The following is a 115,343-nucleotide window of genomic DNA, read 5'->3' as shown; positions in this document are numbered from 1 at the left end:
CCTCGGGCGGGGAGGGCCGCGCGATCTCAACAGCATGCGAACGCTGCCCTTGGTCACCAGCTGTGTTGTCGGATGGAGCCACGCGCTTCTAGTTTCTCCAAAGAAAATGCCCGTCACAGCGGGGCACGTGCTTCCACTTTACCCCGTTTTTTGATTTTTGCCCCATGAACGGTGAGTGGACAACCCAGCATGATAAATAAGATACCACCCAGAGCAGGCGGAGGGCCTGCAAGCGCGCGCAAGGTCGAGCTTGTCGAAGAGCTCTATCGTCTTGCGGATCAGGCGCATGAAAATGCCGATACATCCGATCCTGCAAAAGAGCAGAAGAGAGAATGGGCCCTAAAGCGTTTGGCCGAACTGCTCGATGCTTCAGAGGCGGCCTCCTTGCACAATAGCGCAGCAAAGCCGCATTACTGGATCGTTGACGTGCTCTTTGATCTCTCAGACTACGCAAAGAAAGAGAAACTGGTTCTTATCGGTAACCATCTCGACGAAGCCCGACTGCAACTCATTGAGACATTTGAAGCCATGGCACAGGCGGACGTGGCCCAGACACCGACCTCTCCCCAAAGAGGATCACGCCCAAAGCCATGACCGCGCAGCACGTACCGCAGGGGCCGGTCTCCATCTGAACCGATTGATGTCAGGCCAAGATCATTTGCCGACCCGATAGTGTTTTCTCAGGAGTGATGGCCCGGACCGACGCAAAAGGTACGGCCAGCAGGCGTTCTGCGGACCGTCTCAAAAGAGGCGAGAAATAGCCTCAGGCGGCAAAATTGAACTGAATTGCATTGTCCGACTTATGCACAGCAAACAACAAATGAGCTTCTGCTTTCTTCCGCACCAACCGTGCAGCCTGGGTCGTGCCGCAGGCCTTTCCAATCCAGCCCATCATCAGACTGCCGCCGCTCCTGATGGTGCAGAACCCGGATACCAAGGTCCACAGGAAAGAGGCTCTCGACCCAGCATCCTTCGGCCTTTACGGTCTCGTGCCGATCAAAAAGCAGATAGGGCAAATCGTCTGATTGCCCGAAGTGCGACAAAGCCCGTGCCTTTGGTCAGAATACGCACCCCGGCTCGGCTCTTCAACGGGCAGGTCGCCGTCTTCGGTCATGATATAGGTGCCTTGCGGGAAACGCGGCACACTGGGCGTACCGGTGTAATTGCCGACAATCGTCGCCCTCTCTCCGGTCATAATCGACAAGGATCGCATCAGAGTTCCACATTGGCGTTTCAGAAATCGCGGTAGCAATACCGGCGGGCATCGTTATGCTTTCGACCATCTTGTTATGTTGTTCGGCGGCGTGCTTGAAATCACCTCGGCAACGAAATCTGGGGCAAAGCAGATGCGGAATAGTCTGCTATACTTTCGAAAATGAGCATTGAACACGATGTTGTAAACGGCAATCCCCTTGAATGTCCCTTTTTCGAAGTGGCCCTGCCGGAGCAAAGGCGCGCCGCGGGCACACAGGCCTCGGGTCGCAGGTCACACGTAAGATTACACCACAGATGCACTGCGCTCTTGAGGTGAAATTCACTCGTGTCCCGCCTGTCGAACACGGCCAGAAAGGAGCAAGTTCCAAGATTTGCTCTGTGCGTCTTGCAGACGTCACCTGCGCTTTATAAGGCTGGGGCATTCTCCCCTCCGCCCTCCTGGACCCGATACATGAGCATCATTGTCGATCACCTGACCAAGACATTCGGCGCGCATCAGGCGGTCGATGATGTCTCTTTCGACGTGCCAGGCAACAAACTCTTTTGCGTGGTCGGCCCATCCGGCTGTGGCAAAAGCACGCTTTTGCGGCTCATCGCAGGGCTGGAGGTACCAGACCGGGGACGCATCACCCTTGACGGTGAAAATGTCGCCGGGGACGGCCTGTCTGTGCCGCCTGAGGCGCGGCGCGTGGGGGTGGTCTTTCAATCCTATGCGCTCTGGCCGCATCTGACGGTCGTGCAGAATGTGGCCTTTCCCTACGAGGCACAAGGCTTTTCCAGGCAGGACGCGTATCGCCGCGCCGCAGACCACCTCAGCACGGTTGCATTGCAGGATTACGCCACCCGCCGTCCCGAAGCGCTCTCGGGGGGTCAGCGCCAGCGGGTGGCGCTGGCGCGCTGTCTTGCGGGCGAGGCGCGCACGATCCTGATGGACGAGCCACTGGCAAACCTTGACCCGCATCTGCGCGCTGAAATGGAAACAGAATTGCGCGCGTTCCACGACCGCTCCGGTGTGACAACGCTTTTCATCACCCATGACCAGCGCGAGGCGATGGCGCTTGCGGATGTCATGGCGGTGATGGACAAGGGCCGGATTTTGCAGATCGGGCCGCCGCAGGAGATCTATGCCAGACCCGCCAATGCCAACGTCGCCCGGTTCATCGGACGCGGCACCTTGATCGAGGCGATTGTCGAGGACGGTCAGGCGCGGATCTGTGGGCAGTCCGTTCCGGTCAACGGGTCTGCCGACGGCACAAGGACTGTGTTCATCCGACCCGCGCACATCCAGATCGACAATAGCGGATGGCCCTGTGCAGTGACCTCTGTCCACTACCGGGGCAGCCATTGGGAAGCGACCGTGCAAGGCGATGGCATCGCGGCAGAGATCAGCATTGATCTGCCGCAGCCGGTCCGCATCGGTGAAAACATACAGCTCTCTTTTGCCGGTGGTTGGGTCCTGCCGGGTTAGAGGCGCCAGGGCACAACGCCCGCTGGCGCACGGCGCCCCATCCAGTCCAGAACCATCATCAACGCAATCGTTGCAATCACGGTGACAGCCGCCATGGCGGAAGCAAGCGTGGTATAGCCACCGTCCTCATAGTTAAAGATCGTGGTGCCGACGGTTTCAGTCCCGCTTGACCACAACAGCGCAGAGACGGTGACCTCGTTATAGGCAGTCAGAAAAACCAGGATCGCTCCGGAAGCCGCCGCGGGCGCGATGAGCGGCAGGGTGATCCGGGCAAACCGCCGCCCAAACCCGGCTCCTGCCACGCGGGCGGCCTCATCCAGCGCGGGGTCGAGCTGCAAAAAGGCCGCGCTGGCGGGTTTGAGCGCGATGGAAAAGAACGCACAGAGATAGGCCAGTAGAATGATCGTCAGCGTGTTGTATATCGACACATTGAGCAACGGGAGCGGCTTGATGAACGCAAGGATGAAGGCAACGGATATGACAAGCCCGGGGATGGCATAGGTCATTTCCGCCAGCGCGGTGATTGTGGTGCCGAACCGACGTTGAGTGGCCTGCCTGTCTGCGGCAAAGCGGGCCACAAAGGTTGCGGTCAGGGCGATCATCGCGGCCGCGGTGCCCGCCACGATTGTCGAATTCACAAAGGCTCTGGCCGTCACGGACTGTCTGAACAGGACCTCATCAAAGTTGCGCAGCGTGATGGTATCGCTGGTCAGTGGCACACCGTATGTCGGCACCAGAGCTGTCGCAAAAAGTGCCGTCACCGGCAGCACCAGAGTGAAGAGCAAGCTCAGGGCCAATGTGCCTTCGACCAGCGGACGGGCCCGGCCCAACCTGATGTCGAGGGGCGGCTGAGGCGGGCCGATCAGGGCGTTGCGCTGCCGGGCCGAGAGCCACATCTGCAACGTCACGGCCACTACGGCGATCACGGCCACAAGGCTGGCGATGACCGCCATATCCGTCAGAACCGAGGGACCAAATCCGGAAAGCCTTTGCCAGATCAGGACCGGCAGGGTGGTATAGCGCGCAGGGATGCCCAGCAGGGCCGGGATGCCGAAATTGCCCAACGCCGAGACAAATGCAAGCGCGTAGGCGGCAATCAGTGACGGCAGCAAGAGCGGCAGGAGGATGCGGCGCATCAACCGCAGGGGGCCCGCCCCGGCCACCCGAGCAGCATCCGACATCTCGCGCGGCAGGCTGCGCAGGGCAGCCAGCACGACCAGAAACACAAGGGGCGCATGCTGCAATCCCAAGAGCGCGATGACGCCTTCGCGCGAATAAAGCGGATGGGTTGTGCCGACCTCGGGCGCGAGCCCCAGTGATTGCAACAGCGCAGAAGACGGCCCAAGCGCCTGTACCCATGCAATGGCCGTCACGTGGGGCGGGATCATCATCGGGATCAACAAGAGAAACGTGAAGGGGCCCTTTGCCCGAACATCTGTGAGCCCGAGAATGACCGCCGCAACCGTCCCTGCCACAAGCGCCAGCACAGAGGAGAGCGCCGCACTTTCCACCGAATGCCACAGCGCGCGCGCAACAGATCGGTTGTTTAGCGCCTCAAGGATCGCAGCGACCCCATCCCCAAAGGCAACACGCCCCAAAAGACCGAGAGGAAAGACAAAAAGGACACCGGCAAAGAGCACAACAGCGGCAAGTGTCAACCACTCACCGCCCCGAAAGAAACGCGCTGTCAACCGCCGAAGATGTCCAGAAACCGCTGTTTGTTCGCGGTATCATCGGCCAGCGCTTTGGCCGGGTCAAAATCGAGCAGCCTGATCTCGGACCGCGCCGGGAACCCTTCGGGCGGTGCAATCTCAGGATGTGCGGGCAGATATCCCATGTCAGCGGCAAGCTGCTGGCCTTCGGGCGAAATCAGGAAGTCGACAAATGCTTTGGCCGCATCGGGGTTCTGCGCCGTGGAGAGGATGGCTACAGGCTCGGTCACAGCCGAAACGCCCTCCTCAGGAAATACGAACTCAACCGGTGCTCCTTCGAGCTTGTTGCGGATCGGCAGGAAATCCACCACGAAACCATAGAGCTTCTCGCCACCGGCGACAGCCTTGTAGGTGCCGCCATTGCCACCTTGCGGGTTCGCCCCCTGCTCTGCGAGCCCCTCGTAAATCTCCCAACCCAGATCGGGATGCGTGGTGATCGCTGCCATGTGGATGGTCGCGGCACCGGACGTCAGGGGGGAGGGCATTGCGAGCTTGTCCTTGGCCTCTGGCCGGAGCAGGTCGGCATAGGACGTCGGAACCATCGGGGCATTTGTGTTGTAGACGATCCCGGTGGTGATGAGCTTGGTGGAAAAGTAGTGGCCTTCCGCGTCCATCAGCGCCGGGTCATAGGCAGACACATCCGCTTCGGGATATGGCATGAGGCGGCCTTCGGCCTCCAGCCCTTCCATCGTGACCATGTCGGCAATCAGCAGCACATCGGGTTGTGGGGCGCCCGCCTCGAATTCCGCGCGCAGCTTGGCCATGACTTTGGTGGTCCCGTCCCGGATCCATTCAACCTCGACCTCCGGGTATTTGGCCGTGAAGGCGTCAACTGTCTGCTGCGCATCGGAATTGGGCTGCGAGGTGTAAAGCACGAGTTTGCCGGAAACATCGGCAGCGACAGATGTTGCCAGCATCAGGGACGCGACAATACCAAGGATCGTTTTGGTCATGGAAGGCTCCTTTCGGGAATATCTGCAAAAGCCTTTATGCCGTGAAAGTAACACTGAGGTGTCAGACCCAAGCGGGCCCCAAGACGCGTTCGCGATCACAGGCGATATATCACGCCGCCAACGGAAATCGGATGTCCACTTCGGCACACACCATGCGTCGTGCGTATTTTTCACATCGCTGTCGCAAAACTGATACAAAAGCGAGAACATTGAACCATAGCCACTACCCATTGGGGTATCAATTGGCGGGTGCAAGGCCTGCCGTCGCGGCGCGGCATTTCGGTGAAAACACCGGCTGCGCTTTTCACATGCCCCGACATGAACATGAAACCGCCCGAACCGGGCGCACTATTTTATAGGGGACCAATTGATGACCTTCACGCTTCAGATTTTGCACGCGTCAGACCTCGAAGGCGGCTTGGACGCGATCGAAAACGCTCCGAATTTCGCCGCCGTTGTCGATGCACTTGAAACCGATGCACAAATGATCGGGGCAAGCTCAATCCTGATCTCTGCGGGTGACAACTACATTCCCGGCCCATTTTTCAACGCAGGCGGCGACTTCAGCCTCGCAGCGACCTACGAGGGTTTTTACAATGCATACTTCGGCCTGATTGACGAAACCGTTTTGGCTCCCACAACGGACACAAACGGTGACGGCTTTTTTGACAACAGCGAAATCGAAGCGCAGATCACCGCCGGGCTGGTTACGTTTGACACGGTCTATACGACTGACCTCAACGGCGATGGTTTCAAGGATTATTTTGAAGAGATCGATACCAGCGAAGGACGCGTTGATATCGCGCTCATGAACGCGATGGGCTTTGACGCCACAGCCATCGGTAACCATGAGTTCGACGCCGGCACCGACGCCTTTGAGAACATTGTCAACTACGACAGCGAAGAAGGGAATTCCCTTTCCTCTGGCCGCTTCGGCACGCCGAACTTCCTGCAGGAGGTCGACACCCCCGGCGCACAATTCCCCTATCTCAGCGCCAATCTCGACTTCTCCGGTGATTTTGACCTGGGCCCGCTCTTTACGGATGAAATCCTGCCAAGCTCCGACTTTGTGTCCGACCTGCTGAGCGCACGCGAAGACCCGGGCGACCCAACCGTCACCGGGGCCGACAGCAACGACAGCAAGCTGGCGCGGGCGACCTTTATCGAGGTCGACGGCGAACAGGTCGGCGTCATTGGCGCGACGACACAGTTGCTGGCCTCCATTTCCTCGCCCGGCACCATCGATGACGTGTCAAACCCCGGTGCAAACGATATGGCAGCATTGGCGGCCACGCTGCAGCCAATCATAGATGACCTGATAGACGGGGCCGATGATGTGGCAGGGACCGGGGATGATATCAACAAGGTCGTGCTGGTCAGCCACCTGCAGCAATTCGCGCTGGAGGAGGAACTGGCCGCGCTGCTGAGTGGCGTCGATGTCATCATCGCGGGGGGCTCTGATACCCGCTCCGCCGACAGCCAGGACCGGTTGCGGCCGGGGGATACGGCGGATCAGCCCTACCCTGCGATTGTCACCGGCCTCGACGGCAATCCCACGGCCATCATGTCCACCGACGGGGAGTATTCCTATGTCGGACGTCTGGTGGTCGGGTTTGACGACAGCGGTGTGATTGTTCCTACTTCCGTGGATGAAACCGTATCGGGCACCTTTGCGACCGACGAAGAAGGTGTTTTGGAGGTCACAGGGACCGAAAGCCTTGAAGAGGCCATTGCCGCGTCGGATACGGCAACGGATGTCGCCCGATTGACGGATGCGGTGACCGGTATCGTCACCCGCCTCGACGCTGACATCGCCGGGGAGGTTTCGGTCTTTCTCAATGGCGACCGCGCCTCGGTGCGGACGGAAGAGACGAATTTCGGCAACCTCACGGCGGACGCAAATCTGGCCGCGGCGCAGGCTGTCGATACAGAGGTGCTGGTCTCCATCAAGAATGGCGGTGGCATTCGCGCAGCCATCGGTGAGCGGGTCGACAACGGGGACGGCACATCCACGTTGCTGCCCACAGCGGCCAACCCGGTCTCTGGCAAAGAGGCGGGCGAAGTTTCTGAGCTGGACATCGACAATGCACTGCGGTTCGACAACGGCCTCGTCACCGTTGAGCTGACGCCGGAAGAGGTGAAGATCGTGCTGGAGCACGGCGTTGCCGCCACCGAGAAAGGGGCAACCCCCGGTCAGTTCCCGCAGGTGGGCGGGATTCAGTTTTCCTTTGATCCCATGGGGGCCGCACAGATTCTCAATGATGATGGCAGCGTCGCGGTGGCAGGCACACGCATCCAGAACGTCAACCTGATTGACGCGACCGGACGCCCGACGCAGGCCCTGATCCGCGACGGAGAGGTCGTGGAGGCCGCCCCCGCTTCCCTCAAGGTTGTCACGCTGGACTTCCTCGCTGATGGCGGCGATGGTTATCCGTTCGTCAACTTCTCGGATGTCACCGACCTTGGAATCGGCGAACAACAGGCGTTATCCGACTTCCTGACCGAGGGCTTCCCAAAGGACGGCGCCGAGACCTTCGATATCGCCGATACGGATGCCGCCGCAGATCAGCGTATCCAGAACCTTTCCCTGCGCGATGACACCGTAGATTTCCCCGTCGCCAGCGAAGCGTTGCTCTTTGCGGTCGCCGCAGAGTTCGAAGGCAGCGGCGCCTCGGAAGTCGTCGCACACGAAGCGGGCAGGCTTTATGTCACCAATGGTGAGATGGGACGCATCGATGTCTTCGATATCGCCACGCAGACCCAAGTGGATGCAATCGATCTGCAGCAGGTGGACGGGTTCGACGGGCTGCAATCGGTTGCGGTGAAAAACGGCGTTGTCGCGGTGGCGATCTCGCGCGCGCCGGTGGAACAATCAGTCTTTGGCGAGACCGTGTTCTTGTCCCAACCCGGTATTGTCGCCTTCTTTGACGCTGGCACCGGCGAGCTTCAATCGATGGTCGATGTGGGTAACCTGCCGGATCAGTTGACGTTCAACGACGCCGGCACCCGGCTTTTGGTTGCCGGCGAAGGAGAAAAGAACGACGACAGTGACAATGATGATAACCCGCTGGGCACGGTAGCGGTGATCGACGTCACGGATCCTGTCGCGCCCAACGCGGACCTTCTCGACTTTACCAGCTTTAATGGTCTGGAAGATCTGGCCCGCGCGGCAGGGATCCGCATTCAGGACGGCGTGAGCTTTGCCGAGGATCTTGAGCCTGAATACATCGCCGTCAGCCCGGATGGCACCAAAGCGTTTGTGTCCCTGCAAGAGAACAACGCCCTTGCGACGATCGATCTGACCACCGGCGATATAAGCGACATCTTCTCTCTCGGCACGGTGGATTTCAGCAGTGACAGCGCGCTCGATCCGAAGGATGAAGGGGTGATCGACATTCGCAGCTTTGACAATCTGGTGGGCTTTCGCATGGCCGACGCCATCGCCAGCTTTGAGATCGGCGAACAGACCTTTATCGCCACGGCCAACGAAGGCGACAGCCGTGGTTTCGACGAGGACCAGGTGGAGGACCTTGTCGCGGACGGTCTGGTCGATGAGAGCGTGGACACCACCGGGCTGGAGCGGCTGGAGGTCTCGACAGTGGATGGCGATACCGATGGTGACGGCGATATCGACGTGCTGCACACCTTCTCTTCGCGGTCCTTCTCGATCTTTGATGCAGAGGGCAATCTGGTCTTTGATTCCGGGTCCGAGTTCGAAGAGATCATTGCCAGCATCGCACCGGACCGGTTCAATGATGACGATGGGGATGGGAACGAGGACCGGTCTAACGCCAAGGGCCCAGAGCCCGAAGCCATCATCGTGGGCGAGGTCGAGGGTGCGACTTACGCCTTTATCGGGCTGGAGCGGGACAGCGGCATCATAATCTACGACATTAGTGACCCGGCGCAGGCAAGTTTTGTGAATTACATCCCGCCCCGTTTTGTCGACACGGCGGAAGAGGGCGAGGTGGCCCGCCACGCGCCTGAAACCATCGCCTTTATCCCCGCAGAGGACAGCACCAGCGGTGTTGCGCAAATTGCCGTCGCCTATGAGGTCTCGGGCACCACGGTTGTCTACGATCTGACCCCTGCCGTGCCCACCGTTGCCATCTACGACATCCAGGGGGCAGGCCACGTGTCTGCCTTTGAAGGTCAGCAGGTCAAGACCACCGGCATCGTCACGGTCGTGGATCGCGACGGCTTTTACCTTCAGGATGCCGACGGTGACGGGGATGACGCAACCTCTGACGCGCTCTTTGTCTTTACCGGAAGCAACCCCACGGTTGCCGCCGGGGACGAGATCAGAGTTCAGGGCACCGTGACGGAGTTCATTCCGGGTGGAGCCGGGTCAGGCAACCTTTCAACCACACAGATCAGCAACGCGGACATCGAAGTCCTCAGCGTGGGCAACGCCCTGCCAGAGGCAACCGTCCTGGGGTCCGCCGGTCGAACGCCGCCCACGGAAATCGTGATCTCGCCAGAGGAGCTGCCGGTCAACCTCCAGACCGATCCCGGCACATTCAATCCCGAAACCGATGGGATCGATTTCTACGAAAGCCTCGAAGGGATGCGCGTGACTGTCGACAATCCGACGGCGATCTCGGCCACCAACCGTTTTGGCGAAACATGGGTTGCCGCCGATGACGGCACTGGTGTCACATCGCCCACGGGCGGGTTGAACGAGCGCGGCGGGTTGAACATTAACGCGGACGCAGATGGGCTTGGGGATCTCAACCCTGAACGCATCCAGATCCAGTACGACACTGATCTGCTGCCGGACGGGTTCGCGCGCTTTGACATGACAACCGGCGATGATCTCTCGAACATCACAGGTGTTGTGGGCTACGGCTTTGGTAACTTCGAGGTTCTTGTGACAGAGGCGTTTGAGATCGAGACGCCCAGCGACAACAACGCCTCGGTGACCGAGATCGAGGCGGATGAGGACCGCCTGACCGTGGCCACCTACAATATCCTGAACGTCACAGCCGCAGAAGCCGACGGCGATGCGGATCAGATTGCGCAACTGGCCAGCCAGATTGTGAACAACCTTGGTGCACCTGACATCCTGGCCCTGCAGGAGGTTCAGGATGACAGCGGTGTTGCGGACGACGGAACCCTCAGCGCAGAGCAGACGCTACAGGCGATCGTCGATGCCATCGCAGAGGCCGGTGGCCCGGTGTATGAGTTCACCAGCGCAGTTGTCGATGAGGATGGGGAGAATGGTGGCGTGCCGGGCGGCAACATCCGCAACGCCTTTCTCTACAATCCGGACCGGGTCGAGGCAAAGGAGTTTGTCACCCTCGAATCCGACAAGCTGGCCGACCTGGGTGTGACCAACGCAGACGCCTTCGAGGGCACACGCGATCCGCTGCTGGGGGTCTTTGAATTCAATGGCCAAGACGTGACCCTCATCAACAATCACTTCAGTTCACGCTTCGGCTCCACGCCGATCTTCGGCGGACAACAGCCCTTCGTACAGGCCGGTGAGGACGCGCGTGAGGCACAATCGCTTGCCCTCAACGAAGTCGTGGACGCGCTTCTGGCCGAAGACAGCGATGCCAAAATCTCGGTGCTGGGGGATCTGAATACCTTTGAGTTCACCGATGAGTTGACCGAAGATCTGCCCGGCACTGGCAAAGAGCAGGTGCTCACCAACCTGATCGACCTGCTGGAGGGGGATGAGGCCTATACCTTCTCCTTTCAGGGCAACAGCCAGGTGCTTGACCACATCTTTGTCACCGATGGCCTGCTTGAAGGCGTGCAGGTCGATATCGTACATGTAAACACCGACTTCAGCGACCCGGCCTCGGATCATGAACCGGTGGTGGCCAGCTTCCTGATCGACCAACAGAGCGAAGAAGGCGAAGTTCTGATCGGCACCCGCGGGTGGGACCTGATTGACGGCACTGGAGGCGACGACATCATACTGGCAGGCCGTGGCCGCGATTTTGTCTCGGCGGGCAAAGGCGACGATGTGGTCTTTGGCGAACGTGGCCAGGACACGCTCAACGGCGATGAAGGGGATGACTTCATCAGCGGTGGACGCGGGCGTGATGTGATCGATGGGGGCGAAGGCAACGACTGGCTCCTCGGTGGACGAGGTGCCGACGTCTTCATCTTTGCCGGTCGCTTCGGAAATGACGTGATCGAAGACTTCAACGCTCGGCAGGATATCTACAGTTTTGTCGGAAACAGCCCCGGCGATCTGGCCTTTGAAGAGACCGACGACGGCATACTGATTACCGCGTCGGGCGATGCGGTTGGCACCGTTTTGCTTGCCGATGTCTTTGACTTCAACGCGGACCTGTTCTTGTCGTAACGCCGTGGCGGGTCCTTCAATCGGAAAACCCCTGCGCAGCCCCGGTCGCGCAGGGATTTTCTGTGCATGAGAAATATAAACGGCCACCGCGAAAGAAAGTGATCCATCGGTAGCATGTTGGCACTTTCAAAGCCCCACAGAGTGCCCTTACGTCTGTTGCTCCGCAGAAGATAGACGCGGGCAGGTTGCGCAAAAGGCCACCGGGGAGGGCGCTTTTCACAGGGCAGAGGATCGAAATGAGCAGAATACTCCCGGGGCTCAAATGCATGGGCCCGCTTTGCCCCGAGTATCTTGGCAAAGAACCCGGCATGCTTGCTGATATTGGCCGCAATACCCAAGACCAAGAAAGCGCGTCCGATAATGCCAAGCTCTCTAACCGCGTTGTGCATCATCGCCTCTAGGAAATCCGCGTTTCTGGGAATGCTGGACTGAACATCGTGAGGCGCGGCATTCAGCAGGTGCAACTGACCAGCCGGCCCCGCTGATTGATTTTCAATACCCTGTCGTCTGGCAGAGTTGCGCCGCGCTTCGCGGCGATTAGAATAGCCAGCTTTCTGTAAAGCGGCCTCAGCCACTTTTGATCGATATTCTGCCTCTTCTGGTCTACCGTGATCTCTGGTTTATCGAGCAAATCGCGCGACGCTTTATGCTGGCTGCAAGGAACGTAGCGATGCGCCGTTCACCGAAAGCCGCTGCCAAGGACGTTGGCAAGCTATGACGACACCCCCTTCTTGGCATTGGCCTTCACATCCTCAGCGATCCAGTCCTTGTAGATCTTGCGAATCCGTTGAGTGACAGGTCGTCCGCCATCGCCGATGGGTTTGCCGTCGATCTCTGCCACGGGTGTCTGAGCGCCGAATGTCCCGGTCAGAAAAGCCTCCTCTGCACCGTAAGCTTCATAGAGCGAGAAGTTCTTTTCAAAGACCGGGATTTCATTGGCGCGGCAGATATCGATCACCTTTTGCCGGGTGACACCGTTCATGCAGTAATCACCGGTGGAGGTCCAAACCTCACCGCGACGCACGATAAAGAAGTTGCAGGCATTGGTGGTGTTCACAAAACCATGTGGGTCGAGCATTAACCCCTCATCCGCGCCCGCCTGTTCCGCCTGCAGGCAGGCAATCACGCAGTTGAGCTTGGAATGGCTGTTGTATTTTGCATCCTGCGCCATCGGCACCCCGCGGATTTGCGGGACGGTCGCGAGCCGAATGCCGCGGTCTTGCAGGGCGGCGGCAGGTTTGGAATGCTCCATGATGATGACCAGCGTGGGTCCGGTGCGGCTCAGCGCGGGATGCTGGAACGGCTTGGCCTTGAGCCCGCGCGTCAGCATAAGGCGGCAGTGTACATCGGTTGTCATTCCATTGGCTTGTGCCGTTTTGCGCAAGGCGTCCATGATCCCGGCGCGGTCCACGCCCACCTCCAGCGACACCGCTTTGCAACTGTCAAAAAACCGGTCCATGTGGTCGTCAAAAAAGCTCCAGACCCCGTCGTGGAGCCGCAGGCCTTCCCACATCCCATCGCCAAGCATGAACCCGCTGTCATAAACCGAAACCTTTGCGTCATCCCGGTGCACGATATCTCCGTTGACGTAGATCTTGATGTCACGATTTCGGATGTCATCATCCGCGTCATGGGTGGTGTGGTTATCGGTGCTCATGCGGTTTCCTCTTGGCCGGTCCGGGCTGCATGCAAGCAGGTTGGCCCAGGCGGGGCAAGCCTAGCCATGCAAGGCCGCCACCGTCTTGAGTGTGGAAAACCCATAAAGCGCCTCGAACCCTTTTTCACGGCCATGACCTGAAAGCCCCCTGCCGCCAAAGGGCAACTCTACCCCACCGCCCGCACCGTAGTTGTTGAGAAAGACCTGACCAGCGCGCAGATCCCGCGCCAACCGCATCTGGCGTGCGCCATCGCAGGTCCAGACAGAGGCCACCAGCCCGTATTCGGTACCATTGGCAATCGCCAGCGCATCGGCCTCGCCTTCAAACGGGATGATCACCTGCACCGGGCCAAAGATTTCCCGCTGCGCCAGGGCATGATCCGGCGGCACGTCAACAAAGAGCGTGGGCCTGACATAGGATCCCGCCTTTGGCGCCTGTGCCGTGATCGTGCCCTGCGCCGCGATCTGAAGGTCTTCGGCCTGCTTGATAAAGGTCTCCACCGTTTGTTTCTGCCGGTCAGAGATCAGCGGCCCGAGGTCAAGGTCATCCATCGCCGCCCCAACCTTAAGATTGTGGTAGCGATCAGTCATGGCGGCGACGACCTGGTCGTAGACGCCGCGCTGGACCAGAATACGCGACGAGGCGGAACAGGTCTGGCCGGCATTCTGAATACCGGCATTCACCAGAAACGGCAGGGCCGCATCGAGATCGGCGTCATCAAAGACGATCTGCGGGGATTTGCCGCCCAGCTCCAGCGTCACGGGGACGACGTGTTCGCCCGCCGCCTGCTGCACCTGTCGGCCCACGGCGACCGACCCGGTAAAGGACAGGTGATCGACATCGCTGTGACCGGCGAGCGCCGCACCGGCCTCGCCACCCAAGCCCGGAACGATATTGAGCACACCGTCCGGCAGCCCGGCCCGGCGCGCAAGTTCCCCAAAGGCCAAGGCTGTCAGGCAGGCTTCTTCGGCGGGCTTCAAGACGCAGGTGTTCCCCATGGCAAGCGCCGCACCGATGGACCGGCCGATGATCTGCATCGGGTAGTTCCAAGGGATGATATGGCCGGTCACCCCATGGGGTTCGCGGAGCGTGTAGACCGTGTATCCGTCCATGTAAGGGATCGTATGACCATGCAGCTTGTCCGCCGCCCCGGCATAGAATTCCATGTACCGGGCCAATGCAATGACATCGATACGCGCCTGTTTGAGCGGCTTGCCCACGTCCATCGCCTCGACCCGCGCCAGCAGGTCGGCGTTGTCCAGCACCAATTCGCCGATCCGGTAGAGCAGACGCCCACGCTCTGCCGCCGAAAACCGCGCCCACGGCCCTTGCAGCGCGGCGCGGGCCGCGCAAACCGCCGCGTCGACATCCTCTGCACCGCCTTTGGCAATGTCGCACAGCGTCTCGCCGACAGACGGGTTTATCAGGGGCAGGGTCTCGTTCGAGAGAGGTGCCCCCCAGGCGCCTCCGATCAGACAGAATGCCGTGTCAAGGTCGAGTGGCCGGATGGGCATGTAAACTTCTCCTTACGCACTGGGCCTATCTTGGCTGTTTGACAGGCTGAGGCCAAGAGAAATGCACAAAAACTGTCACTCTTTCCTGACAGCCCCCTGACCTACCGAAAAGAGCATCGACTCTTTCCCGCCAAAAGCATAACGACACGCGACAAGGACCGCGCCCATTGCGCCCCGCGCGGCCCAAGACCATAGGACACCCCGTGATACAGACCCTTTCAGATGCGCTGGCCGACAAAGGCTATGAAACACTGACGCCCGTGCAAGAGGCGGTGACTGACCCCGCCCTGGGGGACCGCGACCTGATTGTCTCTGCCCAGACCGGCTCCGGCAAGACGGTTGGTTTTGGTCTGGCGATTGCGCCGACGCTGCTGGGAGAGGGAGAGGTTTTTGGCCCGGCAGCCGCACCGCTTGCACTGGTGATCGCCCCCACCCGAGAGCTTGCCCTGCAGGTCGCGCGCGAGCTGTCGTGGCTCTATGCCAAGGCCGGGGCCACCGTCATCTCCTGCGTGGGCGGGATGGACACACGGACCGAGCGGCGCGCGCTCGACCGAGGAGCGCATGTGGTTGTCGCCACACCGGGCCGCTTATGCGACCATATCAAACGCGGCAACATCGATCTGTCGGATTTGCGGACGGTGGTGCTGGACGAAGCGGATGAGATGCTGGATCTGGGCTTTCGTGAGGAACTTGAGTTCATCCTGGATGAAGCGCCCCAGGATCGCCGGACGCTGCTGTTCTCGGCAACGGTCCCCAAGGCCATCGCCAAGCTGGCCGAGAGCTACCAGCGCGATGCCAAACGCATCGCCACCACCAGCGAGACGCGCCAGCATGCGGATATCGAATACCGCGCGCTCAACACCCATCCGCGTGACATCGAAAATGCCATTATCAACGTGTTGCGGTTTTATGAAGCCAAAAACGCCATCGTCTTTTGCAACACCCGCGCGGCGGTCGCGCGACTGACCACACGATTTACCAACCGCGGCTTTTCGGTCGTGGCCCTGTCGGGGGAGCTGACCCAGTCTGAGCGCACCAACGCTCTGCAAGCGCTGCGCGACGGGCGCGCCCGTGTTTGCGTGGCCACCGATGTGGCAGCGCGCGGGATCGACCTGCCGAACCTGGAACTGGTGATCCACGCCGATCTGCCGAGTAACGCCGACACGCTTTTGCACCGCTCGGGACGCACAGGGCGGGCGGGGCGCAAAGGCGTGTCCGCCCTCATCGTGCCCCCGAAACTGCGCACCAAGGCGAACCGGCTGCTGGGCTGGGCCAAGCTCAAGGCCGAATGGGCCGATCCGCCCTCCTCAGCCGAAGTCAATGCACAGGACGAAGCGCGCCTGCTGGCTGACCCGGCCTGGACGGACCCAATCCCCGAAGACGCGCAGGCGTTCGTTGCGCAACTCACACAACGCTTCTCTTCAGAGCAACTTGCCCAGGCCTTCGTCAACCTCTACCGCGCGCGCCAGTCCGCGCCCGAAGAGCTCTCGGACCCGGCGCAACCCGATGACCGCCCCAAGCGGTCCTTTGGGCCGTCAGTGTGGTTCTCGGTCTCCATCGGGCGGGACAAGGGGGCTGATCCACGCATGTTGCTGCCGATCATGTGCAAAAAGGGCAATCTGACCCGCGACGACATTGGCGCCATCCGCATCCAGCAGGATCAGAGCTACGTCGAAGTGCTGGCCAGGAGTGCCGATGCCCTGATCTCTGCCGTAGGGGCCGATGGCGCGTTGGAGCCCGGGATTTCACTCACACGTTTGGATAAAGCGCCGGACCTCGGTCGCCCGCCCGCCGGGGGAAAACCTGCACGCAAGGACCCGCGCCCGGATAAACCCCGTCCGTCCGCAGCCAAACCTGCAAAACCGCGTACCAAGGATCATTGGTCAAAAACCAAACCCGCGCCGGAGAAGCCCGAAGCCCCGGCACGCAAAACCTCCAAACCCAAGCCGGTCTGGACCCGCGAGGCTCGAGATACGGCAAAGTCGGACCGCAAAGCGCGCGATCAGGAGAACCGGGGCGACAGACCCGACCAGGATCGGGACAAGCCGGGGCCAAAGGCGAAAGCCGCCCGCCCGAAAGACGCCTCTGCCGCAAAAAAACGCGCCTCGGACACATCCAAGCGGTTCGTACCCCCCCATAAACGTGGGCAGAAACCCACCAAAGGCCCGAACGCGAAACCGCGCCGCAAGTCCTGACAAAACGAAAAAAACGGGCCCAGAGAAGGGCCCGTTTTGCTTTGAATGAAGGTGCGCGACCTCAGCCTTTACCTTTCCAGGGGACCAGCAGGCGTTCGGCCCAGCGCATCAGCATGTCGATCCCGAAACCGATGACACCGATCAGGATGATGCCCATGATGACGATGTCCGTGTTCTGGAATTTGGACGCGGTCATGATCATCATGCCAGCGCCCTGTTCGGCGGCGACGAGTTCTGCCGCAACCACCGTGCCCCAACAGACCCCCATCGCAACCCGCGCGCCCGTGAATATCTCGGGCAGCGAGTTCGGGACAATGACGTAGCGCATGATCTGCCACTTACTGGCGCCCAGCGAATAGGCTGCATGAACCTTGGAGATATTGACGCCAGAAACGCCGGATCGCGCGGCAATGGCCATGATCCATAAGGCGGCCAGGAAGAGCAGGATGATCTTGCCGGCCTCCCCGATCCCGGCCCAGATGATGACAAGCGGAATCAGCGCCAGAGGTGGCACCGGACGCATGAACTCCACAATCGGATCGAACCACCCCCGGAACCAGTTGCTCAAGCCCATCGCATAGCCCAGCGGAATACCCACCAGCGCCCCGAGCATAAAGCCCACCACAACCCGGAAGAGCGAGTAGCCCAGATGCTCCACCAGTGTGAAGTTCCGGAAGCCTTCCCCTGCAATGGAAAGCGTGCGGGTCCAGACCTCTTCGGGGGCCGGTAGATAGAGCGGTTCCATCTGCCAGCCGCGGTTTGGCTGGAAATTCGGGGTCCCGCGGTCGCTGAGCGTCACGGTTCCGCCCTCAACGGCCACGGATTGACCCGGTGCGATGCTTTCGCCGTTGATCGCCACGACCTGAACGCCGTCGTCACGGCCCAGCTCATCGTTCCGGTCCACCGTAATCAGGCCGGACCGCCACTGGGCAATCGCTGCGGAATCGTTTTTGGCAAACCCCTCGCCAGGATCAACTTCGGGCGCGTCTGTATCCTGCTCACGCGGGTGCACGACAACCGTTACGGTGGCGTCGTCCGATCCCTGATCGCCTTGCGCCGTGTAGGTAAAGGTCGTGGTACCCTCGTAGGGACCCGGCGCATGCAGAAAGCCCGGCAGGAGACTGGAGCCCGTGAAAATCCCCCACATCAAAAAGATGGTCAGGATCGAGATTATGCCCGCCGCACGGTTCGGTCGCACAGCACTTTCGTCGCCAAAGGTCACGGTCTTGAGCGAGGTGTAGTCTTTGAGGCCCGCCCCCTGCACGACCTTTGTCACGATAAAGAAGGCGGCTACGAAGATCGCCACATACATCAGCAGAGGGATCATGCCGCGTCCTCCTTGGCGCCCATAATCTCTTCTTCCATGTCCCAGATCATGTTCAGGATCTCTTCGCGTCGCGGGCCGAACTCGGGGTGTTTCTTCACTTCCCGCAGGTCGGAATCGACACCCAGATCAGCAAAGGGCAGGCGGTATTCCTTGTGGATACGCCCGGGGCGCGGCGCCATCACGATCAGCCGCTCGCCCAGCAGCAACGCTTCCTCCACCGAGTGGGTAATCAGGATGATCGTCTTGCCGGTCTCCTTCCAGAGCTTCAGAACGAGGCTCTGCATCTTCTCGCGGGTCAGCGCGTCCAGCGCACCCAAGGGCTCGTCCATCAGGATGACATCCGGATCATTTGCCAGACAGCGGGCCAGAGCCACACGCTGCTGCATACCACCGGAAAGTTCATAGACCGCCTTTTCCTTGAAATCCTGCAGACCTACCACGTCGAGCAGGTGGTCGACTGTTTTGTCCTTTTCGGCCTTTGGCATGCTTTTCATCGAGGGGCCAAACGCGACGTTCTCGCGGACGGACATCCACTCGAAAAGCGCGCCCTGCTGGAAGACCATGCCGCGCTCGGCATCCGGGCCGGTGATCTTGTGGCCGTTCAGGATCAATTCGCCCGCTGTCGGCGCCAGAAAGCCCGCCACGATATTGAGCAAGGTCGTCTTGCCGCAGCCAGACGGCCCCAAGACACTCAGCAACTCACCTGCCTTGAGGTCGAGCGAGACATCTTGCAGTGCCTGCACGTGGTCGCCACCCGGCAACTCGAAGCGCATCGATAAATTCTCTATGGATAATCCGATCATGAGGTCCCCACCTGTTGCACGCCAAAACTGGCGACTGGACGGGCAGGGTTTACCCCGCCTCTGGTCCTTAAAGCGTCCTGGCGCAAGGGTCTCCCACGCCAGGACAAATCGTTTTACATGCCTTTGGTTGCTGCCAGCGGGCCGGCATTGACCGCATCTTCGTAGCTATCAAGCGCCGAGTCGATGGATCCGGCCTCGACAAACACATCTGCCACCCCCTTCATGAAGGTTGCCGCATTACCACCCAGCCAGGTCTCCGAGAGCTGATCGTCAACCCCCGGGAATTTCATCGTGGAGATCGAAGCTTTCGCCGCTTCGACGTCCATACCCGCCTGTTCGGCAATCACGGCCAGCATTTCATCCGTCGGGCTGGTGTTCCATTGCTCGTTCGCCTCTGCTGTCACAGCGAGGAATTTGGCAACCACATCACCATTTTCGGCAACGAAGGAAGCCGGTGCGGAGGTTACGTCAAACACCAGAATACCCAGCTCTTCTTTTTCGTCACCGGTCAGCAGCACGTTGCCGTATTCTTTCATACGGCCCAGACCACCGCCGTAGCCGCAGGCAAAGTCAACCGCGCCCTGGCTCAGGGCCGCGGCCCCCTCTGGTGGCGCCATGTCCACGACCTGCAAGGAGGCGACATCCACGCCAAAGTGGTCCATCTGGCGCAGGAAACCGTAGTGCGCGGCGGTGCCCAGCGGCACGGCAACTTTCTTGCCCGCCAACTCAGACGCGCTGTCTTTGTCGATTTCGAGCGCTTCGGCAACGACGCAGTTGTCGTTTTCCGAATAGGACACAGCAACATCAATTGCCTGGATGTCCTGCCCGCCGGAGGTCGCCACAACGAAGGGCGGCACACCTTGCGAGACTGAGATCTGCACGTCGCCCGAGGCCATCGCCGCACTCATCGCCGTACCGGTTTCGAAAGAAACCCAGTTGACCTTCATCCCCAGTGCTTCGTCATAGGCACCTGAGGCTTTGGCCGCCAGGAACGGCATTGGCCATTCAAGGAAGTAGCCGACGGTAATCTCACCGTGACCATCCGCGCTCGCGGCCTGTGCACTGATCGCCAGTACGACGCCCGTTACAAATGCACTTGCTGTCTTCTTGATCATCTTATTCTCCCGTTGATCATTTTCCGCCCTTTTGGGCCGGTTTTTGATGTGCATCCCGGTCTGATACCGGGTTTAGCACTCATTTCACGCATCCATCCAATGTCAGATTATCGACACCTGCAAGCGTATTGTTGAGACACCAGCCCATTTAAAATGAAACTGTTCGAAAATTGAACGCGCGATGCCTCAAAAAAACCCACAGATCAAAACGCCCAGATATTGGCCGCACCGAACCGCTGACGCGGTCATAGTGGTGTCGGCAGCGCGCGGGTTGAAATGACCACTTTCGACCTGTGCATGAGTCCAGATGGCCTGCGAACTCCGGCGTTTCCGCCACATGGCGACGCCATCAAGCCCATACATGACCGCACATAAAATCAGCAGTTTTTCGTATGAAATGTCCGTGTTACTCCACCAGTACGAGCCGCAGTGCAGAATGATTTCATCTTCAACCGGCATAAAAACAGTGCGTTTGGCGACATGGGAAGCTCATTCTGGCTATAGATGTCATTTATTTCTGGCCCTATCCATCCAAGGGGAAAACCTGTCAATTCGAGTAGATCTGAGGCACACTGGTCTCGATTCCCACTTTACGTAGAAAATCGGAAGGTCTGACCATGGACGGCAATTTCACTGAAAATGATATATCCCGCGTCGTCGAAGCAGACCGCGCGCATATCTGGCACCATCTCAGCCAGCACAAGCCCTATGAAACCACGGACCCCCGGATCATTGTCGAAGGCAAAGGCATGAAAGTCTGGGATCAGAAGGGCAAAGAACACCTTGATGCCGTGTCCGGCGGTGTCTGGACGGTCAACGTGGGCTACGGACGTGAGCGTATTGCCAATGCCGTGCGTGACCAGTTGGTCAAGCTGAACTACTTTGCCGGCTCTGCCGGATCGATCCCCGGGGCCATGTTCGCCGAAAAGCTGATCGAAAAGATGCCGGGTCTCAGCCGGGTCTATTATTGCAACTCCGGTTCTGAGGCGAACGAGAAAGCCTTCAAGATGGTCCGTCAGATCGCGCATAAGCGCTATGGCGGCAAGAAACATAAAGTGCTGTACCGCGACCGCGACTACCACGGCACCACGATCTCCGCCTTGTCCGCTGGCGGTCAGGACGAGCGCAACGCGCAATACGGCCCCTTCACGCCGGGTTTTATCCGTGTGCCCCATTGCCTTGAATATCGGGCCTTCGAACAAGAGGGGGCCCCCGTCGAAAACTACGGCGTCTGGGCGGCGGATCAGATCGAAGAGGTGATCCTGGCCGAAGGACCCGACACGGTGGGAGGTCTCTGCCTCGAACCCGTCACGGCGGGCGGCGGGGTTATCACCCCACCCGATGGCTACTGGCAGCGCGTACAGGAGATTTGCAAAAAGTACGACATCCTGCTGCATATCGACGAGGTCGTCTGCGGCGTCGGGCGTACCGGCAGATGGTTTGGCTATCAGCACTACGGTGTTGAGCCGGACATGGTGACCATGGCCAAGGGTGTGGCCTCCGGCTATGCCGCCATCGCCTGTCTGGTCACGAACGAGAAAGTCTTCGACCTCTTCAAGGACGACGCCACCGACCCGATGAATTATTTCCGCGATATCTCCACCTTTGGCGGCTGCACCGCGGGCCCCACGGCGGGGATCGAGAACATGGCGATCATCGAAGAGGAAGGCCTGCTTGATAACACGGTGGCGCAGGGGGATTACATGGTCGGCAAGCTGGAAGAGCTGGCAGACAAATACGCCTGCATCGGGCAGGTGCGCGGCAAGGGTCTCTTTATCGGGGCCGAACTGGTTGAAGATCGCGAGACCCGTAAGCCGGTCGCCGAGAATCTGGTACAGGCTGTGGTGGGCGACTGCATGCAGCAAGGCGTGATCATTGGGGCAACCAACCGTTCCCTGCCAGGCAAGAACAACACGCTGTGCTTTTCACCTGCGCTGATCGCGACTAAGGATGATATAGACCATATCTGTGACGCGGTTGAGGGTGCCCTGGGCCGTGTCTTTGAATGAGTAAAACGACCCGAGGGTTGAGTGAAAGCCTCGGCGCGGAACGCCGGGGCTTTTTCGTTTAGGCCCATGACGCCTGGCATTATGCTGTAGGTTCAGCTTCCCTACGGTCCGAAAAAAACGACAATTCCAACCAAGTGACCGCCTTCACCAAACCGGCCAAGGTCCACATCCTTGATCACCGTGGATCCATCCGGGGCAACCAATCGCCCAAAAACAGACTTTGTCACGGTTCGTGCTGATCGCACTGGTCCATTCGATCCGACCTATGGGATGTTCTGATGAAAGCGCTCCATATGATCCGGCAACGCTGCCCGTCCCGAACATGCACCGCCGGGTCCTGCTGCAAACCGCCCTCCCCCCAAGCGAACGCAAGCAAAGCGCGCTGTTTATCCGGATCCGGTTCGCACGATGCGCTGAAACAGGTATCCATGATCTGCGCCCCGGCAATCTTTGCCTGCTGCCGGGTCTGGGCGGACATCTACACCCCGGTCTAGCATCCACAATCGCCATAGCAAAAGGCAAAAGGCCCCGGCGTGAACCGAGGCCTTCCTGCAGGCATCTGACCTGAGCGTCTCCCCCTTCCTCAGGCAGAGGCCAAGCAAGCTGCAATTTTATCCTTGAGCGCCAACCGCTCCTTGCGCATGGCAATCATATGGTAGTCGTCTGTCGGCTCTATGTTCGTCTCCGCGCGATGTATGGCGCGGTTGAGCGTGTGGTAATCGTCAAAGAGCTTTGCGAAATGGCCATCCTTGGCTTTCAGATCGCTGATCTCCTGTTGCATATGGGGGAATTCCTCTGCCAGTTCGTGTGGCACATGTGTCATCAGTTTCTCCGTGTTGTGTGTCTAGGACTTGCGTGTTTCAGGATGCAGCGATGCTGCAAGTACATGATCCGCCGCCCCGACCACATGACTGGCATTGCGCACAATCAGCGGATCGGGGGGTGTGGCCACTGTATCATCTTTCCCCGGATAATCGAAGGTCGACAGAAAATGCTTCATACAATTCAGCCGGGCCCGTTTTTTATCGTTTGAGAGCACGACCGTCCAAGGCGCATCCTTTGTGTCGGTGTAAAAGAACATCGCCTCTTTCGCTTCGGTGTACGCATCCCATTTGCCCAGGCTCGCACGGTCAATTGGCGAGAGTTTCCAGCGTTTGAGCGGGTCGGTTTCGCGTGACTTGAATCTTGCGCGCTGCTCTTCCTGCGTCACCGAGAACCAGTATTTGCGCAAATGGATACCGCTTCGCGTGAGCATACGTTCAAACTCCGGTGTCTGGCGCATGAACTCCAGGTATTCGTCAGGCTTGCAGAAATCCATGACCCGTTCAACACCGGCGCGATTATACCAGCTGCGGTCATAAAGGGTGATCTCGCCAGCCGTTGGCAGATGCTTGATGTAGCGTTGGAAATACCACTGTCCGCGCTCTTCATCAGATGGTTTGTTCAAGGCCACGACCCGCGCCGCCCGCGGATTCAGGTGTTCTGTGAAGCGCTTTATCGTGCCGCCCTTGCCAGCAGCGTCGCGGCCTTCAAACAGCATCACGACTTTCTGGCCGGTTTCCTGTATCCATAGCTGAACCTTGAGCAATTCGACCTGTAGTACTGCTTTCTCAGCCTCGTATGTCTCCCGGTCCATCCTGATCTCATAGGGGTAATCTGAGACCTCAACCTTTTGCGGTTTGGAGACTGTTTTGGGCTCGGCCTGGGCTGGACATTCCGGAACGGCATCTTTCACACAGGAATCCTCCGAATAATTCTTTTTAATAACAGCTAATTATCTCATGGTTTGGAGAAGACGTCTCTGATTCAGATCAAACAGCTGCCAGCAGCCGGATCACGGACAATGGGAAACCTCGGCCTGTAGTAAAGATTTCCACCCACAATCCTTGCCTAATATATCAATTATTGATACTATAAGTTTCATTAAGCGCACGATCTGATTGCTATCTTGAGGCCTACGTCCAGACGGCGTTCGGCTTTTGCACAATTTTTAATGCCAGATTGCAAGGCAACTAAGTCCAGTATAAGGTGCCCAGATGGCCCTTCCGGTTGAAACCTTTTTCCTGCATCCCGACGCACAGGGAACGCTGCAGTCGCAGATCCAGCAGATGATCGCGCAAGGCATTCTGTCCGGACGCTTTCAGCGCGGTGAAAAGCTGCCCTCAACCCGCAGGCTCGCGTCCCATCTGGGGGTCAGCCGCATTACCGTTACGATTGCCTACACCGAGCTTTTGGCAAATGACTACCTCACCTCGCGGGGACGTTCAGGTTACTATGTGTCCGAGAATGCGCCGGTGCCACCCGCCTTTGCTCCCGGCCCCGCCAGCACGGATGCCGTGGATTGGACCCGCGCCATCGGCCAGCGGTTCTCGGGCGGCGATACGGTTCGCAAACCGGCCGACTGGGGCGGCTACCGGTACCCCTTTATCTACGGGCAGGCAGATCCGGAGCTTTTTGACCATGCCAACTGGCGCCTTTGTGCGCTCAAGGCCTTGGGGCAAAAGGACTTCACCGCGCTGACAACGGATTACTACGATCAGGATGACCCGCAGCTGATCGAATTCATCGCCCGCCACACCCTGCCAAGGCGGGGCATTATCGCGCAGCCCGAACAGGTCCTCATCACGCTCGGGGCGCAGAATGCGCTTTGGCTCACCACACAGGTCTTGTTGACGCAGCGCCGTCGGGCAGCACTGGAAGACCCTTGTTATCATGCACTTAGGGACATCCTCTCGCAGTCGCGCTGCCACGTGACACCCGTACGGGTGGACGCGGATGGCCTGCCACCGGATGCGATCCCCCCGGACACCGATGTGATCTTTACCACCCCCAGCCATCAATGCCCCACCACCGGCACCATGCCGATGAACCGCCGCCACGATCTGCTGAAACGGGCCGCAGAGATGGACGCGCTGATCGTCGAAGATGACTATGAATTTGAGATGTCCTTTCTCAAAAGCCCGTCGCCCGCGCTCAAAAGCCTCGATGCCGACGGACGGGTGATCTATGTGGGCAGCTTCTCCAAATCCCTGTTTCCGGGGCTGCGGCTGGGGTATCTTGTAGGGTCAGAACCCTTCATCCGCGAGGCCCGCGCATTGCGCGCCTCAGTGCTGCGCCATCCGCCCGGCCATGTGCAGCGCACAGCCGCTTATTTCCTGTCACTGGGCCATCATGACGCGTTGATCCGCCGCATGGGGTCGACGCTGCATGACCGACGCGAAGTCATGACGCAGGCCATTGCAGAGCACGATCTGCAAATCGCCGGTCAGGGCGCTTATGGCGGCTCCTCCTTCTGGATGCGGGCGCCCGAAGGCGTGGATACCCAGGAGCTTGCAAGGCGCCTGCAGGCAAAAGGGGTTTTGATGGAGTCCGGGCATGCGTTTTTCGCAGGCCCGTCGCGGCCGCGTAACTATTATCGCCTGGCCTATTCCTCCATCCCGGCTTCCCGGATCGCAAAGGGTGTCGCACTGGTCGCCCATGAGATCGACGCGATGTCTCATTTGGCTCTATCCCGAGTTTGAAACTGGACCTAACAGTCCCAACCAACAGGCCCTAGGTTCTGCCGCAACGTGAATCACTCTATTGTTATTCTAATTCAATACTTCAGCCGCTGAGGAGCACCCGCCGATGAAAATGACCACCGAAGAAGCCTTCGTAAAAACCCTTCAAGCGCATGGTATTGAGCATGCCTTTGGGATCATTGGCTCCGCGATGATGCCGATCTCGGACATCTTTCCCGACGCAGGGATCCAGTTCTGGGACTGCGCGCATGAGGGATCTGCCGGCATGATGTCGGATGGCTACACCCGTGCGACCGGCAAGATGTCGATGATGATCGCGCAAAACGGCCCCGGCATCACCAACTTCGTCACCGCTGTAAAGACCGCCTACTGGAACCACACGCCTCTGCTGCTGGTCACCCCGCAGGCCGCCAACAAGACCATCGGTCAGGGGGGCTTTCAGGAAGTCGAGCAGATGAAGCTTTTCGAGGACATGGTCGCCTATCAGGAAGAGGTGCGCGACCCCTCCCGCGTCGCCGAGGTTCTGGCCCGTGTGATCGCCAAGGCCAAACGCCTCAGCGGCCCCGCACAGATCAACATCCCGCGCGATTTCTGGACGCAGGTGGTGGACATTGAGATCCCCGACCCCATCGAGTTCGAAGCCTCTCCGGGCGGTGAAGCCTCAGTCGCCAAGGCTGCAGAGATTCTCTCCAACGCGAAGAACCCGGTCATCCTGAACGGCGCGGGCGTGGTGTTGTCTCAAGGTGGTATCGAAGCCTCCCGCGTGCTAGCCGAACGGCTGGATGCCCCGGTCTGCGTGGGCTACCAGCACAATGACGCCTTCCCCGGCAATCACCCGCTGTTCGCGGGTCCGCTGGGCTACAACGGCTCCAAGGCGGGCATGCAGCTCATCAAGGAAGCGGATGTGGTGCTTTGCCTCGGCACACGCCTGAATCCTTTCTCCACTCTGCCCGGTTACGGCATCGAATACTGGCCTGCGGATGCGACCATCATTCAGGTGGACATTAACCCCGACCGCATCGGCCTGACCAAGAAAGTTACCGTGGGCATCGTCGGAGATGCGGCCAAAGTGGCCAACGGCATCACCGCACAGCTCTCCGACACCGCCGGTGACGAAGGCCGGGCCGAGCGCAAGGCCCACATCGCGCAGACCAAATCCGCCTGGGCACAGGAACTGACCTCGCTGACACATGAGCAGGACGACCCCGGCACCGACTGGAACGTGCGCGCCCGCAAGGCCAAGCCCGACTGGATGAGCCCCCGGATGGCATGGCGCGCCATTCAGGCCGCCCTGCCCGTCGAGGCGATCATCTCGTCAGACATCGGCAACAACTGCGCCATCGGCAACGCCTACCCAGCGTTCGAAGAGGGGCGCAAATACCTCGCACCGGGTCTCTTTGGCCCCTGCGGGTACGGTCTGCCCGCCATCGTTGGTGCGAAAATCGGCCAGCCGGACGTGCCGGTTGTGGGCTTTGCCGGCGACGGTGCCTTTGGCATCGCGGTGAACGAGCTGACAGCAATCGGGCGCGGCGAATGGCCACCAATCACACAGATCGTCTTCCGCAACTACCAGTGGGGTGCGGAAAAGCGGAACTCCACGCTGTGGTTCGATGACAACTTCGTCGGGACGGAGCTGGACGAGGAGGTCTCTTACGCTGGGATCGCCAATGCTTGCGGTCTGAAAGGTGTGGTCGCCCGCACCCAAGACGAGCTTACAGACGCGCTGAACCAGGCGATCAAGGACCAGATGGAGAACGGCATCACCACGCTGATCGAAGCCATGATCAACCAGGAACTGGGTGATCCCTTCCGCCGTGACGCGATGAAGAAACCAGTGGCCGTTGCGGGCATCAGCAAGGACGACATGCGTCCGCAGACTGTCTGAAATCGGTTGCCTTTCAGCATCCGCATAACCCAAAGGCGCAGGCCGTGAGCGTGTTGCGTGATCTGAAAGATCGCGCTGCCGCCCGGCCTGCCCATATCGTGATGAGTGAGGGGCGCGATCCACGCATCGTCGCCGGAGCCGTCGCGGCTGCCAAAGCCGGGATCGCGCGCATTACCCTTGTCGGGCCGGAGGATGACATCGCCGCCGCGCTTGCGGCTGCGGGCACGCCCGCCGTCACCATCGCAGATCCCGTCACGTCACCACTGACCGACACATTTGCCCGCGCTTACTTTGACCTGCGCAAGCACAAGGGCATGACCGAGGAGTTGGCAGAGACGCAAGCTCGGGATCCGCTGGTTTTTGCCGCGATGATGGTACGGTCGGGCCACGCGGATGGTACTGTGGGAGGCGCCGTCCACACCACCTCCGACACCGTGCGTGCGGCCCTGCAAATCATTGGTAAGGCCAAGGATGCGCCGCTTGTTTCAAGCTTTTTCCTGATGGCCTTGCCTGAAAACCATCCCTCAGGTCAGGACGCGATGATCTTTGGCGACTGCGGGCTGGTGATTGATCCCACATCCCAGGAACTGGCCGCCATTGCCGTGGCCTCAGCTGCTTCGTGTCGGCAACTTCTCGGAGTTGAGCCACAGGTCGCGCTGCTGTCGTTCTCGACCAAGGGGTCGGCTCGCCATCCCTCCGTGACCAAGGTGAGTGACGCAGCAGCCCTGCTGGCCCAAAGCCATCCCGATCTCAAATCCGATGGGGAGCTGCAATTCGACGCCGCTTTCGTGCCCGAGGTTGCCACTTCCAAAGCCACGGGATCCCCTCTTGGAGGCCGCGCCAACGTGATGATCTTTCCCAATCTCGATGCGGGCAACATCGGGTATAAAATCGCCCAGCGCATCGGCGGCGCGGATGCCATCGGCCCGACGTTGCAAGGCCTTGCCAAACCGGCCAATGATCTGTCTCGTGGCTGCACCGCCGAAGATGTGACCAATATGATCGCCGTGACCACCCTTCAGGTCGCCCGCTAACCCTCAGGAGCCTTCGCAATGAACCAGCCTGTCATCGATCTGAGCCCGAAAGTCTCTGACGAAGTGCGCAAGACCACCTGTTACATGTGTGCCTGCCGCTGCGGCATCAACGTGCATATGAAAGACGGCAAGGTCGCTTACATCGAGGGCAACAAGGACCACCCCGTCAATCAGGGTGTGCTCTGCGCCAAAGGATCCGCCGGGATCATGCAGGTCAACGCGCCGTCGCGGTTGCGTAAACCGTTGAAACGGGTTGGTGAACGCGGCGCGGGTGACTTCGAGGAAATCGAATGGGACGAAGCCCTGCAGATCGCCACCGACTGGCTGGACCCGGTGCGCCGCGACAACCCCGAGAAGCTCGCCTTCTTCACGGGCCGCGACCAGTCGCAGAGCTTCACCTCCTTCTGGGCGCAGAACTTTGGCACCTGCAATTACGCGGCCCACGGCGGGTTTTGTTCCGTGAACATGGCGGCGGCCGGCATCTACACCATGGGTGGCGCCTTTTGGGAATTCGGCCAGCCCGACTGGGACCATACCAGGCTTTTCATGCTGTTCGGTGTTGCGGAAGACCACGACAGCAACCCGATCAAGATGGGCATCGGCAAGATCAAGGCGCGCGGCGCACGGGTGATCGGCGTGAACCCCATTCGCACCGGCTACAACGCCGTGGCCGACGACTGGGTCGGCATTACGCCCGGCACCGACGGGCTCTTTATCCTGGCGATGATCCACTGCCTGATGAAGGCGGGCAAGATCGACCTGCACTATCTCGCGCAATACACCAATGCGCCCGTGCTGGTGATCAACAACCCCGGTGCCGCCGACCACGGCCTTTTGATGCGCGACGAGAACGGCAAGGAGCTGGTCATCGACCGCAAGACTGGCAAGCTCACGCCCTTCGACCAGCCCGGCGTGAAGCCCGATCTTGCCGCCACCTACGAGGCAGACGGCCAGACCCATCGCCCGGTCTTCCACCAGATGGTCGAGATGTATCTCGATGAGCAATACGCCCCCGAAGCCGTGGCCGAACGTTGCGGCATCCCCGCTAAGCGCATCCGTGCGATTGCGGCGGAACTCGGCCGCGTGGCCTTTGACGAGGCCTTCGAGCTCGACCACACATGGACCGATTTCCGGGGCGAAACCCATGACAAGATGGTGGGCCGCCCGGTCTCTTTCCACGCGATGCGCGGCATCTCGGCCCATGCCAATGGCTTCCAGACCTGCCGCGCGCTACACACATTGCAGATCATCCTCGGCACCGTCGAGGTGCCCGGCGGCTTCCGCTTCAAACCGCCCTATCCGAAACCGGCGACGGCCCACCCCAAGCCGCATTGCAAGGTCACCGCCGACGCGCCGCTCGATGGCCCGCATCTGGGGTTCGTGCACGGCCCCGAAGACCTTGCGCTCAAGGACGACGGCACGCCTGCGCGCATCGACAAAGCCTTCACCTGGGAAAACCCGATGTCCAGTCACGGGCTGATGCATATGGTGATCTCCAACGCCTACGCGGGTGATCCCTACAAGATCGACGTGCTGTTCATGTATATGGCCAACATGTCGTGGAACTCGTCGATGAACACGCGCGGCGTGATCGACATGCTGACCGACAAGAATGAGACCGGCGACTATGTGATCCCCAAGATCATCTATTCGGATGCGTATAGTTCCGAAATGGTCGCCTATGCCGACCTGATCCTACCAGACACCACTTATCTGGAACGCCACGACTGTATCTCGCTGCTCGACCGCCCGATCTGCGAGGCGGACGCTGCCGCAGATGCGATCCGCTGGCCGGTGATCGAGCCCGACCGGGATGTGATCGGCTTTCAGTCCATGCTCTGCACGCTGGGTGCCAAGCTGGGCCTGCCCGGTTTTGTCAACGAGGACGGCAGCCAGAAATATGCGGATTACGGTGACTATATTGTTAATCACCAGCGCAAACCCGGGATCGGCCCTCTGGCAGGGTTCCGGGGGGAAGAGGGCGATAAGGTGGGCCGCGGTGAGGTCAATCCCGCCCAACTGGACCGGTACATCGAAAACGGCGGGTTCTTTGTTGAGCACATCCCCGCAGGCGCAAATTACTACAAGCCCTGGAATACCGCCTATCAGGACTGGGCGGTGGGCTTGGGTCTTTATGACAAGCCCGAACCATACCTCTTTTCGCTCTATTCCGAGCCGATGCGCAAATTCCAACTGGCCGCCGAGGGGCATGGTGACCGTCAGCCGCCAGAGCATCTGCGCGACCGCATCAAGGCGACGATGTCGCCGCTGCCCATCTGGTATTCCACAGAGGCCGACAACCTTGCCGAAGATTATCCGATCACCGCGCTGACCCAGCGCCCGATGGCGATGTATCACTCCTGGGGATCACAGAACGCATGGTTGCGGCAATTACACGGGCACAACCCGCTCTATCTGCCCACGAAGCTGATGCACGAAACCGGCCTTGCGGATGGCGACTGGGCGCGCGTGACGTCGCCGCATGGCGAAATCACGGTGCCCGTGCTGGAGATGGCGGCGCTCAATGAAAATACCATCTGGACGTGGAATGCGATCGGCAAGCGCAAGGGCGCCTGGGCGCTGGAGGAGAACGCGCCGGAGGCCACCCGCGGGTTCTTGCTCAACCACCTCATCCACGAGCTGTTGCCGCCAAAAGGGGACGGGCTGCGGTGGGCGAACTCCGACCCGATTACCGGGCAGGCCGCGTGGTTTGATCTGAAAGTCCGCGTTGAAAAAGCAGATCCGCCAGACGAGAGCCAACCCGGCTTTGCACCTCTTAAATCGCCCGTTGAGCGCGGTCCCAAGGACCTGAAATGGAAGGTTGGAAAATGACCACACTGCCCAAACACACCGAAAAGAAACTGGGGTTGGTGATCGATCTGGACACCTGCGTCGGATGCCATGCCTGCGTGATCTCCTGCAAGGGCTGGAACACCGAAAACTACGGCGCACCGCTCAGCGATCAGAATGCCTATGGCGCCGATAACTCCGGCACTTTCCTCAACCGCGTCCACTCCTACGAAATCCAGCCCGAGGGCGACGCCGCGGCCCAGCTCATTCATTTTCCGAAATCCTGCCTGCATTGCGACGATGCGCCCTGTGTGACCGTCTGCCCCACGGGGGCCAGCTACAAGCGGGTCGAAGACGGCATCGTTTTGGTCAATGAGACCGACTGCATCGGCTGCGGGCTTTGCGCCTGGGCCTGCCCCTATGGCGCACGAGAGCTGGATCAGGCCGAAGGGGTGATGAAGAAATGCACCCTCTGCGTTGACCGCATCTACAACGAAAACCTGCCCGAAGAGGATCGCCAGCCCGCCTGCGTGCGGACCTGCCCCTCAAACGCGCGCCACTTCGGTGACCTGGGCGACCCCGACAGCGACGTCAGCAAACTGGTGGCAGAGCGCGGCGGCATCGACCTGATGCCCGAACAAGGGACCAAACCAATCAATCAATACCTCCCGCCCCGGCCGAAAGACACCTTGCTGCCGGATGCCGGCGAAGAGTTCGACGTTCTGGCCCCTTTTCTGGAGCCCGTTGCCTCGGAGCCCAAGGGTTTTCTGGGCTGGCTCGATAAAACGCTGGAGAAACTCTGATGCATCCTGCCCCTTCCGTCATTTTCTTTACGACCTTCAGCGGTCTGGGCTTTGGCTTGCTGATGTGGCTAGGTCTCGGCATCCCCGCTGTGACAGGCTGGACGGCGTTTGCCTTCTTTGCCATTGCCTATGTGTTGGCGGTCGGTGGGCTTTTGGCCTCGACCTTTCACCTGGGGCGACCGGAGCGGGCAATCAAGGCCTTTACCCAGTGGCGTTCAAGCTGGCTGAGCCGCGAGGCCTGGTGCGCCGTAGGCGCCCTGGTCTCGATGGGGCTTTATGGGGCCGGGCTGGTCTTTCTTGAGACCCGCTATGATCTGATCGGTCTGGTGGGGGCTGCGCTCTCGCTGGCGACGGTCTTCACGACATCGATGATCTACACGCAGCTCAAGACAATTCCCCGCTGGCATATGCCGCTGACGCCGATCAAGTTCCTGTCATTCTCCATCGCGGGGGGCGCGCTGCTCTCGGGGCAAGTGCAGGTTGCGGTGTTTCTCTTGCTGGTTGCAGGCACGGTTCAGATTCTGACGTGGATCAAAGGTGACAAGGCCTTTGCCCAGTCCGGTACGACCATTGCGACAGCGACCGGGCTGGGATCGACGGGGACGGTGCGGGCGTTTGAACCGCCCCATACGGGCACCAACTACCTGTTGCGCGAGTTTGTCCATGTGGTGGGGCGCAAACATGCGTCAAAGCTGCGGGTCATCTCGCTCTTGCTGATGGTTGTGGTGCCGGTTGTGCTAATGATACTGCCGTTCTTCTCACATTTCCTCGCCGTGCTGGCGCTGATCACTCACATCGCCGGGGTTCTGACGGCGCGGTGGCTGTTCTTTGCAGAAGCCGAACATGTCGTCGGGCTTTACTACGGCATGCGGTGATCTGGCTGCGTGCTCACGCAAGCTCTTGCGCAGGTACGCCGGCGTGATCCAACGGCCGGGCAGGATTATATCCTGCCCGATTCTTTTCAGTTCATCAGGCCTGCATGCCGCAGGCCTGCATCCACCAACCCACGGGTATCGTCGGAAAGAGCCGTCAGGGGTAAGCGAACCTCTTCGGAGCAGAGATCAAGCTTGGACATCGCATATTTCACGCCGACGAGGCCTGGTTCGGTAAAGATCGCCTTGTGCAGCGGCATCACGCGGTCCTGAATATCAAGCGCTGTCTTGAAGTCACCGGCGAGGCAGGCAGCCTGCATCCGGCTCAACAGAGCGGGGGCCACATTTGCAGTGACTGAAATGCAACCGACACCGCCCTGAGCGTTAAACCCGTGTGCCGTGGCATCCTCGCCCGACAATTGAACGAAATCCGCCCCGCAGGTCAGGCGCTGGTCGCTGACCCGGGCAAGATCGCCCGTGGCATCCTTTACCCCGATGATCCGCGGCAATTCTGCCAGTTTCCCCATCGTTTCCGGTGTCATGTCGACGACGGACCGGCCGGGGATGTTGTAGATGACAATCGGCAAATCCGCACAATCATGCAGGGCTGTGAAATGGGCAATCAAACCCGATTGCGTAGGTTTGTTATAGTAGGGCGTCACGACAAGGGCTGCGTCCGCGCCGACGGCCTCTGCATGACGCACCAGTCGGATCGCCTCGAGTGTGTTGTTCGACCCCGCCCCTGCAATGACGGGCACGCGGCCTGCGGCCGCTTTGACAACCTCTTCGACCACCATTTCATGCTCTTTATGGGTCAGCGTGGGGCTTTCCCCGGTTGTGCCGACCGGGACCAACCCGTTGCTGCCTTCGCCGATATGCCATTCGACAAGTTTCTTGAGCGTTTCCAGATCCAGTTCGCCGTTCCGAAACGGCGTGACGAGGGCAGGCATAGAACCTTTGAACATTTTCACGCTCCTTTAGCATTGTGGCCGGCAAATGGCCTGGGGTTAACGCGTTATCAGCAAGATCGTGATTTGATCCCTGCGAATGACACGATAAGTATGAGAGGCTCTAGCCTTCTAAGCCTGGGAAATGCAAGTGATCACACGTCTTTTCATCAGCTTCGCGCTCGTTTTAACGATGGCACTGCCCGCCCTGGCAGAGCGGCCGCGCCCCTTGGGATGGGCGCTGGAGGCCATGCGCAGTTCCAACTGGGACGCCGCTGCGCGAATCGCCGCGCGCGATGGCCAGGTCGCCGCGGATGTGATCGAATGGTCGCGCCTGCGGGCTGGCAGAGGCGGCTTCGAAGACGTCGTCAGCTTTTTGCAGCGCCGCCCGGATTGGCCCGGAGAGCGGTATCTGCGCCGGCAATCGGAACCTGCGGTTATGGCGCGCAGCAACGCCGAGGTTCTCGCTTTCTTTGAAACGGTCCCCCCTCAAACACCGCAAGGCGTGTTGCGCTACGTGGCAGCCCTGGCGGACGCGGGCCGCACAAGTGAGGCAGAGACCGCCTTGGTCGGAGCCTGGCGGAATATGCCGATGAGCCCGGCAGAGCAGGCTCTTTTTACAGGCCCGCATGACCAGGTATTGAAAGGTCACCATGACGCCCGGCTGGACGCCATGCTTTGGCAGGGTGCATTTGAAAATGCCCGCAGAACGTTCAGTCTGGCATCAGCTGGCGCGGTCGCTGCGGCCAAGGCACGCATTGCCCTAAGAGAGGCAGCACCCGGCGTTGATGCCTTGATCGAAGCCGTCCCGCAAAGCCATGCAGAGGACGGGGGCCTGCAATATGAGCGTTTCTTGTGGCGCCTGCGTAAGGGGCGTACCGAGGATGCAAAAGCGCTGATGCTGACAACATCCGTCAGCGCAGACAGGCTCGGCCGTCCAGAGGAATGGTCAAACCGGCGGCGCTCTCTTGCGCGGGACGAGATGCGCAACGGTGACCCCGAGCGGGCTTATGAATTGGCCGTACGCCATTTTCTGACGGCGGGCTCCGCTTACTCCGATCTGGAGTGGCTTGCGGGCTACATTGCACTTTACCGCCTGAATGAACCCGAAACAGCCCTCAAACACTTTGAAAACCATGATGCCGCCGTCCGCTCCCCGATCTCCAAGGGCCGGGCCGGATATTGGCGGGGGCGCGCTTACGAGGCGATGGGCAATGTGGCCGCCGCGGATCAGGCCTATGCGGCGGCGGCGCAGCATCAAACCTCTTTCTATGGTCTGCTTGCGGCCGAGCGGGCGGGCCTGCCATTTGATACAGATCTGGCTACGGCCGCTCCGACACAGGACTGGCAGACCTCTGATCTGGCCCAGAACCCGCTTTTTGAGGCGGGTCTGCTGCTGCAGGCATCCGGAGAGATCAATCTGGCGGAGCGGTTCTGGACCCATCTGGCCGAAAGCCTCGATCAGCCGAAGGCAGAGCTTTTGGCAATGGCCGCGGTAGAAACGAAACACCCTCATCTGGCCGTCATGATCGGTAAGCGGCTGGCACGGCGCGCCATTGTGGTGCCATTTGGATATTACGCTTTGCATCCCCTGGCGGAGCGGGACTTACCAATGGCACCGGAAATGTCACTTGCGATCGCCCGGCGTGAGAGCGAATTTGACCCCCGTGTCCAAAGTGGCGTCGGCGCGCGTGGCCTGATGCAGATCATGCCCCGCACCGGATCGGAGGTGGCGCGGCAACTCGGTCGTGCGTCAGAACATACAACAGAACGGCTGACCAGCGATCCGGTCTACAATGCCCAACTGGGGGCGACGTATCTTTCAAGGCTGGCGCGGCGCTTTAACGGCAATGTCATCATGATGTCCGCAGGCTACAACGCAGGCCCCAGCAGGCCTGATCGCTGGATGCAGGTCTACGGCGATCCGCGACGCGGCGACATCGATATTGTCGACTGGATCGAGCATATCCCGTTTCGCGAAACCCGGAACTACGTGATGCGCGTTACCGAAAGCCTGCCGGTTTATCGGGCACAACTGGGCAAAGACCCGCTGCCGCAGCCCTTTAGTCAGGAACTCATCGGCTCAAGTCTTCTGACGTTCGCGCCACAGGGTGAATAACCCCGCACTGACGATGATGACAACACCCATGGCCACATTGGGCCTGAGAGTTTCGCCGAAGACAAGAATGCCAAGGCTCGCGCCAAAAACCAGTTGAAAATAGGCAAACGGCTGCACAGCGCTTGCTTCGGCCACCTCATAGCAACGGATCAACAGCCAATGGCCCAAAGCCCCGGTGACGCATAAAAGCGCCATCCAACCCCAGTCGGGAGCCGACATAGGCTCCCAGAACCAGACACCGACCATCGTCAGCGCAACAGCCCCCACGGTCCCGGTCCAGAAAAAGCTGGTCGCGGTGTCGTCGCGCCGACCCGCGTAGCGGGTCATCAGCGCATAGAGCGCAAACATCGTCGCGGCCGCCAGCGGTACCATCGAGACCGGATCAAACACACCGTAGCCCGGCTCAAGGATGATGACGACGCCCAAAAACCCGATCACAATCGCCACCCATCGCCGCCAGCCGACCTTTTCACCAAGCAAAGGGCCGGACAGCGCCGCGACAATCAACGGATAGCAGGCAAAGACAGCGTGGCTTTCAACCAACCCCAAGAGAGTAAACCCCACGATCATCACGCAGACCTCTACCGCCAGTAAGAGCCCGCGAAAAATCTGCACAAAGGGTTGATCGGTTTTTGCGACCGCCCGGATGCCCCCCGCGTTGCGCCGTGCAACGGCCATGACAAAGGCCGCAAAGAACCAATAGCGGATCATCACGACCATGTAGACGTTGTAGGCATCGGCGAGATGGCGCGAAATACCGTCCTGCATTGCAAACACAACTGTGGCCATCAGCATCAGGCTCACGCCAAGTCGCAGGTCATTAGGCTGTGTCATGCTGATAGTGTGCCGCGGGTCATGTGCCGTTTGCGCCCAAACCCCACCACCCGCTCGACGTGGAACCCGGCCTGAGCCAGACTACGTCGTACGAAGCCCGCCGCCGTATAGGTCGCAAAGGTTCCGCCCAGCACAGTATGCTTTGCCACATCCCGCATCAGGCTCTCGGTCCAGAGCGCGGGGTTTTTGGCTGGCGAAAACCCGTCCAGATACCAAGCATCGGCCTTTTCTGTCCAAGCCGCTAAAGTCTCTTGAGCATCCCCCACCACGACATTCAAGATCACACCTGGCATAATTTCGAATTGCCCCCCTTCGGCCTGCCACTTCGTCAGAAGCGCAGAGGCCAGGGGCCCAAAACTGTCAAAAGCCGACAGCGCTTTGGCCATGTCGGCACGCGCCATCGGGTAGGCTTCGAAACTGGTGAAAGACAAGGTTCCCGCGCAGTTCCGGGCCTGCCAAGCCTGCAAAGTCGTCAGAAAACTCAGCCCGGTCCCGAACCCCAGCTCGGCGATATGAAACCCGTCACGGAACCGGCCCGGCAGATCATTTCCCTGCAAAAAGACATGGCGGGTCTCGGCCAGACCATTTTCGAGGCTGAAATAGGGGTCATCGAATTGCGTCGAGACCGGCACATTGCCGGGTCGCCACACCACATCTGCCGTTTGATCCTGCACGCTTGCGCCTTGTCGAGAAACGCTCAATATGGCGGGACAGTGCGGCAGAAGGCAATCTTTGGCAATGGTCGATATCACAGTCCGCGGCGCCGGTATTTTCGGGCTGTCGATCGCATGGGAATGCGTCCGGCGCGGGGCTGCCGTCACCCTCATCGATCCGTCTGGCCCCGGCGCTGGCAGCAGCGGTGGCCTTGTGGGCGCCCTCGCCCCCCATGTCCCTGAAAACTGGAATGCAAAGAAGGCATTTCAACTCGACAGCCTGTTGATGGCAGAGACCTTCTGGCGCGGTGTCGCTGAGATCAGCGGGCGATCCCCCGGTTACCTGCGCAGCGGGCGGTTGCAGCCAATTCCAAACGCGGCCGCGCTCGCGCGCGCCCATCAGCGCGCCGATACCGCAAAGACGCTTTGGCAAGGTCGCGCGGTCTGGGAAATCGTGCCTCAGGACAAGACGGACTGGAGCCCCCAAAGCCCCACCGGATGGCTGATCCATGATAGCTTGAGCGCGCTTTTGCACCCTAGGCAGGCTGTTGGTGCCCTGGCGACAGCTCTCGCGCGCCACGGTGTCACGGTCGAACAGGAAGCGCCCGATCGCGGAAAGGTGCTGTGGGCCACCGGGATCACCGGGCTGGCTGCGCTGAGCGCGGGGCGGAGCCGCGCCATGGGGACAGGGGTCAAAGGTCAGGCGGCGCTTCTGCGCCATGATGCCGGCGGAGCGCCCCAGCTCTTTGTGGATGGCGTGCATATCATCCCGCATCAGGACGGCACTGTTGCGATCGGGTCGACGTCGGAAAACAACTATGCCGCGCCCGATACCACCGACGGGCAGCTCGATGACGTCATCACAAAGGCGCGGGCGGCTGTCCCGGTGCTGGCGCAGGCCCCGGTGATCGACCGCTGGGCAGGCATTCGGCCCCGCGCCCGCAGCCGTGCGCCGATGTTGGGGAAATGGCCCGAACGACCGGGGCATTTCATCGCAAACGGCGGGTTCAAGATCGGTTTTGGAATGGCTCCGAAAATCGCGCTGGTGATGGCAGATTTACTGTTGGAGGATTTAAACAACATTCCCGATAGCTTCGATGTCGCCGCATCATTCTGAATTCTCCCGCACCCGGCCCCCGACCTTGAGGGACAGCGTTGCATCCTCCGTGGCGCATCGACGTCTCAAGGAAGGCACATATGCTGCAGCCAGAAATCCAGTGCCGCGTTCGGGCGCTTGACCATATTGTCCTGACAGTCAGCAATATCTCACAGGCGGGTCGTGAATTTGCCCGCAGAGCCGCGCATCCGACGACAGGCACTGCCGATCTGTGCTTTCTGACCGATGCGTCGATCAAGGATCGGCTGAAATATCCGGCCATTCACCAGGTCGACATAGAAACCGGTCTTCCCCACCTTGGCGCGACGGGGCCGCTCACATCGCTTTACATCAGAAACCCAGATCAGAACCTGATCGAGATCTCCGTTCTCCAGCGTTAGCGGTTAATCTCGCGGCGCAGGTTGTCCATCAACTCTGTCAGGGTGCTGATGTAAAGTTCGGACGTGATATGTCCATTGTCGTCAAATGCGTTGCTGCTGTCGGCCAGATGCATTTCCGGGCCTTGCAGGATGCGGGGCCGGAACGGCACCATGAAACCGCGCAAGATCATCTGAGCGCGCTCGCCCCCGGCACGCCCGGCAGCAGCGGACATCACTGCCACAGGTTTGCCACTCCAGGGGCTTCCCTTGGTCCGCGACACCCAGTCGAGCGCGTTTTTCAACACACCGGAAGGGCCTTTATTATACTCCGGTGTCGAGATCACAACAGCATCTGCTGCCGCGATCTGATCGGCGAGCTTTTGCACGGCATCCGGAATACCGCTTTCCGCCTCGGCATCCCCATCGTAAAGCGGCAGATTAAGATCACCCTCGATGAAATCGCAGGGCCCAAAAAACCGGGCCGCCTCACGCAGAAGCGATGCGTTGGTTGAGCCACCGCGCAATGCACCGGACAGCCCAAGTAACTGATGTTGTGACATAGAGTACACCTTCCAATTCAAGTCAGCGCAGTACTTGTTGCACGGCAGACAAAAAACAAGAGGCCCCGCAAATCTGCAGAGCCTCAGGGCATTAAATGAGGGCGGTGTCAGGCGCTATTGGGCAGGATGACGATTTCAACCCGGCGGTTCTGCGCTTTGCCAGCCGCGCTCAGGTTGCTGGCAACGGGCTGGCTTTCGCCACGGCCAAAGGTCTGCAACCGCGAGCTGGGCACACCTGCGTTGATCAGAATATCGCCGACCGAATTGGCGCGACGCTCGGACAGTTGCTGGTTGTAGGCTGCATCGCCATCGCTGTCGGTATGTCCAATAACCTGAATGGTGGATGCCGGGTACTCCTGAAGGCTGCCAGCCACGGTGAACAGATCATTTTGCAGATCAGGGCGGACCGCAGCGCTGTCCGTGGCAAAGAGCAAATCCTGCGGCAGGCTCACAATCAACCTGTCGCCGGTGTTGGTGATCCGGACGTTGTCATTGCCGATATCGCGCCGCAGATCCGCCTCTTGCTGATCAAGATTATAGCCGATGCCGGCCCCGACAGCACCGCCGACCACGGCACCGATCAACGCCCCCTGATCCCGGTTGCCGTCGCCGCGCGAAAGCGCGCCAGCCAGCGCGCCGGCACCGGCACCGACCAGAGCGCCTTGCTGGGTTTTGGAAAGATTCGAATTGCCATTGAATTGTCCGGGGTCGGTACAGGCACTGAGAAAAAGCACACCCGAAAAAGCGAGAATTGCCGGAGTTTTGAAAAATGTCATAGTCTACTGCCTTCGATGGTTGCAGCCCCGTTCGGGCGGGGCGTCGTTATATCCGGCTGTATATATGGGACCGTTGGGACCACAAAGAAAGGGTAAAAGTACATCGGCGGCATCCCGCCCATGCCTCTGTCAGCGATCCACCTGCACCGCCTCATAGGCCAGCATGGCACGTTTCATCGGCAGACCCCAATGATACCCCCCAAGCCCTCCCGACTTGCGCAGGGCCCGGTGGCAGGGGATCAACCAGCTGATCGGGTTGCGCCCTACGGCGGTTCCCACTGCGCGCGCAGCTTTTGGGGACCCAATGGCATCGGCAATCTCTGAATAGGTGGTGACCTGCCCGCTCGGAATTGACAACAAAGCCTCCCAGACCTTGATCTGGAACGGGGCCCCGATCAGAAACAGGGGCGCTGTCTCAAGGTTTCCATCACCTGCGCCAAAGGCTTGCAGAACCCAAGGTCGCAAGATCGCCGGGTCTTCGACATAGGTGGCCTTGGGCCAGCGCGACATCAGGTCATCCATGGCGGCCTCTGCGCCCATTTCGGCGGAAAAGCCGATACCGCAGATACCCTTATCCGTGCCCATGACCAGCGCCGGTCCGAAGGGGCTTTCAAACCAGCCCCAGAAAATCTTGAGGCCCGCACCCTTGCGGGCAAACTCACCCGGGCTCATGGCTTCCCAGCGCACAAAGAGATCATGCAACCGCCCGCTGCCCGACAGGCCAACCGCATGGGATGCCTCCAATGTGGTGAAATGCTCGTGTAAAAGCGACTTGGCGTACCCGAGTTTGAGGTATTGCTGGTATCTTTTCGGGGACACCCCGACCCAACGCGAAAACAGCCGCTGGAAATGGGCCGGGCTCATCCCCATTTCAGCGGCGATCTCTTCGAGGGAAACGATCTCTTCGCTGGCGTCAATCAGGTCGATGGCGCGGCGGATCACGCGGTAATGATAGGAGCTTTCAGGGGCGCTTGGCAGAGTTTGATGCTGTGTCATGGCATGGTTTTACGCAACATATGCGCGCCTGACGACCCGTTTCATGCGGTTTTCAGGCCCCGACCGCTTTTGCGGCAGGAGGGCTTCAACTGATGTGCTGGCCGAAAGTCTCCCCGGTCTGGGCGAGATTTTCCGCGCTTGTGCTCACACCGACGGGTTGGAAGCGCCTGGCAATTCCATTAGTGCTGCCGGGACCTTGTTCCTGATGGCGCATGCGGTCTTTCCTCGTTGTAGTCTCTACCGCTGCCCGGCAGTCGCCGCTTGCGGCGATGAGAGGGGCCATGCCTCCAACTTTTCAGCCGTATCTTCAAGCCCCATCAACCAATGTGCGTTCAGGCATTCGGCGCGGAACTTGCCGTTGAAGGCTTCCATGAATGCGTTGTCCGTCGGTTTTCCCGGTCGTGAGCAGTCCAGGGAGACGCCTCGCTGTTAGGCCCAAAGGTTCATGTCACAAGATACAAATTCGCTGCGGTTATCAACGCGAAGGCTCTTGGGGTCGCCCAACTGGCGACAGACACAATCCAAGGCCGAGACACCGTCTGCGCCTTTGTAACTGAACCGGGCGTCCAGTACTGGCACAGACCGCGAGACTGTATCGGCGACGGTGATCCGCTGTTCCAACGCGGCCTGATCGGGCCGACGAAACTTGTGCCGATAGGTCCGTGGATCGAAACGGATGAGCGCGCAAGCCCGCCGGACCGACACCCGCCCGTCAGCTCTGATCTCGTCAACCAGCGTCCGTTTCCGAGCATGGTCGCTATTGATGCGCCGTTGGTTCAGGCAACAATGGCGACGAGCTTTCGCTTGATGACGTCCTGCAACATCTCTTTGTCGAAAGCCAGGTCCCGTTTCATGCGATTACTTAAGGCCCAGCCGATGACACGACGGGAGTGCAAATCAAGGATCACAGCAAGATACGACCACCCCTCCTTCGTCCAAACATAGCTGATGTCGTCGGCCTACTTCTGGTTTGGCGCATCAGCGTTGAAGTCGCGATCCAACAGGTTCGGTGTGATGTTGAACTTGTGGTCGCTATCCGTCGTCACCTTGTGTTTGCGGGTCCGCACAGCACATATGCCGTTCTGACGCATCAATCTTCCCACACGGCGATGGCCGACATCCAAACCAATCTCTTTCAGCTCTTCGGTCACCCTACGCGTTGCCAGTGCAAGAGATGAAATGCATCCGTTGCACGAATGTGCATCTGTCAGAAGCAGACATTTGTCGGGCCTGTTTGCAAGGTTCTAGCCCTTGACCTTTGAACGGCGGTCGAACACCTCGCGTTCAGCGCGGCGCAGGCGGTCGATATTGACCGTGATCCCCCAGCCTGGACCGGCAACCGCGCGAGTAAGCCCGTTGTTTGCGGCCGGGAGAGGGGCATAAAGTTCTTCGGCCCAAGGCTCCCGGTCGCTGGCGCCGCGCCATTCATGCATCTCGCCCGAGGGTGGTAAGGCCGTGAGCACGTGCAAAGCGAAGACCTGCAGCATCGACATGGTGGGGCTGTGGGGCATGAACGGCAGACCATGGGTCCGCGCAAGGCGCGCGACAGCGAGCGTCCGGGTCGCGCCACCGCAATAGGCGAGGTCACATTGCAGGATATCGACGACGCCGCCCGAGGCCATGCGCTCGAACTTGCCCATGTCATTGTCCTGCTCGCCGCCCGACACTGTCAGGTCCAGGGCGTCGGCAACGGCCTTTGTTCCAGCGAGATCGTCAAAGGGGCATGGCTCTTCGAAATGATGAAAGCCCTGTGCTTCCATACGGCGACCGATCTTGATCGCCTCAATGGCGGCGTACCCCCCGTTGGCATCCGCCGACAGGCGATGGTCGGGAAAGGCGGCGCGCAGGGCGTCGACCAACGCCTCGGAACGACCGGGCGGGCCTTCGGGGCCTCTGCCGAGGCGGTCGCCAATCTGGACCTTGATGCCGCGATATCCCCCCGCAGCGATCTCTGCATGGATGCCGTCAATCTCGGCTTGGGGTGTTGTCTTGCGGGTGCGGCGCGAGATGTAGAGCGGGATATCCCGGGGCGCCTCGCCACCGAGCAAACGCCACACTGGCTGCCCCGCGCGCCGCCCGGCAAGATCCCACAGAGCGGTTTCGACACCGGTGAGGGCGCGGGCCAGAAACGTGCCACGCATTTTGTATTCTGCGTTCCAGACGACCTCGGTCACATGGAGAGGGTCGGCGCGTTGGCCCAGCGCAACGGGCACCACGAGGGTGTGGAGCGCGGCCTGCGTGACATCGGCTGCGCGGGCAGCGGTCTGGCCCCAACCCTGCGCGCCGTCGCTGTCGGTGACACGAACGACAAGCAGCTTTGGCAGGCGCCAGGTCTCGATACGATCGATGACGGTCATCTCAGCAGGAGCAGGCATCTTGACTTGCGTTCGCTGTCTGATCGAGCGTCTGCCAGTTCAGATAGCCGCGTTCCGTGTGGTTATCACCGTGCATATTGGCAACGGCCAGCGCATAGTCAGCACTGTCGAAGGGCGAGGGATGATCAGCGGGCGCATCGCCCGCGGCCCCGTATATCAGCAATTCATTCTCGTCGAGAAACACAATCTCCTCGCGATAGTCACCCAGCATGTCAAGGGCGTGGGCGTAGAGCCGCATGTCCTCGTGATGCGGATCCTTGGCATCTTCATAATATGCGTCGCGGACCTCGATACGCGTGGTCGGCGGCATCTCGAAAAGGCGACCATATTTCGACGAGAATACCTCGTCACGTGTGCGGTCGCCGTCCCAGTCCATCGTTAGGCCGTCCGTGATCTCACCGTCCCAGCGGTGCAGTTCTTCGCCCGCCGCAGAGAGTGTCACGGCCTCGCTCCCGTCATCGCTGATGGCCCAGTTCAACAAAAGCTCAGGGCCCTCGCTCTCCGGAAACCATTCCCCGATGGTGATGAACTTGGCGTCCTTGTGCACGCCCTGGGAGCGCCAGATTTCCTCCAGGGTCTCGCCGTCCAGCACAGCCACGTGCAGACCTTCATAGCTGAAGGCCAGTTCCATGCCCTCGTTATCTGCCAGGATGTCTGCGGCCATCGCTTTATCGAGATGGTCGAAGTAGCTGTCGAGCAGGATCCAGTCCTCAGGTGTCACGCGCTGGACGCGCGCTCCGGTCTCGTCATGCAGGTACCGCGTCAGCACTTCGTCCGCGCCATCGCCGTCGATGTCATAAGGCCAGGGGTAATGGGCATGTATCATAGCCGTGTCATCCTCCGTGGTGTCCCAGATCAGGGTCAGATCCGAGGCAAAGGCATGCACATCACCACGGCTCCCGCGTTCATCGATCAGGATCAGTTCGGACGGCAAACCGTCGCCCGCGAGGTCAGCCACGACCGTCTTTACGCGCAAGGCGCGGTTGTTGTCGTCGCTCTCGGGGTTGGCGATGTTCAGGGGGGCGGTTGCCTCGATCGCGCCGGTCGCACCGTCGAGGACGCGCATCTCCATCATGCCGCCCTCGGTGGCAAAGGCGCCGGTGACCTCGTCCTGCCCGTCCCCGTCGATGTCCCAGATGACGTATTTGTAGAAGTAGCGGTTCGAGGGATCCGGCAGGTCCAGTCCGCTTTCGTAGTCCCACAGGAGTTCGACCGCCTTGCCGTTAAACGCAAAGGCCTGCATCCGTGTCGAGTTCACGTGGCGGATGAAGTCGCGCCGGTCGCCATCGCCATTCAGATCACCGAAAGCGGCAGAAGAGCCACGGTAGTACGCACCCTCGGGCGCGTAGTCACGGAGATCGAGATGCAGCTTCAATTCAGCTTGCGGGATGCCCTGCGCGAGTGCAGGTGCCGCGACGGTGGCGGCCAGAAGAATCGTTAGGCGTTTCATGGTATTCTCCCCTCTGGTTTGGTTTCATTTCTTGCTCTTCCGTCAGTCAGGCCAGGAAGTCTTCGCGGCGTGGCGTGAAGGCGTCGACCAGCACGGTCGGCTCCAGTATCGTCACGCCATGCGGCATGTCGGGCGGTACGTAATAGCTGCCGCCCTCCGTAAGCCGCGTGGTCTCTCCGTTCATATGCAGGTCGATGGCGCCCGACTTGACGTAGCCGAGCTGTTCGTGCGGGTGGCTGTGCATCGGCGCCTCGATACCGGATTTCGGGAAGGTGAATTCTACCAGCATCATGCCGCCGCCATGGGCGAGGACGCGACGCTCGGCACCTTCGGGTGTCGGGATGGCCGGGGCGGCGACGCGTTCGAGAATGACGGGATTTCTCACCAGCAAGTCTCCTTCAAGCCGGCAAAGCGCTGAAGCGCTTCGAAATAATAGTAATCGCCGTAGATGAGGCTCACGTCGATGAACTGGCCTTGGGGCAGCTTGCCGGTGGCGTGGGCCAGCAGGCCGTCCCCACTCGCGGGCATGGCGCAGCGTTCGGTCAGCGTTTCGACAAGCGCAAGCGCCTGGCCATGTGCGGCCGGGTCGCCCAGATCGGCCAGTTCCAGAAGGCCGCAAGCGGCTGCGGCGCCGGCTGAGCTGTCGCGGGGGGCGGTCGCGGCGTCGGGTGCGCGGAAGTCCCAGGGCGGGACGCCGTGGGGGTCGTTGAGCGCGAGGAAACGGTCCGCGACGGCGCGGGACCGCGTGCGGTACGCCGGGTCGCCGGTATAGCGCGCCGCGATGGCCAGTCCGTAGATCGCCCAGGCCATGCCGCGCGACCAGGCGCTGTCTGGCGCCGCGCCCTGCCCACCGAGCGCCTCGACCCGGTCGCCTGTCATCTGGTCAAAGACCACGACGTGATGTGTTGTATCGTCGTCGCGTATGAACTCCGTAATGGCACTGGCGAGATGCGCACGCGCAAGGTTGGCGAAGCGCGGCTCGCCACTGGTTTCAGTAGCCCAGAAAAGGAGAGGCAGGTTCATCAGCGTATCGATGATCGAATGCCCGCGCTTGGCCTCGCCGTTCCATGCCTCGATCACGCCACCAGCGACATTGAAACGGCCCATCAGAAGGTGCGCTGCGACGAGACCCCGGCGGCGCGCGTCGGGGGCGCTTGTCAGCTTGTGGCGCATGACGGCAGTGGGCTGGAACTGAAAGCCAACGTCGTGATGCAATTCCTCGAACCAGTCATGATCGAGAAGGGCGGTCAATCCGTTCTCGGCCTGCAGCGCCAGCGCGGCGAGGCGGGGATCGGTATCCTCCTTGGTCAGAAGGTTCAGCAGCCCCGGCCAGAAGCCCGAGGTCCACCACCATGCGAGGTCGAGCGGATAGCGACCAGCCTCGGTGGCATGCAGATAAGCGGCCCCATGGGTCGTGGCAAGCCTCCGTACACGGTCCGCTGCCGCAGCATGGGCATCCGTCAGCCACGATGGGGCTGAAAATTGGGGTTTCGGAACGTTCATGCGGAGCTCCTGGCGGTGATGGGGCGAAAAACAAGCGTGACGTCGGGCGCGTCGGACTGGAGAGCGGTCACGAGGATGCGGTACGCATCGGCCGTGGAGCCGTCGCGGAACTGCAGGCCCGGGAGGGTCTCGGTCCGGATCGTCAGCGCGGGATCGTGTTCAAGGATCAGGGAACCGAGGCGAATGCGACCCGGCGCGAGGGTCTGCGGCATCTCGAAGGTCATGACCGCCGAGACCAGAGGCAAGACCGGGCCATCGAACAGGGCGATGTCCGTGACACGAACCGCGCCCTGCTGCCGGTCGAGCGCAACGCTGCGGAGCAGTGTCGCAAGCCCGAGCTCCGGTGGATAGCACGCGGCAAGGTCGAGGGAGAGCCTGTCGCCCTCGCACGTCACCTTGCCGGCAGCAGCGACACGACCGGTCCGTTGCCCGCGCCCCCCTATGACAGGGACCGAATGGCCCTGGCTGCCATACATCGGCTGGTCATAGCGCGCCTCGGGCCGGAAGGTGTCACGTGTGTAGACACCCGCGCCCAACTCGGCCACCGCCGTGGTGCCGCCCGCGCGGATGACGAAACTGCCCACGTCATTGTGGTTATGCGGCTCGGCATTATGTCCGCCCTTCACCGCAAGCGTGAGCGCGTCGGGATCGGCCGGGTCGAGCCGCGCGATGAAAATTTGCGTGTCGGGGAGCCACTCGGCTTCGGCCGCGTCATGGGCCGGACCTGCATCTTCCCACCACGTCAGGTCGCGGATCTGCTCGGCAGGGTAGCGCGTGGTCAGGCGCCGACCCGCCTCTCCGGAGGGGTCCACCGCCGCGAGGGCGGCCAGATCGAGGCGCCGCGCGAGGTGCCGTAGGAGCGCGGTCTGGACTGAGCGCCCCCGGTCAGTATCCGAGAAGGCCGGAAACACCTGCGGGCCCAGATGCACCGCCAATGGGAAGCCCGCGATGGTCCGGAAACGGGGATGCACAAGCGGGTCGATGCGTCCCTCGGTGCGCGCCGCGACCAGCTCTGCAAAGGCTGCGGTGGCGAATATGCCCTTCTCCCAGTAGCCAACGCCCTCGGCGCAGCCACCGTCTGGGGGGAAGTGGTCGCGGTAGTGGGCGATCTCGCGCAGCGCCTTGGCAAGCACGCGGGCCAGTCGATCGGTATCTGGCTCCAGGTAAATGGCGGCACCCGCTGTCAACCCGGCACAAACCGGTGCCCAGTTGGGACTGCAACGGCCGGTCTCGGCGGCGCCCATCCAGCGCATGTCATCGCGGGCAAGAAGCGGTGTGATACCGCGCATGTCGACGACCTCCCGAACGCGCGCGCGCAGGACGGGGTGCAGCGCATCATCGAGCAGATGATCAACCTCGGCCACCAGCAGGCAGGCCATGGCGGACCAGAGGTCGATGCTTTGCAGGTCCGGCGGGGGCAGACCGTCCGAAAACCCGAATCCATGAGCCGGAACGATCCATGTTGGCTCGTTCAGGATCGCATCGAGGGTATCGGCAATCGCGTCGAGGTAACCGCCGTCGCCGGCCAGGCATTCGGCAAGCGTCAACTGCACGAGCCTGTCCCGCCGGGCGTCGAGCGGACCCTCGTAGCCCGTGCGGCGGCCGGTGCGGTGGTAGTCGAGATAGAGGCTGAGCGGTAGGGACGGCACGGGCGCTGCCCTCAGCGCCTCCCCTCGGGTGAGTATCTCGGCGGCGACATGTTGCTGCCCAAGCACCGCCCATGCCGCGCGGTCGGCGCGCGGAGGCAGGGGCGATGCGCCTTTGGTGTCGCGCAATATCTTCCTGATCTCTTCCGCCGAAGCGTCGGTCAGCGGCACGTCACTGAGGGCTGCGTGTTTCATTCGGCGCCCTCTGCGATGTGGGACACCCCGGCGAGCTCCAGCGTCTCGGCGTGGTGGCAGGCAGCGAGGCCCCCGCCGGTGGGACGCAACTGCGGTACGTCGCGCACACAGATCTCGGTGGCATAGGGGCAGCGCGGATGAAAGGCGCAACCCGAAGGCGAGTTGATCGGGCTGGCCACCTCGCCGGCCAGCCGGATGCGCTTGCGCGCCCTGCGCAGCCGTGGGTCGGGGATCGGCACCGAAGACATGAGCGCCTCGGTGTAGGGATGGCGCGGCCGGGTGAACAGCGCCTCGGTCTTGGCCAGTTCGACCATCCGGCCCACATACATCACCGCCACGCGGTCCGAGATGTGGCGCACCACCGACAGGTCGTGCGCAATGAAGAGGAATGTCAACCCGAACTCAGATTTCAGATCGCTCAAAAGGTTCAGTGTCTGCGCCTGGATCGAGACATCAAGCGCGGAGACGGCCTCATCGGCGACGACCAGCCGCGGATCGAGTGCAAGCGCGCGTGCAATGCCGATGCGTTGGCGCTCGCCGCCCGAGAAGGCGTGTGGATAGCGGTGCAAGTATTCGGGGCGCAACCCGACCTTCTCCAGAAGCTCGGCCACGCGTTTTTCCAGCGCCGCGCCTTGTGCGATGCGCCGCACGCGCAGGGGTTCACCCACAATATCGCGCACACTAAGGCGAGGATTGAGCGAGCCGTTCGGATCCTGGAATATCATGCGGATCTCGCGGTGGGCTGCCTTGAGTGCTGCGCCGTCCAGCCTGCCGAGATCGACGATGGACCCGTCGGCACGGCGATAGCGCATTTCACCCGAGGTTGCCGGATGGGCCCGCATGATCGTCTTGCCGAGTGTGGTCTTTCCGCAGCCCGACTCGCCCACGAGGCTGAGGGTCTCGCCCTCGGCAATGTCGAAGCTGACCCGATCCACGGCCCGCACCACCGGAACTGCGCGCCTGCGCAGAAGGCCGGGGCCGCCCAAGGGGTAGTGTTTGCAAAGGTCGCGGATCTCGAGCAGCATTTCGGTCATTCGGCAGCCGCCTTCCGCGCAGGCTTCAGCAGCAGGCAGCGCGCGCCGTGACCCGGTGCGACCGGCACATTCTCGGGCTCGCGCGTCTCGCAAAGCCCCGGGCGGAAACGGTGGCAGCGCGGGTGAAAGGCGCACCCCGCGGGCCGGGCGAAAGGATGCGGCACCATGCCGGGGATGGCGGCCAGCCGTTCCCCGGTCTTGGCGTGGATCGACGGAAGCGCGCGCAAGAGCGCCTCGGTATAGGGGTGGGCGGGGGCGTGAAAGGCCGTATCGACATCAGCATGTTCGACCACCCGGCCCAGATACATGACGGCGACGCTGTCGGCGATCTCGGCAACCACGCCGAGATCGTGGGTGATGAACATCACGGTCATACCGGTCTCGGACTGCAGGTCGAGGATCAGATCGAGGATACCGGCCTGTGTGGTGACATCGAGTGCGGTTGTGGGCTCGTCGGCGATCAACAGCTTCGGTTCGGCAGCAAGCGCCATTGCGATCATCGCCCGCTGGCGCATACCGCCCGAGAGCTCAAAGCCGTACTGGTCGTAGCGGGCCGCAGGCTCCGGGATGCCGACCCGGGCCAGTGCCTCGATCCCGCGTTCGCGCGTCTCGCGCTTGCTCACCGCATGGCGGGATCGAACGGATTCGGCGAGCTGCGTCCCGATGGTGTGGACCGGCGACAAGGCGGCCATGGGCTCCTGAAAGATCATGCCGATCTCGGGGCCGCGGATGGCCCGGTAGGCACGGCTGTTGCCGTGCAAAGTTGCAAGGTCGGTCGCCTGACCGTCCTGATCGGGGCACCAGAGCACCGAGCCGCCAACGACGCGCCCCGGTGCGCGCGTCAGGCCCATGACCGCGCGCGCCATGACCGATTTGCCCGACCCGCTCTCGCCGACGATGCAGAGTGTCTTGCCGCGCGGGATGTCGAAGGACGCCCCATCGACAGCGCGCACGACACCCTCGTCGGTGAAGAAATGCGTGGCAAGGTCCCGCACTTCCAGGAGGGTGTCGGGCTCACGCATAGGGATCTGCCGCATCGCGAAGGCCGTCGCCTAGGAAATTCAGCGCCAGGACCGATACCACGACCGCCACGCCCGGCGCGAACAGCCAAGGTGCCGTGGCAATCGTGCGGATGTTCTGCGCCTCCTGCAGCAGCACGCCCCATGAAACGACAGGCGGGCGCAGGCCGATGCCCAGAAAGGACAATGCCGTTTCGGCCAAAATCATCGTGGGGATGGCAAGCGTCAGCGTAGCGATGATGTGACTGGCGAAGGAGGGCACCATGTGACGCAGGACTATCCGCATTTCCGAGCAGCCGTCGAGCCGGGCGGCGGTCACGAAGTCTTCGGATTTGAGCGCCATGAAGCGGCCACGCACCTCGCGGGCGAGTCCCGTCCAGCCGACGAGCGACAAGATGACGGTGACCATGAAGTAGACCGCGATGGGCGACCAGACTGTCGGGATCGCCGCAGCGAGCCCCATCCAGAGGGGGATGGTCGGGATGGATTTAAGAAACTCGATGGTCCGCTGTACGGCATCGTCGACAAAGCCGCCGAAATAGCCCGAGATGCCGCCCAGCACGATGCCCAGCACCAGACTGATGAGGACACCGACAAGCCCCACGGTCATCGACACGCGTGTTCCATGGATGACACGGGAGTAGACGTCGCGGCCCAGGCGGTCCGCGCCGAGCAGGTAGAAAGGTTGCTCGTAATTAACCGGGCCGAACAGCACGCGGTTCATCGGCAGGCCCAGCATGCTGTAGGGCTCGGTTGGCGCGAAGAACCCAAGCGGCACAAGCGCGTCGCGGTTGATGACATAGGTCTTCTCGAGCGTCAGCGGGTCGGTCGTTGCCGTGAGCTCATAGCTCTTGAAGAACAGGCCAAACTCCCCCTGCGGGCCGCGCAGCGAGACCTCTACCGGCATAGGCGGTGCGTAGAGATAGGCCGACGCGTAGTCATTGGGGTCCTTGGGCGCCACGAAGGGTGCAAAGAGCGCCACGACATAGATCAAAAGGACCAGCACACCCGACCAGAGCGCCAGACGGTGCTTGCGGAACTTCCACCACATCAGCCGCCACTGCCCCGCGACATGCACACGGGTCGGAGCAACGGGCGCGCCCAGGGCAGCAGAGGCGGCCGCCTGCTCGGCGGTGGCCGGATCGGTCCGCGCGCGGCTCATCCCACCACTCCCTGCCGGATCCGCGGATCGAGCCACGCCAACAGCAAATCCGAGATCAGCGTGCCGATGACGGTCAGGACCGACAGCATCATGATGAAGGATCCGGCGAGATACATGTCCTGGGCCAGAAGCGCCTCCAGCAGCAGCGGTCCGGTTGTTGGCAAAGACAGCACAATCGCGGTGATCGTGGCGCCCGAGATCAGCTCGGGCAATTCCCAGCCGATGCGGCTGACGAACGGGTTGAGCGCGACGCGCAGCGGATATTTGGTCACGGCGTGTGCGCCCGAAAGCCCACGCGCACGGGCCGCGTCAACGTAGGTTTTGGGCAACTCGTCCAGCATGTTGGCCCGCATAATGCGGATAAGCGCAGCGGTGCCTGCAGTGCCGATGACGACAACGGGGATCCAGATCTTCGACATCATGTCGGCGAATTTCGCCCAGGACCAAGGCGCGTCCAGATATTGCGGGCTGAAGAGCCCCCCCGCCGACTGGCCGAAGACAGTGAACGATACGTACATCAGGATCAGCGCGATCAGGAAATTGGGCGTTGCAAGGCCGATGAAACCCACGAAGGTCATCACGTAGTCGCCGATCGAATACTTCCGCACGGCAGAGTAGACACCGATGGGAAAGGCGATGAGCCAGACGAAGATCATCGACGTGAAAGCAAGGATGAAAGTGAGGCCCAGCCGCTCCCACAAAAGATCCGAGACAGGGCGTGTATAGAGGAACGACTGGCCGAAATCGCCGCGTAGAACGATGCCGGAGATCCATTTCCAGTACTGCACGATCATGGGCTCATCGAGGCCGTAGCGCTCGCTGAGGGTCTGAAGCTGGCTCATATCCACGCTCTCGCCCGTCGCGCGCATCGAGGCCATGAGCGCGGTCAGGTAGTTGCCCGGCGGCAGTTGAATGATGAAGAACGATACGATCGAGACACCGATCAGGATCGGGATGGCCCAGAGCACGCGGCGGATGATGTAACGCAGCATCTGTTTTCTCCTCTCAAGGCGAAGCCCGAACGCGCGTCAGCCGCGATAAGGCTCAATGTCCCGGGGTTCGCCGTAGAAAAACGTCTGCGGGTTCACCGGTGCGGGGTCCGGGTAGGGAAAAGAGCCCGGAAACGAGATCGGCACATTGTAAAGACGCTTGTTGGTCACCCCGTATTGCGGCGCTGGCAATACCAGACCGATGGCCCAGAATTCATCACGGGCGATGTCCATCAACTCGCCCATCAGTTTCTGCCGGGTCTCAAGGTCCGGTTCTGCAGTGACCTGGTCGAACAGCTCCATCTGGCGACGGGCGGCCTCAGACGGCTCTTCGCCTTCAGTACCGCCGGATGTATACCAGTCAGACCAGAGGGGGGCGAAGCCGCTTTCCCAGTTGTACGGGAAGTACCACCGCGGATCGAGCTCGACGCCAAGACCGCCATCGCCCTCCCAGATGCCAGCGTCAAGCTCGTTGCCGATCTGCTTGGTCTCGTAGAGCGACCGCTCGATCTCCCGCACCTCCAGATCGATCCCGACCTCTTCCAGATTGCGCTCCATCAGGGGGCCGACATCAATGAAGTTCTTGCCGGACGCCATCTCCAGCAGGATGCGGATGGGCTGGCCGTCCGGGCCAAGACGGATGCCCCGCGCATCGCGCTTGGTATATCCGAGGCCGTCGAGCAGCGTGTTGGCCCGATCGGGGTCATGCTCGGTGAACTGAGTGGCGAACTCCTCGTCATAATAGATGCTCTCGGGGCGCGGGGCGGCCTGGTAAGGTTCGCCAAGCCCGGCAAAGGCGGTGTCGATGATCTCCTGCCGGTCAAACGCGTGGCTGAGGGCGGCGCGGAAATCCTTCTGATTGTAGAGCTGGCGTTTGGTCTCGTCTTTCGACGTGAGATTCAGGTAGAAGATCGCCTCGTTCATGTTTGCGTTCACACGAGCATGAAAGTTGTAGCCGCCTTTTTCCTGGTTCTGGAACAGAACCGGGCGCTGTGCGACCGAATTGATCCGCCGCCACTGAAAGTCGAGTTCGCCCCCGATGGCCTTCAGAAGCGTGACCTCGCGGTCTTGCGTGACCTGGAACCGAACGTCGTCGATATAGGGCAATTGCTGCCCCTCCGGATCGACCTTGAAGTAGAAGGGATTGCGCTCGAAGCGAACGACGGGTGACGATCCGTTATAGGCGGTCACCTGCGTCCATGCGAACAGCGTGGGCATCTCCGGATTGCGATAGGAGTAGGACGGCGTGACGTCGCTGGCCTTCTGGTTGAAGAGGTCCACCCAGGTATCGACGCCGGCCTCCGCGATCCGTGCGTCGATATCCTCGGCATAATCCGGGTGGAACTGCTTGAGGTAATGTGCCGGGTAGCGCGTGAAGTAATCCGCGTTGCCATGGGCGAGATGATCCAATAGCAGGCCCTTTGGCTCCCGGAAGATGAAACGGAACGTTGTCTCGTCGAGTATCTCGAGTTCCGGCAGTTGCTCGCCGTCCATCAGCCAGCTCGGCGGCGTGGTCAGATCGGGATTGGTGAGGACGTCGTTCCACGCAAAGTCGATATCCTCGGTATCGAACGGGTCGCCGTCTGACCATTTGTGACCCGCGCGCAGGGTGAAGGTGAATTCGGTCCCGTCCGCGTTCACGTCCCATGACCGGGCAACATTCGGGATCACTTCGGTCCATTCGGGGTTCCAGCGCACGAGATTTTCGTAGCCGACGGTGCGGGTCAACCAGACCCTGTCGCCGGACCCGGTCAGGGCTGCGTTCCACGTGCCGCCGTAGGTTCCGATGCTCTCGAGCGGTTCGACGATCATGGGTGTTTCGGGAAGGCGTTCGACCACCGGCGGCAGATCGCCCGCCTCGGCGGCGGCTTCGAAAGCGGGGGCCTGGCTGTAGGTCTGCGCCGTTGCGGCGGCACCCGCCAGCGCAAGCGCGATCGAAAGAGTGAAGCATCTGGTCATTTTGTCCTCCCTTCATTTCCATTCCGGTCAGCGGCTCATCCATCCTCCATCAACCGCAATGACCTGTCCGTGCACGTATCCAGCCGCCTCAGACGCAAGAAACACGGCCATTCCGGCGATGTCCTCGGCCTCTCCCCAGCGGCCTGCTGGGATGCGTTCGAGTATCTGGCGCGCGCGCTCGGGGTCGTCCCGCAGGGCCGCCGTGTTGTCGGTGGCGATGTATCCGGGTGCTATGGCGTTCACGCCAACACCGTGCCGGGCCCATTCGTTTGCGAGCGCTTTGGTCAACCCCGCGACGGCGTGCTTCGAGGCGGCGTAGGCCGGTACGCGAATACCGCCCTGAAAACTGAGCAGCGACGCGATGGTTACAATCCGGCCCCTGCCGCGGGGAAGCATCCGTTCGCCCGCCGCCCTTGTGAGGCGCCAGACAGCATTCAGGTTCACGTCGATGACGGCGTCCCAGTCCGCATCGGCTGTTTCCACTGCATCAGCGCGGCGGATGATCCCCGCATTGTTCACAAGTATCCCAATGGGGCCGAGCGTGCCCTCAACGTCATCAAGCAGCCGATCCATTCCTTTCGCATCGAACGCGCCCAGATCGGCGGTCGCGCTCATCCCGCGACGTCCCGCCGCCTCGATCAACGCCAGCGCCTCGTCGCCGGGTGAGCGGTTGACAGTGATCGCCACATCAGCGCCCGCCTGGGCCAGCGCACGCGCGATTGCGGCGCCAATACCAGTGGCCCCGCCCGTGACGAGCGCTGATCCGGGCGCGAGCGCCAACCCGGTCATCAGACCATGCCCACCGTCTTTTGGACCCAACCGAGTTTCGGGTCGAAGCTGGCGCCTTGCGCCCGTCCGTTGCCCGCCAGCGCCCAGAGGTAGTAACTCTGCGCACCCGGTGCGCCCACATAGGTGTGATAGCCATGCGGCATCGCGATCAACGTGTCGTCAGTGACCTTGTGCATATCGTCATACCCCCGCTCGGGGCTGTAGTGATGGATCACGCCATGGCTATCCGGCGACGAGACGCGGAAATAGTACATCTCTTCATGGAATTTCTCGGCGCCCGCGTTCACCTCGTGCTTGTGGGGCGGGTAGGTGGACCAGTTGCCCGACGGTGTGATCGTCTCGCCCACGATGAGGCTCGAGGCGGGCATGCCGTTCGGCTGGACAAGGATTTCGCGGAAATAGCGCGTATAGTTCAGTGTCCCCCACTGGCCGGTGTTCACCTGCTCCGGCGAGATGACGTAAGGGTCGAGGTCGAGAGAAGAGGGGCCCTGAGGCAGCGCGGCTTCAAACGGGCCTTCGGCTTCGATCACGTAGGCTGCACCGCGCGGCAGGTAAACGGCATGGGCAACTCCGGCGAATACATTGGGCCGCCGGCCCACGGTGCCCAGATCGGTGCCGTTCGCCTTGACCCTCGCCTTACCGCCCAGGACAACCATAAGCGCTTCGCGATCGCCTGCGACGTTGCCCTCGTAGCGCCCGCCCGCATCGAGGCGGATCGTGCCGAAGTCGAGATATGAGCAGGATTGGTCCGGCACGGCGGCGTAGCCTTGCTCCTTCGGAACGGTGTGGAAGTGCTGCATGACGATCTCCTGATTCTGCAACTTTTGCTGTTATTGCAAATTTGCATTAATTTTGCAAGAGATCGTCAATCGCGTTCCGGCGGCTTGGCCGTGGAGTCGCGGATTACCAGCGCGGTCGAGATAATCTGTCGGACCGTAGGAGCGGCAGGATCATCCATGCGATCCATAAGCCGCTTGAGTGCCATCGCACCGATAGCGTGGCGGTCGATCCGCACCGTCGAAAGCGCCGGTGCAGCCAGCCCGGCCATCGGAAGATCGTCGAAGCCCAGCACAGAGACGTCCCGCGGGACCGTCAGACCCATGCGGCGCAGGGCCTGCTTCGCGGCGATGGCTGAGATGTCGTTCGAGCATGCGAGCGCCGTAAACGGCCGCTCGTCCATGATAGCCCGCAGCCGCGCTTCGTTTGTCGCGGCGGACTGCGTATAGTCGAAGGGTTCGATCCGCGGCGGCACAGCAGTTCCTGCAACCATGGCCTGGGCATAGCCCTCAGCCCGGCGTCGGATCGTATCGCGGTCGGAGTGGTTGAGAAAAACGATATCCCGGTGACCCAACTCTATTAAATGTTTCAAACCTTTACGCGCTCCGTCCCGGTTATCGGGCACGGTGACGTCGTGTTGATCGCGGGGCTGCTCGACATTGATGAGGCCGAGGGCGATTCCGGTCTCAGCCGCTTGCTCAATCACGGCTTCGGTATCGATCGACAAAAGCAGAACCCCATCTCGGCCCGCCAGCGCGGCCGCGTTTTCAGCGTCATTGCCTACGGGACAGCAGGTAAGCGCCACACCAGTCCGCCGCGCTTCCTGCGCGATACCTTCGAGAATGTCGGTGTGAAACTGCCCAGCCTCTGAAGAAAAGAAGCGGATGGTTGAAAGCACCGCGACCGAACGAGCGGTGGTCAGACGTTGCCGGGCGGATGCGTAGCCTAAACTGGCGGCAACGTCCATCACCTGAGCACGAATGTCTCGGCTGATCCCGGGCAGGTCGTTCAGCACACGGCTGACCGTGCTGACCGACACGCCGCTGGCCGCTGCGATGTCGCTTTGTCTGATTTTACGCCGTTCTGACATGACTACAATCTATGCAAATTTTTGCACTGCTGCAAGTCTGAAAGTCGTGCAATCCTAAATATGCTTCCAGGTGCCCCGCCCTGCGCTTGTGCGGCACCAGAACATCCATGCCGAACATTGCTGTCCCATTGACTTTGCTTGGCAGGTCAAAGCGTGGCTGCGCTGTCCCGATGACGCTGTAGGTGTCCTGCGCCTTCAGCGCAGGTTTCAGCGGCGGTGCAAACTCGGCCGCCCGCGCTGCAGATTGTCCGAACATGCCGGAGCGGTCGGATGAGGTACGCGAAATCATGCTGTTTTTGCGCCACCAGATCAGAGACGGACACGTTCCATTCATCGGCTGCTGCTTGCAGCAGCATACACAAGTATTCGACAAAACCGCGTTCAGCTGGTGGGTACCGCCGCTAAGCGCCCAAATTCAGAATTATCCGATTCAGGTCTTCGGAGGAAAACTCGCCTTTAATGATGAAGTCTTTGACGAAACTCCACTGTTGTGAACGATCTTTGTCCTCCTGTCGTGGCGAGGAGGTAAACATAACGATTACAGTAGATTCCAATTCATTTGCGGCCCGTATCTCGTTGAATCTCTCAAGAAACTCAAAGCCATCCACACGGGGCATATTGATGTCCAAAAATATAATGAGTGGCGGATATCTATCCGGTTCCCGCTGGCTGCGCAGGTTGCGTTCTTCAAAGTATTCTATGGCCGATTGGCCATCAGCGACCTCAAAAGTCGCAATCTCGAAGGAGCATTTTGCCAGATTGCGCCGCAACAGATAGCGGTCCATTTCGTTATCATCTACAATTAAAACCGAAATACTCAAGGCAAGGTCTCATTTCTTGGCTGTGGTATGTTGATCAGGAAAGCTGTACCCGGCGACAAGTCTTCCACCCAGATGCGCGCGCCAAGCGCGTCGACATGTTTCTGAACGATTGCGAGGCCAAGACCCGATCCTTCGAATCCGGCATGAAAGCGGGTAAAACGATCAAAAATCTTGGCCTTTGCGCCTTCAGGCAAGCCTAAGCCATTGTCTTTGACGCATAGCTCGACACCATTCTGCGAGCATCGCGAACTGATTGTCACGTAATTCTCATCCCTCTGTGGCGCGCGATACTTGATCGCATTTGACAAGAGATTCCCGATGATTTGATGCAGACGTGTGGGCTGGCACAACAGCGCCGCGACCTTGAAATCATAGTCAATTTTGACGCCGCTTTCAGAAATCTGAAGGGCTAAATCCTCGCAGATATCCGTCATCAAAGGCGACAGTGAAACGCGTGCGACCTTTTCGTCTTTCAAATCCGCATGGGCAAGCTCAAGGATTGCTATCACAGTATCCTCAAGACGCTTCATTATGCCATCGATCCGTCTTGCGTTCTCCTTGGCCTCTTCAAGGTCACCGTTGGCGATATCTTCCTCAATAAAGTGGGCGAGCCCTTTGACAGTTGACAATGGACCTTTGAGATCATGGGAGGCGCGGTACGAAAACTGCATGAGTTCCTCATTTGCGCGTTGCAACGAAACTGACTTGTCATGCAGCGCAGAGACATCTGTCGCAACGATTGTTGCCCCTCCCAATGCGCCGTCCACATGTTCCCACGGGCTAATCTGAACCGAATACTTCTGGTTCACTCCTTCTTGGGTTTGATGGCTTATCGTGATCTCGACATGGCTTCGCAGCTTTAGACATTCATCGATTGCGGAATGTACGTCGCTCAGCGACGCATAAGCCTCTTCAAAAAATGTATTTGGCGTGAGTTCCGAGGAACCAAAACACTGGTTCCACAATGGGCTGCTGTTGACCACACGCTTCTTGACGTCGACCATGATCATGGGATTGGGAAAACCGGACGTGAGCGACTTTAGCGGCGCAACAAAAGCCTTTGCATCCATATGGTCGATGTTTCGGCGATTGATTTCAGTGTCATCCAGCATGCGACTGACACCGACACATCGCACAACGTCTTCCGCTTCGATGATGGGCGATTTAATGGTGTGAAAATAGCGGCTTTTGCCCGAAGCGTCCGTTACATTTTCCCTCGCAATGTTCAAATCTTCCGCTGTGTCGAAGACTGTCTGGTCGTCAATCACATATTGCAACGTGTCATCAGGATCGCTGTGACTGGCATCGATAATGTCGCGCAACTCCTCTTCAGACATCCCGTAGTAGTCAAGGAAAGCCTTGTTCGCCCAGAGAATTTGGGAACTTGGGCCTTTGATGAGAACCATGTCGCGCATTGCATTCAGAGCAGACCGAAACCAATCGGCGTCGTAAATCTTCACGCAGTACCTCCTCAATGTACAGGATAGTGCTTGCCGCGCTTGCCAACGAACAGCGTCCGACAAAGCCCACCTAGCTTACTAGCTCTGTAGTGAAAGAAGCATTAATCGCGCCGCCGAATGTTGAATGAAGACAGCCTCCGAAGCGCCTCCAGATAACTGAACAGTTGAGCGGTTCGGGCGGTTTGGTTGGAAGACTATCAGCAATCGGATGAGCGACACACCCGCCACCATCGCCGCAGACCACGAGTCTACGTGCGCCTGCCATGAGCCAAGGGCAGGTAAACAGGGGCGGTGCACCACTTACTGCGGTCCCAAACCAGACGGAACCTATGCGGCAGAAAGGCCCGTATTACATGAAAAATTATCATTTGCGGAACCTGTAGAAAGGGAAAGCGATTGCACAGATCGAACTCTTTGCCGGTCAAAAATGAGGGCATTTTTTGGGTATCAATCAACTGGTCTTTGAGAGAGCCTGGGAGATGGCTTCAGCCAGTTCAGCGGGAGGAGCAGGCTTTTGCAACAAGGGTGCTTGCACCTCACCCATTTCAGATGCCGTGAAGCCGGTGTAGCCAGATGTATAAATGACCGGAACATCCGGTCGGAGCGCTCGCATCCGACGCGCCAATTCAAAACCGCCAATCTTGCCGGGCATGACGATGTCCGTAAGCAAAAGGTCAAATTCCTCGCCATCCGCAATCATCTGCAACGCATCCTGACCCGACCTTGCCGAGATAACTTCATATCCGAGATCTTCGAGCACGTCAGTGATCATGACGAGAAGCTGCAATTCATCCTCAACCACCAGAATTGTTTCACCACTGCCTTGCGCGATTTGTTCCTCTGGAACCGGGAGCTCCCGCGTACCCAGTTCGGTCCCCCGTGGCAGGGTCAGTTGAACGGTCGTGCCGACATCAACCTCGGAGTAAATGCGCAAGTCTCCATCGGATTGACGTACAAACCCGTAAACCATCGCAAGCCCTAATCCAGTACCGGAATTCGTATCCTTCGTCGTGAAGAATGGGTCCGTACACCTTGCCAAAGTCTCGTCATCCATGCCGGGGCCATTATCGGCGACGCTGATCTCAACGTAACGGAAGGTGGAGCCGTCCAACGTCGCGGCATCGCCGCATGCGGCTCTTTGTTGACTGTCCAAATCCTTGTTTGGCGAACGTACCGCGCGTGCCCGAATATCAATTCGGCTGCCTTCGCCTGCACGCAGGATCGCGTCACGGCTGTTGAGCACAAGGTTCATCAAAGCGGTTTCCAACTGTGTGTGATCGCAATAATGACGCAGTTCCGGATCTTCAGTTTCCAATGACAACTCAATATGAGCTTCCAGCATCGGGCGCACCAGCGCGCCAAAGTCATCAAAAATATCAGCCGTCTTTTTGACCGACGCCAACCCGGGCTGTTTGCGTGCAAACGCAAGCAGGCGGGATGTGAGGGCGCGCCCCCGCTGGATCGATCCTGCAATTACTTCCAAATAGCTGTCCCGCTTGGTGTCGACGGTTGCCTTGCGCGCGAGATCGATGGCGTAGAGCTGTGATGCCAGAAGGTTGTTGAAATCATGCGCAATGCCCCCGGTTAACTGCCCAAGCGCATCCAGGCGGCTCTTACGCTCCACAACCTGTCGATTACGCTCCTCCTGTGACACGTCATCGAGCACAATTACCACCTGAAGAGCGCTGTTTTCATTGTTAACAAGGGCACTATTGACCCGCACATAGCGTGGTTCCTCGCTGTATTCCGTGTGTCGCATCAGGTGGGTCTCAGTCGTGAAGTAGTTCCCTGACAAGATACGGCGCACCGGGTCGGCGCTCGCCTCCAGCGGTTGCAGGGTTTCGGCTTCGAGAAACTTTATGGCCTCTGGCCAGGCAAATGGGGTCAGGTCCGAAATCCCGCCCAGCATATGTCTTGCACGTTTACTGATGCGGGCGATCTCACCGTCTTTGTCCAAGGCGATGATACCGCTTGTGGTCACGTTGAATATCGTTTCGAATTCATCGCGGATGATCAGGGCCCTTTCAGCCTGGCGGGCTCTGTTGCGCAGGCTTACACTTATGACTGCCCCCGCAATCACTAACAAGAATACGCCAAGACCTGCCAGGGCGGTAATGACGCGCGTCCGTGACCAGAACACCGGTTCGCCAAAATACTTCTGGTAGAGGTTCGCATATTCTGACGAAATCAGATAACCGGGTATGACCGCGTTGAGGTGTTCCCGAACGCCGCCGAGGCCGAACCTTAGAGCCGGCGCTCTTTGGGAGACAAAAAACGGCGGGGTGACTTCCGCAATCATTTTCTCAAGACCTTGTGAGGCAACGGCACTTCGGACATTGCTGACTTCAAACAGGATGGCATCTATGTCGTTATTCAACAGATCCGACAGCATCTCTTGTATATCGCTGCCATCGCTGTAAACCTTGAGGTCTCCGATACCCGCCTTTTCGGCCAGGCTTTTGGCCAGACTGACATCCAGGACCGCAACACGCTGATCTGTGAGGTCTTCCAGCCCACCAATCCCGGCGGTTTCGCCTTTTCGCTTGAAGATCGAAAATTGACTGGACTCAATTGGATAGGCAAAATCCATGAGCTCTTTTCGCTCATCCGTAATGGACATTATTGGAATGATGTCATGCGTTTTCCCCGGATTTAAATCCTGCATGTCTATCGGTACAAACTCTGTACGTAACCCGGCCAGATCAGAGATTTGCCGAAGAACGTCGATCGCAAAACCCGATGCATTTCCATCCGCGTCCAACATCATATGGGGAGGCAGATCGAACACCCCGACCTTCAGCACAGCAGGCGCTGGCGGTGGCACGATGATGCTATAGCGAAGCAGCAAAGCGTTAAGGCGTCCGTCGTCCTTTATCCGCTGTATCGCGGCGTTCACGGGTCCAATGAGACCGGCCCTGCTTTGATGGAGTGCTATGAACCGTTCCACCTGACGCAGGGGCTCGCCTGCAAAACGAATGCGGCCATCGACGCGGGATTTTCTGGCAATCGAATAGACCGCAGGCTCTGGAACCAGAAGTGCATCGGCGGTCCCAGTCAGCAACCCCATGACCGCAGCTTCGGGGCTCTGAAATTCAATTCTTTCGTTGGTCTCAAAAAGGGAGCGTATTTCAGACCCGACTGCCGGTGGAACAATGCCAATCCGCTGGCCCGTCACAGGTTGCTCTGCGAACTCGGCCGCGCGTTCTTCAAGAACGGAAAATCTCAGACGTTCCGTCGCCACGGGTTCGGAAAACACATTTGACGCGACAAGCGCGGGAAGCGCTGCCACCCCGGCGATCATGTCGCTTTTGCCTGAAGCTTGTGCCTCGACAAACTCCTGTGACGTGCGCACATCGAGGTATTCGATCGGAATACCGATTTCCGATCCTATGAGCCCTGCTAAATCCACAAGGAACCCTGCCCGTTCACCATCCGGACCATTTTCTGCAAAAGGTGGTATCGGAAGGAACGACACCACAAGCGGCTCCACGCGACCGTCTTGCGCCTGCGCCGAAAGTGTCGACAGCAGCAGGATAAACAAAACGAAGATCAAGTGCATGTTAGGGTCATCTCATTTGACGGCACTGTCTTACCCGTCTTTCTCAATGCATTCAATCAAAGCGTGTTTCTGTTCGTGATTTACCCGTTATAGCCGTACCACAGGGCCTGCGTTGGAATGCCCCGCATTCTTTGTTCAGACTGACGACAGAAACGTGTTTTGCGGAGATCGAATGGATGCTCACATCACGTCCCAGAGAGCAGCTTCCCACATGTTGCGGTTGCATTTCTCACTGCTTTTTTCTTACCTACCGGGAAGACTGAGTTGCAAAGCAAACAGGCAACAATTGACTGGAGGTCGCCCGGCTTGGCAAGAATTCTGGTAATGGAGGATGACATCGCATTCGGCGAGCTATTGCGGGCTTCCCTGGAAGAAGCCGGTCACTCTGTCGTCTTGAGGTTTGATGGAGCCTCGGCACAGTCCTATTTTGAAAAGCACGGCGCGGATGTTGTCTTGACCGACATAATTATTAAGCAAGATCAAAAATCCATTCCAGATGGCGGATTGCTCCTTATATCCCGTATCAGAGGCATGTCGTCAGAATCGGCTCGCTCCGTGCCGATCATTGCAATGTCAGGGGCTACGAGCTACCCCGGCATGCAAGGCGCATTGACAACGGCAGAAGCGCTTGGGGCGACGGTATCGATCAATAAGCCTTTTTCGCCTGACGAACTCACAGACTTGATCGATGACCTGTTGCCGTAATCGGATAGTGATCGGTTGGCCCGCTTCTTTCACTGATCTGGGAGAGGAGGCCACTTAACACTGTGCCTGCCGCTTTGAATTCGTCTACCGCTGTAGCTGGTAAGCCGCTCTTGAATGCTCCGGAAGCCGTCCTCTCACACCCGGTGATAAGGGGCACCGGCCAGAATGGATGCAGCGCGGTAAAGCTGCTCGGACAGCATGACCCGAACCAGCATATGGGGCCAGACCATCTTGCCAAAGGACAGCGCGAAATCAGCATCGCGGCGCAGATCGGGCGCCAGACCATCCGCTCCGCCAATCAAAAGCGCCAGATCCCCCTGCCCCTGATCGCGCCAGCCCGCCAGGCGCTGTGCAAAATCAGGTGAGCTTTCGATCTTGCCCCGCTCGTCAAGCACCCCGAGCACCGCGCCTTTGGGCACCGCGGCGCGGAGCAGTGCGGCCTCGCCAGCCAGCCCCCCGCCCTTGCGGTCATCGACTTCAACCAGGCGCGCAGGTCCAAGCCCCAGGGCGCGGCCGGTTCGGTCAAAACGGGTCAGATAATCGCCGACAAGGTCCTTTTCCGGTCCGGCGCGCAGACGCCCGACCGCGATCACATGCACACGCATGGGTTCTCCTCAGGTGACGCGGACTAGTTTGCCGCGGCCTCGGGTCCACCCATGGGCTGCCACATCTTCTCCAGCTGATAGAATTCACGCACCTCGGGGCGGAACACGTGCACAATCACGTCGCCCGTGTCGATCAATACCCAATCGCCGGTGTCTTTGCCTTCCATCTTGGCAACCCGCCCGAAATCATCCTTGACGGTCTGGGCCAGCTTTTCAGAGATCGCAGCCACCTGCCGGGTCGAGCGCCCGGAACAGATCACCATATAGTCGCCAATCTCCGTCTTACCGCGCAGATCGATCTGCACGATATCTTCGGCTTTGTCGTCATTCAGGGATTTCAGGATTGTCGCCAACAACTGGTCGCTTGTGGCTGTATCGGTCGCGGCAGACATTACCGCAGCCTCGGTATGCACAGCATTTGCTGCATCAGCATGCATTGACAGGACATCGTCCTCCTTAAAACGCGCCGCCGGACCCCCGGCGCTGGGGATGCTGCGAATCTAGCAATATGCTTGCAACAATTCAATGACGGCTTGGGAAACAGACCGTGCGGCAGCGGGTTTCAATGCCCTAGGCCGCACAACTCGCGCCGGTCGCACCAGACCATGCCGCGCGCCAGGCCACATCGAGCCGGGCAAGGGCCGCGGGGTCAAAGCGAGCCTCTTCTTCCCAGTAACGGCCTGTCGGCACAAAGTATTTCAGCTCCTCTTCCTGCTGGAGAGGGACCGCCATCGCCGTTGTGTCCGGCACGTCACCCGGCAGGTCGCGCAGGTGCGCAGGGTTTACCCGCTCAAACAGCAATTCGCTCGCTGCGGTGGAGAGGTTCACGCATCGGCAGCCCTGTGTCGCCGCCATCAGGCCCAGCCGGGCCGATTTCGCGCCAAGGTCCTGCAAAGTAATATCCGGGCGCAGAGGGTCTGCCGTCCCGGTGCCGTAAAAATGCGTGGGTCCGGACTTGGGGTAGACCATATCGCAGCCCAGAAACGCCATCACCTTGGGGCGCAGAGCATGCAGCACCCAATACCCCGCTGTAAAGGCCATGGTGCCGCCGGCATAGACAAACCCGCCATAGGCGTTCTGGGTCGGCACGAATTGATCCGCTTCGATAAAGCGCTGTGTGGGCTGGCGGCAGGTCGGCCGCCGTGCTGCCGGGAAATCCTCCGGATAGATCAGGTCATCCCAGTCCGCACGCACCTGCCAGGCATTGTTGATGGCAACGATCCGGTCGAAGGATGCGCGGTCGAGGGTCGCCGCCTCCTTGGCATTTGGTCCGCTCCCCAGAACAAGGACAATGTCAGTTTTTTGCGCCATCCTCGCGCTCCCGGCTGCTGTGCGCGTCAAAGTTTAGCTCTGCATCCTCTTTCGGCAAGCCGTCGGCTTTATTCAACAATCGTACTTCGCGTTGTGGGAAGGGGATCGAGATGTTGTTTTCTTTGAAGGCATCCCAAAGGGCGAGGTAGACGTTGCCCCGGATGTTCGTCAGCCCCCCGGTCGGATCGCGAATCCAGAAGCGCAGGATGTAGTCCACCGAACTGTCGCCAAACCCGACAATATGGCACACCGGCTTTCTGGGATGCACCAACACCCTGCTGACGTCAGCGGCAGCCTCGATGGCGAGGGCGCGCACCTGATGCGGATCACAGCCGTAAGACGTGCCGAAAAAGATGTCGAGCCGCACATATTCATCGGAATGCGACCAGTTCACCACCTGCCCGGTGATGAGGTCTTCGTTGGGGATCAGGTATTCACGCCCGTCACGGGTCACCACACTGACGTAGCGCGCGCCGAGACTGTTGATCCAGCCGAACGTCTCGCCGAGGCTGATCACATCGCCCGGCTTGATCGACTTGTCGAGCAGGATGATGACGCCCGACACGAGGTTCGACACAACCTTTTGCAGACCAAACCCGAGGCCCACACCGATTGCGCCCGAGAGCACGGCAAGCCCGGTGAGATCGATCCCCACCGCCTGGATCGCCATGAAGAAGGCCAGACCATAAAGCGTGATCTGCACCGCCTTGACGGCAAGCACCTGCATCGACGGGCTGATGTCTTCGTTTTTGCGGATGCTGGCGGCGGTAGTCGAGCTGATCAGCCGCGCAACGGTGAACAGCACACCGATCACCACCGCGGCCATGATCAGGGTCAGCAGGGACAGATGAAAATCACCCACATCCAGCGCCAGATCGTCGAGGAATTCAGCAACTTCGTCGGAGACGCCAACAAAATAGAGGGTGGCGTAGATCCAGAGCCCCCAGGTCACCAGCCGGCGCAGAAAGCGGTTGCGCACCAACCTCGCCGCATAGGCGATGCCTGTCCAAACCACCGCCAGCGTCGCGGCAAGTCCGATGAAATAGGAGCGCGACGGCCAGGTGATCTGCTGCATGATGAGGTATACGCTGCTCGCGATCAGCGCAAAGAGGATCAGCCCCATGCGCCGCTTGATCTGTACGATCATGCGCAACTGCCATTTGGACCAGCCTTCGCGCGCACGCACCTGGTTGTCGATGATCCGGCCGGAGATGATATGCAGACCGTAGCAAAGCACTGCCAGCCCGATAACGATCAGGATCTGATTTTGCCGCCACCCCGGCGTCAGAATGCTTTGCAAAAACGTGGTGAAGAGGAACCATATCTCGTCAACCGACATCAACGCGGCGGCAAAGGCTTCTTCTTCCGGCTCCATCTGCTCTCCTCTTTCCCGGAAAGGTGACACAGACCTGCATTACTCACAACCCGGCAACCCTTGCGGCACGCCCTCAGGCACTGTATCTGAAGCCTATGACACGTATCATTGATATGGATGACCGCGCCCGGCTGCGCGAACGCTTCTTCGGGGCAACCCATACCGTGCTCGCGCGACTATAAACGCCCGCACCACGCCAAACTGACCACTTTCAACTGTACGGGAGAGGACCGATGTCCCCCAAAACACTTTATGATAAAATCTGGGATGCCCATGTCGCGCATGAAGCCGAGGATGGCACCTGCCTGCTCTATATTGACCGCCATCTTGTGCATGAGGTGACCTCACCGCAGGCTTTCGAAGGCCTGCGCATGACGGGCCGCAAGGTTCGCGCGCCGGAAAAGACCATCGCGGTGCCGGACCACAACGTGCCCACCACTGCCGGGCGCGAAGATCCTTCAAACATGACCGAAGACAGTGCGATACAGGTTGCAGCACTGGACAAGAACGCCAAGGATTTTGGCATTCACTACTATCCGGTGTCCGACATTCGCCAAGGCATTGTGCACATCGTGGGCCCTGAACAGGGCTGGACCCTGCCCGGCATGACGGTCGTTTGCGGCGACAGTCACACCGCAACCCACGGGGCCTTTGGGGCGCTGGCCCATGGCATCGGCACCTCGGAAGTCGAGCATGTGCTGGCCACGCAGACACTGATCCAGAAGAAATCCAAGAACATGAAGGTGGAGGTCACCGGCAAGCTGCGCCCCGGCGTGACCGCCAAGGACATTACCCTGTCAGTCATCGGGGCGACCGGCACTGCAGGCGGCACCGGTTACGTGATCGAATACTGCGGCGAGGCGATCCGGGATCTTTCCATGGAGGGCCGCATGACGGTCTGCAACATGGCCATCGAAGGCGGCGCGCGCGCGGGCCTGATCGCCCCTGACGAAAAGACCTTTGAATACTGCATGGGCCGTCCGCATGCTCCCAAGGGCGCGCAATGGGAAGCGGCCATGGAATGGTGGAAAACACTTTATTCAGACGATGACGCCGAATGGGACAAGGTCATCACGCTGAAGGGCGAAGACATCGCACCCGTGGTCACATGGGGCACCTCGCCCGAGGATGTGCTGCCCATCACCGCCAACGTGCCTGCTGCCGAGGATTTTGAGGGTGGCAAGGTCGGGGCTGCGCAACGTTCGCTTGAGTATATGGGGCTGACACCGGGCACGCCGCTGGCGGAAGTTGAGATCGATACCGTTTTCATCGGGTCCTGTACCAATGGCCGTATCGAGGACCTGCGCGCAGCGGCCGCGATTCTCAAGGGCAAGAAAAAGAAAGAGGGGCTGCGCGCCATGGTCGTGCCGGGCTCAGGTCTTGTCCGGGCCCAGGCCGAAGAGGAAGGTCTGGCCGATATCTTCATCGAGGCCGGGTTCGAATGGCGTCTGGCAGGCTGTTCCATGTGCCTTGCGATGAACCCGGATCAGCTTGCCCCCGGTGAACGCTGCGCGGCCACATCGAACCGCAATTTCGAAGGCCGCCAAGGCCGTGGCGGGCGGACCCACCTGATGTCTCCTGCCATGGCAGCCGCTGCCGCTCTCACAGGCAGGTTGACCGACGTCCGGAAGCTCAGCTGAATCACCCAATTGTGATCTTGTTGCCTATTGTAAACAGGCTGCCCGATACAGGTTTTTCGGCAAACAACACAACGCTTACGGGAAAGAATGCGCAACCAACTGGTTAAAAAGAGATTTATTTTTCCGGGTAGCGTTAACAGTTCCTTGCCACAATTATGACTCCCCGCTAAGCTGTTGGCGGGGAGCTGTTTAAACAGTGACAGCCTTTATTACACCACGCTTGGTATTGAAGGCGTGTTTAGATAGTTGGTTCGTTGGATTGAATAGCGATCTATTTTAAAACATTAATAAGGAGACAAGAATGTTTGTCAGTAAATTTCGAAACATATCAATGGCATTGGCTGCGGCAGTCGCAGTTGCACTGCCAATCCAGGCCCAAGCAGCACCTGTGGACGTTGACCTCGAGCTGGCCTTGTTGATTGACGTATCCGGCAGCGTAAACACAACCGAATACAACCTTCAGCTTCAGGGCTATGTCGACGCTTTCAACAGTGCTGCTGTTCAAAATGCTATTGGCAGCGGAGCACTCGGCTCAATTGCTGCAAGCGTCGTGTTTTGGTCCGGCGCTGGTCAGCAAGCTCAATCTATTGATTGGACGCTTATTGACAGCAACGGTGCCGCGGGTGCGTTTGCAACAGCACTCAATGCTCTGACACGCCCATACTTCGGAAGCACAGCGCCTGGCTCCGCGATTGACTATATTGTCAACGGCGCGCCCAACACTTTCGCCGCCAATGACTTCAATGGCACCCGGAATGTGATCGACGTGTCCGGTGATGGCACGCAGAACAGCGGTATCAGCACCTCCGGCGCACGGGATGCCGCACTGGCCAACGGCATTGACGCGATCAACGGGATCGCCATCGGCGGTAGCGCATCCGTAAACGCCTTCTACCAGAACTCGGTTGTTGGCGGGACAAACTCGTTCTTTGTCTCAGCGGATAGCTTCCTGGACTTTGGCACCGCCGTTCAGCGCAAGCTGGTCGCAGAGATCACAGACACCCCCCCCGCCGTTCCGCTGCCAGCCGCAGCATGGATGCTCCTGGTCGGTGTTGGCGGTCTGGGCGCTCTGAAGCGCTTTAAAAAGCCAGCCGCCTAAGCGCAGGCTGGAATGCAGAAAGGGCGGTGCTTTTGCGCCGCCCTTTTTTCATGCAAAATACATTGGTTCTCGATGCAGTGATTGCAAAAGGCCCTGATTTCCGGCATCACCTCTACCTGACGAGGCACCACCTTCGACAGCCAGCCCGAGTCGACGAGGAGAGAGCAAATGGACAAGTTCAACACCCTGACCGGCATCGCCGCACCGATGCCCATGATCAACATCGATACCGATATGATCATTCCAAAGCAGTTCCTGAAAACCATCAAACGCTCGGGCCTTGGCGTGAACCTTTTTGACGAGATGCGATACGACGATGATGGCAGGGAGATCCCCGATTTCGTTCTGAACAAGGATGCCTACCGCGATGCGGAAATCCTCGTGGCGGGCGATAACTTTGGCTGCGGGTCCTCGCGTGAGCATGCGCCCTGGGCGATCAAGGACTTCGGCATTCGCTGTGTGATCGCGCCCTCCTTTGCCGATATCTTCTACAACAACTGCTTCAAGAACGGGATTTTGCCAATCGCACTGCCCCAGGAACAGGTTGATGTGCTCATGAAGGACGCGGAAAAAGGCGCAAACGCCCGCATCACCGTAGATCTTGAGACGCAGACGGTGACCACCTCCGACGGCGAGACGATGACATTTGAGGTCGACCCGTTCAAAAAGCACTGTCTGATGGAAGGCCTCGACGATATCGGCCTGACGATGGAGAAAGCACCGGCAATCGATGCGTTCGAAGCCACGGCTGCGCAAACGCGCCCCTGGGTCTGACAGGTTCCAACGCCTCGACGGCGTTAACCAATTTAATTACGTTATTAATTGTTTCCTTGTAGGCGCTTGCGCGGCGCCCACAACATGTTGCGATATGCCTAATTTTCGCCACAGAATTGATGCAAGAAGGCACCACCCCTTCCCTCAAAAGGTCTAACGGTTTGCGTCTTGTTAACGTGAAGACTTGCAGAAACCAGATGATTGATGTCACAACCGGGGCAGAACAGAGGCAGTCCACTACCCCAGTGGCATCAAGTTGGAACAAGGCGCGGCATTGAATCGCGACTGGCCAGTTTGAAGGGAAAAAACGGATGTTTGTACGTATGTCAGGCGCCGCAACGCGTGGGCTGTTGGTGGCAGTATTAATCGCTATACCCGCGCTTCTGGTGCCGGATATCGCGTCTGATCAGTCACAAATCGTTGTTTTGATGGCGCTAATTGCGGCCTTCCTGACCTTCGTCGAATACAACTCCAACTCCCCCAGCATCGTTGAGTTCCGCGATGCCGCTCCATTCAACAGGCTGCGCTATGTCACGCTGTTTCTGACGGTGCTTGTCCTGGCACTGATCGCCAAGGGCAAGACGGAACCTTCGGCCCTGGCGGCCGGTCTGGCCTCAATCGGTACAATCGTCGGCCATTCCATCGATTTCCCCTATTCGCCGGTCCGGCTTATTATTCTGATGCTACCGCAGGACGTGAGCCTGGAAGCTGTGCATGATGTCCGCACAGCCGCAGGCCTGGCCTATATCATTTCGCTCTTGTCTCTGATCGTGTTTGTCCTGCTGGTCCGCATCGGCGGCTGGCCGGTTCGCAAGGGCGCTTTCAATGTCTGGGTCAATCTGCCTCTGTTTGACCCCACCACTGGGGGCGATGTGCTCGAACGGCTGCGGCGGGATGCGCGGTTCAACATCGCCTTCGGTTTCCTGCTGCCCTTCGTTATTCCGGCAGTAGCCAAAGCAACATCCGATCTGATAGACCCAATCACACTTGAGCATCCGCAAACCTTGATCTGGACAGTCTCCGCATGGGCCTTTCTCCCCGCCAGCATGATAATGCGCGGCATCGCCATGAACCGGATTGCCCAGTTGATCGAGGAAAAGCGTCGCCGGGCTTATGCCAACGCCGCACAAGAACCACGGCTCCAAACAGCCTGATCCTTGCAGTTACGCTGATCTTTACCGCGACCGTCGCGACCAGTGAGGCTTTGCGGGTGGCGAGCTACAACACGGACCTTAAGCGCAAAGGCCCGGGCCTGCTCCTGCGCGACATCGTCCGGGGAGAAGACCCGCAAATTGCGGCGGTGATCGCCGTGATGACAGAGACGGCACCAGATATCGTGGCCTTGCAGAGCTTTGACTATGACCTGACCGGAGCGGCCTTGTCCGCCTTCGTGACGGCATTGCGCGAGGCCGGGCTGGACTATCCCTATCGCTTCGCCGCCAAGCCCAATACGGGCATGCGAACCGGGATCGACATGGATGGCAATCGCCGCTCGGCAGAGCCCCGCGACACCCAAGGGTACGGCCATTTTTCCGGTCAGGGCGGCATGGCCATCCTGTCACGTTACCCGATCCTCACTGACGAGGTGCGGGATTTCTCGCAGATGCTGTGGAAGGATTTCCCGGGTGCGCTGTTGCCCCAAGTAGACGGTGTGCCGTTCCCCTCCGCCGAGGCACAGGCGATCCAGCGCCTGTCCACGACCGCACATTGGGTCGTGCCGGTTGAGGTCCCTGAAATAGGCCGGGTTGATCTGCTGACTTTTCACGCAAGCCCCCCGGTTTTTGATGGTCCCGAAGATCGCAACGGCAAGCGCAACCATGATGAGATCAGGTTCTGGCAATTGTATCTCGACGGCGCGTTTGGGCCCGCCCCGGACGCACAGTTCATCCTGCTCGGTGACGCCAATCAGGACCCTGACAAAGGCGAAGGGCTCAAACCCGCGATCCGCAGCCTGCTGAGCGATCCCAGGCTGCAGGACCCGCAGCCCGAAAGCGCGGGCGCTCTGGCCGCCAGCGGCGACCCTGATGATACGGCCGACTGGGACGATCCCGTCCCCGGCAATATGCGTGTCGATTATGTGCTGCCATCGGCGGACTGGCGCGTGATCGGCAGCGGTGTCCATTGGCCGGAGGGAGACGCGGGCGAGATCGCGATACTTGCCAGCCGGCACAAACTTGTCTGGGTCGATCTGACCCGCTAAGCCAAGTGTCACCCCGACGATAATGCGGGCCGCTTCTTGACCCTGCACCGCCTGCGCGATAGGCCGCTTGCGACAAAGACGTGCAGGAGAAACGCAATGGCCAACCCTTCCCTATTGATCCTTCCCGGTGATGGCATCGGCCCCGAGGTAATGGAAGAAGTGAAGCGGGTCATTGCATGGTTCGGCGACAAACGGGACCTGGCCTTTGATGTCAGCGAAGACCTGGTGGGCGGGGCCGCCTATGACGCCCATGGCACGCCCTTGCATGACGATACGATGGCGCGCGCACTTGCTGCGGATGCGGTGTTATTGGGGGCCGTGGGTGGGCCGAAATACGACGCCCTGGATTTCAGTGTGAAACCCGAACGGGGCCTGCTGCGTCTGCGCAAGGAAATGGATCTCTTTTCCAACCTGCGGCCCGCACAATGCTTTGACGCGCTCGCGGATTTCTCCTCGCTGAAAAAGGACGTGGTGGCCGGGCTCGACATCATGATCGTCCGCGAACTCACCTCCGGCGTCTATTTTGGCGAGCCGCGCGGGATCATCGAGGAAGGCAATGAGCGCGTGGGCATCAACACGCAGCGCTATACGGAATCCGAGATTGACCGCGTTGCGCGCTCCGCCTTTGAGCTGGCGCGCCGGCGTTCGGGCAAGGTCTGTTCGATGGAAAAGGCCAATGTGATGGAAAGCGGCATCCTGTGGCGCGAGGTTGTGCAGAAGGTCCGTGACGAGGACTACCCGGATGTTGAGCTCAGCCACATGTATGCCGACAACGGGGCCATGCAACTGGTGCGCGCGCCCAAACAGTTCGACGTGATCCTGACCGACAACCTCTTTGGCGATATCCTGTCGGATTGCGCCGCGATGCTCACCGGATCGCTGGGCATGCTGCCCTCTGCCAGCCTCGGAGCACCTTCCGACACAGGGCGACCCAAGGCGCTTTACGAGCCTGTGCATGGCTCGGCCCCTGACATCGCGGGGCAGGGCAAGGCCAATCCGATCGCCTGTATCTTGAGCTTTGCGATGGCGCTGCGCTACTCTTTCGATCAAGGGGCCGAAGCAACCCGTCTGGAAAACGCCATCGAAAAAGTCCTCGCGGAGGGAGCCCGTACCGCGGACCTGATGGGGGCCGAAGGCGGCACGCCCATCAGCACAACGCAGATGGGGGATGCGATCCTCGACGCTCTTAATGCGAGCCTCTGAGCAAAGGTCCTATGCGCAGGGCGCGCTTGCGTAGCGGACAAGACCGGCCTAACACCAAGAGGGAGCCTGCAGCATGCGGGATTCTCCCTGTCTGACCCAACGGTTTTGTCGATATGCCGCGAAAGCCTCTGCACCCCAACCTCAAGGGCGCGCTCTTTGCGCTCATGGCCTTTACCGTTTTCGCGGGCCACGATGTTATCATCAAAGTGCTGGGCAGCGGGTATTCCCCCGTACAGATCGTTTTTTTTGGCGTCCTGTTCAGCTTTCCCCTGGCGATGCTCTACCTTTTGCGCGATACCACTTCGGGTACGCTGATCCCGGTGCATCCCTGGTGGATGGCCGCTCGCACTGTGGCCGTCGTCATCACCGGGTTCTGCGCCTTTTATGCCTTTTCAGTGCTGCCGCTGGCGCAGGTCTATGCCATCCTCTTTGCGGCTCCGCTGCTGATCACGATCCTGTCGATCCCCATTCTGGGCGAGCAGGTCAAGCTCCTGCGCTGGATTGCCGTCCTGGTGGGCCTCGGCGGCGTCCTCATTGTGCTGCGCCCCGGCCAGCAAGAGCTGGAGCTGGGTCATCTGGCAGCCCTTGTCTCGGCGGTTTGTGGTTCTTTCGCGTCGATCATTGTGCGCAAGATCGGTCGCGACGAACGCACCGTGGTCATCATGCTCTATCCAATGATGGCAAACTTTGTCGTCATGGCGGCCCTCTTGCCGCTGGTCTACAAACCGATGCCGCTGGAGGATCTTGGCAAACTGGCAGTCATCGCAATCCTGGCCTGGATCGCGGGCCGGTTCCTCATCGCCGCCTATAATACAGGTGAGGCCGTGATTGTGGCCCCCATGCAGTATTCCCAGATTTTATGGGCCACGTTTTACGGGATGCTGTTTTTCAACGAAGTGCCGGATCAGGCCACCATCTTGGGGTCCGTGGTCATTATTGCAAGCGGGCTGTTCATCGTTCTGCGGGAAAGCAAAGCGCCGGGATCGGAGCGCCCGGTGCAGCGCACCCGGTCACGCGCTGAAACAGGTACGTCGCCACGTGTCTCGACGCTGCTTTCTCCCGACAAGCGATGGCGCAGACAAAAGAAGCCCGGCGCGCCAAAGTAAGCCGTTCAGCCCACGCGGCATGGCTGCGACCCGGTGTCAGTGCCTGCTGTAGATCCAATTGTGCTTACGTCTATGGCCATGGCGGGTTACACGGTGGTGCGGCAAAACAATCCGCTTGTGGGGCTTTGTCAGAATGATGTAGCGCGTCTCACGTTTTGCTCTGTGCGATTGGGCCTGACGCTGCCTGAGGTACGCATTGCCTTGTTCTATCGCATCCACCGCGTAGCTGTTGAACCACGTATCATTCGTTTTGACGCTTAACTGCGTTTGCTGAGCCTCCGCCGTGGCGACCGATATCGTTAACAAAAACGTTGCAACTATGGTCGTGGTGCTGAGAGGGGTCATATGTGTCTAGTCCTCCAATGGAATCCGGTGATCCTTCAATCGTCTTGACCTAGAATATAGGCCCTGCCGCTAAAACAAAGAGGGGAATGTGGTTCAAACCCTGTCACGGCTCTGCGATAGAGATGTGAGGCTTGCTGATATCACCCTGCACGCCGAGATGGCGACCCCGGCAGGATTCGAACCTGCAACCTGCCCCTTAGGAGGGGGCTGCTCTATCCAGTTGAGCCACGGGACCGCTTGGAGGGATGCTTACAGCAGCTTGCAGGCCGTGTCATGGGTTTATCAGATGCCGGGGTCTGAGCGCTTGATAGGCAGGGCTGACGTGGGCTACCAATACGCAACAGAACAGGAATTTGCCGTGACCAGACCAAAGCACCGCCCCTTGACCCTTCGAGACGTGTCCGAAGCCTGCGGGGTTTCGGAAATGACGGTGAGCAGGGTTCTGCGCAATCGGGGTGATGTCTCTGCGACCACACGCGAGAAGGTGCTCGAAGCGGCAAAAACACTGGGCTATGTGCCCAATCAGATCGCGGGCTCACTGGCCTCTCAACGGGTTAATCTGGTCGCCGTGGTGATCCCTTCGCTGTCCAATATGGTGTTTCCCGAAGTGCTGACCGGCATCAACAAGACCTTTGATGGCACACCGCTGCAACCTGTTGTGGGCGTCACGGACTATCTGCCTGAGAAAGAAGAACAGGTGCTTTACGAGATGCTGTCGTGGCGTCCTTCGGGGGTCATCATCGCCGGGCTCGAACACTCCGATGCGACGCGCGCGATGCTGCGCAATGCGGCAATTCCGGTGGTTGAAATCATGGATACCGATGGTACGCCAATTGATGCCATGGTGGGCATTTCCCACCGTCGCGCGGGGCGCAAGATGGCCGAGGCAATCGTCAAGCAAGGCTATAGCCGCATTGGGTTTCTGGGCACGAAAATGCCCCTCGACCACCGGGCGCGCAAGCGCTTTGAGGGGTTTACCGAAGGGTTGACCAAGGCCGGGATCGAAATCGAAGATCGCCAGTTTTACAATGGCGGCTCTGCATTGGCCAAGGGCCGCGAGATGACGCAGGCCATGCTGGAGCGTTCCCCCGATCTGGATTTTCTCTATTATTCCAACGACATGATCGGTGCAGGCGGGATGCTTTGGCTGATCGATCAGGGCATTGATATTCCCGGACAGATTGGTCTGGCCGGGTTCAACGGCGTCGAATTGCTCGAAGGGCTGCCGCGCCAGCTGGCCACGATGGATGCCTGCCGGGCCGAAATTGGCGAGGCCGCAGCCCGGATCATTCTCGACCGCAGCGCACTGCCCGAGGATGCTGATCCGCCGGAGCCGCAGCATATGACCCTCGCACCAAAGATCAGCTATGGTGACACACTGCGGCGGCGTGGCCGGGGATGAACACGCTCCGGCTGAGCAATTCTGACGCACGCCGGGTTTTTCTGGACCGTCATACGCTGGCGGAGACGCCTGCCGGAGAGGCCAAAGGCCCCGCTTTGCTCGGCCTCATCGAACGGCTGGGGTTTGTTCAGCTCGATAGCATCAACACCGTCGCCCGCGCGCATGACCTGATCCTCTTTGCCCGCAGGCCCCGCTATCGCCCCAAGGCCCTGAAAACGCTTTATGAAAAGCGCCGCGCGCTTTTTGAACACTGGACCCATGATGCAGCCGTGGTCCCGATCGACTACTATCCCTGGTGGCACCTGCGGCGGCAGAGGGACGCAGAGAAACTGCGTGCCCAGTGGAGCGCAGGACGGCGCGAAGGGTTTGAAGAGCAGTTCCAGACCGTGCTGACCCAGATCCGCGATCATGGGCCGGTCAGCTCCTCCGAAGTCGGGGCAGGGGAAAAGCGCAGCTCGGGTGGCTGGTGGGACTGGCACCCCTCCAAAACCGCACTGGAATTTCTATGGCGCAGCGGCGCGCTCTGCGTGGTGGGGCGTGAGGGCTTTCAGAAACGCTACGATCTGACCGAGAGGGTGATTGATACAGCTCTTTGCACCCCGCCGATTGATCCCGGTCACGCGGCCAGGACGGTTGACTGGTGTTGCGCCGGGGCGTTGGATCGGTTGGGATTTGCAACGCCCGCGGAACTGGCTGCGTTCTGGGATCACATTACACTCTCAGAGGCAAAGGGCTGGTGCGCCGCAGAATTGGCGCAGGGTCGCTTGCAGCCGATTGAAATCACCGGGGCAGACGGCAGCCTGCGCGCCTGTTTTGCGCGGCCAGGCATTGGCGATGACCCAAGCCTCAGCGTCGCGCCGACAGGACGGTTGCGCGTCCTCAGCCCCTTTGACCCCGCGCTCAGAGATCGCAGACGGGCCTTGCGCCTTTTCGGGTTCGACTACCGGATCGAGATCTTTGTCCCGGAGGCAAAACGCACCTACGGCTATTATGTTTTCCCGATCCTTGAGGGCGACAGGATTGTCGGTCGCGTTGATATGAAGGCCTTTCGCGATGAGGACCTGTTGCGGGTCAAGGCGCTCTGGCCTGAGCAGGGGGTGCGCTGGGGCAAGGGGCGTCACGCCGCCTTTGAGGCTGAACTGACACGCCTGACCCGGCTGGCCGGCGTCAGCCGCTTTGCATTTCAGGATGGCTGGTTGCACACCTAACGGTTGGGAAAAGTCGCTGGCGCAAGGCTCTCGTGAAACCAGTTGAAGTAGCTGTAGATGGAATAGACCGGCAGCCCGGTGGCACGGGCGATATCCGGCGCGTAAGGCACCATATTCGTACATTCAAGCAGGAGTGCCCCGATCTGCGGCGACGCCTGCACCATCCCGCGCGCCGCGCCGACAAGCTCTGCCCGCGCGGCTTCCACATCCAGAGTGGTGCGGTTTTCAAGGATCGACCGCGCAAAGCTGCTGTCCTCCACACCCGTGATGGCGGTGTCCTCAGGCACGTCTGCGGCGGCCAGATGCGCCGGTGTGAGGCTCGGGCGCGAAATGGTAAGAATACCAAGCTGCCGGTCGGGCGCCAGCATCGCGCGGATCAGTGCGGCCTGCTCCAGCGCCGAGGCCGCCACCGGCACCCCGAGGGCCGCAGCAAGACGCGGGCGGATCAGCGCGAGAAAACCACAGGTGGTGGCAATACCCGTGCAGCCTTGTGCGATCAAATCCTGACCTGCAGCAATAAAGGCCTGCACAAAGGGCTCAGGGTCATCACAGACGACCGCGCGCGGCGTGGCCCCCGGTACAACCGCATAGCGCACCGGGAAATCCCATGTCTCGGGGTTGCCCACATCGCCCGGTACGCGCGGAAACTGCGTGTCCAGCATCAGGATGCCCAATCGGGCTGGCGCGGCATCGATCATGACACATCAGTGCCCTTTTCGCCGCGTCCGATCAATAGGTGGTCGCGGCCCGGGCGGCCTGATCGTATTGCCCCGACATCAGGCGGAGCAATGTCGCCGTCCGGCTCACCTGCTCCGGCTCAAGCCCCAGTTCGCCAACCGCGCGCAACAACAGCCCTTCGCGAATTTCGCGGTACCGCTCGCAGGTTTCCGCCCCCACGGAGGTCGCCACGACGGTCTTTTCCTTGCCCTGTCGCCCGGCCTTGACCAGCCCGGCCTTGGTCAATTTTTTGATGGCATAGTTTACCGTATGGGTGTCCTCGACATTGAGAACCAGACAGATATCCGCGAGCTTTTTGGGCCGCGCGCGATGGTAGACCGAGTGCAGGACCAATACGTCAAGCGCGCCCAGCTCCGGGTAGCCCGCCATGGCAATCGCCCGCACCATCCAGCGATGATAGGCATTGCCCGCAAGGGTCAGGCCGAACTCAAGCTCCGAGATTTCGGCAAACGACCCGCTTGCAAGATGCGCCGATGAAACGACAGGACCTGGAAAACTATCAGACATGCAGAAACTCTGACAGGTGCAGATAATTTGTCAACATTTTGTTGACGTGTTGTAAAAGTTGGTCACTATTGACCCTAGGGAATCAGTGCTGGAGAAACCATTGCCCGGTCAACTGCGCAAATCTGGAGGCCGACCGTGACCCAGCATGTTGTGGTGGTTGGTGCCGGGATCGTCGGTGTTTCAACCGGCATCTGGCTGCGGCGCGCCGGGGCAGAGGTCACAATCGTGGATCGTCTGGGGCCCGGCGAGGGGACCTCGCACGGGAACGCGGGCGTTCTGGCGGCGGTCTCGATGGTCCCGGTGACAACCCCCGGTCTGATCCCCAAGGCGCCGGGGATGCTCTTGTCGCGTGACTTTCCGCTCTATCTGCGCTGGGGCTATCTGCCCAGGCTGATGCCATGGCTGATGCGCTATCTTGCGAATGCCAACGACAGCGATACGCGGCGCATCGCAAAGGACCTGACACCGATCGTGTCCGACAGCGTGTTGCAGCACAGGGCGCTGGTTGCCGAGCTGGGCCTGACAAAGTGGGTGACCGACAGCGATTACTGCTTTGCCTATCGCGACCGTGCCGCCTTTGAGGCTGAGGCCTATGTCTGGGCGCTGCGAAAGACCGCAGGATTTGAACCACAACTGATAGAGGGGCGCGATGTTCTGGACTATGAACCCAATATCAGCCCTGACATCAAGCTACTCGCCACCCTGAAAGACCACGGTTTTATCCGCGACCCCGGAGGATATGTGCGGGCCCTGGCAGAGGCGTTCAAGGGGATAGGCGGCGCGATCAGAACCGCCGACGTGACCGACTTCGACCTTCGTGGCGGGGCAATTCACGGGGTGGAGACCAGCACAGGCCGGATCGCCTGCGATGATGTTGTCCTGGCGACCGGTGTCTGGTCAAAACCCCTAATGCGCAAACTGGGGTTGAATGTGCCGCTGGAGGCGGAGCGCGGCTACCACATCGTCTATGAAAACGCCCAAGGCGGGCCCAGCCGCCCCACGATGGTGGCGGCTGGCAAGTTTGTCGCCACGCCGATGACGCAAGGGGTGCGCTGTGCGGGGGTGGTGGAGCTTGGCGGGCTGGAGGCGGGCCCTTCCAAAGCGCCGCTGGCGCTGTTGCGGAAAAAGACCCGCGCCACCTTTCCCAAAATGACCGCCACAGCAGAGATCGAATGGCTGGGGCACAGGCCCGCTCCCAGCGACAGCCTGCCTCTGATCGGGCAGATTGGGTCAAGCCGGGTTTTTACCGCCTTCGGTCATCATCACATCGGCTTGACGGGCGGGCCCAAAACGGGCCGTCTGATTGCAGGTCTTGTGACCGGACAGCCCACAAACATGGACCTGAGCGCCTACGCACCGCAACGGTTCGCATAAAAATTCAACAAGGAGAACACGATGACTTTGACAGGGAAATTCATGGCCGGTGCCGCGGGTGCTGCACTTTTGATCGGGGCCACAGCGCCCGGTTTTGCGGCAGAGAAATGGGACATGCCGATGGCCTATTCCGCCTCCAACTTCCATTCGGAAAACGGCGTGGCCTTTGCCGACTGCGTGGGGGCCGGCACAAACGGCGAGATCACGATCGAGGTACATCCGGGTGGATCACTCTTTGCGGGTGCAGATATCAAACGCGCGATCCAGACAGGTCAGGTTCAGATTGGCGAGCGAATCCTCTCAGCCCACCAGAACGAAAGTGCGGTCTTCGGATTCGATTCCGTGCCTTTCCTCGCGCCCTCGTTCGAGGATAGCGAGAAGCTTTACGAGGCCGCCAAGCCCAAGATTGAAGCGCTGCTGGACGAGCAGAACCTCGAGCTGCTCTACGCCGTGCCATGGCCGCCGCAAGGACTCTATTTCAAGAAGGAAGTGAACAGCGTCGCGGATATGGAGGGCGTCAAGTTCCGCTCCTACAACAACACCACAAGCCGTCTGGCCGAACTGACGGGCATGTTGCCCGTCACCGTCGAGGCGGCAGAGATCAGCCAGGCCTTCGCCACCGGTGTGGCCGAAAGCATGGTGTCCTCCGGGGCCACCGGCTACGACCGCAAGGTCTGGGAGAGCCTGACGCATTTCTATGAAGTCGACGCCTGGCTGCCGCGCAACTACGTGATGGTCAATCAGGACGTCTGGTCCGAGGTCTCGGATACCAACAAGGAAGCGATCCTTGCCTGTGCGGCCGAGGCCGAGGCGCGGGGTCTGCAGGCCTCCAAGGATTACACGCAGTTCACCATGGACGGTCTGGCCGAAGGCGGCATGACCGTGCAGCCAGCGGGGGATGCACTAATGGCCGAACTGCGCGAGATTGGGGCCACCATGACCGCCGAATGGCTGGAAGCTGCCGGTGAAGAGGGCGCGGCCCTCGTCGATGCCTTCAAAGCGGCGCAATAATCCCAAGTGGGTGGCCCTGATGCCGGGCCGCCCCTTTGACCTCACGAAGGGGGCCTGACCGTGACCGCTCTCCGAAAAACACTGGATTTCCTCTATCTGGCCTCCGGCGTACTGGCCGCGCTCTGCCTGATTTCGATCCTGCTGCTGATCGTGGCGCAGATGGTCGCCCGCTGGACGGGGGAAATCTTTCCCGGTGCGCCCAATTATGCCGGCTACGCCATGGCGGCTGCGAGCTTTCTGGCCTTTGCCAATGCGCTGAACCATGGCGCGCATATTCGCGTCTCGATCCTGCTGAACGCGGTGCCCAAAGGCCCCAAACGGCTGCTGGAGATCTGGTGCTTCGGGCTTGGGGCGGCGATTGCATGGTATTTCACCTACTACGCCTATTGGTTTGTCTACTGGTCCTGGAAATTCAACGAGGTCAGCCAGGGTCAGGACGCCATCGCCCTGTGGATGCCACAATCGGTCATGGTCATCGGCGGCGGCATGCTCGCCCTCGCGCTGACCGACAACCTGTTCCACGTCCTCTTCAAGCGTGACCACCGGATCGTCCGCGACACGGTCGACGACACACTCGAGGTATAGGCAGATGACGGAACTCTACGCGATTGCGCTTTTTCTGGCGGTTCTCTTTCTGCTTTTAGGGACCGGGGTCTGGGTCGGGCTGGCGCTGATGGGCGTGGCCTGGGTCGGGATGGAGCTGTTCACCACCCGGCCTGCCGGTGACGCGATGATCACCACCATCTGGGCCTCTTCCAGCAGTTGGACGCTGACAGCCTTGCCGCTCTTTATCTGGATGGGCGAGATCCTCTACCGCACAAGGCTCAGCGAGGATATGTTCAAGGGCCTCTCGCCATGGCTCGCACGATTGCCGGGCGGGCTGGTGCATACCAACATCGTCTCCTGCACCGTTTTCGCCGCGGTCTCCGGGTCTTCCGCCGCAACCCTGACCACCGTGGGCAAGATGGCGATCCCGGAGCTGCGCGCACGCCGGTACCCTGAAAAGATGGTCATCGGGACGCTGGCGGGGGCGGCCACCCTGGGGCTGATGATCCCGCCCTCCCTGGCGCTGATCGTCTACGGTGTGAGTGTGAATGAAAGCATCACCAAGCTGTTCTTTGCCGGTGTCTTTCCGGGCCTCATCCTTGCGGGGATGTTCATGACCTATGTGGCGATTGTCTCGTTCACGTCGAAAGACTGGAACCCGCAGCTTGAAAAAGGCATGAGCTTTGGCGACAAACTTCGGAATTCGCGGTTTCTTGCCCCGTTGTTTGCGCTGATCGCGGTGGTGATCGGGTCGATGTATCTGGGCTATGCAACGGCAACCGAAGCGGCCGCCATCGGGGTGATCGGCTCTCTGGTGCTGGCGCTCACGCAGGGGTCTCTGACGGTCGCATCCTTCAGGGCCAGCCTGATGGGCGCGATGCGCACCTCGGCCATGATTGCGCTGATCCTTGCCGGGGCCGCTTTCCTGAAACTTTCGATGGGGTTCACCGGGCTGCCACGCGCCCTGGCGGACGGGATCGCCGCAATGGAGCTGGGCCGGTTCGAATTGCTGATGGCGCTCTTGGTCTTCTACATCATCCTCGGCATGTTCCTGGACGGGATTTCCGCCGTGGTGCTGACCATGGCCATCGTGGAGCCGATGGTCCGGGAGGCGGGCATTGACCTCATATGGTTCGGCATCTTCGTGGTTGTCGTGGTCGAGATGGCCCAGATTACGCCGCCCATCGGGTTCAACCTCTTTGTGCTGCAGGGGATGACCCGGCACGAGATGGGCTACATCACCAATGCCGCGCTGCCCATGTTCCTCATCATGGTGCTGATGGTCTTTGTCCTGATCTGGTTTCCGCAGATTGCCACCTGGTTGCCTGACAACCTCAGGCAAAGCCCCGGTTAGTGTTGAAAGGTCTGCTATGGCACATCTCGGACAATGCGAGGATGGCCCTCATCATCGGGTTGGTGGCGGGGCTGGCCCTGCCCGGCCTTGCCGCTGCCCTGCAGCCGTGGTTGCCGCAGATGATCGCGGTGCTGCTGATCATCACGGCACTGCGGATCGGGCATCAGGCTGCCCGCGGGGCGCTCTCGGACCTGCGGTGGGGGCTGGGGTCGGTGCTGGTCTTGCAGCTTGCCTTGCCCCTGATGCTGCTGGGGCTGTGTTGGGGCATCGGGATCGCGCAGTCGCCGGTGGCGTTGGCCATGGTTCTGGCCACCGCCGCCCCTGCGGTTTCGGGCTCTCCCAATCTGGCGCTGCTGCTGGGGCAGAACGCCGGGCGCATGATGCAGATCATGGTGCTTGGCACAGCCCTCTTTCCGCTGACCGTATTGCCGCTGTTGAGCCTGATGCCGCAACTCGGCGATCCGCAGGCCACCCTGCACGCGGCGGTAACGCTGCTTGCGGTGATCGCGCTTGCCACCGGTCTGGGGTTTGGGCTGCGCGGGGTGTTCTTTCCGGCCCCGGATGCAGGCCAGGTCAAGGCGCTCGACGGTCTGTCGGTGCTGGCCTTCGCCGTGATCGTTGTGGGCCTGATGGCCGCCTTGAACCCGGCCCTGCGCAGCGATCCGGGGGCGGTGGCGCTCTGGGCGGTGCTGGCGTTCTCGATCAGCTACGGCACACAGATCACCGTCTACCGCACCCTGCGCGGCACAGACCTGCACCCCGTGGCGGGGCCGCTGGCCATCGGGGCCGGCAACCGCAACATCGCGCTCTTTCTGGTGGCGCTGCCCGATCAGATTGTGGCCCCGCTGATGGTCTTTATCGGATGCTGGCAATTGCCCATGTATCTCACCCCCATTCTGCTGCGCAGGCTCTACCAACCGGAGCGCTGACATGAGCGGTGACCCGGAGATAAAACCGGTCGGCCTCTCCGGTCTGCTCGTAACCTTCGCGGGTGAGATGAGCGGCCCTGCCAATCGCGCGGCCCTGGCGTTTCGCACGGCGGTCGAAGCGGAAAACTGGCCAGAGGTCCACGAGACGTCGATGTCGCTGGTCTCTGTCTATCTGGCGATTGATCTTGTGGAAGTGGATTTGAACGCCCTGACAACGCGGCTCGAGCATCTCTTGGCCACCCAGGACTGGTACGCCGCAGCCCTGCCCGAGGGGCGCAGCCTTTGGCATGTGCCGACGGTTTACGGCACCGACCTCGCCCCGCAGCTCGAAGAGGCCGCCACCGTCGCGGGCCTTGATCCGGAGGACGCGATCCGCCAGCTTTCCACGTCGCGGGTCCGGGTGCTGACCATCGGTTTTGCACCGGGGCAACCCTATATGGGCGAGCTGGGTGCCGCATGGAATATCCCGCGCCAGCAAGGCCTGACCAAAAGCGTACCCGCAGGCGCGCTGGTGACGGCGATCCGGCAGCTGATTGTCTTTACCGCGCCGACCCCCACGGGCTGGCGGCATGTGGGCCAGACCGCCTTTCGCACCTTCCGACAGGACGCGCCGCACCCCTTTGCGCTGACACCGGGAGATGAATTGATCTTTCCCCAGATCTCGCGCGCGGAATATGACCGGATTGTCGCGTCCGATCCCTCGGGCAGAGGCGGTGCGGACCGGGAGCTGCTGTCATGACGGGGACGTTGATCCTCCTTGAGGCCGGCCCCGCCCTATCCCTGCAGGATATGGGCCGTCAGGGATATCTGGCCTACGGGCTGACCCGAGGCGGCGCCGCTGACAGGCTTGCCCTGCACGAAGGTGCCGCGCTCCTAAGCCAAAGCCCGACGCTGGCGGCGATCGAAATGGTCGGGCTGGGGGGGCGTTTCGAGGTCACCCATGACACGGTCATCGCCCTGACGGGGGCAGAGATGACCGCCACGCTCGACGGGGCATCTTTGCGCTGGAACGCCAGCCACGCCCTGCCCGCCGGGGCAAGGCTGAGAATTGGCGGTGCGCGGCAGGGGACCTACGGCTATTTGCATGTCGCGGGGGGCTTTGACACGCCAGAGATCATGGGCGCACGCTCAAGCCACCTCACCGCAGGGATCGGTGCGCTTTTGCAAAAGGGAGAGCGTTTGCCGCTGGGGGCTGCGACCTTAGATCGCGCGGGCTATCTCCTTGCACCAGAAGACCGCCTGTCAGGCGGCGAGATCCGGGTGATGCCGTCCATCCAGACCAGCCAGTTCACCGCAGACACCCGCGACCGCTTTGCCCGAACAGAGTTTCACCGCGATGCGCGGGGCAACCGGCAGGGCATTCGCATGGCCTCCGAGGCGGCGGGTTTCTCTGCCCGGGGCGGGCTCAGCATCCTGTCCGAAGTCATCACCGAAGGGGATATCCAGATCACCGGAGATGGTGCGCCCTACGTGCTGATGTGCGAATGCCAGACCACGGGCGGCTACCCGCGTATCGGCACGGTGATCCCCTGCGACCTGCCCCGCGTCGCCCAAGCCGCTGTTGGCACCGCCTTGCGGTTTCGCTTTGTCACCCTGGCGGAGGCTCGCGTGCTGGAACAGCGCGCCCGTGCCGAGATCAAAGCCCTGCCCGGACGCGTGCAGCCGTTGGTTCGCGACCCCAAAGATATCTCTGACCTGCTGAGCTACCAGCTTGTCAGCGGGGCGGTGTCCGCCACCGCCGACCCCTATGCACCCTGAAGGAGCCTCAAATGACCCACGTAGATCTCAACGCCGATATGGGCGAAAGCTTTGGTCCCTGGAAAATGGGCGACGACGCCAGCCTGCTGCAAACCGTGACCTCCGCCAATATCGCCTGCGGCGCACATGCGGGGGACCCGGATGTGATGGTGGCGACCATGCGCACCGCGATGGAAAATGGTGTGGGCATCGGCGCGCATCCCGGTTTCGCCGACTTGCAGGGCTTTGGCCGCAGACGGATGAGCGTGCCGCGCGCCAGCCTGCAAAATACGATCCGCTATCAGGTTGCCGCCTCGGTCGGTATGGCAAAGGCGCTGGGGGCGGAGGTCCGCCACCTCAAGCTGCACGGCGCACTGGCCAATATGGCGTCCGAGGATGAAACCCTGGCGCGCGATCTTTATGAGGCGGCGCTTTCCGTCGCGCCCGACCTCATCGTCATGGTGCTCTGTGCCACGGCGCAAGAGGCCGCCGTGCGCGATCTGGGGTGCAGCTATGCGGGTGAAATCTTTGCCGACCGGGCCTATAACGACGACGCAACGCTTGTAGATCGCAGCCTGCCCGGCTCGGTCATCCACGACCCGCATATCGCCGGGGCGCGCATGGTCGAGATGGTCAAAGCGGGTGCCATCATCACCGCAACCGGCAAACGGATCGCGACCGATATCGACACCATCTGCCTGCATGGTGACACCCCGACGGCGGTGGAGATTGCACGCTCTGTCAGAGCGGCGCTGGAAGCTGCGGGCGTGACGGTGACGCAATTTGACGGACGCAGGCCGTGACGGCTAACGCATCACGAAGGGATTGCCCATCGGCGCGTCAGAGGTATTGATCCACGTGGTTTTGACCCGCGTGTAGTCCAGGATCGCCTCTTTGTCCGCCTCACGGCCATAGCCCGACTGGTTGAACCCGCCAAAGGGAGCCACCGGAGAGATCGCGCGGTAGGTATTGACCCAGGTGATCCCCGACCGGATGCGGCGCGACACCCGGTGCGCGCGGGCCAGATCGCGGGTGAAGAGACCCGATCCGAGGCCAAACGCGCTGTCATTGGCCAATGCGATGGCCTCTGCTTCGGTATCGAAGGGTATCAGGGTCATCACCGGGCCGAACATCTCGACCGTCATCGTCTCCACCTTGGGATTGTTGGCGAGAACGAGCGTGGGCTGGACGTAATGATCGCTCAGCCCCGTGACAGGTGTGCCCCCAAAAACAACCTCAGCGCCCTGCGCGCGGGCTGCGGTCAGCCCCACCCCGTGGATCAGCACGAGGGTCGGCCCGTGGCCCGTCTCAGAGAAGTGTACCCCTTTAGGCCCTTCAGACCGCGACCGGGTTGTCCAGATCATGGCCCAGTTCCTTGATATCCTGACAGCGGTCTCCGATGCGGTGATGCGGACGCCCCCCGGTGGCGGCCCCGAGGGCGACAACGATCTCATGCGCCCGGGGCGCATCCGCGATGGCGAACTGGATGGTGTGGTAATGCGACCGACGGCCCGCATCGTTCTTGTCCATCAGCGGAATCTGGATCGCAGTGTTGGCAGCGGCGCGGATATTGGCGAAGGCCAGATAGGATTTTGCCCCGACAGCCGCGCGGAAATGGTTGCCAAAGCGCAGCGTGTGAATGAGCCCTGAGGCGTGTTCCACCTCTCCCTCCAGCCCGACAACACCTGCCTTGCCAAAAACCTCTATCCTTGCGCCACCGCCCGCAATCCGGGTGATCCGGTCGGTCAGCAGCGCCCCAAGCACCGGGCCAAAGGCCCTGATCTCTGGCCCGAGGCCCCCGACAAACCGCGCCGTCCAGGGGTTGGTCAGCACGGCGGCCACCGCGATCATCTCTAGCGGCGTATCAGCGGGTTTGTGCCCTTCGATCAGGGTGTCTTCGCGGTAACTCACGATTTTGCGGATGTCTGGCTGCATCGGGTTCTCTTTCGCCAAAAGAGTACTGAGCGCCGGAAATCGGGACACACAAAAGAAAATGACGTGACAGCATAAGCTTTGCTAATGCAAGCTGAGCCAGATGAAAAAGCCTTTGCCCCCGGTCACCTGGTTTCGTGCCTTTGACGCCACCGCACGGCACCTCAGTTTTACGCTGGCAGCACAGGAGCTTGGGTTTACCCAATCCGCGATCAGTCAGAACGTGCGGGCGTTGGAGCAAAAGCTAGGGACACCGCTGTTTGTGCGCGGACATCGCGCGCTGAGCCTGACGCAGGCAGGCCGTTTGCTGGTGCCGGATGTGGCGGCCGCCATCGCGCAGCTCGAACAGGCCCCGGCGCTGACCGACGGGCGGCTGGTCACGCTGCCGTTGCCCAACTTTCCGGCCCGCGAAAGGTACTATCTGGCGCAACGCACCACGCAGAATCCCGAGGCGCAGGCCCGGTTCATCGACTGGTTCAAAAGTGCCGCGACGGAAAAACCCTAGACCGAGACCGCCGCGTGCAGCCGGTCCCGCTCAATGGTGCCTGCACGCCCATCCAGCTTGATCTTGCCCCGCTCCAGCACAACAAAATGGTCCCCAAGTTCGAAGGCGAAATCAAAGAACTGCTCAACCAGCACGATCGCCATGTCGCCCCGCTGGCGCAGCAGTTTGATGACCTCGCCGATCTGCTTGATGATATTGGGCTGGATGCCCTCGGTCGGCTCGTCCAGCAGCAAGAGTTTGGGCCGCGTGATCAGCGCGCGGGCAATGGCGAGCTGCTGTTGTTGCCCGCCGGAGAGGTCTCCGCCGCGACGACCCAGAAACTCCTTGAGGATCGGGAAGAGCTCAAAAACCTCTTGCGGAATGACACGCTGGTCTTTCGGCAGACAGGCAAAGCCGGTTTCAAGATTTTCGCGCACGGTCAGAAAGGGGAAAATCTCGCGCCCCTGCGGGACATAGGCCACCCCCCTCTGGGCCAGCATATGTGCATTTGCCTTGCCGATCTCCTGCCCGTCCAGACGATAGCCGCCACCACTGCGCGGATGGGTGCCCGAAATCGCCTTGAGCAGGCTGGTTTTGCCCACGCCATTGGTGCCCATCACGCAGGTCACTTGGCCCTTGGCGGCCGCCATACTGATACCGTTCAGTATCTGGCTGCCGCCATAGTGCAGCGTCAGATCGTCGATCTGCAAAAGGTTATCGCCCAAGGTAGACCTCAATGACTTGTTCGTTTGCGGTGACGTGATCGAGCGAGCCTTCGGCCAGCACGGACCCTTCGTGCAGGACTGTCACCTTGCAGTCGAGCCGCCGGACAAATTCCATATCATGCTCGACCACGACCACGGCGCGGGTCTTTGCGGCCTCGACCAGCAGTTCTGTCGTGTGCTCACGCTCGGCCGGGGTCATGCCCGCCGCAGGTTCATCCACCAGCAAAAGGCGCGGGTCCTGGGCCAGCAGCATGCCAATCTCCAACCATTGCTTTTGCCCATGCGACAGCTCACCCGATTTGCGATGCAGGGCCGCCGACAGGCCGATACGGTCCGCAAGCTCGGCCACCTTGTCGTGGTCCTCGCTTGAGGGCCGGAACCGTAGCACGGCAAACGGGCTGCGGCTCTTCTTGAGTGCCAGCATCAGGTTGTCCGCAACCGACTGATCCTCAAACACGGTGGGGCGCTGGAACTTGCGGCCGATGCCTTCCTGCGCGATGCGGCTTTCCGACATCGACAGCAGCGACACCGATTTCTCGCCCCAGAGCACCGAACCGCTGTCGGGTTTGGTCTTGCCGGTGATGATGTCCATGAAGGTCGTCTTGCCCGCCCCATTGGGCCCGATCACCGCGCGCATCTCTGCCGCGCCGATCTGAAAAGTCAGATTGTTGATCGCCCTGAATCCGTCAAACGAAACGGAAACGCCGGAAACTTCCAGAAGGGTGCTCATTTCTCCGCCTCCTTTTCCTGCAGGGCCCCGGTGCCGGGGCCAAGGTCCGCACCGTGCCTGTCCGGGCTGCGGCGGTCAGAGATCAGGTCAAAGAGCCCGCCGATACCGCGCGGCGCAAAGAGTGTGACCGCGACAAAAGACAGCCCCAGCAGGATGGTCCACCAGTCCACCCATTGCACGGTATAGACCCCCAGATTGATGTCGGGGGCCTGCCCGCCGGTGAACCAGGTCGACAGCAGCGACACGAAGGCCGCGCCAATCACCGCGCCGTAAAGCCGCCCCCGCCCGCCAATCGCGACCCAGACCGCCAGATAGATCGAGGCGATGGGCGCAAGCTCAGCAGGGTTGATGATGCCTGCCTGCGGGTAATAGAGCGCGCCCGCAATGCCCGCGAGGATCGCGGTGAAGGTGAAGATGAAGAGCTTGTAGGCCTCGACCGAGTAGCCCAGGAACCGCACCCGCGCCTCGTCATCGCGAATGGCCCGGATCACCGACCCGAACTTGCCCGATACCACCCAGGCGCAGAGCAGATAGCCCAGACCCAGCGCCAGCGCCGAGGCCCAGAGGAAGATCACGGAGAGCGTGGATTGTGGCACATGGCCGAGCCCCGGCAGGTTTTGCAGGCCGGAGAGGCCGTTGTTGCCGCGCAGTCCGCTGTCATTCTGGAAGAGGTAGAGCGCCAGCGCCAATGTCATCGCCTGCGTCAGGATCGAGAGATAGACCCCCGTGACCCGGCTGCGAAAGGCGAGCCAGCCAAAGACCAGCGCGATCAGCCCCGGCACCAGCACCACCGCCGCCAGTTGCAAGGGCAGCGAATGAGCAACGGCCCAGATGGGCGGGAACTCCGACGCGCCCACGACGCCAAAGATTTGCCCCGCAATCCCGTCCGATATCTCTTGCGGTGTGGGGGGCAGCGGGGCAGCGGCGAGGCTATCGCGCACGATGATCTCGGTCCGCGCGTACATCAGCCACATGCCGATGGCGTACCCGCCGATCCCAAAGAATGCCATATGGCCCAGAGAGAGGATACCGCAGTATCCCCAGACCAGATCCATGGCGAGTGCAACGAGGCACAGACAGAGTGTCTTGCCCAGTGTTTTGACAAAACTGGTGGAGATGACGCCAATGCCAAAGCCTTCGGACAGCACCGTGACGCCTATGGTAAAGAGCGCCAGAAGCCCGATGAAGATGATCACGGACGGGTAGCGCGCGACAAACGGTCTGCGGGGGGGCGTCAGTGCGATATCCGCCATGCTACGCCTCCGCCGCCCGGCCCTTGAGCGCGATGATCCCGCGCGGCCGGAACTGGATGAACAGGATGATAAAGAGGATCATGTAGGTCTGCGCCGCCAGCGTGTTGGAGGGGTTCATCCACTCGATGCCCTTTTGCAGCGTGCCGACCAAGGTGGCCCCCAGCAGGGTCCCCCAGATGTTGCCCACGCCGCCCACCACAACGGTCATGAAGCTTTGCACGATGTAATCCGTACCCATCTCGGACGTCACCTTGGCATAAAGCCCGATGGCAACCCCGGCGATGCCCGCAATGCCTGAGCCGAACCCGAAGGTCAGCATGTTGATACGGTCGGGGTTGATCCCCATGGAGGCCGCCATCCGCGGGTTCTGCGTCACCGCGCGGACCTCGAGCCCCAGCCGCGTCCGTTTCATCACAAACAGGAACAGCGCCAGAAACAGCAGCGCCAGCACAAAGATCGCAATGCGGATATAGCTGATCGAGACGATGTCATTGATGATGAGCGACCCGTCAAGCCAACCCGGCGCCGTGAGGGGCCGGGCCTGGGTACCAAAGATGTTCTTGGCCAGTTGTTGCAGGGCAATCGACACCCCGAAGGTCGCCAACAAGGTCTCAAGCGGGCGGTGATAGAGCCACCGGATCACCAGCCGCTCCATAGCGACACCCGCGCTGAAGGTGACGGCAAAGGCGAGCGGGATCGCCAGCAGGATCGACAGCGTGTAATCCGGCACAAAGAGCTGCACCACATAGCCCGTGTAGGCGCCCATCATGATGAACTCGCCATGGGCCATATTGATGACCCCCATGACGCCGAAGGTGATGGCAAGCCCAATCGCTGCAAGGAAATAAATCGAGGCGAGCGACAGTGCGTCCAGCGCCAGATCGGCGGTCTGGTTGAGGGCCACGCGGGTTTCGATATCGCTCAGCGCCCTCTGGGCCGCCTGTGCGACGGAAACCGGCGCGCCCGTAAACACTTCGAAAAACTGGAAGGCCTCCAGCGCCGCAGTGACGTCGGCTTCTGTGACGAGCGGCGCGGCAAGGCCCTGCGCAGCCAGCGCTGCGTAGGCCGCCATGCGGGCGTCGTCCGTGTCCAGAGAGGCCACCTGCACTCCCGCGACAGTGCCCGCGTCAATGTTGGCAATCAGCGTGTCGCGCAGCGTTGCGGGATCTGTCTGCGCGGCTGCAAGCTCCTTATCGACCAGCAGAGCGTAGGCCCTCGCGCGGGAGAGGTCCTCTGTCCCCACCTCAACCGGCATCGCATTTTCGGGCAGCGTATCGGCGACATCGAGACGGGTGGCGACGAGGGGATTGAGCGCGGCCCGCACATCCACGCCCAGATCACCGGCAAAGCTCTGGATCGCGGTGATCCGGTCGGCATCATCGTCGGAAAACCGGATGGTCAGCAACCGCTCCAGACGCTGTTTCTTGGCCTTTAGCTCAGGCACCGTTTCACCGTCGATGGCGCCGCGCAGCGCCGCGAGATGCGAGGCGTCCGCGTCCCGTTCAATCGCGGTGAGGGCCTTGGCCCGTTCGGAGGGATCAGGATCGTTGAGCTGAAATTGAACCAGGGCCGCCGAAATCAGCCCCCGAATGCCCGAATTGGGCTTCAACTGCTTGTAGGGCCGCTTTTCCGTGACCCCAATCTCAACGCCGCCGGCGACATCAAAGAGGCGGAGCATTCCCCCCTCAGCTGCGGCGGCAAAGACGAAGACCCCGGTCTCCGCCTCAAACCACATCTCTTTGTTCTGCCAGCGTTCCAGCACGGTCTTGGCGTCGTCCAGGCCACTGGCCGCGAGAGCGTCAATCGCGGGACCGATCGTGCGGCGGGAGGATTGCTTGATCACCTCCCCGTGGGTCTGGAGCAGCGTCTGTATCGGTGCTCCGATGTCCTGTGCCACTGCCGGGACAGCGGCAGAAAAGCACAAAACACTGCACAGGATGACGTGCCGGACAAAACATAACATGTCGCAGGAAGCCCCTTTGGCTAGCAGGGGCGCGCACCTTCAAACAGCGCGCGCCCCGGATCTCTCACTCAAGATCAGTAGTTGGATTCGATCTGCACGCAGGAAGACGTCTCGGTGTTGTACATACCGCAGCCGAGTTCTTGCCAGTCTGACTTCAGCACCGCAGATTCAGGCAGGTAGTCCGTCCAGGCATCTCCCGGCACCTCATCCGTTTGCGAGATGATGTCGAACTGGCCGTCCTCCTGGATTTCACCGATCAGCACCGGTTTCGCCAGGTGGTGGTTCGGCAACATCACGGCTGTCCCGCCGGTCAGGTTCGGAAACTCCTGCCCGTACATGGCACTGCGCACGGCATCAACATCGGTGGTCTCTGCTGCTGTGACGGCGTTCACCCACATGTTAAAGCCGATGTAATGCGCCTCCATCGGGTCGTTGGTCACGCGGTCCTCACCCATGCGGGCTTTCCAGGCCTCGATCCAGGCGGCATTGGCGTCGGTGTCAGCGGACTGGAAATAATTCCAGGCGGCGAGGTGACCCACAAGATTGGACGTGTCCAGACCCGAAAGCTCTTCCTCTCCAACCGAAAAGGCCACAACAGGGATGTCATCGGCAGAAATGCCTGCCGCGGCCAGCTCTTTGTAAAAACCCACATTGGCGTCGCCGTTGATGGTGGAAATCACACCAACCTTTTTGCCATCTGCCCCAAGGGCCACGACATCAGACACGATTTTCGACCAGTCAGAATGGCCAAAAGGCGTGTAGTTTACAAAGATATCCTCAGCCGGGATGCCTTTTTGCTGCAGGTAAGATTCCAGAATATTGTTTGTGGTCCGCGGGTAGACGTAGTCCGTCCCGAGCAGGGCAAACTTTTCGACACCCAGCTCTTCAAGGAAATAGTCCGTCGCCGGGATTGCCTGTTGGTTCGGGGCAGCTCCTGTATAGAAGACGTTCTTGGAGCTTTCTTCGCCCTCATACTGGACCGGATAGAACAGCAGGCCGTTCAGCTCTTCGATCACCGGCAAGACAGATTTGCGCGATACAGATGTCCAGTTGCCAAAAATCACGTCGACTTCATGCACCGTCAGCAATTCGCGTGCTTTCTCTGCGAAAAGCGGCCAGTCAGACGCGGGGTCAACCACAACCGCTTCGAGCTCGCATCCCAGAACGCCGCCTTTTTCGTTTTGCTGTTCGATGAGCATTTCCATCGTGTCTTTCAGCGTGGTCTCGGAGATCGCCATCGTGCCGGACAGAGAGTGCAGCACACCCACTTTGACCGGGCAGTCAGCCAGCGCCGGTACAGTACCGGCAAGCACAAGCGCAGTCGTTGCACCTAGCAGTTTTCGTGACATCGTATTTCCTCTCTTACGATGCGCGGCGGGCTTGTGCAGTGCAGTCGACTTGCCCATATCCCAACCACGCAATGTCATTGCGGCGTGCGATGGTGACTTGGTTCCTAGGCCGACGCCGTCGCACGTTTCTCAGGGAGCCTGTTCGGCCCCGCATCACGTTATGTCGATGTGTCGGAGGGGATGGAGTCGTTTGGCCTGACCGTGATCGGAATACATGACACAGCGCCTAAATTTTCACCGTCCGGTCAGAGATCGCTTAAAAATTCAGCTTGCGGCGATAAATGGCCGACTTCAGGTATCCAAAAGCAGCCGCTGGCACGCGGATAGATGCGCAAACGCCATGTTACCGGCTGCCCGGGCCTGCGGCGTATCCCCCTGAAAAGTGGCCTGCGTCAACAGAGACGCATGTGCCATCTTTACCTCGATCCGGTAGTTCAGCGTGGTGCGCGCATGCTCAGGGGGCGTGGTTGCCTCGAGCAGGGACAGGAAAACCAACCGCTGGTCCCCAAAAGCATCCGCCTCCGCGCTGCCGACAAGCCAGGCATGCTCCATTTCTGCCGACAGGCGACCAACGCAACCGGCAAACACATGGTGCAAACCGTCATGCGCAAGCGCGCTGCTCGCTGCAAGAAGTGACGCCGCACTTGCCAGAAGAAATGTCCTCATATCGCCCACTTTTTAATCACCATCGCACAAATACCACCCTTTAAGCGAGCAAAGAGCGACCTTCAGAGTGATCCCGCCCGAAACAGGACAATAGGGCCGCCAACGGACCACCGTTCAGAAGGCATGCTCTTGAGGGTTGTGGCCCTCCAAGGACGCCCCGGCCCCTTCGTGAGGGCCTGCGCGTCGTCACTTACGTCTATCATGCCATGGTTAAGAAACCTTGCCTGCTCCGGCAGGTTTTGCCTCATCGCCAGCAGTGGCGATACCGCGCGGGTGTCTCCGGTAGGCTTTGCCAACCCGCGGGCAAAGACCCTGTTACGAAACTGTTGCACTTCTCTGCGCAGGTATGCGCCAGACCGCCCGGGCACACGACAATGTGTGGTTGGTCGGATTTGCCACACTTTCCCGGCCCAGACAAATCAGGGGTATCAATGAATTTCGGAGAAAACACAACGAATTGCCAGCCTTATGCCTCGGCAGCGCTGAATTCAGGTTCAGCCCGGATACGAACGACACGCAAGAAACGCTGCACGGCAAATGGTTTGACCCTGCACACTTCTGGGCTACAAAGAACGTCTTGGTAAACGGGCGATCCTCTGATGAAAAACCTACTTGCTTCCCTCACTTTGCTCGCACTTGGCGCGATAGCACAGAACGCCATCGCACAAGACGGGCCACCGCCGGTCACCGTTGCAAAGCCGGTGGTAAAAACCATTGTCGAGGACGACGAGTTTGTCGGACGCTTTGAAGCGCGGGCCGAGGTTGTCCTGAGAGCGCGCGTGTCGGGGTATCTGCAGGAGGTTCACTTTACCGATGGCAGTCTCGTGGAGGAGGGCCAGCTGCTCTTCTCAATCGATCAGCGCCAGTTTCAAACAGCCTTTCGGCAGGCTCAATCCCAGATCGATGTGGCGCAAGCCACGTATGATTTCACCGAAGAACAGCTGGAACGTGCGGAAAGACTGGTGTTGAACGGCAACATCGCACAGAGCGTAGTCGACGAACGGCGCGAAGCTTACCTGGCCGCGCAGGGTGCGCTGGAACAGGCCCGCGCTACATTGGAACTCGCTGAGCTTGATCTGGAGTATTCCCGCATTGCGGCCCCTATGGCCGGCAGAATTGACCAGTCGCAGGTTGATCCGGGCAATCTTGTCACTGCAAATGAAACGGTCCTGACATCGATCGTATCCTCAGATCCGATCTACTTCTATTTTGACATCGACGAACGCTATTTTCTGGCCTACGCGCGGGATGCGCGGGCCCGCGGGGCCTCTCTGCAGGAAGGGGCTGGGCAGTTGGAGGTGAAAGTGTCGCTTTCCGACAACAGCATTCCGCCTCAGACCGGCATTCTGGATTTTTCCGAGAACCGCATCGACGAGGAAACCGGCACCATGCGGGTCCGCGCGATACTGGAGAACCCAGATGATATCCTCACGCCGGGCCTCTTTGGCCGTGTGAATGTGCCGGGCTCACTGCCCTATGAAGGTATCCTGATCCCCGATGAGGCAATTGTTGCCGACCAGAACCGCCGGCTGGTGATGACAGTTGACGAGGAAGGCAACGTGACGCCGACCCCCGTCCGACCGGGCCCGCGCATTGATGGATACCGCGTGATCCGCGAAGGCCTTGATGGCACCGAAGTGATTGTGATTGAAGGTATTATCCGGGCACGACCCGGGAGCGTCGTCACACCCGAAATGGTGGAACTCCCGCTGGTCGCGGCAAACTAGGATGGGACGCTTTTTCGTCACACGCCCGATCTTTGCGATTGTCATCGCCATGATCATGACAATTGTGGGGCTGATTTCCTTCAATCAGCTCCCGATCGAACAATACCCGGAAATTGCGCCTCCCTCGATTGTGGTGCGCGCCACCTACCCCGGCGCCGATGCCGAAACCATCGCGGCCACCGTTGCAACACCGCTTGAGCAGGAAATCAACGGCGTCGAAAACATGCTCTACCTGTCGTCCTACTCGACCGCTGACGGATCAATGAGCCTGACCGTCACCTTCGAGCTGGGGACCGATCTGGATCAAGCACAGGTGCTCGTGCAAAACCGGGTCGCGATCGCAGAACCGCGCCTGCCCCAAGAGGTTCGCTCCCTGGGCGTGACCACAACCAAATCGTCCCCCGACCTGATGATGGTCGTGCATATGCTGTCCCCTGACGACAGTTTTGACCAGCTCTATGTGTCCAACTATGCCCGCTCTCAGGTCAGGGACAGGCTTGTGCGGCTCGACGGTGTCGGAGATCTGATAATCTTTGGCGAACGCGAATTCTCCGCCCGCGTCTGGCTGGACCCGGACCGGCTGGCCTCACTTGGGCTGACCGCCGGGGCTGTCGTGGATGCGCTGCGCGAGCAGAACGTCCAGGTTTCAGGCGGCTCTCTGGGAGCCCCACCGAACAACAGTGACAGCGCCTTTCAGGTTGCCATCACAACCCAAGGTCGGCTGCAAACCCCGCGCGAATTTGGCGAGGTGATCGTGAAGGCCTCTGACGACGGGCGTGTCGTGCGCATTCGGGATGTCGCACGCGTCGAGATCGGCGCGCGCTCTTATGTCACGAACTCCTATCTCGATAACAAACCCGCCGTGGCGCTTGGTATCTTCCAACGCCCCGGATCAAACGCGCTTGCCTCGGCGGATGAGATCATTTCGCTCATGGATGATCTGGCCGAGAATTTCCCGCCGGGGCTGGAATACCGGGTGGCCTACAACCCCACCGAATTCATCGCAGCCTCCATCGACGCAGTCTATGAGACGCTTTTTGAAGCGGTACTGCTGGTGGTCGTCGTGATTGTTGTTTTCCTGCAGAACTGGCGCACGGCGATCATACCGCTGCTGGCCATCCCGGTCTCGTTGATCGGGACTTTTGCCGTGATGCTGGCCCTGGGCTATACGCTGAACCTGCTGACACTTTTCGGATTGATCCTCGCGATCGGGATCGTGGTCGATGACGCCATTGTTGTGGTCGAAAATGTCGAACGCAATATCGCGGATGGGATGACCCCGCGCGAAGCCTCCGCGCGCACAATGGATGAGGTGCAAAGCGCCATCATCGGCACAACGCTTGTGCTGATTGCAGTCTTTGTACCATCTGCGTTCGTGCCGGGGATCACAGGGCAATTCTACAGACAATTTGCCGTGACCATTTCGGTCGCAACGGTAATTTCCACGATCAATTCGCTCAGCCTGTCACCTGCGATAGCCGCAGCTATTCTCAAGCCGAGATCTGCCGCACCCTCCCGGAATCCCATCAGGTTTTTGACGACCCCTTTGGCCAACGGATTTAACCGCGCGTTTAGTCGCATGACGGCGGGGTACACCCGTGTGGTGTCTTTTCTGGTCGGCTCCACCAAGACGATCGTCGCGGCGCTGGTGGTGTTTGCGGCCCTGCTGAGCTCAACCTGGTGGATCAACGAACGCGTGCCAACCGGCTTTATCCCCGATGCCGACCAGGGCTACGCCATCGTCGTGGTCCAACTGCCCGATGGCGCTTCCCTTGAACGGACGGATGCGGTGATGCGGCAGGCAACCGAAATCGCACTCGCCACTCCCGGTGTAAGAAATGCGGTGGCTTTCGCGGGCTTTTCCGGTGCAACCTTCACCAATGCCACGAACCAGGGCGTCATCTTTACCGGCTTCGACAGCTTTGAAGACCGGGCAGGAACCGGTCTGAGTTCAGGGGCCATCGTGGGGCAGCTCTTTGGCAGAATGCAGTCGCTGCGCGAAGCCTTCATCATCGCCATCGCCCCCCCCGCCGTGAGCGGCGTTGGCACCGGTGGCGGCTTCAAACTGCAGCTGAAGGAGAACGAAAGCGCAGATATGTCGCGCGTGCTCGGAACAGCCTATGCGATCATGGGCGCCTCGGCGCAGACCGATGAGGTTCAGGGCGTGTTCACGACTTTCTCCGCCAGTTCGCCGCAGGTCTATCTTGAGATAGACCGGGTCCGCGCACAGATGCTGAACGTGCCGATTGGAGCCATTTTCGAAACGCTGGCGATCAACCTTGGCTCTGCCTACGTGAACGACTTTAATTCCTTTGGGCGCCTGTTTCAGGTGCGCGCCCAGGCGGATGAGCAATTCCGCCTCGAAGAAGACGATATCACGGCTCTCAGGGTGCCAACGGCGACAGGGGGCCTTGTCCCGCTGGGCACGCTGGTTTCTGTGGTCGATACCGCCGGCCCTGCACTTGTACAGCGCTACAATCAACAGGTCTCGGTGCCCGTTCAGGGCTCAGCCGCGCCAGGGTTCTCCACCGGCGAAGCGTTGATCGCGATGGAGGAATTGGCCACATCGCTGATGCCTCCCGGTGTGGATTACGAGTGGACGGAACTGGCGCTGCAGGAACGCAACCAGGGCAATACGGCGACCTACATCTTTATCTTCTCGGTCCTGTTTGCCTTCCTGTTTCTTGCAGCCCTCTACGAAAGCTGGGCGCTGCCGCTGGCCATTATCCTTGTGGTGCCTCTGGCGGTTCTGTCAGCCCTTGCCGGTGTGATGTACCGCGGGATGGACAACAATATCCTGACACAGGTCGGACTGATCGTCTTGGTGGGCCTTGCGGCCAAGAACGCGATCCTGATCGTCGAATTTGCCAAACAGGCGCAGGAGGAACGCGGGCTGTCCACCAGGGACGCCGCCGTGGAGGCAAGCCGTCTGCGGCTCAGGCCAATCCTGATGACGGCCTTCGCCTTCATTCTGGGCGTGGTGCCCTTGCTGATCGCCACCGGGCCAGGGGCAGAGATGCGGCAGGCGCTAGGGACTGCAGTTTTCTTCGGGATGTCGGGCGTCACCTTCCTGGGGCTGTTTTTCACCCCGATATTCTATGTCGCCATCAAGAGTGTTTTCCCCGGACGAAAACCTGCGGCACAAGAAGGTTAGTTTCGAGGGAGCAGAGCGTTTTCAGCCTGGGTTGGCGGTAGAGGGGCATTCTGATGAAGCAGAGTTTGATGTTGGGTTCAGTCTAGGTGATCGAACAGGCATCCGATCTGCGCGGCGGTTGGTCGAGGAAACCCATCTGAACCTGGGCTACCGGTGGTTCTTCTGCAAGCTGAGGCCCAAGAGGAACCCACCGAAACATCTTTCAGAGACTGCCCCCCGAAGGCACTTCGTCCTTGAAAGACGACCCTGGCCGTTTCTGCTAAACCTGTCTTGGCGGCACCTAATTGACGCTTCGTGGCGCTGATGAGGGCAACCGGGATCAAACGGTATCGCTGTGATGCGAAGGCCTGCTGTGTCTGGCCGATCCGGAAGACCTGAACGGGCGCGCGGGTTCGACCGATCAAACGCCACATGGACGAAGGGGCGCGCCGGACGATGAGAACCGACGACCGGCCATTGCCGGATCGCATCCGTCAACTGCTCTACGCACCGCAGGGGACGAGTTGGGAGCGCAAGGCTGCTGCATCGCTCTCACCAAGCACCCGGAACACATCCTGCTGTCGCGTCAGGCTGACGAAACCATCCTCAGGGCTGGTTTGCAGCCAAGTGCTTATGAGCAGGGTGTCGAGCAAGGGTTCCACGAGGCAGCCGCCGGTGACCGCAACGCTGAGCGTTCCCTGCCCTTCGATCCCCCGTGCCCTGAGCTGCTTGATTTCGGCCTGCGCCCTTGCAATGCGCGCGGCATCCTCGGGTGCCAGGCGCGCCGCATAGATCAGCTCGCCGTCCGCATTCGGTTGCAACTCTCCGGCGGTGACAGGGCTTACCTGTAAAGGCACCGTTTCCTCTACGATGACGGTCGATGTCGCGCTTCCGCCCTTGAAACCCATGTAGAGCTGCACGTCACCATTGGCGAGGCGCAGGGTGTCCGGCACACCCACCGCGACGGCAATCTCGGTCGGTGCGGTGTTCAGGGGGTCGAGCCTGCTTGCCGCCATCAACCCTGCGGGATTAACGGAAGCGCAGGCCGATAGGGTCAGCGCACATGCGAGACTGAGAAGGGCGGGCAGGGTGAAATTATGATGCATTGAATTCCTGTATGTGATACGATTCGCATTAAAGATTTAATGTAAAACATGAAGTATTTGAAGGGGAACAAACGGTGGTCGATCCCAATACTCTCACTGGGCCCGCGCGGCGCATTCAAATGGTCATAACCTGCGGCGTCGTTCTGCTTGTTGTCCTTGCGGTGGTGCTGGCCTACGGCGCAGTCACGGAACCTGCCGACACGGGCGAAAACATCGCCCGCGTGAGCGGTCTTTTGACCGGTCCGATGCAGGCCTGGCAAAACGCCGTTCTCCTGGGGGTCGCGGCACTTCATCTCGCGATCTGGATCGTGCTTCTGGCGACGGCGCGCCGAATGTTCGGGCATCTGGCCGAGGGCGACCCCGAGACTGCGGGGCATGTGGCGCGGACGCTTTCCCGCTGGCTGTGGGCGCTGTTGGCTCTGGGGCTCATGTCCCAGATGATCGTCTCCTTTGTCGCGACATGGGACTTTCCGGACGGCGAGCGCAGCGTGAGCCTCGGCGTGGGGACGCCGCAGATCTCCGTCGCTCTTTCGGCGCTCATCGCCGGCTTCATGGCCCGCGCCTTTGCGCTCGGGGCAGAGCTTTGGCGCGATCATCGAGAGGTGGTTTGATGTGCCTATCATCGTCCGCCTCGACGTCATGCTCGCAAAGCGCAAGATGACCTCCCGCGATCTCGCCGCACGCATCGGTATCGCGGAGCAAAACCTGTCTCTTCTAAAGTCTGGAAAGGTGCGCGGCGTGCGTTTCAGCACACTGGAAGCGATCTGCGCAGAGCTTGGCTGCCAACCCGGTGATCTCTTCGAATATCAGTCCGAAGCTGACGATGCGCAGCACTCTGCCCGGTCTAAATAGAAGCTGTATCCAAATCGTGACCACACTGGTGACTTCACTGCGATGGGCGTCAAACTATGATAGTCGTTTCGGTCGTCTGTAGCGATCAGCTATGCCATCTGGCTTTTACCGTTCACCTCGGCCTACCTGTTGGTGGGCCGAGGTGATGAGCAGATCAAGGTCTGCGCCTGACATTTATAATGCCAATCAGGCCAACCCGTGCCTGGACAGAGGCAATTCCCGGATACGCGTGCCGGTCGCTGCATAGATCGCGTTGGCAATGGCCGGACCGATGGGCGGTGTGCCCGGCTCACCAATGCCGGTGGGAGCCTCCGTCGATGCGACCAAATGCACCTCCACCTCAGGCATATCGGAGATCTTGAGCGGAGTGTAATCGGGGTAGTTGAACTGATCGACTTCACCATCCGTCAGGGTAATCTCCTCCCGCAAGACAGCCGAGAGACCATAGCCCAGCCCCCCCTCGACCTGCGCCTCGACATTATCCGGGTTGATCGCCACACCGCAGTCAACACCACATACCACACGTTCGACCTTGACCGTACCGTCCTCGCGCATGCGGATATCGGCGACTTCCGCGACATAGCTGTCAAAGCTTTTGTGCACGGCGATCCCCCGGTGCAGCCCCTCTGGCACAGCCCCCGCTTTCTCAACCGCGAGCCTTAACACACCCGCCGTACGGGGGTCGTTATCCAAATAGGCAAGGCGAAACTCGATTGGATCGCGGCCTGCCGCTTCTGCAAGCTCGTCCATCATGGTTTCCATGACGTAGGCCGTGTGCGTGTGCCCCACGGATCGCCACCAAAGGACCGGGACACCGACCTGCGGGTGGTGCACGTCGACTGACATGTCCGGAATGCTGTAGGGGGTCGGTGCAATCCCTTCGACCGTGGTGTGATCCACGCCATTGTGCACTAGAAACTGCTCAAACGGCGTTCCGGAAATGATACTCTGGCTGACGATCCGTGTCTCAAAGCCAGCGATGTTCCCATCCGTATCAAGGCCCGCCCGCACACGGTAAAGCGTCATCGGTCGGTAGTATCCGCCTTGGATGTCATCCTCTCGGCTGTAGACCAGTTTGATCGGGCGCGCCTCGTTTTCGGCGTCGAGCCATGCTTTGCCGATATGTGCTGCTTCGACGACCAGATGCGCATCTCCGGTTGCACGGCGACCGAACGACCCACCGCCCCACTTTGTGTTGATCTCCACCTGATCCTGATCGAGACCGAGCGTGGATGCGGCCATCATATGGTCCGTGGTCTGCAATTGAGACCCGCCCCAGAACGCAGCGGAAGCACCATCGTAAAGCACCGTCATGTCCAGTGGTTCCATTGATGCGTGTGCGAGATAAGGGAAAAAGTAGTCGGCTTCGATCACCTGTGCGGCGTTGGCGAGGCGCGCTGCGGCATCGCCGCGTGGCTCTGCGGGGCTGCCAGGTTGATCGAGCAGGGCCCGGAATTCTGCAATCAGCTCGTCGGTGCCGCGGGTTTCGCCCGTCGCCTCATCCCAGACCAGTTCGAGGGCGTCCCGCGCCTGCATCGCGATCCAGGTATTGGTTGCAACAACAGCGATGCCTTCCGGTATCTCGAACACGCCCATCACGCCGTCCATTTCCATTGCCGCCGAGGCGTCGTAAGACGACAACTCTGCGCCAAAACGCGGTGGCCTTGCCGTGACGGCGACCAGGCCACCTTCGGGCTGTTCGTCCATGCCGAACATGCCGAGGCTGCCCCGGGACTTTTGCGGCACGTCGACCCGGGCGAAGGTTTTCCCAATGTACTTCCATTGATCCGGCGTCTTTAGCGTGACGTCGCTTGGGGCTTGCTGCTGCGCTGCGAGGCCGGCCAATGCGCCGAAAGTGGCCGAATTACCGCCGCCGGACACAACACCGTCCAAGACCGTGATATCGCTCGCAGGGACATCCCATTCCGATGACGCGGCCTGTATCAGCATCGCACGCGCCGTCGCCCCGGCCTGGCGGTATTGTTCCCACGAATTGGGCATCGCCGTTGATCCGCCGGTGCCTTGGGCCCCAAACGCCAGATTGGCGTAGAGTTCGACGTTGGCGGGGGCAAAATCAGCTTCGACCTGGTCTGCGGCGGCGCCAAGTTCTTCGGCGACCAGGGTTGCCAGGCCGGTGGCCGTTCCCTGCCCCTTGTCGAGATGCTTGCTCAGCACGAGGACCTTGTTGTCGGCGGTGATATGGACGAAGGGCGTGATCAACTCGGTCGTCTGGGCATTCTGCGCAGCACTGCGAAGGGGTACAGCCGCGCCGATCAGGAGACCGCCAGCAGCCCCCGCAGAAAGCTTCAAAAAGCCGCGGCGCGACGGCTGGACGACGGGATCAGCAAGATGTTTTCTCAGGTTATGCAGCATCTTAAGCCTCCATGATTTCAGCGGCGCGATGGATCGCCTTGCGAATGCGTACATAGGACGCACAGCGGCAGATGTTGTTTTCCATCGCCGCATCGATATCCTCATCCGTTGGTTGAGGTGTGTCTGCCAGAAGTGCTGTGGCCGACATGATCTGTCCGGACTGGCAGTAACCACATTGCGGAACCTGCAGCTCTACCCACGCGTCTTGAACGGCCTTGGCCGCGTCGGTGTCGACCCCTTCGATCGTTGTCACCTCAGCCCCTTCAAGGTCTCCGATAAAGGTCTGGCAAGAGCGGGCAGGGAAGCCGTCAACATGAACAGTGCAGGCCCCGCAGAAGGCGACGCCACATCCAAACTTGGTGCCGGTCATCTTCAGCTCGTCTCGCAACGCCCAAAGCAGCGGCATGTTCGGATCAACGTCCAGCTGCCGGGCTTCGCCATTCAGTGTAAAGTTAATCATGGGGAACCTCCTGTTGATGATTGATGGGCAGTATACCGAACCGGGCAAGTTTCCACGCCAATCTGACTTGGGAACACCTGACGCCACGGGACTAAAAACGACTAGTCAGCATTACTTTTGATATAGTACGGACAGAGCTTCGATCCACTCAAATTGAGCGCTTTATGACATCGGCTCGCGGAAAGCTCTCTGCTTGTCAGCGCGACATCTGGTCGGGCCGCTACCCGGCCAAAATGCGGTTCCTCGAGATGACGACCGGGCGTGTGACGTTCCAACATTGCCGCCAAACACACGGTAACATTCGCAAAAAACCGGGCCGCGCCATGCGGGCGCTGTGGGGAGGCCCGCAGTGCCGAACTGCACCTCTTGATTTGCACCCCCGCCTGAGGCCGATTGACCAGCCGGAAACCGGGCGAAACACGATCTTGTTATCGGGGCGCCGAGGCTGGTCGTCGTACTCCGAAACCCGCGTGCATCAGGCGAACCGCACACAGCTGTCCGCCAGGCTGACAGGCAGCGTGGCGCATGAAAAACGACCTGAGTGTTCAAGGTACATCCCCATGAGGCGGCATGAAGGCGTCGTTTGCCTCATGGGGTGCAGCCCGGTCAGGCCGCTGTGGTCGGCTCTAGCGGCGCATACTTGGCAAGCGACCAAACCGTGCGCGATAGTAGGCGGAGAACCGGCCAAGGTGAGAGAAGCCGCAAGCGAGTGCCGTGTCAGACACGCTCGGCGTGTCACGGCGGGCCAGAAGCTGATAATGCGCTGTATCCAGACGGGCGTTTCGTAAGACCTGTTGAGGGGTTTTACCGAACGCACGCTGGAAGCCTTTTTGTAGCGTGCGCACGTTGATCCCCACCGCGTTCGCAATATCGGGGACCGTTATTGCGTTGCCGAGATTGGCGTGAATGAATTCAAGCGCGCGGCGGATATCGGGCGGGCGGGTCATACTGTCGGCATTCCGTATGATATGCGAGATATTGCTTTTTTGAAGGGTCAGCAGCGCGACAATCAGATCATATTCGATGCGCAGATCGCTTGCCGACAGCGGCGTTTGAAACAACGCGCCACGCTCGATCCCCGCGGCACAGATTGCGAACATGCGTTGCAGTTCGCGCCCGTGCCTGGTGGTGAAATCAACTTTCAGATCGAACCGGATCGGCCCGGGGTTCGGCATACCTGTCAGGGTCTCGGCCACGGTCTCAAGATGCGCGCGGTCGATCTGAAACAATAGTTTGCTGCAATCTGTCCCCCAATGCAGCACAGCAGCCCGGTCGGGATTGAGCAGCGTGCCCGCCCGCTTATGTGCCGTCATTTTGTCGCCGCGGTGCACAATCTCTGCATCTCCCGACAGCGGAATTTGAAACAGATAAAAGGAGCTCAGGTGACCCGGATCGACCATCACGTCCGTGCCGTACCGCAGATAATTGACCGACAGATGCCGCCCGCGCACGGCGTTATGCGTCACGCACAGCCGCGCGCCGCGCCGCGTCATATCAAGGCGGTGGTCGCAAAGCTTTTTGGAAACCTGGAAGCGGGCTTCGTCGAGGTCGTCGGTCTGCAGCACTGGATGCTGCGAGAAATAAGCACGATCTTGCAGTAGTGTCATGGCAGGCATTTTCTCCCTTGCCTCAGGCTGAACAAAAAACCATATATTTCAAGCCTAAAATATCGTTCCGCCGCAAACGTTCGCATTTTGGATAGCGGTCTGGTCCGTTTTGCATGTAGCACCATACGAATGGATCAAATGGAGGGTCATGATGGAAAAAGGTGTCACACAGGCCGGTAAAGCGCTGAATGATCATAGCTGGAACGTAGTCGGGCAAACCTACACGCCGAAAATCCTGACGGATGAAACCTTTGTCTGGCATGCGGTGATCCCGGCCGACAGCTTTGTTCCGCCGCATATTCACCCGCACCAGGATGAATGGATCTATGTCTTGAGCGGCACCTTGGAAGTTGAGTTCGGCGAAGATATCTCTCAGGCGGGCGCGGGCGATACTGTAAAAATGCCGCGGGGTTTGGCGCATGGCATCTTCAACCGATCCGGTGGCGAGGTGACCTGCCTTTTTGGCGTTGCACCGTCTCGCAGGCTATTTGACCTTTTTATCCAGCTCGATGGGGTGACGGACGCTGATGAGCTGGTGCGCATCTCTGCGTTGCACGAGGTCGACTTTCTGCCGCCGCCCAATGCGGCAGAGTGAGAGGCCGATGTCTGACGGGAACGATTGGGACGACGCGTTTGCGAATATGGCGCATGTGCCGAACGCCGACAGGCTGCCGGACTTCTGGGCGACGCGCGCGGCGGCGTACCGCAGCACGCAAGCACCCGCCCGGCTTCAAGAAGACCTCTCCTACGGTGATGGAGCGCGACAACGGCTCGATATCCTGTGGCCGGATGGCGCTGCACACGGTCTCGCGGTATTTGTGCATGGCGGCTATTGGATGCGGCTGGACAAATCTTACTGGACGGATCTGGCGGAGGGCGCGCGGGCACGGGGATGGGCCGTTTGCATTCCGAGTTACACGTTGACACCGCAGGCCCGCATCTCGGCGATAACTGCGGATATCGGGCGTGCGATCAATATGTCCGCGGCGCGGGTCGAGGGCCCGATTTGTTTGGCAGGTCATTCGGCGGGCGGACATCTCGTCACCCGCATGCTTTGCGATGACAGCCCACTGATCGAAGCTGTGCGGGCTCGGATCATGCACACATTATCGATCAGCGGGCTGCACGATCTTCGGCCCCTGATGCAAACGCAGATGAATGAAACGCTCCATCTCGATGATCAGGAGGCTTGGGCGGAAAGCCCTGTCCTGCACGCGCCCGGCGTTTTTAGTCCGCTGACCTGCTGGGTCGGCGGCGGGGAACGCCCCGAATTCATCCGGCAAGCGCGCCTGATGGCAATGATCTGGCAAGGGCTGGATGTTGCCACCGCCTGCCATATCGATGGCACGCATAATCATTTCACCATCCTCGAAGGACTGAAGGACGCGCAATCCCCCCTCACGGACGCATTCCTTGGCAGCCCACCCTCAGAAGGAGTTGGGACATGACCCCAATGGAACCCGGCATCACCCGATCGCAAGAAGGCCTGGACGCGATACGGTGGAATATCCTTGGCCAGACCTATGTGCCAAAGCTGCTGACCGAGGACTGTTTTTCGTGGCATGCAACTTTGCCGCCCGGAACGTTTGTGCCCCCGCACATCCATCCGGACCAGGATGAATTCCTCTACATCCTCGAAGGCAGGTTCAACTTTATCCTCAACGGAGAGGACGCGATCGGCGAACCCGGTGATCTGGTAAAGCTGCCGCGCGGTATCCCGCATGGTATCTTCAACCACTCTGACCGCACCATCAAGACACTGTTCTGGGTCACCCCTGCGGCACGGCTCTATGATCTGTTCTGGGCCCTTCACAACATGGGCCCGACGCCCAATCCGGCAGAGGTTGTGGCGGTGTCTGCGGCGCATGCCATCGATTTTCTACCACCGCCAGAGGACGAGACACCCGCCGGAGAGGACACATGACCGTCATAATCGCGGGTGCGGGGATTGGCGGGCTTACGGCCGCATTGATGCTGCACGAACGCGGGATCAGGGCGCAGGTGGTCGAACAAGCCGCCGAGGTTCGCGAGGTTGGCGTCGGTATCAACACGTTGCCTCATTCGATTGCCGAACTTGCAAGGCTCGGCCTGCTTGAGCGGCTGGATGAGGTTGGCCTGCGCACGCGCGAGCTGCGATATCTGACCCGCACGGGCCAGGAGGTCTGGCGTGAGTTGCGCGGTATTCATGGCGGTCACGACTTCCCGCAGTTCTCCATTCACCGGGGCCGATTGCAAAAGCTGCTGTTGGACGCGGTCATTGAGCGGATGGGACCGGACGCGGTCCAGACAGGTCTGCGTCTGTCGGGATTTGTGCAGGATGAGGCAGGGGTGAGCGCGCATTTCACCGATTCACGCGAAGGCACTTCGTCACGCCTGTTCCGGGGCGACGTTCTGGTCTGTGCCGATGGCATCCACAGCGTCGGTCGCCGCAGCTTTTACCCTGACGAAGGCCCGCCGAGCTGGGACGGGGTTGTCATGTGGCGCGGTGCCGTCGAATGGCCCGTCTGGGAAGATGGGCAGACGATGGTCATCGCGGGGGGGTTGAGCGGCAAGCTCGTGCTCTATCCCATCGCCCCGGCAAAAGACGGGCGGCAACTGATGAATTGGGTTGTCAACATCCGTGTGGCTGACGCCAGCGTGTCGCCACCACCCCCCGACAGCTGGTCGAGGAAAGCACCACTGTCCAAGGTCTTGCCCTACGCGAAACGCTTTCACGTCCCCGGTATCGACATCGCAGCGCTGGTGCGCGAAAGCGGTTCGATATTCGAATATCCGATGGCAGACCGCGATCCGCTGCCCCGCTGGACCCACGGTCGGGTCACCCTTCTGGGAGATGCAGCGCACCCGATGTATCCTGTCGGCTCAAACGGGGCAGCGCAGGCGATTTTGGATGCACGCAGCCTTGCGGACCTTCTTGCACAGACCGAGCATCCACGCGAAGCTCTGTACCGGTATGAACTGGATCGTTTGCCCAAAACCGCTGAAGTTGTACGCATCAACCGGATCGGCGGCCCCGAGCGGGTCATCGACGAGGTGGAAAAACGCAGCCCCGCAGGGTTTGATGACGTGAATGACGTGCTGAGTTCAGATGAAAGAAAGGCCATCGTCAAAGGCTATGCAAAGATGGCAGGGTTCAACGCAAGAAAACATGTCACGGCAGCGTAAGACAAAGCGCAAACTCGGTGCGCATCGAAATCCGTAGAAACCGCCCCGCCAAAAGGGGCATATCAGGGAGACATAGGAATGAAGTATCACCTTAGAAATACGATTGCCGCAATGGTGCTTGGCAGCACGTTAGCATCGGCGGCCTGGGCCGAAGACCTCAAGATCGGGATGGTGGTCACGCTGTCCGGCCCGCCGGCAGCGCTTGGCCAGCAGATCGTCGACGGCTTTCAGCTGGCGTTGGATGAAAAGGACGGAATGTTGGGCGGCCAAAAGGTCGACCTGATTGTTGAGGATGACGAGCTGAAGCCGGATGTCGCGCTGTTGAAGGCCACATCGCTGGTGGAACGTGACGAGGTCGACTTTGTGGTGGGCACGGTGTTCTCAAACATGCTGCAGGCCATTTTCAAGCCCATCGTGCAGTCGGAAACCTTTTTGATCAGCCCCAATGCCGGCCCCTCAACCTTTGCGGGACGCAACTGCAGCCCCTATTTCTTTGTCACCTCCTATCAGAACAATCAAAACGCCGAGATCAGCGGCATGATCGCCAATGAAGAAGGGTTCGAAAACGTCTTCACGATGGTCCCCAATTATCAGGCGGGGCGGGACAACATCGAAGGCTTCAAGCAGACCTTTGAGGGCACCGTGACCGACGAGGTGTTTACACCGCTTGGTCATCAGGATTTTTCGGCAGAGCTCGCGCGGATTTCAACATCCGATGCGGATGCGGTCTTTACCTTCATGCCCGGCGGGATGGGGGTGCGTCTGGTCAACCAGTTCGCCAATGCGGGCCTGTCGGAAAGCATGAAATTCATGTCGGTCTTCACAACGGATGAGACAACCTTGCCCGGACAGAAGGACGCAGCCGTAGGCCTGCTTGCGGCGGGGTCCTGGGCCCCTGACTTGCCGAATGACGCCAATCAGGCGTTTGTGACGGCGTTCGAGGCCAAATACGGCTACATCCCCGGTTCCTACGCCATGCAGGCCTATGACACGGCCAATCTCATCGACAGCGCAATCGCCAAGACCGGCGGCGACCTGAGCGATAGGGACGCTGTGCGTGCGGCTATAAAAGAAGCTGATTTTACCTCCCTGCGTGGCGACTTTTCCTTCAATAACAACCACTATCCAATCCAGGACTTTCACATGCTCAAAGTGGTCAAGCGCGATGATGGCAAGTTCCACACCTCTTTCGTGCGCACCGTTGCCGAAGACTACGCCGATAGTTTCTCACAAGACTGCAAGATGTGAGATCCATTGAAACAAAGGGGCGCGCGTCCATGGCGCGCGCGCCTTTGCGGCAAAAGGTAGATTTGTACGATGTCGATGACCCTCTTTCTGATCCTGTGCCTGAATGGGCTGCAATACGGTATGTTACTGTTTCTCATCGCGGCGGGGCTGACACTGGTATTCGGGGTGATGGGCTTCATCAATCTTGCCCATGGCGTGCAATACATGGTCGGAGCCTATCTGGCATTTTTCTTTTTGCAGCTCACGGGCAGCTTTGCCCTGACGGTTTTGCTCTCCCTGGGGTCGGCGCTGCTCATCGGGCTCTTGCTGGAGTTCTTCGTTTTCCGTCATCTTTATCATCGCTCACATCTTGACCAGGTGCTGGCGACCTTTGGGATCATCATCTTTCTCAACGAACTGGCGAAAGTGCTCTTTGGCCCCACGACGCTCTCGATCGCGCCGCCCGAGCTTCTGTCAGGCTCGATCCAGCTGACCGAAACGCTGCGCTATCCCGTCTACCGCTTCGTGACGATTTTTGCCGGGCTTGCGGTGGCGGTGGCGCTGTTCCTCACCGTCAGCTACACGCGCACCGGCATGTTGATCCGGGCTGGTGCCACAACGCCTGAAATGGTCTCGGCCTTGGGTGTGAATATCCAGAAACTGTTCATGATTGTCTTTGGCGTGGGGGCGATGCTTGCGGGATTTGCCGGTGTGATCGCGGCCCCCATCTTTGCCATCGAGCCGGGGATGGGCGACAATCTCCTGATCGTTGCCTTTGTGGTGATCATCATTGGCGGCGTCGGCTCCATCGGAGGCGCATTCATGGCGGCTTTGCTTGTCGGGCTGATTGACACGCTGGGCCGGAGCCTTGCGACAATCGTACTCTCGGCGGTGTTCAACCCGTCCTTCGCCAACCAGATCGGGCCGGCCCTGGCCTCGATGCTCATCTATATACTGATGGCGGGCATCCTGGTGTTCCGACCCCAGGGGCTGCTGCCCGCCAAGGGGGGTGCATGATGGACCGGTCCTTGATTGTTGCGGGCTGCATCTTCGGCCTGTTGCTTGCGCTGCCGATCCTTTTGCCGGTCTTCGGTGCCGGGTATCTGACCGGTCTCATTATCAAGGCGATGCTGCTTGCGATTGCCGCGATCTCGCTCGATCTGCTGATCGGCCACGGAGGCATGGTCAGTCTGGGGCATGCAGCCTTTGTCGGCGTCGGGGCATACGCCGCCGCGATCGGTCTGGAGAGCGGTATCGAGAATATCCTCGTGCTGCTGCTCATCACCCTTGCCGTGACGGGCCTTGTCGCACTTGTGACCGGCACGCTCGCGCTGCGCACCAGCGGTGTCTACTTTCTGATGATCACGCTGGCCTTCGGGCAAATGATCTATTTCACGCTGACCTCTCTCGCGGCGTATGGCGGCGATGACGGGTTGACTCTTTGGTCGCTCGCAACGCTGTTCGGCAGCGATGTCGTGCAGAACGGGGGGGGGCTTTACTACGTTGTGCTTGGCACCCTGTTGGCGACCTGGTGGGGGATTTACCGGCTCAGCCGCGCGCGGTTCGGCCGCGTGCTGCGGGCCGCACGGGACAACTCGGAACGCGCTGAAGTCATGGGCTTTCCGGTCAGGCGCTACAGGCTGGTCGCCTACGTGATTGCGGCGTTGATCGCCGGCGTATCCGGTCTGCTGCTGGTCCAGCACGCCGAGTTCGTCAGCCCTGCGCTCGCCGCCTGGCAGCGGTCGGGAGATCTGATCGTCGTTGTTGTGCTCGGGGGGCTTGCCAGCCGTAACGGTGCGATCCTCGGCGCGTTCTTCATTGTCATCGTTGAAGAGGTGCTCGGCTCATTCATCCACGAGTGGCGGTTGATTTACGGCCCCCTGCTTGTGCTTCTGGTCCTTTTTGCCAAGGGCGGGCTGAGTGATCTGTTTGCGGCAAAACCGGTTCGAAGGGCCGCCCAGTAGATATGCTTGAAATCCGCAATCTGAACAAAAGCTTCGGGGCCCTGAAAGTCAGTCGGGACATTTCGATTGAGATTGGGCCTGACCAATGCCACGCTCTGATCGGGCCGAATGGGGCAGGCAAGACGACGCTGATCCATCAGATCTCAGGCGTGCTGCAGCCCGATTCGGGATACGTCGCACTCGGTGGGCAGGACATCACGCAGATGTCGGTTTGGCAGCGGGTGCAGGCGGGTCTGGGTCGCACATTTCAGATTACATCCGTCTTGCCGAGTTTCTCGGTGCTTGAGAACATGGCCATCGCGGCACAAGCCAAGGCCGGATCGAGCATGCAGTTTTTCCGCGATGCCGCAACTGAGACAGGGCTGAACGAAACCGCGCGGGCAACGCTTGATCGTGTTGGGCTCTCTGATCGCGCAGACATGCGCGCCTCCGACCTCTCGCACGGCGAGTTGCGACTGCTGGAGCTGGGCATTGCACTGGCGGCTGACCCCAAATTCCTGCTGCTGGATGAACCAATGGCGGGACTGGGCCGCACCGAAAGTGCCGCTCTCATCACGATGCTGTCGCAGTTGCGCAATAGCCTGCCAATGCTGCTGGTAGAACATGATATGGATGCGATTTTCCAACTGGCCGATACCGTTTCTGTTCTTGTGGATGGGAGCGTGATTGCGCGCGGAACGCCCGATGAGGTCCGCGCAGACAGCGCTGCCCGCGCCGCCTATCTGGGAGACGGAATGGCATGACCTCCTTTGTCACAGTCAACGGTCTGCGTGCGGGCTACGGCCATGCAGAAGTGCTTTTTGGCATCGACCTGGATATCACGGCCGGTCAGGTCAGCACCCTCATGGGCCGCAATGGCATGGGCAAAACCACGACCGTGCGATGTCTGATGGGTCTGCTGAAACCCACCGCCGGTCGGATTACAATCGGGCATCAGGAAATGAGCGCCGCGCCGCCCTACCGGATAGCGCAGGCGGGTGTTGGTCTTGTTCCCGAGGGGCGGCATATTTTCCCCTCTCTCAGCGTCAGTGAAAACCTGCGCGCGACCGCGCGCAGGACACCCGACGGCTGGACCGAAGACAAGGTTTATGAAGCCTTTCCCCGCCTCGGCCACCGCAAACGCAACTTCGGCTTTCAGCTTTCCGGTGGGGAGCAGCAAATGCTTGCCATCGGCCGCGCGCTGATGACGAATCCGAAACTCCTTATTCTTGACGAAGCGACAGAAGGCCTCGCGCCGATCATACGTGAAGAAATCTGGGCCATGCTGGGCCGCCTGAAAGAGGACAACCTGTCGATCCTGCTGATCGATAAGAACCTCGACGAACTTGCCCGCATATCTGACCGTTACTTCGTGCTCGAAAAGGGTGAAATTGTCTGGAAGGGCACCGCTGCGGAATTCGACAGTCAGCGCGCGCATGTGGAAAACTTTCTGCATCTTTGACAGGCCATGACCTTGGCCGGCGCCGCCTTTTTGAACCGCGCCTGGTTTTTCTGCCGGGATCATGGTGGTGAGCCTTCGAAGGGGGATCGAGCAGTTTGCGGTGAAATGGGCGCCTGACTTTTTGAGGCCGATGACCTTGCCATTATGTCGCTCATCAGGCCCGGATGGCCAACTTTGATGCCAAAAGTTGTCAACCATCATGAGTCGTCACAATATGTGAGATGTCATGAGATCTTTCTTTTTCCGGAATACTATCTCATTGATTTCAAACAAATCTGTAAATTAACCATGACAACAGTTTTTCCTTTTCCGACAGAACTTTTTTCCTCTGCCAGAAAAGCTGCAAATTAAGCAAAATAGGCCTTTAGCCATCTTGTGGCTCACACAGAAGATCCAGCTTCTCAAGGATTGCGGCCAGTTCAACCCTTGTAGCCTGAACGCGCTCCATCGTCATAGCTTCCTGCCGTCCAGCCAAACCTAAGACCACATCCAGGACAGTGTCTGAATGTCTCATCAGCTCGATCAGATGTTCGGCTGTCGGACCATATGAACCGGATATCCAGTTCTTGGCCGTTCGTTCACTTGCGCCGGTCCACCGCATTGTTGCTTTTGCCGCCTGCCCCGCACCGCCGAGT

The 115,343-nt window shown here is 60.2% G+C and carries 99 protein-coding genes, 1 tRNA gene and 3 pseudogenes (1 of these 103 running past the window's edge); 46 read left to right on the top strand and 57 right to left on the bottom strand.

Features of this window, described 5'->3' with window-relative positions:
- A protein-coding gene (locus H7847_RS17835; protein ID WP_227270834.1) for a hypothetical protein crosses the window boundary here: on the bottom strand, positions 1 to 82 show its 5' portion. It extends 1,664 nt beyond the left edge of the window; the window shows 82 of its 1,746 coding nt (coding positions 1-82); it begins with the start codon at positions 80 to 82; its stop codon lies beyond the left edge, outside the window.
- Between the two features lie 107 nt (positions 83 to 189).
- Between H7847_RS17835 and H7847_RS17830 the strand changes: the two genes are divergently transcribed.
- On the top strand, positions 190 to 594 hold the full coding sequence (locus tag H7847_RS17830; protein WP_227270833.1) for a hypothetical protein: 405 nt from the start codon (positions 190 to 192) through the stop codon (positions 592 to 594).
- Positions 595 to 763: 169 nt separating this feature from the next.
- Here the strand turns inward: H7847_RS17830 and H7847_RS26830 are convergent, their stop codons facing one another.
- The gene (locus H7847_RS26830) at positions 764 to 895 is read right to left on the bottom strand and encodes a hypothetical protein (RefSeq protein ID WP_264479625.1); all 132 of its coding nucleotides are present in this window, start codon (positions 893 to 895) and stop codon (positions 764 to 766) included.
- Positions 896 to 1,666: 771 nt separating this feature from the next.
- Between H7847_RS26830 and H7847_RS17825 the strand changes: the two genes are divergently transcribed.
- Positions 1,667 to 2,683 (top strand): ABC transporter ATP-binding protein, encoded by a 1,017-nt coding sequence (locus H7847_RS17825; protein ID WP_227270832.1) that lies wholly within the window; start codon positions 1,667 to 1,669, stop codon positions 2,681 to 2,683.
- Here the strand turns inward: H7847_RS17825 and H7847_RS17820 are convergent.
- Positions 2,680 to 4,374, bottom strand: coding sequence for an ABC transporter permease (locus tag H7847_RS17820; RefSeq protein ID WP_227270831.1), 1,695 nt, complete (start codon positions 4,372 to 4,374; stop codon positions 2,680 to 2,682). The genes H7847_RS17825 and H7847_RS17820 overlap by 4 nt on opposite strands.
- The gene (locus H7847_RS17815; RefSeq protein ID WP_227270830.1) at positions 4,371 to 5,348 is read right to left on the bottom strand and encodes an ABC transporter substrate-binding protein; all 978 of its coding nucleotides are present in this window, start codon (positions 5,346 to 5,348) and stop codon (positions 4,371 to 4,373) included. Before H7847_RS17815 ends, H7847_RS17820 begins: the two co-directional genes overlap by 4 nt.
- Before the next feature lie 370 nt (positions 5,349 to 5,718).
- Here H7847_RS17815 and H7847_RS17810 point away from each other — a divergent pair, with 370 nt between their 5' ends.
- Positions 5,719 to 11,667, top strand: coding sequence for a choice-of-anchor I family protein (locus H7847_RS17810; RefSeq protein WP_227270829.1), 5,949 nt, complete (start codon positions 5,719 to 5,721; stop codon positions 11,665 to 11,667).
- A 712-nt stretch (positions 11,668 to 12,379) separates the two neighbouring features.
- Here H7847_RS17810 and H7847_RS17805 read toward each other — a convergent pair.
- Positions 12,380 to 13,324, bottom strand: a complete 945-nt coding sequence (locus tag H7847_RS17805) for an aminotransferase class IV (RefSeq protein ID WP_227270828.1) — start codon at positions 13,322 to 13,324, stop codon at positions 12,380 to 12,382.
- A gap of 60 nt (positions 13,325 to 13,384) precedes the next feature.
- Positions 13,385 to 14,839, bottom strand: coding sequence for an aldehyde dehydrogenase family protein (locus H7847_RS17800; protein ID WP_227270827.1), 1,455 nt, complete (start codon positions 14,837 to 14,839; stop codon positions 13,385 to 13,387).
- Between the two features lie 203 nt (positions 14,840 to 15,042).
- Here H7847_RS17800 and H7847_RS17795 point away from each other — a divergent pair, with 203 nt between their 5' ends.
- A complete protein-coding gene (locus tag H7847_RS17795; RefSeq protein ID WP_227270826.1) occupies positions 15,043 to 17,034 on the top strand; it encodes a DEAD/DEAH box helicase in 1,992 nt (663 codons plus the stop codon).
- A 61-nt stretch (positions 17,035 to 17,095) separates the two neighbouring features.
- Here H7847_RS17795 and H7847_RS17790 read toward each other — a convergent pair whose 3' ends face one another.
- From H7847_RS17790 to H7847_RS17775, 4 genes are all read right to left on the bottom strand, one after another.
- Entirely contained in the window at positions 17,096 to 18,361 is a 1,266-nt protein-coding gene (locus tag H7847_RS17790; RefSeq protein ID WP_227270825.1) for an ABC transporter permease, read from the bottom strand.
- Positions 18,358 to 19,164, bottom strand: a complete 807-nt coding sequence (locus tag H7847_RS17785) for a taurine ABC transporter ATP-binding protein (RefSeq protein ID WP_227270824.1) — start codon at positions 19,162 to 19,164, stop codon at positions 18,358 to 18,360. The genes H7847_RS17790 and H7847_RS17785 overlap by 4 nt, the downstream gene beginning before the upstream one ends.
- Positions 19,165 to 19,277: 113 nt before the next feature.
- Positions 19,278 to 20,279 carry a taurine ABC transporter substrate-binding protein gene (locus H7847_RS17780; protein WP_227270823.1) on the bottom strand — a complete coding sequence of 334 codons (1,002 nt, stop codon included), beginning with the start codon at positions 20,277 to 20,279 and terminating at the stop codon, positions 19,278 to 19,280.
- A 186-nt stretch (positions 20,280 to 20,465) separates the two neighbouring features.
- Complete coding sequence (locus H7847_RS17775; protein WP_227270822.1) at positions 20,466 to 20,738, bottom strand: hypothetical protein; 273 nt, start codon at positions 20,736 to 20,738, stop codon at positions 20,466 to 20,468.
- Between the two features lie 158 nt (positions 20,739 to 20,896).
- On the opposite strand from H7847_RS17775, the gene H7847_RS17770 reads away from it, so the two are divergent.
- A complete protein-coding gene (locus tag H7847_RS17770) occupies positions 20,897 to 22,288 on the top strand; it encodes an aminotransferase family protein (RefSeq protein WP_319799782.1) in 1,392 nt (463 codons plus the stop codon).
- A gap of 583 nt (positions 22,289 to 22,871) precedes the next feature.
- On the opposite strand, the gene H7847_RS17765 is transcribed toward H7847_RS17770, so the two are convergent.
- Both H7847_RS17765 and ppk2 read right to left on the bottom strand, forming a co-directional pair.
- Positions 22,872 to 23,111, bottom strand: coding sequence for a YdcH family protein (locus H7847_RS17765; protein ID WP_227270821.1), 240 nt, complete (start codon positions 23,109 to 23,111; stop codon positions 22,872 to 22,874).
- A 21-nt stretch (positions 23,112 to 23,132) separates the two neighbouring features.
- Complete coding sequence (gene ppk2 / locus H7847_RS17760) at positions 23,133 to 24,023, bottom strand: polyphosphate kinase 2 (protein WP_227270820.1); 891 nt, start codon at positions 24,021 to 24,023, stop codon at positions 23,133 to 23,135.
- Positions 24,024 to 24,324: 301 nt separating this feature from the next.
- Here ppk2 and pdxR point away from each other — a divergent pair, with 301 nt between their 5' ends.
- The 6 genes from pdxR to H7847_RS17730 all read left to right on the top strand — a co-directional run bounded on the left by pdxR (position 24,325) and on the right by H7847_RS17730 (position 33,196).
- Positions 24,325 to 25,809: a MocR-like pyridoxine biosynthesis transcription factor PdxR gene (gene pdxR / locus H7847_RS17755; RefSeq protein ID WP_227270819.1), complete on the top strand. Its 1,485-nt coding sequence runs from the start codon at positions 24,325 to 24,327 to the stop codon at positions 25,807 to 25,809.
- A 106-nt stretch (positions 25,810 to 25,915) separates the two neighbouring features.
- Positions 25,916 to 27,694 (top strand): sulfoacetaldehyde acetyltransferase, encoded by a 1,779-nt coding sequence (gene xsc / locus H7847_RS17750; protein ID WP_227270818.1) that lies wholly within the window; start codon positions 25,916 to 25,918, stop codon positions 27,692 to 27,694.
- A 44-nt stretch (positions 27,695 to 27,738) separates the two neighbouring features.
- Positions 27,739 to 28,728, top strand: a complete 990-nt coding sequence (pta, locus tag H7847_RS17745) for a phosphate acetyltransferase (RefSeq protein ID WP_227270817.1) — start codon at positions 27,739 to 27,741, stop codon at positions 28,726 to 28,728.
- 18 nt (positions 28,729 to 28,746) lie between these two features.
- Entirely contained in the window at positions 28,747 to 31,560 is a 2,814-nt protein-coding gene (locus H7847_RS17740; protein ID WP_227270816.1) for a molybdopterin oxidoreductase family protein, read from the top strand.
- The gene (locus H7847_RS17735; protein ID WP_227270815.1) at positions 31,557 to 32,321 is read left to right on the top strand and encodes a 4Fe-4S dicluster domain-containing protein; all 765 of its coding nucleotides are present in this window, start codon (positions 31,557 to 31,559) and stop codon (positions 32,319 to 32,321) included. The genes H7847_RS17740 and H7847_RS17735 overlap by 4 nt, the downstream gene beginning before the upstream one ends.
- Positions 32,321 to 33,196: a dimethyl sulfoxide reductase anchor subunit family protein gene (locus H7847_RS17730; RefSeq protein WP_227270814.1), complete on the top strand. Its 876-nt coding sequence runs from the start codon at positions 32,321 to 32,323 to the stop codon at positions 33,194 to 33,196. Before H7847_RS17735 ends, H7847_RS17730 begins: the two co-directional genes overlap by 1 nt.
- Before the next feature lie 86 nt (positions 33,197 to 33,282).
- Here H7847_RS17730 and dapA read toward each other — a convergent pair whose 3' ends face one another.
- Entirely contained in the window at positions 33,283 to 34,158 is an 876-nt protein-coding gene (dapA, locus tag H7847_RS17725; RefSeq protein WP_227270813.1) for a 4-hydroxy-tetrahydrodipicolinate synthase, read from the bottom strand.
- A 127-nt stretch (positions 34,159 to 34,285) separates the two neighbouring features.
- On the opposite strand from dapA, the gene H7847_RS17720 reads away from it, so the two are divergent.
- Positions 34,286 to 36,259 carry a lytic transglycosylase domain-containing protein gene (locus H7847_RS17720; RefSeq protein WP_227270812.1) on the top strand — a complete coding sequence of 658 codons (1,974 nt, stop codon included), beginning with the start codon at positions 34,286 to 34,288 and terminating at the stop codon, positions 36,257 to 36,259.
- On the opposite strand, the gene H7847_RS17715 is transcribed toward H7847_RS17720, so the two are convergent.
- Positions 36,224 to 37,093, bottom strand: a complete 870-nt coding sequence (locus tag H7847_RS17715) for a DMT family transporter (protein WP_227270811.1) — start codon at positions 37,091 to 37,093, stop codon at positions 36,224 to 36,226. The two genes, H7847_RS17720 and H7847_RS17715, sit on opposite strands and share 36 nt — an antisense overlap.
- Positions 37,090 to 37,767: a tRNA (5-methylaminomethyl-2-thiouridine)(34)-methyltransferase MnmD gene (gene mnmD / locus H7847_RS17710; RefSeq protein ID WP_227270810.1), complete on the bottom strand. Its 678-nt coding sequence runs from the start codon at positions 37,765 to 37,767 to the stop codon at positions 37,090 to 37,092. The genes H7847_RS17715 and mnmD overlap by 4 nt, the downstream gene beginning before the upstream one ends.
- A 64-nt stretch (positions 37,768 to 37,831) precedes the next feature.
- Between mnmD and H7847_RS17705 the strand changes: the two genes are divergently transcribed.
- Positions 37,832 to 38,863 carry an NAD(P)/FAD-dependent oxidoreductase gene (locus H7847_RS17705; protein WP_227270809.1) on the top strand — a complete coding sequence of 344 codons (1,032 nt, stop codon included), beginning with the start codon at positions 37,832 to 37,834 and terminating at the stop codon, positions 38,861 to 38,863.
- 80 nt (positions 38,864 to 38,943) lie between these two features.
- A complete protein-coding gene (locus H7847_RS17700) occupies positions 38,944 to 39,243 on the top strand; it encodes a VOC family protein (RefSeq protein WP_227270808.1) in 300 nt (99 codons plus the stop codon).
- On the opposite strand, the gene H7847_RS17695 is transcribed toward H7847_RS17700, so the two are convergent.
- From H7847_RS17695 to H7847_RS17590, 22 genes and pseudogenes are all read right to left on the bottom strand, one after another.
- On the bottom strand, positions 39,240 to 39,782 hold the full coding sequence (locus tag H7847_RS17695; protein WP_227270807.1) for an NADPH-dependent FMN reductase: 543 nt from the start codon (positions 39,780 to 39,782) through the stop codon (positions 39,240 to 39,242). The two genes, H7847_RS17700 and H7847_RS17695, sit on opposite strands and share 4 nt — an antisense overlap.
- 107 nt (positions 39,783 to 39,889) lie before the next feature.
- Positions 39,890 to 40,558 (bottom strand): OmpA family protein, encoded by a 669-nt coding sequence (locus tag H7847_RS17690; protein WP_227270806.1) that lies wholly within the window; start codon positions 40,556 to 40,558, stop codon positions 39,890 to 39,892.
- Between the two features lie 129 nt (positions 40,559 to 40,687).
- Positions 40,688 to 41,554: a bifunctional helix-turn-helix domain-containing protein/methylated-DNA--[protein]-cysteine S-methyltransferase gene (locus H7847_RS17685; protein WP_227270805.1), complete on the bottom strand. Its 867-nt coding sequence runs from the start codon at positions 41,552 to 41,554 to the stop codon at positions 40,688 to 40,690.
- Positions 41,555 to 41,698: 144 nt separating this feature from the next.
- Positions 41,699 to 42,399: pseudogene (locus tag H7847_RS17680) on the bottom strand (transposase family protein); the annotation flags it as partial.
- Positions 42,391 to 42,711: pseudogene (locus H7847_RS17675) on the bottom strand (DDE-type integrase/transposase/recombinase); the annotation flags it as partial. The pseudogenes H7847_RS17680 and H7847_RS17675, both read right to left, overlap by 9 nt.
- A gap of 87 nt (positions 42,712 to 42,798) precedes the next feature.
- Positions 42,799 to 43,929 carry a mandelate racemase/muconate lactonizing enzyme family protein gene (locus H7847_RS17670; RefSeq protein ID WP_227270804.1) on the bottom strand — a complete coding sequence of 377 codons (1,131 nt, stop codon included), beginning with the start codon at positions 43,927 to 43,929 and terminating at the stop codon, positions 42,799 to 42,801.
- Complete coding sequence (locus tag H7847_RS17665; protein WP_227270803.1) at positions 43,913 to 45,379, bottom strand: hypothetical protein; 1,467 nt, start codon at positions 45,377 to 45,379, stop codon at positions 43,913 to 43,915. Before H7847_RS17665 ends, H7847_RS17670 begins: the two co-directional genes overlap by 17 nt.
- A 46-nt stretch (positions 45,380 to 45,425) precedes the next feature.
- The gene (locus tag H7847_RS17660; protein WP_227270802.1) at positions 45,426 to 45,764 is read right to left on the bottom strand and encodes a cupin domain-containing protein; all 339 of its coding nucleotides are present in this window, start codon (positions 45,762 to 45,764) and stop codon (positions 45,426 to 45,428) included.
- Positions 45,761 to 46,882 carry a glycoside hydrolase family protein gene (locus H7847_RS17655; RefSeq protein ID WP_227270801.1) on the bottom strand — a complete coding sequence of 374 codons (1,122 nt, stop codon included), beginning with the start codon at positions 46,880 to 46,882 and terminating at the stop codon, positions 45,761 to 45,763. The genes H7847_RS17660 and H7847_RS17655 overlap by 4 nt, the downstream gene beginning before the upstream one ends.
- On the bottom strand, positions 46,879 to 48,723 hold the full coding sequence (locus H7847_RS17650; protein ID WP_227270800.1) for a heparinase II/III family protein: 1,845 nt from the start codon (positions 48,721 to 48,723) through the stop codon (positions 46,879 to 46,881). The genes H7847_RS17655 and H7847_RS17650 overlap by 4 nt, the downstream gene beginning before the upstream one ends.
- Positions 48,720 to 49,757, bottom strand: a complete 1,038-nt coding sequence (locus tag H7847_RS17645; RefSeq protein ID WP_227270799.1) for an ABC transporter ATP-binding protein — start codon at positions 49,755 to 49,757, stop codon at positions 48,720 to 48,722. The genes H7847_RS17650 and H7847_RS17645 overlap by 4 nt, the downstream gene beginning before the upstream one ends.
- Positions 49,754 to 50,779, bottom strand: coding sequence for an ABC transporter ATP-binding protein (locus H7847_RS17640; RefSeq protein ID WP_227270798.1), 1,026 nt, complete (start codon positions 50,777 to 50,779; stop codon positions 49,754 to 49,756). Before H7847_RS17640 ends, H7847_RS17645 begins: the two co-directional genes overlap by 4 nt.
- The gene (locus H7847_RS17635) at positions 50,772 to 51,938 is read right to left on the bottom strand and encodes an ABC transporter permease (protein WP_227270797.1); all 1,167 of its coding nucleotides are present in this window, start codon (positions 51,936 to 51,938) and stop codon (positions 50,772 to 50,774) included. Before H7847_RS17635 ends, H7847_RS17640 begins: the two co-directional genes overlap by 8 nt.
- Positions 51,935 to 52,930, bottom strand: coding sequence for an ABC transporter permease (locus H7847_RS17630; RefSeq protein ID WP_227270796.1), 996 nt, complete (start codon positions 52,928 to 52,930; stop codon positions 51,935 to 51,937). Before H7847_RS17630 ends, H7847_RS17635 begins: the two co-directional genes overlap by 4 nt.
- Positions 52,931 to 52,966: 36 nt before the next feature.
- The gene (locus tag H7847_RS17625) at positions 52,967 to 54,886 is read right to left on the bottom strand and encodes an ABC transporter substrate-binding protein (RefSeq protein ID WP_227270795.1); all 1,920 of its coding nucleotides are present in this window, start codon (positions 54,884 to 54,886) and stop codon (positions 52,967 to 52,969) included.
- Positions 54,887 to 54,913: 27 nt separating this feature from the next.
- A complete protein-coding gene (locus H7847_RS17620; protein ID WP_227270794.1) occupies positions 54,914 to 55,675 on the bottom strand; it encodes an SDR family oxidoreductase in 762 nt (253 codons plus the stop codon).
- The gene (locus H7847_RS17615; protein WP_227270793.1) at positions 55,675 to 56,475 is read right to left on the bottom strand and encodes a 5-deoxy-glucuronate isomerase; all 801 of its coding nucleotides are present in this window, start codon (positions 56,473 to 56,475) and stop codon (positions 55,675 to 55,677) included. The genes H7847_RS17620 and H7847_RS17615 overlap by 1 nt, the downstream gene beginning before the upstream one ends.
- 65 nt (positions 56,476 to 56,540) lie before the next feature.
- Positions 56,541 to 57,542, bottom strand: a complete 1,002-nt coding sequence (locus H7847_RS17610) for a LacI family DNA-binding transcriptional regulator (RefSeq protein ID WP_227270792.1) — start codon at positions 57,540 to 57,542, stop codon at positions 56,541 to 56,543.
- The gene (locus tag H7847_RS17605; RefSeq protein WP_227270791.1) at positions 57,526 to 57,831 is read right to left on the bottom strand and encodes a hypothetical protein; all 306 of its coding nucleotides are present in this window, start codon (positions 57,829 to 57,831) and stop codon (positions 57,526 to 57,528) included. The genes H7847_RS17610 and H7847_RS17605 overlap by 17 nt, the downstream gene beginning before the upstream one ends.
- A gap of 112 nt (positions 57,832 to 57,943) precedes the next feature.
- Complete coding sequence (locus tag H7847_RS17600; protein ID WP_227270790.1) at positions 57,944 to 58,363, bottom strand: response regulator; 420 nt, start codon at positions 58,361 to 58,363, stop codon at positions 57,944 to 57,946.
- The gene (locus tag H7847_RS17595; RefSeq protein WP_227270789.1) at positions 58,360 to 59,823 is read right to left on the bottom strand and encodes an ATP-binding protein; all 1,464 of its coding nucleotides are present in this window, start codon (positions 59,821 to 59,823) and stop codon (positions 58,360 to 58,362) included. Before H7847_RS17595 ends, H7847_RS17600 begins: the two co-directional genes overlap by 4 nt.
- 451 nt (positions 59,824 to 60,274) lie before the next feature.
- On the bottom strand, positions 60,275 to 63,382 hold the full coding sequence (locus H7847_RS17590) for a transporter substrate-binding domain-containing protein (RefSeq protein ID WP_227270788.1): 3,108 nt from the start codon (positions 63,380 to 63,382) through the stop codon (positions 60,275 to 60,277).
- A 324-nt stretch (positions 63,383 to 63,706) separates the two neighbouring features.
- On the opposite strand from H7847_RS17590, the gene H7847_RS17585 reads away from it, so the two are divergent.
- Complete coding sequence (locus H7847_RS17585; RefSeq protein ID WP_227270787.1) at positions 63,707 to 64,087, top strand: response regulator; 381 nt, start codon at positions 63,707 to 63,709, stop codon at positions 64,085 to 64,087.
- A gap of 134 nt (positions 64,088 to 64,221) precedes the next feature.
- Here H7847_RS17585 and rlmH read toward each other — a convergent pair whose 3' ends face one another.
- The 4 genes from rlmH to H7847_RS17565 all read right to left on the bottom strand — a co-directional run bounded on the left by rlmH (position 64,222) and on the right by H7847_RS17565 (position 67,378).
- Positions 64,222 to 64,692, bottom strand: a complete 471-nt coding sequence (rlmH, locus tag H7847_RS17580; protein ID WP_227270786.1) for a 23S rRNA (pseudouridine(1915)-N(3))-methyltransferase RlmH — start codon at positions 64,690 to 64,692, stop codon at positions 64,222 to 64,224.
- Positions 64,693 to 64,715: 23 nt separating this feature from the next.
- The gene (gene rsfS, locus H7847_RS17575; RefSeq protein ID WP_227270843.1) at positions 64,716 to 65,084 is read right to left on the bottom strand and encodes a ribosome silencing factor; all 369 of its coding nucleotides are present in this window, start codon (positions 65,082 to 65,084) and stop codon (positions 64,716 to 64,718) included.
- 178 nt (positions 65,085 to 65,262) lie between these two features.
- A complete protein-coding gene (locus tag H7847_RS17570; RefSeq protein WP_227270785.1) occupies positions 65,263 to 66,003 on the bottom strand; it encodes a hypothetical protein in 741 nt (246 codons plus the stop codon).
- On the bottom strand, positions 65,987 to 67,378 hold the full coding sequence (locus H7847_RS17565; RefSeq protein ID WP_227270784.1) for a mechanosensitive ion channel family protein: 1,392 nt from the start codon (positions 67,376 to 67,378) through the stop codon (positions 65,987 to 65,989). Before H7847_RS17565 ends, H7847_RS17570 begins: the two co-directional genes overlap by 17 nt.
- 233 nt (positions 67,379 to 67,611) lie before the next feature.
- Between H7847_RS17565 and leuC the strand changes: the two genes are divergently transcribed.
- From leuC to H7847_RS17530, 7 genes are all read left to right on the top strand, one after another.
- A complete protein-coding gene (gene leuC, locus H7847_RS17560) occupies positions 67,612 to 69,018 on the top strand; it encodes a 3-isopropylmalate dehydratase large subunit (protein WP_227270783.1) in 1,407 nt (468 codons plus the stop codon).
- A gap of 301 nt (positions 69,019 to 69,319) precedes the next feature.
- Positions 69,320 to 70,117, top strand: coding sequence for a DUF1194 domain-containing protein (locus H7847_RS17555; protein WP_227270782.1), 798 nt, complete (start codon positions 69,320 to 69,322; stop codon positions 70,115 to 70,117).
- A 168-nt stretch (positions 70,118 to 70,285) separates the two neighbouring features.
- On the top strand, positions 70,286 to 70,891 hold the full coding sequence (gene leuD / locus H7847_RS17550) for a 3-isopropylmalate dehydratase small subunit (RefSeq protein WP_227270781.1): 606 nt from the start codon (positions 70,286 to 70,288) through the stop codon (positions 70,889 to 70,891).
- 311 nt (positions 70,892 to 71,202) lie between these two features.
- Positions 71,203 to 72,045 (top strand): hypothetical protein, encoded by an 843-nt coding sequence (locus H7847_RS17545; RefSeq protein ID WP_227270780.1) that lies wholly within the window; start codon positions 71,203 to 71,205, stop codon positions 72,043 to 72,045.
- A 56-nt stretch (positions 72,046 to 72,101) separates the two neighbouring features.
- Positions 72,102 to 73,091 (top strand): endonuclease/exonuclease/phosphatase family protein, encoded by a 990-nt coding sequence (locus H7847_RS17540; RefSeq protein WP_227270779.1) that lies wholly within the window; start codon positions 72,102 to 72,104, stop codon positions 73,089 to 73,091.
- A gap of 96 nt (positions 73,092 to 73,187) precedes the next feature.
- Entirely contained in the window at positions 73,188 to 74,294 is a 1,107-nt protein-coding gene (gene leuB, locus H7847_RS17535) for a 3-isopropylmalate dehydrogenase (RefSeq protein ID WP_227270778.1), read from the top strand.
- A gap of 113 nt (positions 74,295 to 74,407) precedes the next feature.
- Complete coding sequence (locus H7847_RS17530) at positions 74,408 to 75,400, top strand: DMT family transporter (protein WP_227270777.1); 993 nt, start codon at positions 74,408 to 74,410, stop codon at positions 75,398 to 75,400.
- A gap of 503 nt (positions 75,401 to 75,903) precedes the next feature.
- Here the strand turns inward: H7847_RS17530 and H7847_RS17525 are convergent.
- Positions 75,904 to 75,980, bottom strand: a tRNA-Arg gene (locus H7847_RS17525).
- Between the two features lie 123 nt (positions 75,981 to 76,103).
- Between H7847_RS17525 and H7847_RS17520 the strand changes: the two genes are divergently transcribed.
- Together H7847_RS17520 and H7847_RS17515 are read left to right on the top strand one after the other, a co-directional pair.
- On the top strand, positions 76,104 to 77,147 hold the full coding sequence (locus H7847_RS17520) for a LacI family DNA-binding transcriptional regulator (protein WP_227270776.1): 1,044 nt from the start codon (positions 76,104 to 76,106) through the stop codon (positions 77,145 to 77,147).
- Entirely contained in the window at positions 77,144 to 78,355 is a 1,212-nt protein-coding gene (locus tag H7847_RS17515) for a winged helix-turn-helix domain-containing protein (protein WP_227270775.1), read from the top strand. Before H7847_RS17520 ends, H7847_RS17515 begins: the two co-directional genes overlap by 4 nt.
- Here the strand turns inward: H7847_RS17515 and H7847_RS17510 are convergent.
- Both H7847_RS17510 and H7847_RS17505 read right to left on the bottom strand, forming a co-directional pair.
- Positions 78,352 to 79,053, bottom strand: coding sequence for an aspartate/glutamate racemase family protein (locus tag H7847_RS17510; protein WP_227270774.1), 702 nt, complete (start codon positions 79,051 to 79,053; stop codon positions 78,352 to 78,354). The two genes, H7847_RS17515 and H7847_RS17510, sit on opposite strands and share 4 nt — an antisense overlap.
- A gap of 31 nt (positions 79,054 to 79,084) precedes the next feature.
- The gene (locus H7847_RS17505; protein WP_227270773.1) at positions 79,085 to 79,600 is read right to left on the bottom strand and encodes a winged helix DNA-binding protein; all 516 of its coding nucleotides are present in this window, start codon (positions 79,598 to 79,600) and stop codon (positions 79,085 to 79,087) included.
- A gap of 120 nt (positions 79,601 to 79,720) precedes the next feature.
- Between H7847_RS17505 and H7847_RS17500 the strand changes: the two genes are divergently transcribed.
- From H7847_RS17500 to H7847_RS17465, 8 genes are read left to right on the top strand one after another with little or no spacing between them, the layout of a single operon-like run.
- Positions 79,721 to 80,974 (top strand): NAD(P)/FAD-dependent oxidoreductase, encoded by a 1,254-nt coding sequence (locus H7847_RS17500; RefSeq protein ID WP_406676019.1) that lies wholly within the window; start codon positions 79,721 to 79,723, stop codon positions 80,972 to 80,974.
- 21 nt (positions 80,975 to 80,995) lie between these two features.
- The gene (locus H7847_RS17495; RefSeq protein ID WP_406676018.1) at positions 80,996 to 81,985 is read left to right on the top strand and encodes a TRAP transporter substrate-binding protein; all 990 of its coding nucleotides are present in this window, start codon (positions 80,996 to 80,998) and stop codon (positions 81,983 to 81,985) included.
- Between the two features lie 60 nt (positions 81,986 to 82,045).
- A complete protein-coding gene (locus H7847_RS17490) occupies positions 82,046 to 82,570 on the top strand; it encodes a TRAP transporter small permease (protein ID WP_227270771.1) in 525 nt (174 codons plus the stop codon).
- Between the two features lie 4 nt (positions 82,571 to 82,574).
- A complete protein-coding gene (locus H7847_RS17485) occupies positions 82,575 to 83,885 on the top strand; it encodes a TRAP transporter large permease (RefSeq protein ID WP_227270770.1) in 1,311 nt (436 codons plus the stop codon).
- A gap of 41 nt (positions 83,886 to 83,926) precedes the next feature.
- Positions 83,927 to 84,814: a hypothetical protein gene (locus H7847_RS17480; RefSeq protein ID WP_227270769.1), complete on the top strand. Its 888-nt coding sequence runs from the start codon at positions 83,927 to 83,929 to the stop codon at positions 84,812 to 84,814.
- 1 nt (position 84,815) lies between these two features.
- Positions 84,816 to 85,553, top strand: a complete 738-nt coding sequence (locus H7847_RS17475) for a 5-oxoprolinase subunit B family protein (RefSeq protein WP_227270768.1) — start codon at positions 84,816 to 84,818, stop codon at positions 85,551 to 85,553.
- Positions 85,550 to 86,572, top strand: coding sequence for a 5-oxoprolinase subunit C family protein (locus H7847_RS17470; RefSeq protein WP_227270767.1), 1,023 nt, complete (start codon positions 85,550 to 85,552; stop codon positions 86,570 to 86,572). Before H7847_RS17475 ends, H7847_RS17470 begins: the two co-directional genes overlap by 4 nt.
- 11 nt (positions 86,573 to 86,583) lie before the next feature.
- On the top strand, positions 86,584 to 87,354 hold the full coding sequence (locus tag H7847_RS17465; RefSeq protein WP_227270766.1) for a LamB/YcsF family protein: 771 nt from the start codon (positions 86,584 to 86,586) through the stop codon (positions 87,352 to 87,354).
- Between the two features lie 3 nt (positions 87,355 to 87,357).
- On the opposite strand, the gene H7847_RS17460 is transcribed toward H7847_RS17465, so the two are convergent.
- A complete protein-coding gene (locus H7847_RS17460) occupies positions 87,358 to 87,915 on the bottom strand; it encodes an aldehyde dehydrogenase family protein (RefSeq protein WP_227270765.1) in 558 nt (185 codons plus the stop codon).
- On the bottom strand, positions 87,887 to 88,486 hold the full coding sequence (locus tag H7847_RS17455; RefSeq protein ID WP_227270764.1) for an amino acid synthesis family protein: 600 nt from the start codon (positions 88,484 to 88,486) through the stop codon (positions 87,887 to 87,889). The genes H7847_RS17460 and H7847_RS17455 overlap by 29 nt, the downstream gene beginning before the upstream one ends.
- A 100-nt stretch (positions 88,487 to 88,586) precedes the next feature.
- On the opposite strand from H7847_RS17455, the gene H7847_RS27030 reads away from it, so the two are divergent.
- Positions 88,587 to 88,988 (top strand): LysR family transcriptional regulator, encoded by a 402-nt coding sequence (locus tag H7847_RS27030; protein ID WP_319799781.1) that lies wholly within the window; start codon positions 88,587 to 88,589, stop codon positions 88,986 to 88,988.
- On the opposite strand, the gene urtE is transcribed toward H7847_RS27030, so the two are convergent.
- From urtE to H7847_RS17420, 6 genes are all read right to left on the bottom strand, one after another.
- Positions 88,985 to 89,692, bottom strand: a complete 708-nt coding sequence (urtE, locus tag H7847_RS17445) for an urea ABC transporter ATP-binding subunit UrtE (RefSeq protein WP_227270763.1) — start codon at positions 89,690 to 89,692, stop codon at positions 88,985 to 88,987. The two genes, H7847_RS27030 and urtE, sit on opposite strands and share 4 nt — an antisense overlap.
- Positions 89,682 to 90,422 carry an urea ABC transporter ATP-binding protein UrtD gene (urtD, locus tag H7847_RS17440; RefSeq protein WP_227270762.1) on the bottom strand — a complete coding sequence of 247 codons (741 nt, stop codon included), beginning with the start codon at positions 90,420 to 90,422 and terminating at the stop codon, positions 89,682 to 89,684. Before urtD ends, urtE begins: the two co-directional genes overlap by 11 nt.
- Positions 90,419 to 91,675, bottom strand: a complete 1,257-nt coding sequence (urtC, locus tag H7847_RS17435) for an urea ABC transporter permease subunit UrtC (RefSeq protein ID WP_227270761.1) — start codon at positions 91,673 to 91,675, stop codon at positions 90,419 to 90,421. The genes urtD and urtC overlap by 4 nt, the downstream gene beginning before the upstream one ends.
- Position 91,676: 1 nt before the next feature.
- Positions 91,677 to 93,638: an urea ABC transporter permease subunit UrtB gene (urtB, locus tag H7847_RS17430; RefSeq protein ID WP_227270760.1), complete on the bottom strand. Its 1,962-nt coding sequence runs from the start codon at positions 93,636 to 93,638 to the stop codon at positions 91,677 to 91,679.
- Between the two features lie 74 nt (positions 93,639 to 93,712).
- Positions 93,713 to 94,987: an urea ABC transporter substrate-binding protein gene (urtA, locus tag H7847_RS17425; RefSeq protein WP_227270759.1), complete on the bottom strand. Its 1,275-nt coding sequence runs from the start codon at positions 94,985 to 94,987 to the stop codon at positions 93,713 to 93,715.
- 291 nt (positions 94,988 to 95,278) lie between these two features.
- Positions 95,279 to 95,653: a hypothetical protein gene (locus H7847_RS17420; RefSeq protein ID WP_227270758.1), complete on the bottom strand. Its 375-nt coding sequence runs from the start codon at positions 95,651 to 95,653 to the stop codon at positions 95,279 to 95,281.
- Positions 95,654 to 96,252: 599 nt separating this feature from the next.
- Between H7847_RS17420 and H7847_RS17415 the strand changes: the two genes are divergently transcribed.
- A complete protein-coding gene (locus H7847_RS17415) occupies positions 96,253 to 97,380 on the top strand; it encodes an efflux RND transporter periplasmic adaptor subunit (protein WP_227270757.1) in 1,128 nt (375 codons plus the stop codon).
- A 1-nt stretch (position 97,381) separates the two neighbouring features.
- Entirely contained in the window at positions 97,382 to 100,534 is a 3,153-nt protein-coding gene (locus tag H7847_RS17410) for an efflux RND transporter permease subunit (RefSeq protein WP_227270756.1), read from the top strand.
- A 482-nt stretch (positions 100,535 to 101,016) separates the two neighbouring features.
- Here H7847_RS17410 and H7847_RS17405 read toward each other — a convergent pair whose 3' ends face one another.
- Positions 101,017 to 101,619 (bottom strand): hypothetical protein, encoded by a 603-nt coding sequence (locus tag H7847_RS17405; RefSeq protein ID WP_227270755.1) that lies wholly within the window; start codon positions 101,617 to 101,619, stop codon positions 101,017 to 101,019.
- A gap of 74 nt (positions 101,620 to 101,693) precedes the next feature.
- Between H7847_RS17405 and H7847_RS17400 the strand changes: the two genes are divergently transcribed.
- Positions 101,694 to 102,230, top strand: coding sequence for a hypothetical protein (locus tag H7847_RS17400; protein ID WP_227270754.1), 537 nt, complete (start codon positions 101,694 to 101,696; stop codon positions 102,228 to 102,230).
- A 1-nt stretch (position 102,231) separates the two neighbouring features.
- Complete coding sequence (locus H7847_RS17395) at positions 102,232 to 102,471, top strand: helix-turn-helix domain-containing protein (RefSeq protein WP_227270753.1); 240 nt, start codon at positions 102,232 to 102,234, stop codon at positions 102,469 to 102,471.
- 186 nt (positions 102,472 to 102,657) lie between these two features.
- Here H7847_RS17395 and H7847_RS17390 read toward each other — a convergent pair whose 3' ends face one another.
- The 3 genes from H7847_RS17390 to H7847_RS17380 all read right to left on the bottom strand — a co-directional run bounded on the left by H7847_RS17390 (position 102,658) and on the right by H7847_RS17380 (position 106,911).
- The gene (locus H7847_RS17390) at positions 102,658 to 104,844 is read right to left on the bottom strand and encodes a xanthine dehydrogenase family protein molybdopterin-binding subunit (RefSeq protein ID WP_227270752.1); all 2,187 of its coding nucleotides are present in this window, start codon (positions 104,842 to 104,844) and stop codon (positions 102,658 to 102,660) included.
- Position 104,845: 1 nt separating this feature from the next.
- Complete coding sequence (locus H7847_RS17385) at positions 104,846 to 105,304, bottom strand: (2Fe-2S)-binding protein (RefSeq protein WP_227270751.1); 459 nt, start codon at positions 105,302 to 105,304, stop codon at positions 104,846 to 104,848.
- A gap of 626 nt (positions 105,305 to 105,930) precedes the next feature.
- Positions 105,931 to 106,911: an AraC family transcriptional regulator gene (locus H7847_RS17380; RefSeq protein ID WP_227270750.1), complete on the bottom strand. Its 981-nt coding sequence runs from the start codon at positions 106,909 to 106,911 to the stop codon at positions 105,931 to 105,933.
- Positions 106,912 to 107,062: 151 nt separating this feature from the next.
- Between H7847_RS17380 and H7847_RS17375 the strand changes: the two genes are divergently transcribed.
- From H7847_RS17375 to H7847_RS17335, 9 genes are all read left to right on the top strand, one after another.
- Positions 107,063 to 107,506 (top strand): cupin domain-containing protein, encoded by a 444-nt coding sequence (locus tag H7847_RS17375; RefSeq protein WP_227270749.1) that lies wholly within the window; start codon positions 107,063 to 107,065, stop codon positions 107,504 to 107,506.
- 7 nt (positions 107,507 to 107,513) lie between these two features.
- Positions 107,514 to 108,359 (top strand): alpha/beta hydrolase, encoded by an 846-nt coding sequence (locus H7847_RS17370; protein WP_227270748.1) that lies wholly within the window; start codon positions 107,514 to 107,516, stop codon positions 108,357 to 108,359.
- Positions 108,356 to 108,835 (top strand): cupin domain-containing protein, encoded by a 480-nt coding sequence (locus H7847_RS17365; RefSeq protein WP_227270747.1) that lies wholly within the window; start codon positions 108,356 to 108,358, stop codon positions 108,833 to 108,835. The genes H7847_RS17370 and H7847_RS17365 overlap by 4 nt, the downstream gene beginning before the upstream one ends.
- Positions 108,832 to 110,076: a flavin-dependent oxidoreductase gene (locus H7847_RS17360; protein WP_227270746.1), complete on the top strand. Its 1,245-nt coding sequence runs from the start codon at positions 108,832 to 108,834 to the stop codon at positions 110,074 to 110,076. The genes H7847_RS17365 and H7847_RS17360 overlap by 4 nt, the downstream gene beginning before the upstream one ends.
- A 78-nt stretch (positions 110,077 to 110,154) precedes the next feature.
- Positions 110,155 to 111,324: an ABC transporter substrate-binding protein gene (locus H7847_RS17355; RefSeq protein ID WP_227270745.1), complete on the top strand. Its 1,170-nt coding sequence runs from the start codon at positions 110,155 to 110,157 to the stop codon at positions 111,322 to 111,324.
- A gap of 69 nt (positions 111,325 to 111,393) precedes the next feature.
- Positions 111,394 to 112,320 (top strand): branched-chain amino acid ABC transporter permease, encoded by a 927-nt coding sequence (locus H7847_RS17350; protein ID WP_227270744.1) that lies wholly within the window; start codon positions 111,394 to 111,396, stop codon positions 112,318 to 112,320.
- A complete protein-coding gene (locus H7847_RS17345) occupies positions 112,317 to 113,267 on the top strand; it encodes a branched-chain amino acid ABC transporter permease (protein ID WP_227270743.1) in 951 nt (316 codons plus the stop codon). Before H7847_RS17350 ends, H7847_RS17345 begins: the two co-directional genes overlap by 4 nt.
- Before the next feature lie 2 nt (positions 113,268 to 113,269).
- Positions 113,270 to 114,010 carry an ABC transporter ATP-binding protein gene (locus tag H7847_RS17340; protein ID WP_227270742.1) on the top strand — a complete coding sequence of 247 codons (741 nt, stop codon included), beginning with the start codon at positions 113,270 to 113,272 and terminating at the stop codon, positions 114,008 to 114,010.
- Positions 114,007 to 114,708, top strand: a complete 702-nt coding sequence (locus H7847_RS17335; protein WP_227270741.1) for an ABC transporter ATP-binding protein — start codon at positions 114,007 to 114,009, stop codon at positions 114,706 to 114,708. The genes H7847_RS17340 and H7847_RS17335 overlap by 4 nt, the downstream gene beginning before the upstream one ends.
- Positions 114,709 to 115,072: 364 nt before the next feature.
- Here the strand turns inward: H7847_RS17335 and H7847_RS17330 are convergent.
- Positions 115,073 to 115,343, bottom strand: a pseudogene (locus tag H7847_RS17330) (hypothetical protein); the annotation flags it as partial.

Origin of the sequence: Roseobacter weihaiensis (assembly GCF_020622345.1) — a bacterium.
GTDB classification, from domain to species: Bacteria; Pseudomonadota; Alphaproteobacteria; order Rhodobacterales; family Rhodobacteraceae; genus Roseobacter; species Roseobacter weihaiensis.
This window is presented reverse-complemented; position numbering and strand designations above follow the sequence as displayed.

What these genes read in the sequence shown, in the direction of transcription:
- H7847_RS17790 (WP_227270825.1), bottom strand. Translation starts at nt 18,361, where the DNA reads ATGATCCCTCTGCTGATGTATGTGGCGATCTTCGTAGCCGCCTTCTTT.
- H7847_RS17555 (WP_227270782.1), top strand. Translation starts at nt 69,320, where the DNA reads ATGTTTGTCAGTAAATTTCGAAACATATCAATGGCATTGGCTGCGGCA.
- H7847_RS17805 (WP_227270828.1), bottom strand. Translation starts at nt 13,324, where the DNA reads ATGAGCACCGATAACCACACCACCCATGACGCGGATGATGACATCCGA.
- H7847_RS17690 (WP_227270806.1), bottom strand. Translation starts at nt 40,558, where the DNA reads ATGACATTTTTCAAAACTCCGGCAATTCTCGCTTTTTCGGGTGTGCTT.
- H7847_RS17385 (WP_227270751.1), bottom strand. Translation starts at nt 105,304, where the DNA reads ATGATTAACTTTACACTGAATGGCGAAGCCCGGCAGCTGGACGTTGAT.
- urtA (WP_227270759.1), bottom strand. Translation starts at nt 94,987, where the DNA reads ATGTCACGAAAACTGCTAGGTGCAACGACTGCGCTTGTGCTTGCCGGT.
- H7847_RS17475 (WP_227270768.1), top strand. Translation starts at nt 84,816, where the DNA reads ATGAGCGGTGACCCGGAGATAAAACCGGTCGGCCTCTCCGGTCTGCTC.
- H7847_RS17670 (WP_227270804.1), bottom strand. Translation starts at nt 43,929, where the DNA reads ATGCCTGCTCCTGCTGAGATGACCGTCATCGATCGTATCGAGACCTGG.
- H7847_RS17565 (WP_227270784.1), bottom strand. Translation starts at nt 67,378, where the DNA reads ATGGAGCCGGAAGAAGAAGCCTTTGCCGCCGCGTTGATGTCGGTTGAC.
- H7847_RS17625 (WP_227270795.1), bottom strand. Translation starts at nt 54,886, where the DNA reads ATGACCAGATGCTTCACTCTTTCGATCGCGCTTGCGCTGGCGGGTGCC.
- H7847_RS17470 (WP_227270767.1), top strand. Translation starts at nt 85,550, where the DNA reads ATGACGGGGACGTTGATCCTCCTTGAGGCCGGCCCCGCCCTATCCCTG.
- H7847_RS17655 (WP_227270801.1), bottom strand. Translation starts at nt 46,882, where the DNA reads ATGAACGTTCCGAAACCCCAATTTTCAGCCCCATCGTGGCTGACGGAT.
- H7847_RS17635 (WP_227270797.1), bottom strand. Translation starts at nt 51,938, where the DNA reads ATGAGCCGCGCGCGGACCGATCCGGCCACCGCCGAGCAGGCGGCCGCC.
- rlmH (WP_227270786.1), bottom strand. Translation starts at nt 64,692, where the DNA reads ATGCGTGTGCATGTGATCGCGGTCGGGCGTCTGCGCGCCGGACCGGAA.
- H7847_RS17480 (WP_227270769.1), top strand. Translation starts at nt 83,927, where the DNA reads ATGGCCCTCATCATCGGGTTGGTGGCGGGGCTGGCCCTGCCCGGCCTT.
- H7847_RS17715 (WP_227270811.1), bottom strand. Translation starts at nt 37,093, where the DNA reads ATGACACAGCCTAATGACCTGCGACTTGGCGTGAGCCTGATGCTGATG.
- H7847_RS17460 (WP_227270765.1), bottom strand. Translation starts at nt 87,915, where the DNA reads ATGATCTGGACAACCCGGTCGCGGTCTGAAGGGCCTAAAGGGGTACAC.
- H7847_RS17345 (WP_227270743.1), top strand. Translation starts at nt 112,317, where the DNA reads ATGATGGACCGGTCCTTGATTGTTGCGGGCTGCATCTTCGGCCTGTTG.
- H7847_RS17720 (WP_227270812.1), top strand. Translation starts at nt 34,286, where the DNA reads ATGCAAGTGATCACACGTCTTTTCATCAGCTTCGCGCTCGTTTTAACG.
- H7847_RS17780 (WP_227270823.1), bottom strand. Translation starts at nt 20,279, where the DNA reads ATGATCAAGAAGACAGCAAGTGCATTTGTAACGGGCGTCGTACTGGCG.
- H7847_RS17335 (WP_227270741.1), top strand. Translation starts at nt 114,007, where the DNA reads ATGACCTCCTTTGTCACAGTCAACGGTCTGCGTGCGGGCTACGGCCAT.
- H7847_RS17370 (WP_227270748.1), top strand. Translation starts at nt 107,514, where the DNA reads ATGTCTGACGGGAACGATTGGGACGACGCGTTTGCGAATATGGCGCAT.
- leuC (WP_227270783.1), top strand. Translation starts at nt 67,612, where the DNA reads ATGTCCCCCAAAACACTTTATGATAAAATCTGGGATGCCCATGTCGCG.
- H7847_RS17830 (WP_227270833.1), top strand. Translation starts at nt 190, where the DNA reads ATGATAAATAAGATACCACCCAGAGCAGGCGGAGGGCCTGCAAGCGCG.
- H7847_RS17590 (WP_227270788.1), bottom strand. Translation starts at nt 63,382, where the DNA reads ATGCACTTGATCTTCGTTTTGTTTATCCTGCTGCTGTCGACACTTTCG.
- H7847_RS17350 (WP_227270744.1), top strand. Translation starts at nt 111,394, where the DNA reads ATGTCGATGACCCTCTTTCTGATCCTGTGCCTGAATGGGCTGCAATAC.
- H7847_RS17630 (WP_227270796.1), bottom strand. Translation starts at nt 52,930, where the DNA reads ATGCTGCGTTACATCATCCGCCGCGTGCTCTGGGCCATCCCGATCCTG.
- H7847_RS17730 (WP_227270814.1), top strand. Translation starts at nt 32,321, where the DNA reads ATGCATCCTGCCCCTTCCGTCATTTTCTTTACGACCTTCAGCGGTCTG.
- H7847_RS17530 (WP_227270777.1), top strand. Translation starts at nt 74,408, where the DNA reads ATGCCGCGAAAGCCTCTGCACCCCAACCTCAAGGGCGCGCTCTTTGCG.
- H7847_RS17740 (WP_227270816.1), top strand. Translation starts at nt 28,747, where the DNA reads ATGAACCAGCCTGTCATCGATCTGAGCCCGAAAGTCTCTGACGAAGTG.
- H7847_RS17685 (WP_227270805.1), bottom strand. Translation starts at nt 41,554, where the DNA reads ATGACACAGCATCAAACTCTGCCAAGCGCCCCTGAAAGCTCCTATCAT.
- H7847_RS17510 (WP_227270774.1), bottom strand. Translation starts at nt 79,053, where the DNA reads ATGATCGATGCCGCGCCAGCCCGATTGGGCATCCTGATGCTGGACACG.
- H7847_RS17810 (WP_227270829.1), top strand. Translation starts at nt 5,719, where the DNA reads ATGACCTTCACGCTTCAGATTTTGCACGCGTCAGACCTCGAAGGCGGC.
- H7847_RS17465 (WP_227270766.1), top strand. Translation starts at nt 86,584, where the DNA reads ATGACCCACGTAGATCTCAACGCCGATATGGGCGAAAGCTTTGGTCCC.
- H7847_RS17700 (WP_227270808.1), top strand. Translation starts at nt 38,944, where the DNA reads ATGCTGCAGCCAGAAATCCAGTGCCGCGTTCGGGCGCTTGACCATATT.
- H7847_RS17360 (WP_227270746.1), top strand. Translation starts at nt 108,832, where the DNA reads ATGACCGTCATAATCGCGGGTGCGGGGATTGGCGGGCTTACGGCCGCA.
- H7847_RS17515 (WP_227270775.1), top strand. Translation starts at nt 77,144, where the DNA reads ATGAACACGCTCCGGCTGAGCAATTCTGACGCACGCCGGGTTTTTCTG.
- H7847_RS17570 (WP_227270785.1), bottom strand. Translation starts at nt 66,003, where the DNA reads ATGGCGCAAAAAACTGACATTGTCCTTGTTCTGGGGAGCGGACCAAAT.
- H7847_RS17375 (WP_227270749.1), top strand. Translation starts at nt 107,063, where the DNA reads ATGGAAAAAGGTGTCACACAGGCCGGTAAAGCGCTGAATGATCATAGC.
- H7847_RS17495 (WP_406676018.1), top strand. Translation starts at nt 80,996, where the DNA reads ATGACTTTGACAGGGAAATTCATGGCCGGTGCCGCGGGTGCTGCACTT.
- H7847_RS27030 (WP_319799781.1), top strand. Translation starts at nt 88,587, where the DNA reads ATGAAAAAGCCTTTGCCCCCGGTCACCTGGTTTCGTGCCTTTGACGCC.
- H7847_RS17340 (WP_227270742.1), top strand. Translation starts at nt 113,270, where the DNA reads ATGCTTGAAATCCGCAATCTGAACAAAAGCTTCGGGGCCCTGAAAGTC.
- dapA (WP_227270813.1), bottom strand. Translation starts at nt 34,158, where the DNA reads ATGTTCAAAGGTTCTATGCCTGCCCTCGTCACGCCGTTTCGGAACGGC.
- H7847_RS17735 (WP_227270815.1), top strand. Translation starts at nt 31,557, where the DNA reads ATGACCACACTGCCCAAACACACCGAAAAGAAACTGGGGTTGGTGATC.
- H7847_RS17420 (WP_227270758.1), bottom strand. Translation starts at nt 95,653, where the DNA reads ATGAGGACATTTCTTCTGGCAAGTGCGGCGTCACTTCTTGCAGCGAGC.
- leuD (WP_227270781.1), top strand. Translation starts at nt 70,286, where the DNA reads ATGGACAAGTTCAACACCCTGACCGGCATCGCCGCACCGATGCCCATG.
- pdxR (WP_227270819.1), top strand. Translation starts at nt 24,325, where the DNA reads ATGGCCCTTCCGGTTGAAACCTTTTTCCTGCATCCCGACGCACAGGGA.
- H7847_RS17705 (WP_227270809.1), top strand. Translation starts at nt 37,832, where the DNA reads ATGGTCGATATCACAGTCCGCGGCGCCGGTATTTTCGGGCTGTCGATC.
- H7847_RS17610 (WP_227270792.1), bottom strand. Translation starts at nt 57,542, where the DNA reads ATGTCAGAACGGCGTAAAATCAGACAAAGCGACATCGCAGCGGCCAGC.
- H7847_RS17410 (WP_227270756.1), top strand. Translation starts at nt 97,382, where the DNA reads ATGGGACGCTTTTTCGTCACACGCCCGATCTTTGCGATTGTCATCGCC.
- H7847_RS17695 (WP_227270807.1), bottom strand. Translation starts at nt 39,782, where the DNA reads ATGTCACAACATCAGTTACTTGGGCTGTCCGGTGCATTGCGCGGTGGC.
- urtD (WP_227270762.1), bottom strand. Translation starts at nt 90,422, where the DNA reads ATGAGCACCCTTCTGGAAGTTTCCGGCGTTTCCGTTTCGTTTGACGGA.
- H7847_RS17815 (WP_227270830.1), bottom strand. Translation starts at nt 5,348, where the DNA reads ATGACCAAAACGATCCTTGGTATTGTCGCGTCCCTGATGCTGGCAACA.
- H7847_RS17415 (WP_227270757.1), top strand. Translation starts at nt 96,253, where the DNA reads ATGAAAAACCTACTTGCTTCCCTCACTTTGCTCGCACTTGGCGCGATA.
- urtC (WP_227270761.1), bottom strand. Translation starts at nt 91,675, where the DNA reads ATGGCGGATATCGCACTGACGCCCCCCCGCAGACCGTTTGTCGCGCGC.
- H7847_RS17545 (WP_227270780.1), top strand. Translation starts at nt 71,203, where the DNA reads ATGTTTGTACGTATGTCAGGCGCCGCAACGCGTGGGCTGTTGGTGGCA.
- H7847_RS17665 (WP_227270803.1), bottom strand. Translation starts at nt 45,379, where the DNA reads ATGAAACGCCTAACGATTCTTCTGGCCGCCACCGTCGCGGCACCTGCA.
- H7847_RS17775 (WP_227270822.1), bottom strand. Translation starts at nt 20,738, where the DNA reads ATGCCGGTTGAAGATGAAATCATTCTGCACTGCGGCTCGTACTGGTGG.
- urtB (WP_227270760.1), bottom strand. Translation starts at nt 93,638, where the DNA reads ATGTTATGTTTTGTCCGGCACGTCATCCTGTGCAGTGTTTTGTGCTTT.
- leuB (WP_227270778.1), top strand. Translation starts at nt 73,188, where the DNA reads ATGGCCAACCCTTCCCTATTGATCCTTCCCGGTGATGGCATCGGCCCC.
- H7847_RS26830 (WP_264479625.1), bottom strand. Translation starts at nt 895, where the DNA reads ATGATGGGCTGGATTGGAAAGGCCTGCGGCACGACCCAGGCTGCACGG.
- H7847_RS17785 (WP_227270824.1), bottom strand. Translation starts at nt 19,164, where the DNA reads ATGATCGGATTATCCATAGAGAATTTATCGATGCGCTTCGAGTTGCCG.
- H7847_RS17485 (WP_227270770.1), top strand. Translation starts at nt 82,575, where the DNA reads ATGACGGAACTCTACGCGATTGCGCTTTTTCTGGCGGTTCTCTTTCTG.
- H7847_RS17770 (WP_319799782.1), top strand. Translation starts at nt 20,897, where the DNA reads ATGGACGGCAATTTCACTGAAAATGATATATCCCGCGTCGTCGAAGCA.
- H7847_RS17355 (WP_227270745.1), top strand. Translation starts at nt 110,155, where the DNA reads ATGAAGTATCACCTTAGAAATACGATTGCCGCAATGGTGCTTGGCAGC.
- H7847_RS17650 (WP_227270800.1), bottom strand. Translation starts at nt 48,723, where the DNA reads ATGAAACACGCAGCCCTCAGTGACGTGCCGCTGACCGACGCTTCGGCG.
- H7847_RS17505 (WP_227270773.1), bottom strand. Translation starts at nt 79,600, where the DNA reads ATGTCTGATAGTTTTCCAGGTCCTGTCGTTTCATCGGCGCATCTTGCA.
- H7847_RS17455 (WP_227270764.1), bottom strand. Translation starts at nt 88,486, where the DNA reads ATGCAGCCAGACATCCGCAAAATCGTGAGTTACCGCGAAGACACCCTG.
- H7847_RS17585 (WP_227270787.1), top strand. Translation starts at nt 63,707, where the DNA reads ATGGAGGATGACATCGCATTCGGCGAGCTATTGCGGGCTTCCCTGGAA.
- H7847_RS17645 (WP_227270799.1), bottom strand. Translation starts at nt 49,757, where the DNA reads ATGACCGAAATGCTGCTCGAGATCCGCGACCTTTGCAAACACTACCCC.
- xsc (WP_227270818.1), top strand. Translation starts at nt 25,916, where the DNA reads ATGAAAATGACCACCGAAGAAGCCTTCGTAAAAACCCTTCAAGCGCAT.
- H7847_RS17615 (WP_227270793.1), bottom strand. Translation starts at nt 56,475, where the DNA reads ATGCAGCACTTCCACACCGTTCCGAAGGAGCAAGGCTACGCCGCCGTG.
- H7847_RS17620 (WP_227270794.1), bottom strand. Translation starts at nt 55,675, where the DNA reads ATGACCGGGTTGGCGCTCGCGCCCGGATCAGCGCTCGTCACGGGCGGG.
- H7847_RS17605 (WP_227270791.1), bottom strand. Translation starts at nt 57,831, where the DNA reads ATGATTTCGCGTACCTCATCCGACCGCTCCGGCATGTTCGGACAATCT.
- H7847_RS17825 (WP_227270832.1), top strand. Translation starts at nt 1,667, where the DNA reads ATGAGCATCATTGTCGATCACCTGACCAAGACATTCGGCGCGCATCAG.
- H7847_RS17640 (WP_227270798.1), bottom strand. Translation starts at nt 50,779, where the DNA reads ATGCGTGAGCCCGACACCCTCCTGGAAGTGCGGGACCTTGCCACGCAT.
- H7847_RS17405 (WP_227270755.1), bottom strand. Translation starts at nt 101,619, where the DNA reads ATGCATCATAATTTCACCCTGCCCGCCCTTCTCAGTCTCGCATGTGCG.
- H7847_RS17800 (WP_227270827.1), bottom strand. Translation starts at nt 14,839, where the DNA reads ATGCCCATCCGGCCACTCGACCTTGACACGGCATTCTGTCTGATCGGA.
- H7847_RS17765 (WP_227270821.1), bottom strand. Translation starts at nt 23,111, where the DNA reads ATGACACATGTGCCACACGAACTGGCAGAGGAATTCCCCCATATGCAA.
- H7847_RS17380 (WP_227270750.1), bottom strand. Translation starts at nt 106,911, where the DNA reads ATGACACTACTGCAAGATCGTGCTTATTTCTCGCAGCATCCAGTGCTG.
- rsfS (WP_227270843.1), bottom strand. Translation starts at nt 65,084, where the DNA reads ATGTCTGCCGCGACCGATACAGCCACAAGCGACCAGTTGTTGGCGACA.
- H7847_RS17365 (WP_227270747.1), top strand. Translation starts at nt 108,356, where the DNA reads ATGACCCCAATGGAACCCGGCATCACCCGATCGCAAGAAGGCCTGGAC.
- H7847_RS17390 (WP_227270752.1), bottom strand. Translation starts at nt 104,844, where the DNA reads ATGCTGCATAACCTGAGAAAACATCTTGCTGATCCCGTCGTCCAGCCG.